The organism is Bacillus sp. B1-WWTP-T-0.5-Post-4, from assembly GCF_009183795.1.
Taxonomy (GTDB): domain Bacteria; phylum Bacillota; class Bacilli; order Bacillales; family Bacillaceae_G; genus Bacillus_A; species Bacillus_A cereus.
Window position 1 is genome coordinate 845,845 of the sequence record NZ_WEIJ01000001.1, and the last position, 115,343, is coordinate 961,187.

A 115,343-nucleotide genomic window follows, 5' to 3' on the forward strand; every position below is an offset into this window, starting at 1 on the left:
CGCAATTACTTCCACTTCTTCTAGCTCTTTTGCTTCCGCAATTACTTCCACTTCTTCTAGCTCTTTTGCTTCCGCAATTACTTCCACTTCTTCTAGCTCTTTTGCTTCCGCAATTACTTCCACTTCTTCTGGTATTTCCACAATGATTGTTTCTTCAAGTTTTTCTTCTGCTTTGACAATCACTGATTCTTCTGGAGCTTGCTTTTCTACTTCAATAGTAGGTTGTTTTATTTCTGTGTTACGTTTAATTTCTTCTGATAATATTGTATCCTCGTGCTCTACTTTAGAAGCTACTAATTCTTCTTGTAGATTGTTTTCGTTTAACACCACTACATCTTTTTCTAGCTTAGCACTTTCCATCTGCTCAGCTACTGTTTTATGAAGTAATTCATCCGCTGAAACTTCCTGCGGTGTACTCATTTCTTGAATCACTTCTTTTTCTTCTACTAAAGGCACTTGGCGTTCGATTTCATAACCGTTTTTCTCTAGCCATTGATCAACTACTGACTTTTCTTCCTTTTTATTCTCTTCATATTGTTGCTCTCCTTGCTGGTTAGCAGCTCTATGACTAGAAGAAGTTGGTGCTTGTCCTTCTGAGAAATCAGATAATTTATATCCTTTTTTCTCTAACCATGCATCAACGACTGATTTACCCTCTACAGATATTTCAAGGTCTTCTCTTTCCTTTACTTCCTCCTGCTTTTCTTCCTTTTTCTCTACTGAAGGACGATTATATCCATAAATTGGCGAAATCATTTCTGTTGGACGAAATGGTCTACGGTTACTCTCTTGCGAAGGTGCAGATGCCTTTTTAACGACAGACTCTCGCACCGGTTCATATTGCACTTCCGACTCTTCATATGTAGAAACTACCTTTTCCACATACGATCGTCTGCTTCTTTCCACCTTTATTCCTCTTTGGGCAGTAGGTTCTTCATATGTTACTCCTTGAACAGGTTGTTCTTCGAAGCGATTTACTTCGCTTTCATCCTCTTCATCGAACCCATTATCCGGTACTAAAGGAAAACGGCATTTACCTGCATTCCTACTTGCCATTTGTGCTTCTCTTGCTTCAGTGTAGTGGTTTACACGAGGAATTTTCGGCTGACTTTCAATTTGCTTTGGTACTTCTTTATTCATCGCTGTTTGTTCTTCCTCTTTGTTAAACAGCTTTTTCATCCAATCTAACATGCTTACCACTCTTTCTACTAAATAGTAACATCCTTTATTGTATCAGCATTCGGCAAAAAGTGCAGGTAAAATTAAGCATGTCATATTTATCCACAATATTCTAATTTACGAGTGTTTCATATGAAAAAACGCAGCCTTTCATATAAGACTGCGCTTAAGCTTTACTCTTCTGATATGCATCTATGCTATCCGTTACACTTTGCAATAAAGAATTTACATATTGCGGGTCAGATAATTTTTTATCTTCTTCATGGTTTGACATAAACCCAAGTTCTAATAACACACCAGGAACCTTTGCCCAATTAAATCCAGAAAGATCATCCCGAAATTTAATTCCATTTACTTTTACTTGTTGATTCTCCCTCATTTTATTTACAATCATTTGAGAGATTTGAAGACTTTCCGCATAAATCTCTTTCGTATACGGACTTCCTTCTGCCGGCGTCAATACAGCAAATCCACTTTCGTTTGGATTTTCAGAACCATCTGCATGAAGACGTAAAAATAAATTCGCCTTATGATTATTTGCGAATGTCGCCCGTTCTTTATTACTTATATCAACGTCTTGTGATGTTCTCGTCATTAATACTTGTATCCCTTTTGCTTCAAGCTTTTCTTTTAATAAAAAAGCCATTTCTAATACAAGTACAGCCTCTCTCTTTTTCGTCACAACACCTGTTGTACCGTCTGTCACTTTATATTTTTGCGTTGTTGCCCCTGGTCCAATTGGCTCTAAATTTAAATTCGCTTTTTGTTGATGCCCTGGATCAATAACGACGAGAAACTTCTCTTGTTTTTCATTACTCTCTACTTTTTGTTCATTATTTTGCACTGGTTGCTCAATTGGCTGCACTGGCGTAGTTTCTTCTTTCTTTTCCTCAGATGATACTTCCTCTTGCTTATGTTCTACTTGCTCATTCGTTTGAATTGCTTGCAATTCTTCGTTTTTTTCTTGTTCTTGCTGTTTTTCTACCGGTGCGTCTTCTTTGGTATCTTTGTTTTTCTCTTGTATAGAAGATGTAGTTTCTTTTTTCGGCTGCTCTTGTGAACAACCGGCCATATATATTCCAATGAATGCAATCATGCTCATTATTTTTATATACTTCATACTTCTCTCCCATCACTTTGCACCAGATTCAAAGTTTTTCTTATAATTGCCCTATAATCTCATCCATATTTCCAATATAAACTGGCTGCCATTTTTCTGTACCACGTTCTGCAGTATAAACCGGATAAGCGTCATCATCTATATTTACGAAAACTGGATCGCCCATATCCGTTTCATATCCAATTGTAATCCATCCTTCTTGCCACTTTCCGTTTTCTTCACTTATTAATGAATTTTTATGTTTATCGTATCGGTAACCGATTTGTCCTTTTTCTAATTCACTTTCACTAAACACATATATTTCATAAGTACCTAGCTCAATATCTTGCTGTTTTGAAGTTTCAATTCGTTTTAGAAGTTCTGCGATTTTTATTTGTTGTTTCATACGTCTATCCCCTTCTATTTTTCTAAATTTTAACTAGTTTGTTTATAAAATACAATATAGATTTTAAGAAAAAAGGTGACATCCTTATAATATGAATGATTTTTTGAATATATCTGTCAAAACTCTCAATATATCAACAATTTTTCAAATATATCTATCGTAACTCTACATATATCAACGATTTTTCAAATATATCTATCGTAACTCTACATATATCAACGATTTTTCAAATATATCTATCGTAACTCTACATATATCAACGATTTTTCAAATATATCTATCGTAACTCTACATATATCAACGATTCGACACGGAATATCGACTTACCAACAAAAAATGACAAAACAAAAAGAGAGACTGTCCAAAAGGACAACCTCTCTCTTCTTATATCAATTAAAATTTAAACTCTTGTCCAACTTCAAAGCTATCTTCTAATACAAGAATACCTTTTTCTTGTGGAGCATCTGGAAGCTCTAATTCACGTGCAGAGCAGATCATTCCAGAAGAAGGAACACCGCGAAGCTCAGCTGGCTTGATTAACATACCGCTTGGCATTACAGCGCCGATTTTTGCAACGACAACTTTTTGTCCTGCATCAACGTTTGGTGCACCACATACGATTTGTAATGTTTCTGTACCGATTTCTACTTTACAAATGTTTAGCTTATCAGCATTTGGATGTTTTTCTTTTTCAGCTACATAGCCTACAACAAATTTCGGAGAAAGATCTGCTTCTACTGTTTCTTCAAAGCCGTTCTTCGCTAAAATTTCGTTGATTTTCTCTACAAGCTCTTTCGTTAATGTAAGGTTGCCTGTTTCTTTTACTTCTAAGTAAGAAGATGCATTAAAGATGTTGAATCCTGCTGTCTCGTTGCTTTCACGATCGTATACGCGTGCAACATCTCCTTTGCGATCAAAAGTACGGTTCTCTAAAGTAATATCTTGTAAGGCAACAATTAAAGTGTCACCAATTCCTTCAAGGTTGTAAAAAACGTTCACTTCGTTCATCCTTTCTCTTTTCCATCTGTCTTCTTCCGATTTTTCGCTAAAATAAAGATTGGTTCAAATTCTCCATCTTCATATACGAATGAAAGTGATGTAATCGGAACATGCCCTTCGGCAAAAAATTTCATTGTCATTTGTGCAATAATATCATAACCGATTTCGTTGACGATATCAGCAATAATTAATACATCTTGGTGAGGAACAGCAACAACCATGTCACCAGAAATCTTTTCACGCATCGATTGTAGTAACGATTCGTTTAAAATACGAGTCGCGTCATACCCATCATTTGTGTTTAAAAAGTAGAATGTATTACCCGCTACTGTGTCTTGTTTAAATTCATAACCTAATGAGCGTGCGTTGAATAATGCCATTTCACGCACTTGCTGTTCTGTAAGTTCTAATTTTTGTAATAGACGCTCGTCAATTAGTCGATACGTTTTATTCGAATCTAACGCATAGTAAATACGTGTTTCCGCCGTATGATCCGTCATAATAAACGGATTTCCTTCTTCTGCTTGTTTCGGGAAAGAAGTAGAGCGAATAACAGGTAAAATTTTCGCTCCGCTATTTTCTTCTTTATGCATCGCAATTAGCGCTTCTTGTACGTAATAAGCAACTTCTTCAATTGCCTTTTCTTTGTTCACTTCCCATTTTGCCACAACTCCTGGAAGCGATACGTTAATACCTTTTTTGGAGTCTTTTTGTTCAATACGTAAAACTTCTTTCTCACTATCATACTGAAAGTCCCATTCTGGGCGAGATAATTTCTTTATTAACTCATCTTTCATCTTTTTACTTGTCATCTTCATCTCTTTTTTCCTCCCTTCCAAAAAAATAACCTCCCCCGCGAAGGTAGAGGTTGTTTTACAATTCAATTGGCAAATTGCCTTATTTTAAACCTTCAATGAACTCTTCGATTTGTTCTTGTGTTTTACGATCTTTGTTTACATAGCGACCAGTTTCTTCACCTTTATTGTACGCTACAAAGCTCGGAATGCCAAATACGTCTAATTTTACACATAGATCAATAAACTCATCACGATCTACATAGTAAAATGAGAAATCACTATATTTCTCTTCTACTTCTGGCATAAATGGATCTACAAAGCGGCAGTCTGGGCACCATTCTGCTGAGAACATAAAGACTACATTCTCTTCATTTTTTAACTGTTGGAATTGCTCCATGCTTTCTAATGACTTCATCTATATTTCCTCCTCTAACGGGTGCATTTTTCATGTTATAATCTTTCTTTTATACTACCATACATCGCGCACGGTGCAAGGTTTATGCTTGCTTTTTGTCATACTTATATTGCCCAACTAACAACTTAACAACGTGTACAAATAATTCCGTGCGGTCGACATAATCATCTGTAAAAATACCGATAGCACCTTCGTGACTACGAATATCTTTTCGCTGCACAAACTCTTCCATCACTTCGCTTAATTCCTTACCATCTTCAAGAGGTGCTAAAAAATCGTCTGGTAACGTAATACGCGCTCCTCCGGCCACAAATACTTTCCCATCCATTGTTGCTAGCGCGCCCCAGTTACACATAAATAAACCGTGCTCCGTTTTCATTACGCCGCCTTCTAGCCCAATACCAATTGGAGCTTCTCCTTCCTCTAGCGCTCGCTTCGCTCTATTAATCGCTCCTTGCATCGTCTCTTCATCTGAGAAAGGCTGAGCTGATACTCCTGACGGAACAGAAAGAGATGTAATTTCAGCATCTTTCCAAACCTTCTCCACAGCGCCAACCTTCGCTTTATTCTTTGATCCTACTACTACTTTCATTTCGTTCACCTCTATAAAAATTCATCATTCTATTCTAATATCCCTATCAGATACGAATTAAGCATCAACCACTACCACATATCACCAAGTCATCTATTCAGCCTAAAAAAGAAGGTTTTTTCTAGCAACATTACCGTCTTCAAAAACAAAAACAGCCTTCCTCTCACTTCCTACTTGGGGTCTTCATACATCATTCGAACACCAATTAAGCACTGACCACTCCCACTCATGGATGGGTCATCTATTCAATCTAAAAAAAGAAGGTTTTTTCTAACAACATTACCGTCTTCAAAAACAAAAACAGCCTTCCTCTCACTTCCTACTTGGAGTCTTCATACATCATTCGAACACCAATTAAGCACTGACCGCTCCCACTCATCGCTGGGTCATCTATTCAATCTAAAAAAGAAGGTTTTTTCTAACAACATTACCGTCTTCAAAAACAAAAACAGCCTTCCTCTCTTTTCCTATCCAGGGTCTTAATACACCATTCGAGCACCAATTAAGCACTGACCATTCCCACTCATGGATGGGTCATCTATTCAAGCTAAAAAAAGAAAGGCTCTTCAGCCCTTCTTCCTCTCTACGCGTTATTCTTAATTGTCTCTAACGTCGTTTTATCTGTTGTTCTTACAAGCTTCGTAATTAATTCTTTCGCCGCTGCATAATCATCAACATGTAAAATTGAAGCATGTGTATGAACGTAGCGCGCACAAACACCAATTACTGCTGATGGGATACCAGAGTTACTTGTATGTACACGGCCCGCATCTGTACCACCTTGTGAAATAAAGTATTGGTACGGAATGTTGTTTGTTTCTGCTGTATCTAAAATGAATTCGCGTATTCCTCTATGTGTTACCATCGTGCGATCGTAAATACGAAGAAGAGCACCTTTTCCTAATTGACCGAACTGTGTTTTGTCACCAGATGCATCGTTTGCTGGACTTGCATCAAGCGCATAGAAAATATCTGGTTGAATCATATTTGCAGCTGTTTGCGCTCCGCGGAGCCCTACTTCTTCTTGTACAGTAGCACCAGAATATAATGTATTTGGTAATGTTTCATCTTTTAATTCTTTTAATAATTCGATTGCAAGACCACATCCGTAACGGTTGTCCCAAGCTTTCGCCATAATTTTCTTCTCATTTGCCATCGGTGTAAACGGGCAGATTGGCACGATTTGTTGTCCTGGTTTTACACCAATCTCAATCGCATCTTCATAGCTATCTGCACCTATATCAATTAACATATTTTTTATATCCATCGGTTTTGCACGTTGCGCGTCACTTAATAAATGAGGAGGAATAGAACCAACAACCCCAATAACAGGACCATTCTTCGTCATAACTTGTACACGCTGTGCTAATAAAACTTGGCTCCACCAGCCGCCTAACGTTTGAAAACGAAGCATTCCGTTTTTCGTAATTTGCGTAACCATGAAACCTACTTCATCCATATGACCTGCTACAAGAACACGCGGGCCAGTTTCGTCCCCTTTTTTCAGACCAAATACGCTACCTAAACCGTCTTGTACAATTTCATCCGCATATTTGCTTAATTCTTGTTTCATAAAACGGCGTACATCATGTTCAAAACCTGATGCACCTTGTAATTCTGTTAACGTACGAAATAATTGTAATGTCTCTTTATTCACGAAGTCCCCTTCTTTCAAACCTTAGTAGAATACCTCTTTTATTGTAACGAAATTTTCGAAATGTTTCTAGTTTCTTCTTTTTTAGCTGTATTTGCTTTATAATTATTATCGGTACACTATTTTTATTTTATAGAATTGAGGTGAATATATGAGCTGGAAAGGTTTAGTAGCAGGTCTTGGCGTTGGGTTCGCAGCTGGTTATCTCGTTGCAAACAAAGTACAAGAACAATCCCATATTTCTTCAGAAAAAGCATTGAAAATGGTGAAACAAGCATTAAGTCATAAAGGTGAAATTACTGGCTCTTGGGTACATATGGTTCCAGAGACATTTGAAAAATATGATGTCGCATACGAAGTTTATCGCGGCGGTCTTACAACAATGTTAAATGATATACAAGAACGATTTGAATTTTTAGTTGATGCTAAAACAGGTACTGTTTTAGAGGTTATAGCAGCATAAAAAGGAGGGTTCCCATTAGGTGAACCTCTTATTTTTTAATTGTGGGTATTGATTAAAATTATATCAGCGATTTCCCAATTATATCGATTTATCAACAAAACCCGACAATAAAAAAGAGGCTGCTCCAATAAATATGATGGAACAACCTCCTATTTTTATGCTTCTATACTCGTTTTCCGTTCTATTTTTTCTACGATATGCCCTTCCTCATTCCACTTCACAGCGCGATAATATGCATCATGGTAAAACGTAAACCATGCCTCTTTTTCAGCACCATACTTCATCCACTTTTGCTTATTTTCAATCGAGGTCATCGGATAATCATCGTATGCCATTACCCATAATACATTTTGATGCGCATGCGTCGGTAAGAGATCCGCTAAGTGTAGCATCGTTTCCCCTTGACTCTCCAAAGCGATAACTGCATGTCCATCACTATGACCACCCGTACGCGCCATCTTGATTTCATCTGTAATTTCTATTTCTTGCTGGAACGTAACAACTTGATCTACAATTGGCTCCCAATTTTCCTTCCAATATGTATTACGTGATCTAATGTTTGGATTCCTCATTTCATTCCATTCTGTTTCACTTACGTAAACTTTCGCATTTGGAAATGACGGTACAAGGTGATCATCTTCCCATTTTGTTAGACCAGATGCATGATCAAAATGAAGATGTGTCATCAAGACGTAGTCGATATCTTCAGGCTTTAATCCTAATTTTTCTAATGATTCATAAACCGATGATTCTTCTGTTACACCTTGATTTCGTTTCATCTTCTCATTCAACTTACCGTTTCCTATCCCGGAATCAATGAGCATATTTCCATCTTTTGTTTGCAAAAGTAACGGATCTGTTCGTAAATAAATATGATTTGTATCATTATGTTTATATTTACGTGACCAAAGTACTTTCGGCACGACTCCAAACATTGCTCCTCCATCTAAATGTGTATTCCCGCCTTTTAACCACGTTACTTTTATATCTCCAATTTGTAACTGTTCCATTACACATCCCCCTTTTCAATTAATCTTAACATAAAATTCTGATTATTTTAGATGTAAAAAAACCTACGCATTACTGCATAGGCTCTGTACGATATTTTGCTTCAACTCGGTAAATACGATGACCTTTACTAGAGAATTTCTCTTCGTATTCAGTCATGATGTTACCTTCAAAGTCGCTGTTATGAAGATCTAAGCTTAAGTACGTTAGTAACATACCGTACTCAGCCATACTCATAAGAGAATATTCAAATAAACCTTGGTTATCTGTTTTGAAATGAATTTCTCCGCCTTCTACTAACACTTCTTCGTAATTACGTAAAAATGTTTTATACGTTAAACGACGCTTCGTATGACGTTTCTTTGGCCATGGATCTGAGAAGTTTAAATAAACGCGATCAATTTCACCTTTCGCAAAGAAAACTGTTAAATCTTCAGCATCTTTATTAATTAACTTTAAGTTTGGTAATTCTTCTTCAATTAATTTATCAAGTGCATCTACAACAACACTTGTGAATTTTTCAATTCCAATATAATTAATATGTGGATTCGCTTTCGCCATATCATACATGAAGCGGCCACGACCTGTACCTACTTCAATGTGAATTGGTTGTTCGTTTCCAAATACTTCTTTCCAGCTACCAGCGCGCTCCTCTGGGTTTCCGATTACGATATGTGAATATTCATTAATTCGATCCATTGCATACGGTTTATGTCTTAAACGCATAGATGTTTCCCTCTCTTTACATAGCTATTTTAAAGGAATAATTCCTTCTTTCTTTTTTAATCAATCTACCAAACAAAAAACCAAGTACGTACGAGCACTCGGTCCGTTTCTTTCAAGTATAAGATGTACCATTTTGATAAAAACTACATACAGCATTAAACATTCCATGACGAAACAGCTTTTTCTCTTACATTTGAAGAGAAAAACAATCGAAAGGATGATCCGTTCATGCCAATTAATCAACAACATCAATTAGAAGTGCTGAAAGATATTTTAGTCAACCACCAAAGTGATTGCTGCGGGACAGTTTCAGAATGCGAGCAATTAGAGCGCCTCATTCAATCGTTACTCGCAAACGATAATATAAGTAGTGACGCTAAAACAATGCTAAACGATGTATATTCTTATAGTCAATCGGGTAAATCTTCCTCTAATTTGGACAACCATATTTCCAATAATCAAGAACAACTTACTCAGTGGATTGCTGGAATGGACAATTTTTCTTAAGTATCATTCTGAAGCAAGTAGTTGCTGTAAATATTGATGCCAATATTCAGCTTCTGCTTGCTGTTTTTTTGTTGTATGCCATTGAATAGACAAAATCGTTTGTGCTATCACATACCATCTCATACGCCTAAGCAGCGATTCATCCATTTCAATATCATAGTAACCGAGCCACTCACTCCATTCCTGGCGCGGAATGTACCAATATAATAACATACCGAGGTCTAGAGCTGGGTCAGCAATTACAGCTCCATCCCAATCAATTAAAAACAATTCATCTTCATCCGACAATAGCCAGTTGTTATGGTTTACATCACAATGGCATACAACGAATTCATTGTATTCAATAGCTTTTAATGAATCCATTAAATATTGAAGGCCTTGCTGAATTGTTTCATCATCCCTTATATCTCCTCTTAAAACGAGTTGCAGTTGTTGTAATAACTCTTGTGCGTGAAGCGGCTGCTTCCCAAGTCTTTGAATCATCTGTACAAGCGCTTTAGAGGAGTGTATTTTCTTCAAAAGTTTCGCAACACGTTCTAGTTTCATATCCTCTGGCTCTAGCTTCTGTCCCGGAAGCCATTTTTGAGCAGAAATTACATCACCATTCGTTACCCTTCTTGTCCAAAGTAATTTTGGAACAATTCCTTCTGCTGACAATACCGCTAAAAAGGGCGATGTATTCCGCTTTAAAAATAACTTCTGTTGTCCGTTTTGCGCAATATATGCATCGCCCGTTACTCCACCAGCCGGTACAAGACTCCACTCTTTTCCTAATAATTGTTCCAACCATTCCATATTCATTACCCGTTAACAAATCCTTATCTTTTATAGTTATGAAAAGAAAAACCGCAACATTTCTACACATGTTGTGGATTCATATATTTTACTGTAAATGAAAAGAAAAATTAGCCTAAGCCAAAAATCCTCTATTTTATTTTACAAAACCTGTCATAGAATGACAACTTATCAAAATCGTCACCTTTGTCAATTCTACATTTATTACATTCTCATCGTCAAGTAGCGATTTGTCACATTATCGTCAATATATACGTGCTAATTGGAGCGAGCTTAAGTTCCTTTCCTCTAAATGAAGAAATTGGCTCTATTTTCGCTTCGTTTTCGTTTACTAACACATGCCACGTTGCTTCTTTCGGAAGTTGCACAGTTTTAGCTTCTAAACCGCTATTAAATAAGACGATAATCTCTTTCCACGGCCCAAACGTTTCTACATGCTCTAGGTGATATGCAAGTACTTCTGTAGATGTTTGTAAAAAAGTCATATGTTTTTTTATAAGGTCTGCGCTTTGTAATCGGAATGCCCCATGCTCTTTACGAATCGCAATTAAACCTTTTATATAGTTAACGGTCTCTATCTCTTTCTCTTTTTGATCCCAATCTAATTGATTGATCTCATCATTTGCATTATAACTATTTTCATTTCCTTTCTTCGTACGATAAAACTCTTGCCCTGCGTGTAAGAAAGGAATGCCTTGTGAAAGAATAACCATTGCGCTCGCTAACAGGTGACGTTTTTTCAAAATCGTTTCTGATTCTTCATTACTGCGCACTAGTTTATCCCACATCGTCATATTATCATGACATTCTACATAGTTAATGCTTTGCGCTGGCTCTAGAAACAGCCCTGTTTCTTTCATACTTAAAAGACTTCCTGCTGCAATATACTGCAAATGATTACAGTCTACATGCCCACCAAATGCAAAACCACGCTTATTTATATGAAAGGTACTCCCTTTTATCCCATCACGAAATTGATCATTAAACTGCGCGATATGCGGCATTTTCTTCGCATTATTTAACGTTGCTTTTTCCTCACGAGGAAGCGGTGTTTGTAAATCCCATCCTTCTCCTAATAACAAAGCATCTCTTTTTATGTTTCGCACTTCTTTTTCTATCATATTCATTGTATCAACATCTAAAATTCCCATTAAGTCGAATCGGAATCCATCGACATTGTATTCAGTAAGCCAATATAAAATAGACTCTACAATGAATTTCCTCATCATTTTCCGTTCAGACGCTATATCATTTCCGACTCCCGTCCCATTAGAAGGCATACCATCTTCACCATGACGAAAATAATATCCTGGAACAAGCTTTTCAAATGATGATAGCTCTCTTTCATAAACATGATTATATACAACATCTATAATCACCCTAATACCTTGTTTATGAAATGTTTCAATTAGTTGTTTGCACTCAACTATCCTGTTATACGGATCAGAGGGGTTTGTAGCATAATATCCTGTTGGTGCATTGTAATATAATGGATTATATCCCCAATTATAGGCGGACGAAGGATTCGCCTCATCTACACCACCGAAACAATATAAAGGTAATAGTTCAACATGTGTAACACCTAAATCTTTTATATGAGACAACCCTGTTAATGTCCCATTCCGTCCTGTTGTTCCCTCTTCCATCAATCCTTTATATGTTCCCTTTTGAATTACTCCACTATTTGGATGTATAGTCGCATCACGAATATGCAGTTCATACAATATGGCATCTGTCATTGATTGTAATGTTGGTAATCCCTCTCGTCTTGTTACATTCGTTTTTTCTAAATTGATAACAACACCATGTTTTCCATTTACCGTCACCGACTTTGCATAAGGATCCACAGCTTCGTTCCATATTAAATTAATACAAACAAGAAATGTATAGCGTGCTCCGTCTAAATCACCTTGTAATGTTTGAATCCAAACTCCGTTTTCTCCCCTGTACATTTCATGATCGGCATATTCTTTATCGCTCTTATAAATTCTTACTTTCGCAAGCCTTGCAGTTGGGGCCCATACTTTAAATGTCGTTTCTTCTTTTTGATAAACAGCACCTAAATCTGTACCTTCGTAATAATACTTTTCATCGAAAATTTTTGTTCGAATAACAGCACCTATTTGTAAATCAGTTTCTTCATTCCGTTCATCTCGTACTGTATAATACTTCCCCACATCTAGCGGCTCTTCTATAAAGCACTCATACTTCGTTGCATCTGGAAGCGCAATCGTATGAGCAATCGGTAAATCTTTCACATTACTTCCTTCTTGCAAACGAAATGTCCGACTTGTTCCATACGCATGTGGGAGCAAAATTGTAATTTTATTCATTTCATCTAAATAGGCATCAAATGGACGTTTTACTTTCAACATAAAAAAATCACCATCATTCTCAAAGTTAAAATAAAGTGAAACTTTAATGAGCGAGAAAATTTCTCCATCCTCACTTATTATTAGCCTTCACCAATTAGGCGAGATAAAATGAGCTGCAAATGATAAGGCTTTTCTTATCAACAAGACTCTATACAGTAACTCCATTCTTCTCTATAGTATATTCACCTGCATAAAAAACGTTTTCAACATTCTATTTTTGTAATTTTATTTCAGCAATCGATTTATACTTCGGGGTTTCTTTCACGTGGGATTCGTATAAAGTAATTGTATCTGCTTGAAATGATATTTCAGGCACTTCTTTTATACTTTCTAAACGAAACTTTTCTTCTCCTATCCATTTACGAGCAACGGTAATATGCGGGTGATATGGGCGTGTTTCTAGAGAAAATCCATTTTCTTCACAAATGGCATGTATTTGCTTTTGCAACTGAAACAAATCGTGATTCTCACTTACCTTCGCCCAAAAAATACGAGGCTGATCTTCCCTACCAAACGTTGAAAAACCTTGTAATGTGAACGATAGTTCTTTTGTTTCTGCAATTGTTTGTAATCCATTCTTTATTCCCTCTAGCTGTTCCTCCGTTGCACTCCCTAAAAATGAAAGGGTAATATGATAGTCTTCTTTATGTACCCATGAACGAAATTGTAATTCCTCTTGCATGTCCTCTTTATAGTTAGACAGCATTTCTTTTATATGATTCGGTAACGTAATTGCGACAAAATAATGCAGTTCCATGTACATCTTCTCCTTCTTTCTATTGTTGCTTTTCTTTCTTATCTCATTCAGGTAAAAAGAAGCCGCTCTCCAAAATAGAGAGCGGACATTATTTATATATCCATTACTTCGCTAATTCATGAATTGCTTGCGCGTAAATTGCTGTTGCTTTTAATAAGTCTTCAATTTCGATATACTCATCTTTTTGATGCGCAAGTTCTTCTTTTCCAGGGAATAGCGGGCCAAATGCCACACCAGCTTTTAATGAACGAGCATAAGTACCGCCGCCGATTGCTAATAGTTCTGCTTTTTCACCTGTTTGTTCTTCATACACACGTTGTAACGTACGGATTAATACGTGATCTTTATCGACGTGATGCGGGCGAGAATTAGAATAGTCAGCCACTTCAAAACCATGCGTACCAACATATGCTTTCAACTTCACAATTGTTTCTTCAAAGTTAGTTGTAACTGGGTAACGTACGTTTAGCCCTAAGTTACCACCGTTTTCTTTCGTATAAGAAATGCGACCGACATTCACTGTTAACGGACCGCTAATTTCATCTTTATAAGCAATAGTAGCTTTTTCACCAAAAATATCACCAGTAAATGTTTCTGTTGCAAATGTCGCAAATGCAGTTGCTTTTCCATCAAGTGAAACTGTAGTTAAGAAGTTTGCTAATAATAAACCTGCATTTTCTCCTTTTTCAGGAGTAGATCCATGCGCTGAAATTCCTTCTATTTGCAACGTCACTGTATTTCCTTCTATAGTCGATTTCCCTATTTTTTTAGCAGTTTGTAAATACTCTTCATATGCTACTGTAAGTGCATTTACATCTTCTCCTGTAATAACCGCTTCTGCAAAATCAGGAACCATATTTAAACGGCGCCCTGAATCAAATGAAACAAGTTCATATGTACCTTTTTTCTCTTCACTACCATTTTGCACAACTTGTATATCAGAAATTCCTTTTTCTGCATTAATAATTGGAAAATCCGCGTCTGGCGCAAAACCGATTGTTGGCATTTCTTCGTTTTTAAAGTAGTGATCTACACATTTCCAATTGCTTTCCTCATCTGTTCCTATAATCATACGAACACGTTTGGAAAGAGGTAAGCCTAATTCTTTCACAATTTTCATCGCATAATATGCTGCCATCGTTGGGCCTTTATCGTCAATTGCACCACGTGCAAAAATCTTTCCGTCGCGAATATCTGCACTATATGCAGGAGTCGTCCAGCCATCTCCTTCTGGTACAACGTCAACGTGACAGAGAATACCTACTAATTCTTCTCCTTGCCCCATTTCAAGATGACCTGCATATCCTTCTAAATTTTTAGAAGTAAAACCTTCAGTTTCTCCTTTATGTAACATGAAAGATAAAGCTTTTTCTACACCTTCACCGAATGGTGCGCCCTCTTTCGCAGATTCTTCTTCCCATACACTTTTAATTTGTAAAAATTGTTGTGTATCACGAATTAAATCATCTTTTCGTTTCGCAACTTCTTCTGTCCAATTAATTGCTGACATCACGCATCCATCCTTCACTATATTGTTTCTTTCATCATAACAAACCGAAATCTCTTATGCCATACACGAAAACTAAATACCGAACAATTGTAATATTTCAGATATTTCTTATTAGTTTTTCTTTTGTTTTTTCAAAAAAATTTGCAGGAATTTGGCGTTTTACGTAGAATTTTATGTGTTAGTTGACTGACCATATATACAATGTCAACTACCAATATTTTTCTATATGAATATTTGTTAAATTTCTGTAAAATTTAAGTAGATTAAAGCATGAATTTTATCATGTAGAGTACAATGGTAGTAACGACCTTCTTTCCTGAATGGGGTCAAAAAAACTAGTAGAGGAGTGGTTTTCTCTTGAAACCTACAACTACTCGTATGCTAACACGCATTAAATCAATTTATATGTACATCAATGAAAACGGAACGGTAACGACGAAAGACCTTGTAGATGAGTTCGGGATCACACCGCGAACGATACAACGTGATCTAAATGTGTTGCAGTTTAATGAACTCGTGTATAGCCCTTGCCGCGGTAAGTGGACAACAACAGGAAAGAAAGTGAGAATGACCTCATAACGAAAAATAATTGTATGGTAAATAAATACATACCCCTTTCTAATAATTAGAAAGGGGTCTTTTCTGCGCCTATAAAGGTACTACTTTTCAGTATCTACTTGATATGTTTTTAACATTTCTACTTCTTCATCTGTTAGCTCTCGGTATTGTCCAAGTTCTAGTTCTTCATCTAATACTAACGGACCCATCTCTGTTCTCTTTAGGTAGACTACTTTTCTTCCTACCGCTTCAAACATACGCTTCACTTGATGGAATTTCCCTTCCGTAATCACAAGCTCAATTTCAGAAATATCATCGCTTTTCAATATTGTAAGTGCACCTGGCTTTGTTTCATAGCCATCGTCTAAAATAACACCTTTAGCAAATTCTTTTACATCCTCTTCTGTTACTACTCCTGCAACGTGTGCATAATATTTTTTCGGCACATGCTTTTTCGGAGATAATAATTGATGTGATAACTTCCCATCATTTGTTATCAATAAGAAGCCTTCCGTATCGATATCAAGTCGTCCAACTGGGAACGGATCAAAGATTGCATCTTCTAATTCTAATAAATCTATTACTGTTTCATGATTATCATCTTCCGTCGCTGAAATAACACCTTGTGGTTTATGCATCATTAAGTAAACAAATTCTTTGTATTCCACAACTTCACCGTGAATCATAACTTCTTGCTCTTCTACATTTACATGAACTTTCGCATCTTTTACTGGCGTTCCATCAATTTTCACAACGCCATCTTTCAATAATTTCTTTACTTCTTTTCTACTTCCATATCCCATATTTGCTAATAATTTATCTAATCTCACGTTTTTCACCTTCTTTATTTATCATAGAAAAGGGGACGTAATTACGCCCCTCTTGATTTCAACTTTATTTTAAATCTACTACCAAGTTTACGTTGAATTTTATCTAATGCTTCTCCACCAAATACTCTTTCAAGTACTCCTGTGCGAATTGCTAACAATCCGTAAACAAGACCGCCAATACCTGCACAAATCGCAACTGTTATAAGAGCACCAATACGGCCATCAGGCGAAATCATGAAGGATAGAATCCATTGTGATAGTTTTACAGCAACGACCATTATAAGTGTCAGTACTGCAATTTGGAATGTTCTTTTATATACAACACCGAATGAATAGTGTGCGTATTTTTTAATTTGTTGATTTGTGTACCAAACAGAAGCTAAGAAACCAACTGCTGTCGCTAGAATTGCTCCTACTGTACCGAAATAACGAATAAAGATTACGTTACATACAAATTTCAAAATAACGCCCATTATAAGCGCAATAATCGCATGCTTCTGCTGGTTAATACCTTGCAGGATTGCCGCTGTTACTGTAAATAAAGCGAATAACAACGCAACTGGTGCATACCACATTAATACTTGTCCACCTAGTGGATCTGAATCGTAAAACGCAGTATAAATTGGATATGCAAGTGAAGAAATACCGACAACTGCTGGCAATGTTAAAAACATATTTGCCTGGAATGTTTGTGTAATTTGTAATTTCAAATAGCGGTATTGTTTTTCAGTAAATGATTTTGTAATTGCTGGTACAAGCGTTAAACTAAACGCTGTTGCAAGTGATACAGGAATCATAATTAACTTATGCGTCCACATTGTGAAAATACCGAGAGCTCGCTCTGCGATATCACCTTGACCAATCGCCTGCATAATTGAGTTAAATGTCAATGTATCAATTTGTTGATATAAAGGAATTGTTAACCCAATTACAACGTAAGGAATCGCATATGCAAATAACTCTTTAAACAATTGAACGGTGCTTACTGTTGATTCTGGTACAGTTTGTTCAATTAAATATTGATCCAAATATTTTTTACGTTTTAGCCAGTACCAAATTAACACACCGAGTGCTCCAACCGCTGAAACGAACGCAGCAAATGTCGCTACTCCAACTGCTGTTGCAACTGTACCGCCAAGTACTTTAATAACGATAAAACTACCTGCTAATAAAAAGACGATACGAATAATTTGTTCAATAATTTGTGAAACGGTAGTTGGTCCCATAGACTGGTGACCTTGGAAATAACCACGAATTAAACTCGCTGCTGGTACAACAATAAGCGCGAAACTTACAAGACGAATGATCGTCGTAACTTCTCCTACATTATTGTGTATACTTTGTTTACCAAGCATCGCTTCTGCAAACAATGGCGCCGTCATGTACAGTACTAGGAACGAAAGAACTCCTGTTACTATCATCATAACCATTCCCGAGCGGAACATTCTCCGGCTCGTTTTATAATCGCCAAGCGCATTATATTTGGAAACAAATTTTGAAACAGCAAGTGGCACACCTGCCGTTGCGATACTTAAAAAGATCGTATATGGAATGTATCCATATGTATAGAGCGTTCCGCCTTCTGTTCCTACTAATGCATGAAACGGAAAGACGTAAATCATGCCTAAGAACTTTACTAAAAATGTCCCTAGCGTAACAATAAGCGTTCCGCGCAGAAATTTCGAATCGGACATACAAAAATCCTCCTACATCTACATAAAGTGAAACTATAATTAGTTGGAGACTTCTCTCCTACCCCTTATTAGTTGAACCATTCGAGCATTTACAGGCTAACAGACTCCCTATTTACTTCTCCTAAATCTTGAGGTTTTAGTCTTATCGCCTACAAATGGCAGGATAGTGCTGAACTCTAACTTTTGTATTGTACCACAATTCTCTCATTAAGCAGTACTTCACTCTATTTTTCTTTTAAGGGAAAACATGCTATTCTTTTAGGCAGGAAATGTAGAAAATGAGGTCGATATATTATGCATTATGATGTTATTGTCATCGGCGGCGGTCCTTCTGGGCTAATGGCTGCAATTGGTGCTGCAGAAGAAGGCGCAAATGTCTTACTTCTTGATAAAGGAAATAAACTTGGGCGTAAACTTGCAATTTCTGGTGGCGGACGCTGTAACGTAACGAACCGTCTACCACTTGATGAAATTGTTAAACATATACCAGGAAACGGTCGCTTCTTATACAGCGCTTTTTCTATTTTTAATAATGAAGATATTATTACATTCTTCGAAAATCTCGGTGTTAAATTGAAAGAAGAAGACCACGGTCGCATGTTCCCTGTGTCAAACAAAGCACAATCTGTTGTAGACGCACTTTTAACACGATTAAAAGACTTAGGTGTAAAAATTCGTACAAATACGCCTGTTGAAACGATTGAATATGAAAATGGTCAAACAAAAGCAGTTATACTGCAAACAGGCGAAGTGTTAGAAACAAATCACGTCGTTATCGCTGTTGGCGGAAAATCAGTTCCTCAAACTGGATCTACTGGAGACGGATATGCTTGGGCTGAAAAAGCGGGTCATACAATCACAGAATTATTCCCAACAGAAGTACCTATCCTTTCAAACGAGCCGTTTATACGTGACCGCTCATTACAAGGTCTTGCTTTACGTGATATAAACTTAAGTGTATTAAACCCGAAAGGAAAAGCTATCATTTCTCACAAAATGGACATGCTCTTCACTCATTTCGGCCTATCTGGACCTGCTGCTCTTCGCTGTAGCCAATTCGTCGTGAAAGCACTGAAAAAGTTTAAAACGAATACAATACAAATGAGTATTGATGCATTGCCAGAGGAAAATAGTGAACAACTATTTCAGCGCATGCTGAAACAAATGAAAGAAGATCCGAAAAAAGGAATTAAAAACGTTTTAAAAGGTTATGTTCCTGAACGTTACTTCCTATTCTTATTAGAAAAAAATGAAATTGACGGCAGCGAACAAGCTGGACAAGTTTCTCACGAAAAGATTCGTGCACTTGTGAAAGACTTTAAAGAGTTTACTGTGAATGTAAATGGTACGCAGTCAATTGAAAAAGCATTCGTTACTGGCGGCGGTGTATCCGTGAAAGAAATTAATCCGAAAGAAATGTCTTCTAAATTTACGAACGGCTTATATTTCTGCGGAGAAGTTCTTGATATTCATGGTTATACTGGTGGCTATAATATTACATCAGCCCTTGTTACTGGTAGAATTGCCGGAACGACAGCTGGAGAAAACGCGAAAATGCAGTATTAAAAAAAAGAAACAGGGATTCCTGTTTCTTTTTTTATAGGTACATGAAATTATATGAGCGATTCTGCAACTTATATCGGCGATTTCCCAAATATATCGACTTACCGACAAGAAACGACAAATATAGGCTCCACTTAACTTCCCATTGCTTTTTTGTTGCTTTATATACCTTAGTACCTTTATATTTTATATTGTTGAATATTTAAAAAAGGGTAAGGGGAAAAACAAATGAGAAAAAAAGTCATGATGTCTTTAATGTTAATGACGTTTCTTTCTGCGGTAGAAGGAACGATTGTTAGTACAGCAATCCCTCGTATAACGAGTGATTTGTCAGGCGTCGAACTTGTTAGTTGGGTATATGCAATTTATATGCTTGCAACAGCTGTTTCGACTCCAATATACGGAAAGCTCGCTGATTTATTTGGCCGTAAAAAAGTTTTACTGATCGGAGCTACAATCTTTTTAGTCGGTTCTGCACTTTGCGGAGTCGTTACATCGATGGAACAATTAATCTTCTTCCGCGCGCTTCAAGGTATCGGTGCTGGTGCTGTTATGCCAATCACAATGACGATTATTGGAGACTTATATAGCGAAGCGAAAGACCGCGCGAAAGCACAAGGTTGGATGAGTGCCGTTTGGGGTGTATCCGGTGTTATCGGACCGTTAGTAGGTGGATTTTTAGTTGATTCCCTTTCTTGGCGCTATATTTTCTTCCTAAACGTTCCATTCGGAATTATCGCTTGCTTAATGATTGCAATTTACTACAAAGAATCTATTAAACCTGCTAAGCATCATATCGATTATCTTGGTGCAACAGTCTTCTCATTAAGTACAATCGCTCTACTATATGCATTATTAACAGGTAGCAGTAAGCAAAACTGGGGAGACATGACAATTATCGGCCTATTAATCTTTGCCGCTATTTCATTTATTATTTTCTTATTCATCGAGAAGAAATCTCCGGAACCATTAATTCCGCTATCACTTTTCTCTAACCGTACATTATCTACGATAAATATATTAACTCTTATTGCTGGCGCAATGATTATTAGTATTACAATGTACCTTCCAATTTGGAGCCAAGGTGTATTAGGGAAAAACGCTACAGAAGCTGGACTTATTTTAATGCCAATTCCTGTTATGTGGACATTTGGCGCTATTTTCTCTGGTAACTTAGTAGGCAAATTAAAAACGAAACAAATCATTTTACTTGGAGCTAGCATTTTATCAGTCGCTACGTTCTTATTATTTACACTATCAACAAATTCACCATCGTTCCTTATTTATGTAGCAGTCGGATTATTCGGCTTAGGCATGGGGCTTGTGACACCGATTTACATGGTAACAATTCAAGCAGCCGTACCAGCTCATACACGCGGAACAGCTGTTGGTTTAAACACATTTATTAATACATTTAGTCAAACGTTAGGTGCTGCAATATTCGGTACAATCTTCAATACGATGATTCACGCACGTGGTATTAAAAATCTTGATCTTGTATCTGGTGGACATGGCGGTACTACAGCAAACGTAGTAACCGAATCGCAATCTGCATTAGCATCAAGCGTACACGTCATTTATATGAGCACTTTCGTATTAGCAGTATTTACATTAATTATCGCTTGGCTCTTATTAAAGCCAGCTACACAAACAAGTGAGCAACAATAAAAAGGATGACCATTTTGGTCATCCTTTTTTATTTTTCATTCTCCACAATATGTTTCAGCATGGATAATTTATTATCCCAAAAACGTTCATAATACGAGAGCCATTGTTGTAATTCTTCTAATGGTTCTGGATGCAAACGATATATCTTCTCTCTTCCGCTTTTTCTTCCACTTACTAAATTCGCTTCTGAAAGAATATGAAGGTGCTTTACAACCGCAGTACGACTCATCGGAAAATGATCCGTTATTTTGGAAATCGGTAACTCTTTGTCACTTAATAACCGTATTACTTCTCGGCGGGTTGGATCAGCAATTGCTTGAAATACATCATATTTCGCTGCTGACGAGGACACTTAGCCTTCGACAACCTTTTTCAGTTTTTCATTTACAATCGCTACCCAACCACCGCTCATTCTATCGCGAATAATAGAGCTCTTCGCATTTGCTTTCGGAAGAATTTCATCAGGATGTTTCCAGCCGCCGTGAATTAACGTAAATTCTGTTTTGTTATCTCCTAAGTCTTTCAAATCAAATGAAACAACCCAGCCATCTGTATCCCATGAGAAAGATAAATGGTTTGGTTCATCAATTTCTAATACTTTACATGGTGATGGCCCAAATGGTGATTGCACATGAAATTCATGTCCTACCTCTAATACAAAATCATTTGGCATAAACCATGACGCAATCCCTTCTGCAGTTGATACTACACTCCATACCTTTTGAATAGACGCGTTAAAAACGATTGTTTGTTTAATATCATTTAATGTATTTTGTTGTTCCATTTTCATTCTCCTTTACTCGGCGTTATAACATAACACCTTTTGGTTATACTTTGATAATATAACACCTTTTAGTTTCATGTCAACGCTAATCCTTTTACTGTTGAGAAATTCTCAACATTTTTTCAACAGGACAAACACCCTCTTAGCATTTCCTCATAATATACTCACAAAGGCAATACAAAATAAAAACTTCTCTCAACATGAAACTCCATCATTCATATTGAAAGAAGCGCCTTACTTATATCATGCGTACTTCGTCTCTCCTCCTTCCCTCAAGGGACAATACGCGAGATATGACAAAGTCAGAAGGAATATGCCCACCATTTGAGTAGGTAGTTATTTCTCTTCTCCTCAACATTTCCTCAGGAGCGAAATGACTACCGACTCACTTTTTTCAAACAAAAATAAAAAGGGGATGAAAGCGATGTTCTATTGCATTAACTGCTCTGATATTCATCATGAAAAACATCCAAATGATAAAGTATTCAAAAACGGTTTTTATATTGATCCATTTTTAGGTGATCGTTATCACCTTGGTATGTGTAAAGATGCCCAAAACCATGAAACAGGGGAGCCTCTTTTAACGACAAAGAAATTAGGCACAACCCAATCTATTATGAACGTATTACCGACACATGTTGTCCCAACATAAAACATAAAAAAGAGCTGGGTGAGCCAGCTCTTTTTTATGCTTTATAAACGATCATTGCTGAAAAACAATAAATTTGGTTTTCATCGTCGTTAATAGAAACACCAACTTGATACTTAATATCTACAAAGTTGCTATCATCAATCTTTTTCAAAAACACATTCACAGCGTCTTCTAAGTCTTTTTCGTGACTTTCATCAAAAACTTTCACACGAATCATGTTAACACCATCCTAGATCGCAGCCCTCCGCCGCTTGATTATTGCCACGGTGCGTATCTATGATGCGATAAAACTTTCCATTCTCATATATATATCCGTCTTCTAACACATATTTTTTATCTTCAGTATAGACATAAAACTTACCTATCATAAATTTACTCGTATATAATTCCAAATAATTTGGTCTAAATTTAGCTACAACTTTATTTGTAATATCAATTTTTATTGTGCGCCCCACCTTCTCTCCCTCCTTTGCAAAGAACGGATTTAGGTATATTGTATTAGCGCTTTTACATTTTATGCTTAAAAATAAGTGGATATGCCTTCTTTCTTCACCTGTACTATTTTTCTAAAAAAATCACTAAAATAAAACCCGAAAAAATACAAAAAAAGCACTTTATCTTATTGACTCGAATATAAATATTATGTTATTATATAAAATTTGACATTTTTACATACGTATGTTATCATTAAAAGTGGTTACCACATATGGAGGTGGATGATTTGTTTCAAATTGGTGATAAAATCGTTTATCCAATGCACGGTGCAGGAATCATCGAAGCAATTGAAGAGAAAGAAATATTAGGTACTTCACGTCAATATTGTGTGATACGCATCATTAGTAAAGATATGCAAGTAATGCTTCCGATGGATCAATTAAAAAAATCAGGTATTCGTTATATCGTTGATCGAGGTACGTTAGATGATATACTTCTTGAATTTCAAAACGGGGAGTCAGACACATCACTCTCATGGAAACAAAGATATACAATGAATATGGAAAAAATGAAAAACGGCAATTTACAAGATAGCGCAGAAGTTGTTCGGGATTTACTTCGCCGCAATAAAGAGAGAACTTTAAATGCGAGTGAAAAACAAATGCTAGATAACGCCCGAAAAATGATGATCAGTGAAGTTGCACTCGTACAAAATGTTTCTGAACATCAAGCAACAGAATTTCTTCAAGATACAATTAATCACTAAATTTAAAATAGCTGGCCGCTATTTTTTTTTGTAAAAAAAGGACGAAGAGTTTTATCTCTTCGTCCTTTTATATTACCCACGCCCAGCTTGAAACGATGGATATAACGTCATTCCACCATCTGCAAATAGCGTAATTCCGGTTACGTAACTCGCCTCTGATGAAGCAAGCCAAGTTGCTACTGCTGCGATTTCTTCAGGTTTTCCAATGTAGCCCATAGGTATCATACTTTCTACGTCAGCACGTTTTTTAGGATCAGCAAACTTTTCTGCATTGATTGGCGTATTAATTGCACCTGGTCCTATATTATTTACTCGAATACCTTTTGGCGCATACTCTAGCGCTAACGTTTCTGTCATCAGTTTAATACCACCCTTACTTGCTGCATAGTGCACAAATAGTGGCCACGGAATTTTCTCATGAACACTAGACATATTAATGACTGACCCTTTAATATCATGTTCTACAAAATATTTAATCGCTTCACGACTTCCTAAAAAAGCACCTGTTAAATTTGTATTAATTACCCTATTCCAATCTTCAAGCGGCATTTCATGCGACGGTACCGCGTTTTCTATCCCTGCATTATTAATCATAACGTCAAGCGTACCAAACTCTTTCACAGCAGATTGAATGAGATTCACAACATCCGATTCGACGGTTACATCACCTTTTACAGCAATCGCTTCGCCGCCTACCTTTTTAATTTCTTCTAACACATCATTCGCTTCTGATTCTCGTGAGCGATAATTAATAACCACTTTCGCTTTTTCCTTAGCAAACCTCACTCCCATCGCTCTTCCGAGACCAGTTGCTGATCCTGTAATAACGACAACTTTCCCTGCTAAATCACTATACATTTCCATACCTCCTTTAACTTTTGGCTATACCTAACATAATTCCGGCTGCGATAATAAAAACAATACCGACAACGATACCCGTTAATTGACGTTTCGTTTTCTTTTCACCTAATATAAGGATCCCACCAAGCGTGGAAATAATAATTCCCATTTGCGATAGCGAGAAACTTGTTGCTACTCCAACACGCGGCTGCGAAATGAATAAAAACATATTTCCAGCTGCCCAAATTAATCCTGGAATAATATTTCGAATTGCATATTTATTAAATGGATGATGTTTAAAGGTAAGCAAAATCCCACCTAACACCATACCAACTGCTTGTGGCAACAAAGCTGACCAACCATCTACGTTAAATAGTCTAATCACTACTACGTAAACTAAATAGCCGACTGTTGAAATTAATAAAATTACGATACCTCTTTTAAAGTTTGCTGCTTGCTCTGCATTCTTTTCTTCTTCACTTTGAAGCGATGTTAAAATAACACCGATAATAATACAAACGAGCGCTAAAATCCCAAGGACGACCGATATTGTCGTGGACCATTCATGAAATACGATAACGCCAAATAAAGTCGTCGCGACTAATTGAAGTCCTGTTGAAATTGGCATCGTCCTCGAAACACCCATTAAATCAATACTTTTCAATTGATTTGCCTGACCAAGCGCCCAAAATAAACCTGACACAACTCCAACTCCGATAACGGTAGGTGTTAATACTGGCTTCATAAAAATATAAACAACAATTGAGAAAATAAGTGCTCCAAACGTTGTTCCGAGCGTTTGACTATACGGTCCCCCGCCCAGTTTTACATTAAATAGCACAATACTTCCCCAAAATATAGCTGGTAAAATCGCTAAAAATATATCCATCACTCATTACCTTTCTTTACTAAATGCATAGGTTATCACTCTAAGTCATTAGAGTGAGCTTTTATTTTTTCTTTTTCCCGTTCACAAACTTTTTCTGCAATAGCGTCAGAAACATTCTTTTCTCGCTCCACTTTCTTTATCTTTACGTGATCTAAATGGTCTTCCAAAGTAAGCGTAACTTTATCGTTCGGGGGATTATGCGCTCCTTGAAATGTAAGAAATTGTAGCTTCACTTCATACCTAGGAACAAATTCATCTTTCTTGCCGAGACGCTTTATATTTATGACTGAAGCACATTCATATTGATCTTCTGTCACTTGTCTAATAACTGAATAGTACCTATTTGATAATGCACTCTCTAAAAGCTGTTCTCTTGATTCTTTCGCGAAAGAATCACTTGGAGAAGAGAAAAAAGACGCACATAGCATTGTCATAACTACACATATTTTTTTCATAATTCCCTCCTTGTTCTATAGATTAGTGTTCTCAAAACTGCCATAAAAAAACGACTTTCCCTATATAGGAAAGTCGTTTTAATGAATCCAATATTAACCACCGCTCACTGGTGGGATTAGTGCAACAACATCACCAGATTGGACCTTGTCATCTTCATTTGCATATTCTTCATTAATCGCAACCATAATTGGCTCTGAAACTGGTACATTATATTCGTTCGCAACAACATCTTTTAACTGTGCAACCGTAATATTTTCTTTCTCTATTTGTAATTCACTTGTCCCTGCTTCTTCTTGCAAGTGCGCAAATAACAATACTCGAATCATACTTATAGCTCCTTCCCAGGCTCTCCCGCCGGATATGGTGTTTTTTCTAATTGATCACCAATCCATGAGTCACCATCTTCCCAAAACTCCTTTTTCCAAATCGGAACAATTTGTTTTATGCGTTCCATAATATATTCGTTCGCTTCATAAGCCGCTTTACGGTGTGGTGTTGAAACAGCAACAACAACCGCTATATCAGAAATTTGCAACGTACCGATGCGATGTGTAATCGCAACATATGTACCCGGCCATTTCTCTTTCACTTCCAGGCCGATTTTCTCTAGCATCTTTTCTGCCATCGTTTTATAAGCGACATATTCTAAGTATAATGTACGACGCCCTTTCGTAAACTCTCTAACCGTTCCAATAAATGTTGTAACAGCACCGCATTCACGTCGAATTACTTTCTTCGTTACCTCTTCAATCGAGATTTCTGTATCAATTACTTCATAATATGTATTTGTCATTTCGCACTCCTAACCGTTTGTAAAAACCAGTCTATGTACAACTCTTCTTCTGTTATATGAAATACTTTATATTCTTCTCGTATATTTACTGGGACATCATACCACGTAATAACCGCCACTATATTTTCTACTTTATGTAAAAGCTCAGCATCTTCCGCAGAACGAAGTAACACTACTTTCGGGTAGTTCTCTTTTTTATAGCCCTCTATTAAAATTGTATCCACTTTAAAAAACTCATATAAGCGAATAATTTCTTGCAAGGACCATTTCTTTCTTAGTGAAGAAAGTGAAAGTAATCCAGCACCTTCTACACTACTTACGACAGCACCAGCTTTACGGTGTCTTTCGCTATCTTTTTGCGCTACTTCTGGAAAACCTCCGTGCCCGTGATGTTTAATTGTAGCAACTTTCATTTCGCTTTCGGCTAATGCATGCACAATTTTCTCTACAAGTGTCGTTTTTCCGCTATTTTGATACCCTACTATTTGTAAGATTGAAGGGGCTTCGCCCATGGCCACTCACATCCCTCAGAGTGCTCTAACAATAATACGGATACTTTCATTCCGGTCTCAAATCCTCTCGTTCCTCCGGGTAACACGATAAAAGCATTCGCATCTGCAAGTGAAGATACCGCACTCGATTTATCTAAACCAACCGGCATCGCTTGTAACGCCCCATCCACAATTGTTACGTTCGCTCTTACGAAACGAGTAAATGGATTTGGCTTCGGAAAATCTTTTTGTAAAATAGCATCCGCTCTATATACGTGAGGTTCCTTCGCATACAAATACGTTTTTATAATTGGATGCACAAATAATTCAAAGCCTACATAACAAGCAGACGGATTTCCTGATAAACCAAAGAGTAACTTTCCATCAACTTCAGCTACTGTCGTTACACTTCCGGGCCTCATGGCTATCTTATTAAAGAGTACATTTGCCTGTAATCTTTCATAAATAGCTGGTAAGTAGTCATAATCTCCTACTGATACACCGCCTGTTGTAATTAAAATGTCGACCTCATCGATCGCTGATTGAACAGCTGTAAAACATGCATCTAACTCATCCGCGAGTTGACCATAATAACGAACTTTCCCGCCAGCTTTCATAATTTGAGCTGCGATCATATACGAGTTACTATTTCTAATTTTCCCCGGTTCTAACGGCTCATGTACTTCTAATAATTCACTTCCTGTCGTTACAATACCGACAACAGGCTGTTTTACAACTTTCACCGTGCTATATCCAAACGTTGCTAGTAAGGCCGCAACACCTGGATTAATTGCAACACCTTTCTTAACGAGAACTTGATTTTGTTTTATATCTTCTCCTTTAAACGACACATTGTCACCGTTATTAAAAGGGCGTTTTAACTTCATATATGTTTTCCCGTTCTTCTCAAACCCTTCTGTCAGCTCTAGCATTACGACTGCATTGCAATCTTCTGGAATAGCTGCTCCTGTCATAATGCGAATTGCTTCAAAAGCTCCTACTTCCTCTAAAAAAACGGAACCCGCCCCGATTTCTCCTATTACTTCAAATTCAACTGGATTCTCTTGAGTTGCTTCTTTCGTATCTTCTGCTCGAATGGCGAAACCATCGTAAGGGGAACGATCAAAATGAGGAACGTCATGATCTGAGACAACATCTTCCCCGAGAATTCTCCCGTAACTTTCCGTAATAGAAATTTCTTCTACTTCACCATGCTTCGCATATTTCATTACCCGTTCTACTGCCTTAGCAACTTGAATTGGAATTCGTTTTTCTACCATCGTTTCTCACCTCATATTTGCAAATTTTTTTATCTCGATTAAACTTTATATATTCAATAGAAATTACTTCAAGGAGGAATTCCATGTCTTCATTTACACATTTCAATGACCAAGGACGCGCAAAAATGGTTGATATAAGCGACAAAAAAGCAACCGTTCGAACAGCAATCGCGTGCTCTAGCATTGTCGTTACGAAAGAAATTTACGATAAAATCTCTCACAATGAAATTGGGAAAGGTGACGTATTAGCAGTTGCGCAAATCGCAGGCATTATGGCCGCGAAACGTACTTCTGATATTATCCCAATGTGCCACCCTTTATTATTAAAAGGTGTTGACGTTTCTTTCGATTGGAAACAATCAGAAGAACAATATCGTTTACTCATTGAAGTAAAAGTTAAAACAGAAGGTAGCACCGGTGTTGAAATGGAAGCTTTAACAGCTGCTTCCGCTACCGCTCTTACTGTGTATGATATGTGTAAAGCTGTCGATAAAGGTATGATTATCGGCGAAACGTACTTACTTGAAAAAACAGGTGGAAAAAGTGGAGATTATACGAGAAATTCATAATCCTCTCTCCGTTGAGCCTAAAGGGTTTCCTTTAGGTTCAACCTATATATCTTGCATATAAACTTTTCGCTACATTCATATCATTCGTCCCATGAATGAACGCCCTGCCATCTGTAAATAAAACAAAACGATATTCTTCTACCGGAAATGATAATAAATAAGGTGTCGCCTTTATCTCTACGCTTCTTTGTAAGCGTTTTTTAATTTCTTCTAAATTAAAATTCTTCCGCACACCCGGGCGAATTTGTACTGTATTCCGCCCACATAACACTTCTGTTTTCGTTTGTCCTTCAAATGTTAAACTCGGATATGTACGTAACCTTCCGCAAGATAAACAAGTATCTTTTTTCTGCCTATTCACTTTAAATGCCATCTGTTGATTATTCCAAAGATCAAACGATAACATCGTTTCACGAAGCGCACCAAAGTCTTCTACTAATATTTTCAGCGCTTCCGTAATTTGATGCGCAACTACTAATTGTACTGCCGGTTGTATAATACCAGCTGTGTCACATGTTGCACCGCTCGCTGGATGCTCCATTAAACAGCGAAAACACGGTGTTTTCCCTGGTAAAATTGTATACGTTACTCCGTAGCTTCCGACACACCCACCATATATCCACGGAATATTATACTTTTGTGAAATATCATTAATAAGAAGACGCGTTTCAAAATTATCTGTCGCATCTAATATTAAATCTACATCATTCACTAATTCTTCCATTTCTTGCACCGTTACATCCGTCACAACAGGAGTTATTTCCACCTCAGAATTAATTGCTCTTAAATGCTCTGCTGCCGCTACCGCCTTCGGTTTATACTGCTTTGCATCTTCTTCTGTATATAGTTGTTGTCTTTGTAAATTACTCCATTCTACATAATCACGATCAGCAATCGTTACTTTTCCAACACCCGCTCTAACAATCGCTTCTGCATTTGCCGCACCGAGAGCACCAGCACCAATAATAAGCACATGCTTCTCTCTTATTTTTCTCTGTCCATCTTCTCCAACACCAGAAAATAATATTTGTCTTGAATATCGCTCCTGCATGCGATAGCCCCCTTTCTTATCCTCCTATATAAGACATTTCGATTTTCGGACGATTTTTTGCACTTTCTTCTGTTCGTTCATCCGAATACCTATCTTTTCTATTCATCCATACATCTTGTATAACACTTAATAACTCCTCATCCGAAAGATTTCCTCTAAGAAGTTCTCTTACATCCAAACCCTCTGTCGCAAATAAGCACGTATAAAACTTTCCATCTGCCGAAATTCTCGCCCTCGTACAAGAGACACAAAATGACTCAGAAACAGATGTAATAAAACCAACTTCAACATTTGTTCCAACGTACCGATATCGCTTCGCAACTTCACCAAAGTAATGCGCTTCGGCTGGCTCAAGTGGATACATCTTATGAATCATCTCAATCAATTCTCGTTTTGTAACGACTTGATCAAAATTCCACCCATTTGTACTACCAACATCCATAAACTCAATAAACCGAAGCGTGATTCCTTGCTCTTTAAAATACGCAGCCATCGGAAGTACTTGATGATCGTTCACCCCTTTTTTTACAACCATATTTACCTTTACTTCCAGCCCCGCCTCTTTAGCTGCTATAATTCCCTTAATTACCGGTTTTGTATTAATATTTCGACCATTAATATTCTTAAATATGTCGTCATCTATTGCATCTAAACTAACATTCACTCTATGTAATCCAGCTTCTTTTAATGCCTTCGCTTGTTTCGTTAAATGTACAGCATTTGTCGTTAACCCTATATCTATTAGCCCATCAATTTTCACAAGACGTGCAATAAGTTTTGTTAAATCTTTACGAAGTAGTGGCTCACCGCCAGTAATTCTAATTTTTCGTACACCGATGTTAACAAATAATTTTGCCAAACGCTCAATTTCATCAAAGGTTAGTAAAAACTCATCTTTCAAAAAAGCATAATCTGGCCCAAATATTTCCGCTGGCATACAATATGTACATCTAAAATTGCAACGATCAATGACAGATATACGTAAATCTTGAAGTGGGCGTCCAAAAAAATCTTTAACCATCTCCTGCATCGCCACCCTCCCTTTCTGCCAAATTTCTTTCTTTTCATTCTATTATAATATATTTTCGAACTGCGATGTTTTTGCTCAAGAGAATAAAGTGAAACTTTAAATAATTAGAGGGGAGCCACTCCCCTGGTTAACGAGGTTTACTTACAAATACAAAGATAAAAAAACCTTGAAACATAAAAGTTTCAAGGTTTTCTGCTTATTAACTTAATCTAATAATAGTTAGGGTAGCCCCTGGCGTTGCTGTAGATAATGTAGCTACTGCAACTACTCCAAATAACTGTAAGCTAACAGCAGCTCCAGCAGGCAAGTTAGCGATTATTGTTGCACTAAATGAACCAGTAGCCACTGTCGGGGCATTTATCGTTCCCGCAAGCGGACTGCCATTTACAGTTATACGAGAACTTACAAGTAAACCTGCCGTTAAATTAATTGTATAGGCTATATAATAGTTTCCTGCATTCGCAACTGTAAATACAGTATTTCCACCACTAACGGTTATTCCTGGGCCAATATTTTGATTGTTCGGTAACGGTACGTTCGTACCCCCTAATAAAACGGAAATAGCGGTTCCTGATGTATTATTCGCAAACGCATACGTTGCAGTTGTACTAACTCCAGTCGCCCCGGTCGCTCCAGTGGCTCCAGCTCCGGTTGGACCTGTATCTCCAGTTGGACCTTGTGAACCGGTTGCTCCTGTAGCTCCCGTTGGACCTTGAATTCCTTGCGAGCCTTGAATTCCTTGTGGACCTGTCGCTCCGGTTGCTCCTGTAGCTCCCGTTGGACCTTGAATTCCTTGCGGGCCTTGAATTCCTTGTGGACCTTGAATTCCTTGTGGACCTGTCGCTCCGGTTGCTCCTGTAACTCCCGTTGGACCTTGAATTCCTTGCGGGCCTTGAATTCCTTGTGGACCTTGAATCCCTTGTGGACCTGTCGCTCCGGTTGCTCCTGTAGCTCCCGTTGGACCTTGAATTCCTTGCGGGCCTTGAATTCCTTGTGGGCCTTGTGGGCCGGTCGGACCTATGTCACCTTGCGGACCTTGGATTCCCTGTGGGCCTTGTGCTCCGGTTGCCCCCGTCGTTCCTTGGATTCCTTGAGGACCTTGTGGACCTTGAATTCCTTGTGGGCCGGTTGGACCTATGTCGCCTTGTGGGCCTTGAATTCCTTGGGGACCTTGTGCTCCAGTTGCCCCCGTTACTCCTTGTATTCCTTGTGGACCTTGAATACCCTGTGGACCGGTTGGACCTATCTCTCCTTGAACACCTTGGATTCCTTGTGGACCCTGTAAACCCGTCACTCCGGTTGCTCCCGTTGCTCCTGTTGCTCCTGTCACTCCAGTTGAGCCTGTCGCCCCGGTATCTCCTGTTACTCCTGTCGCACCTGTTGCTCCTGTCGGGCCAGGTGGTCCACCTGATGGACCTGTCACTCCTGCCGGACCTGATGGCCCCGTTGGGCCGGTCGGTCCTGCTGGGCCTCCTGACGGGCCTGTCACCCCTGTTGGACCGGTTACTCCTGTTGGACCGGTTGATCCTTCTCCCGTCGCTCCGGTTGATCCCGTTTCTCCTGTTGCTCCCGTCGAACCTTGCACTCCTTGAATTCCTTGTGGTCCCTGCACTCCTTGTGCTCCTGTTGCTCCTTGAATCCCTTGTATACCTTGCACTCCTTGTGCGCCCATCGGACCTGTTGGACCAATCGCCCCTTGTATACCTTGCACTCCTTGGGGCCCCTCTGGACCTGTTGCTCCTATTTCCCCTTGTATCCCTTGAATTCCAGTTGTTCCTTGTGCTCCAGTTGCTCCCGTTATCCCTTGCACACCTTGTATTCCCTGTATTCCTTGTGGACCTTGTGGGCCGGTTGCTCCTTGCACTCCTTGAATGCCTTGTATTCCCTGAGGACCCTCTGGACCCGTTGCTCCAACTGGCCCTTGAACACCTTGTATTCCTTGCGGGCCCTGCAGTCCCTCTGGGCCTTCTGGGCCGGTTGGACCTATCTCTCCTTGTATCCCTTGGATTCCAGTTGGACCTTGTGACCCAGTCGGACCTATGTCACCTTGCGGACCTTGGATTCCCTGTGGGCCTTGTGCTCCTGTTCCCCCTGTCGCTCCTTGGATTCCTTGAGAACCTTGTGGGCCTTGAATTCCTTGTGGGCCGGTTGGACCTATGTCGCCTTGTGGGCCTTGAATACCTTGCGGACCTTGATCTCCTGTGGCCCCCGTTACTCCTTGAATTCCTTGGGGACCTTGAACACCTTGTGGCCCTGTTGGACCTATCTCTCCCTGCACACCTTGGATTCCTTGCGGACCTTGCAAGCCCGTCACTCCGGTTGCTCCCGTTTCTCCTGTCGCTCCTGTCACTCCAGTTGAGCCTGTCGCCCCAGTATCTCCTGTTACTCCTGTCGCCCCGGTTGCTCCTGTCGGGCCAGGTGGTCCACCAGATGGACCAGTTACTCCCGCCGGACCTGATGGCCCCGTTGGGCCGGTCGGTCCTGCTGGTCCTCCAGACGGGCCTGTTACCCCTGTTGGACCAGTTACTCCTGTTGGGCCTGTAGTGCCTTCCCCTGTCGCCCCAGTTGCTCCCATATCTCCTGTTGCCCCCGTCGGACCTTGGATTCCTTGAATTCCTTGTGGACCTTGCACTCCTTGTGCACCCGTCGCTCCTTGAATTCCTTGTACTCCTTGCACTCCTTGTGGCCCCATCGGACCTGTTGGACCAATCGCCCCTTGAGCACCTTGCACTCCTTGGGGACCCTCTGGACCCGTTGCTCCTATTTCTCCTTGTATACCTTGAATTCCAGTTGCTCCTTGTACTCCTGTTGCTCCCGTTATCCCTTGCACACCTTGAATTCCCTGAATTCCTTGGGGACCTTGTGAGCCTGTTGCTCCTACCGGTCCTTGAATTCCTTGTATCCCCTGTGGCCCCTCTGGACCCGTTACTCCAGCTGGCCCCGGTACTCCTTGTATTCCTTGCGGGCCCTGAAGTCCCTCTGGGCCTTCTGGACCTGTTGGTCCTATATCGCCCATTGGACCTTGTATCCCTTGAACTCCTTGTGGTCCTGTTGCTCCTGATGGCCCTGGTACTCCTTGTATTCCTTGTGGACCTTGATCTCCTGTTGCTCCTGTGGCCCCTTGAGGACCTATAGCCCCCTGTATCCCTTGCGGACCTTGATCTCCTGTTGCTCCCGTTATCCCTTGAATACCTTGAACTCCTTGAATTCCTTGTTCACCAGTTACTCCCGTCGGACCAGGAATACCTTGAATCCCCTGCGGTCCTTCTGAACCTGTTGGGCCAATTGGCCCTTGAATTCCTTGTATTCCTTGCAAGCCCTGTGCTCCCGTACTTCCAGTCGGACCTGTAGTTCCCGTTGCTCCTGTTACCCCTGTACTTCCTGTAGCCCCAGTACTCCCCGTTGCTCCAGTCGCACCTGTACTTCCACTCGGTCCGCCACCCGGACCTGTCGCACCAGTTGGCCCTGTCGGACCAGGAGGTCCTCCAGATGGTCCAGTTATTCCAGTTGGACCTGTTATTCCAGTCGGTCCTGTTATTCCTTGACCAGTTGCTCCAGTCGCTCCGGTTGCACCTGTATTTCCACTCGGTCCTTGTGTTCCTTGTATCCCTTGTGCTCCTTGTATTCCTTGTGGACCAGTTGCACCCGGTAACCCTTGGACGCCTTGAATTCCTTGAGGTCCCTCAGGTCCCGTCGCTCCAATTGGCCCCTGTAATCCCTGTATCCCCTGTATACCTTGTGCCCCAGTCGCTCCCGTTGGACCAATCGGACCTTGTAACCCTTGCACACCTTGAGGTCCTGTCGCTCCAGTTTCTCCTTGTGGTCCTCTCAATCCTTGTGGCCCCTGCTGTCCTTCTGGTCCAGTTGCACCTATTGGCCCAACTGATCCTTGTATCCCTTGCACACCTTGAGGTCCTGTCGGGCCCATCTCCCCCATCGGACCTTGTAATCCTCTTGGTCCTTGAGGTCCTGTTGGGCCTTGTGGACCAGTTGGACCAGTAATCCCTATACCTGTAAATCCAGTTGGAACAGGGGGGAAAGTAGGCCCAATAAGTTCGGGTGGAATTCTAAAATTAGAGCTTAACGAATTTTGCTTCCGATTATTATCACGATTCTTCACACTTTCACCACCTACAAACCGTCTTTTTCATAATAAATAAGCCTCTTCTTAATCTATTTACAAAAATAATTTCCAAGACTATTTTTATTTTAAATAATAAAAACTCCCTTAATGCCTTAAGGGAGTCCTGCAATTGAATCCATATTATCTGTATTAGGGACAGCTTGTGCTATACCCGATGCATTTACACTTTGCCCCATATTTGTTCCTGTTACAGTACCAGCAGGAGTGCCTCTTGTATATGTTGTTGTGACAGAATCTCCTGGTTGTAAACAAAGCTTTGTCTCCGTCCCTATTACTGTAACAACATCAATCCAAGTGCATCCCATCGAACCACTATATGATTTCGAAGCAGTAAATGAAGTATCACTCAAATTATCACCGGTAAATATATTTCCAGTATTATTAACAATAACAAATTCTTTTATATGCGCAGGCATAATTACACTCTACCTTTCCTTTATGAACCTAACGTACGTGTACTTGTTGCCAAAGGCGGAAGAAATACCGATGTTCTAATCACCGCTTCTGGCTGCCTTTTTCCATTTAAAAAAATAGCCGCACTCGATCCTCCAGCACCTGCATATACTTTTGCCACAGCTAAAGGCGAGATATCATAACAGTCACCGACATTAACAGCGCCTGTATTATTAATAATTTTCACTTTACGCAAATTAATTCCCATTTCCCCCTCCTCCTTTTTTATACTGTATGCAAAAGAAAAAAACTTGAAACAGACTCGTTTCAAGTTTTTAACTATTAACTATTTCGTTTCACCTTCATATTGAAGCATACCGCCAACCATGTTCACTGTTTTAAACCCTTGCTCATTTAAATAATGACATACATTTTCACTGCGCATTCCTGAACGACAAATAAAGATATATTCATTCTCTTTATTAAAGAAATCTACTTTATGTGGGATATCGCCCATTTTAATATGTACAGCTTCTGGAATCTTTCCTGCCGCTACTTCTTCATCTTCTCTTACGTCTACTAGAAATAACGTTTCTCCATTTTCTAAACGCTCTTGTACCTCTTCTGTAGTAATTGTTTTAACTTCTGTCATATGTAGTTCCTCCTTATATACAATAAAACCTTTAGTTTCTTTTTCACAAACATTCTCTACCAATTTTAGCACGCAAAAGAAAGAACGCAAAGAATCGAAAAACTATTTCTCAATTTTCTCGCAAAACTTATTCTTTACAAACATAACTCTTGCATTGTATCCTCAATATACTTGTCTTATGAAAGGAGCCAATGAAAATGACACTTTCCCTTTTCATAATGGGCATCATTTTCTTAATCGCTGCAATTATTACTCTTAGTATGAAAAATACTAAAAAAATAAAATCACCCCAAGAAATGTCATTCTTATTTCTATTGCTTAGTATCGCATTCTTCGGTATAGCAATTGCCACATATATTTTCCGTCTACAAATCATGTGAAAAAAGGTGCCTACTACAAACATTGCACCTTTTCCCCATCATTTGTCTTCTAAACAAAACTAGATACTTTCCGATTTAAAAATTCATAAACTTTCTTTTCAAATAAATGAATATCAAATGCTCCCGCCATATGCCCATTTATACTTTCTATCTCATACACTTCCGCATACTTCCCTTGTTTTTGCAAAATATCTACCATTTTATAGTTGTAACGAGACGGCTGAAGCAAATCTTGTTTACATGGAATCATAAGTACATTCGCTTCTATGTTAGAAAGAGATTCTTCTAGTGAAGAAAACCCATGTGCAATATCATGCAATAAAACTGCCTTTGCAGTATACATCCATGAATTTGCATCTACTAACTCTATACTTGTATATGTCGCTTTATTTATTTCTTTTTCAAATGATGTTAGTGTAGAAAACTTTTCATAAGGTTCTACCTCTATACTGTTACGAGGAAATGCCATTTCATAAAAATACTCATCAAACGCGTTCATAAACATCATTCTATTTGCTAAATGAAGCCCCTTTATCGGCTGCTCTTCTCCATATTTTCCATCTTTCCAACTTGGATCCAGTTGAATTGCTTCAATCGCATTTTGCGCTACATTTACTGACGTAATAATTGGATTTTGTGGGTTCGTAATAACGCCAATCATCCGCTCTACCATATGTGGATAGTGAACCGCCCATTGTTGTGCAATCATTCCCCCTGCCGACGGTCCAATTACAGCGTGTAACCTTGAAATTCCCATACCTTTTATTAACTCATATTGCATACGAGCTACATCAAGAAATGTAAAAACCGGAAAATCCATAGCATATTCTTCTCCAGTTTCTGGATTAATCGATTTCGGTCCTGTTGTAATCACATATGGATTTCTCACCTGCACATTACAAAGATTATCTGTACATATAACAAAATACTTATTTGTATCAATTGCTTTTCCAGCTCCAATGAGCCCATCCCACCAACCAGACTCCTCATCATGCACTGTATATTTTCCTGCCGCATGACTTGTTGCACTAAAATAATGACAAACCAAAATCACATTTGACCTTTCTCTATTTAAAGTGCCATATGTCTCGTATCCCATTTGAACAGGAATTTCCCTGCCATTTTCAAACGTAAACTCTTTTAAAACAAACTTCTCCTTTTTTACAATTTGCACAGACTCTTCCTCTCCCCGTTATAGTATGAACTGCTTACTAAAGATTTTTTTCTATGCAAACTAATCTCCTTCTTCTTTTCATAAATAAATGAATAATATACAAAATTAGCCACAAAATAGCACTATATTACAAGATTAAAGAGGGCATACACATGATTTGGAATTGGCTACGTAAGAAAAAAAAATCAAATAAACTAGAAGCAAACGAAACAGATAATCAGGAGCAGCATTCTAACAATGCAGAGGATGATAACAAAGAACAGACTAGAAGTATGAAACATAATAAAGGTAAAAATAACGAGCAAAAAGATTCTTCTCAGAATAAGCAACAAAGTGCTAAACAAGAGGATTCCTCTCAGGATAAGCAACAAAGCGCTAAACAGGAGGATTCCTCTCAAGATAAGCAACAAAGTGCTAAACAAGAGGATTCCTCTCAGGATAAGCAGCAAAGTGCTAAACAAGATGACTCTTCTCAGGATAAGCAGCAAAGTTCTAAACAGGAGGATTCCTCTCAGGATAAGCAGCAAAGTTCTAAACAAGATGACTCTTCTCAGGATAAGCAACAAAACTCTAAACAGGAGGATTCCTCTCAAGATAAACAACAAGGTGCTAAACAAGAGGATTCCTCTCAGGATAAGCAGCAAAGTGCTAAACAAGATGACTCTTCTCAGGATAAGCAGCAAAGTGCTAAACAGGAGGATTCCTCTCAGGATAAGCAGCAAAGTTCTAAACAAGATGACTCTTCTCAGGATAAGCAACAAAACTCTAAACAGGAGGATTCCTCTCAAGATAAGCAACAAAGTACTAAACAAGAGGATTCCTCTCAAGATAAACAACAAGGTGCTAAACAAGGTGATTCGTCTCAAGATAAACAACAAAACGCTAAGCAAGATGAACCTTCTCAAAGTAAGCAACAAAACTCTAAAGGTAATAGTATTTATGATTTTACGAAACCAGAAAAAGACCGTATCCATTCTTTACAAAATTTAATAGAGAAGCTGAAAAAATCTAGTGATTTTGTGAATTATCATACATCCGACGATGAAACGATGCCTTATTGGATTTCTTACTATCGTCCTTCGCTTGATGGAGAGAAATTACAAAAATATTTAATGCCTACTCTTTTGGAACGACCTAATGCTTCACTAGAAGAGCTGAAAGAACATATTCCAATGAGCGGCATTACAATTACGAACGACTTACAAAAAATTGAGGATATGGTTTTAAAGGGGCATGCGATTATTCAATTGAATCAGCAAGATCAAAAATGTATGCTTGCAAACATTGCAATTGATAATTATCGTGCACCAACCCCTCCTTTAAACGAATCAACTGTTATCGGACCACAAGAAGGTTTCGTAGAGGATATTGATACAAACATTAATTTAGTTCGAAAACGTCTTCCTGTTTTAGATTTACAAACAAAAGAAATGATTATTGGCGAGTTTTCCAAAACAAAAGTTGTCATGATGTATTTAGACAACCTCGCTGAAAAAGATAATGTAGATTTTCTCGAGGAATCATTACGCGCTCTTGAATATGATCAAATTAATGATAGTGCTTATTTACAAGAATTAATGGGTGAAAAATCGATTTTCCCTCTCTATATCAATACAGAACGCACTGATAGAGTTACAAAAGCACTAATCGATGGTAAAATCGCTATTTTTGTGGACGGTTCTCCAAGTGTTTTACTAACACCTGTATCCTATTTTGATTTTTTCATTTCACCAGAAGACTACAATGTCTCCTGGATGTACGCTACATTTTCAAGGATTTTAAGATTAATTGCCGTTCTATTTTCAATTTGCGCTACACCGTTATACGTTGCAGTTTTAAATTATCATTATGAACTCATTCCAAGTGATTTACTTGAAACTTTAATTTTATCAAGAGCACAAGTACCATTCCCGCCTTTAATTGAAGCACTCTTTTTAGAACTTGCAATCGACTTGCTGAGGGAAGCTGGCGCGAGGTTACCGATGAAAGTTGGTCAAACGCTCGGTATTGTAGGCGGTATCGTAATCGGGCAAGCATCTGTACAAGCTGGTTTAACGAGTAATATTTTATTAATTATCGTTGCCTTATCAGCACTCGCTTCCTTTATTACACCTATTTACAAAATGGGTAATGCGGTTCGATTACTACGCTTCCCATTTCTCATATTTGCAGAAATAGGAGGACTTTTCGGGATTTCTCTTGGATTTATCTTCTTATTTACGCATCTATTTAGACTTACTTCTTTACGCAAGCCATACGCTTTGTTCTACCCAACAAGACAACAATCTGTTAAAGATTCTTGGATTCGTTTCCCTTTAACAATGATTGATACAAGAGATGTACAAGCAAGACCACAACATGTAAAAAAAGCAGCGAAAGGAATTTCAACAAAACATAGATCGGACTTTGATGATTAAGAAATGAGGTGCATTCGATGAGTAAAGTTCAAGAAAAATATCAAATATCTCCTATCTTCGTTTTCTTCTTAATTCACGGTGCACAGTTCGGTGCTGGCGTTCTCGGCTTCGCTCGAATCATCGCAAAGGCCGCTGGATACGATGGATGGATGGGCGTTATAATCACAGGAATTTTCATCCATATTATTATATGGATGATGTATGTCTTATTAAAAGAAACAAATGGGAATTTAGTTGATTTACATCGGCAAACATTTGGAAAATGGCTAGGAAATGGCATTAGCATCATCTTTATGGCTTATTTTTTAATCGTTAGTATTTCAGTCATCCGAACATATGTTGAAATTATTCAAGTATGGATGTTTCCTACCGCTTCCACCTTTATGTTAACACTCTTTTTATGCTTAGTTAGCTATTACATTATCTCTTCTGGATTTCGTGTCATTACCGGTATTTGCGTCATCTCTGTTGGTGGTACATTAGGATATTTATTTCTAAGCTTATTCGTTTTGAAATATTCACATTGGGATAATTTACTACCTATATTCACACATTCTTTTTCAGACATTTTAAAATCCGCTCAACTGTCAATCTACAGTATGACCGGTTTTGAGATTTACCTCATGGTGTATCCATTTGTGAAAAAGCCTATGCAATCTCATAAATACGCTCAGCTTGGAGCACTATTTTCAAATCTTCTATATCTATTTAGTACCCTTTTAGCCTTTGCATTTTTTAGTGAGAAGCAATTGTTAAAAACAATATGGGCACAACTTTCTATGACCCAAGTCATTCAATTACCATTTATAGAAAGACTCGAATATATTGCAATTTCAGGCTATGCACTCGTTATTATTTCAAGTTTTATCCTCCCTTTATGGGCGTCAATGAGAGGAACTCATGAAATATTTCGTGTAAAACAAAGGGGTGTTTTAATTGCTTTTATCTTTATCACTCTCATTGTTTCGCAACTTTTAACAAACAGACACGATATTAATAACTTTATTAGTAATGTATCAAAAGTTAGTTTTTGGCTCATTTATGTATACATCCCAATCCTATTTATTATTGTGTGGGTGAAAAGAAAATGGAAAAAATCAAAAGCACAAGCAAATTAATACTTATTTCTTGTATAACATTCTTCAGTCTAATTGGATGTTTACAAAAAAATATTATCGATGATGTACAACTTATTCAAGGAACAGTTTTTGATGTCGCAAAAGATAATAAAGTAAAAGTGACATTCGTTTGTCCCATTCAGAAAAAAGGAAATAAAGTTCAAGTTTTTGAAGGCAGTGCAAATGCGGTAAAACAAGTAAAAGCAGACACATCTTTAGAGTCTTCTCAACCATTTGCTAGCGGACAAATGCGTGTCGCTCTATATACAATAAGGCTTGCCAAAAAAGGAATGTCTACTTCATTCGATACATTACTTCGAGATGTGAATATAGGGAACGCTCTATATGCTGCTTTATTAGATGGGAATGGTACTGAACTTTTAAAAGGCAAATATTCGACTTCATACAACGTTGCCATTTATATAAAAAAATTGCTAGAACATAACATGGAGACCGGACCTTTACCAGCGGATAATCTACATATAGGAGCATTTCGCTATTATCAAGAAGGAAAAGACTACTATATTCCCATTCTAAAGAAGCATGGTGATAAAATAAAAATTACCGGAATTGGCCTTTTTAAAAAAGATAAATATATCGGTAAAATTGCGGAAAAAGATATGTTCATATTTAAAGGACTATTAGAGAAACATAAATTAGATTCACATGAATTTAAAACAGATTCTGCGTACGTCATGATTAATAATATTCGTTCTGTTCCAACTTACGATATAAAAATTAAAAACGGAAAGCCTTCTTTTTTCATTCATGTTCATCTTGATGCACGTATTCAAGAACTATCGAAAGCAATTAACTTGGAAAATAACAAGAACACAAAAAACATTGAAAAAAACGTCCAAAAACAATTGGACATACAGGCTTCCAAATTAATTAAGCAGTTTAAATCTTTAGGCGTCGATCCTCTCGGGCTAGGTGCAAAGTATAAGCAACATTATCGCCCATTCAAATTAGAAGAATGGAGACAAATGTATAAAGATGTTCCGGTTCATATAAAATACACCGTAAATATTACAAATTCTGGTGTAATTGAATGAGAAATGATTGAACTCCTCTCTCCAGCATGATACAACGGAGAGAGGAGTTTTTATTTTAGAGAGAGAGAAGATATTTATGGGGGAGCTTATGTCTAAAAAATTAGTAAAGCCTATTTTAAATGGTATTTTATTTCTCGGTGTCTTTTTATTTGCTCATACATACTTAAAAAATGTTTCCTTCACACGTTACTTACTTGTCGTTATACCAATGTTACTGGTCGGTATTTTTGGCATCGATCTTATTTCATCCCTTTTAATAAAAAAAGAAGAATAACGAGCGAACATCTTATTTCGATAAGATGTTCTTTTCATTTCACAATCACCTTATGTTACAATAAACTTCGGCATAACGTAAGAAAGGATGAAACAACATGACAAACGAAAAAGGTTTAGATAAAGGATACGAACTTGTTGCGAAAATGCATGAAGTATTCGGACATCCTGTGACAAATACTCCAACAAAATTAACAGAAGAGCGTGCAAAAATCCGTGCAAGTTTTATGCAGGAAGAACTGGAAGAATTTCTAGAGGCGACGACTGTTGAAGATCAATACGATGCACTAATTGACCTTATTTACTTTGCATTCGGAACATTTGCCGAAATGGGCGTACGTCCTGATAAAGGATTCGAAATTGTAAATAACGCAAACATGGCAAAACTATTCCCTGACGGGAAACCTCGATTCCGCGAAGGTGACGGTAAAATTCTAAAACCTGAAGGCTGGCAAGCACCAGAACCACAACTTCGTGCTGAAATCGAACGTCAACGCCAAGAAGCTGAAAAAAACTGCTAGGATTTCCTAGCAGTTTTTTATTATGTCTTTTTTTCTGGCAATCATTAATGACCCACGTGTCCCGCATGTCCTGCAGCTCCACTAATACTAGCCGCTCCTGCTGCTGCCCCCGCTCCTCCTGCTCCAATTCCACCTGTCCAAGGAGAAGATTGTTGTTGTTGATACTGTTGGTATTGTTGGTATTGTTGGTATTGTTGGTGTTGTTGGTGTTGTTGGTGTTGTTGGTGTTGTTGGTGTTGTTGGCCTTGGTAACCTTGATGACCATGTTGACCTTGGTGACCGTGGTGGCCTTGATGGCCGTGGTGATGTACTTGTTGTTGATGATGTCCATGATGACCGTGGTGACCTTGGTGGTGATGGTGGCCATGATGACCATGTTGACCTTGGTGGCCGTGGTGGCCATGGTGACCATGTTGATCTTGATGAATTTGATAAAGAACAGCCTGCGGATGTATATGATGGTGGCCGTGGTGATGTACTTGTTGTTGATGATGTCCATGATGACCGTGGTGACCTTGGTGGTGATGGTGTCCATGATGGCCATGGTGTCCTTGGTGGTGATGGTGTCCATGATGGCCATGGTGACCTTGGTGGTGATGATGTCCATGATGGCCATGATGACCGTCGTGGTGGCCATGGTGACCGTAAAAACCTTGTGGATAACCACCTACTCCTCCTGCCACAACACCTACTCCCGGTACCGGAAATCCTGTTTGTACTCCTCCAACGAAAGATGGGAATGTAGTTGGTACGCCTACTGGTACTCCTCCCGCTGCTCCGCCTACAAATGTTGGGATTCCTGTTTGCACTCCAGCTACTGATGATGGAAATCCTCCTGTTAATGTTGGAATTCCAGTTTGTGCTCCAGCTACTGATGTGGAAAATCCTCCAGGTGTTCCACCCATCCAGCTCGGAATTCCGCCATATCCTTGTTGTCCGCCTCCCATTAACATCATTTGTTCATAACTATCCGATCCACCTCCGAAAAAGCCATGTGGTGCATTATTGTCCATCCCTTTCATTCCTTTCACCTCTTCTACTCAATTTAGCCTACCTTTTTTATCATATTTCCTATAGAAAAATAGGTGTTTGTCTGTATTGGAATTCCGCTCTTTTATTTGTACGTATTGGAATAATTGAAAACTTAGACTAGGGTGATCCAGAGATTATTTTCTACACAAAAAAGCTCAGAGTATACATACTCTGAGCTTTTTTTTAGAATAAATTAATTTGCAACAACATTAACAAGTTTTCCAGGAACAACAATTACTTTACGAACTGTTTTCCCTTCAATTTGGTCTTGAATTGCTTCAAGTGCAAGTTGTTCCATTTCTTCTTTTGATGCGTCTTTACTCATTGTTAGTTTTGCGCGAACTTTACCCATAACTTGAACAACAATTTCAACTTCATCTTCTACAAGTTTAGACTCATCAAATGTTGGCCAGCTTGCATATGTGATTGTTTCATTGTATCCAAGTTTGCTCCATAGCTCTTCCCCGATATGAGGTGCAACTGGTGCAATCATTTTTACGAAACCTTCTACATATTCTCTTGGAAGTGTTTCAGCTTTGTATGCCTCGTTGATGAATACCATCATTTGAGAAATCGCTGTGTTGAAGCGAAGCTCTGCATAGTCTTCTGTTACTTTCTTCACTGTTTGATGGTAAGCTTTTTCAAGCTCTTTATTTGGTGCGTCAGTAATTTTCTCACTTAATTCACCGTTATCTTGAACGAATAGACGCCATACGCGGTCTAGGAAACGACGAGCTCCGTCAAGACCATTTTCAGACCAAGCGATTGAAGCATCTAATGGTCCCATGAACATTTCGTATAGACGAAGTGTATCTGCACCGTGGCTTGCTACGATATCATCAGGATTTACAACGTTACCTTTTGATTTACTCATTTTCTCGTTGTTTTCACCTAGAATCATACCTTGGTTGAATAATTGTTGGAATGGCTCTTTCGTTGGAACTACACCGATATCGTATAATACTTTATGCCAGAAACGAGCATATAGTAAGTGAAGTACGGCATGTTCTGCACCACCGATATAAATATCAACTGGAAGCCATTGTTTTACTTTTTCAGGATCTACAAGTGCTTCGCTATTGTTTGGATCGATGTAACGTAGGTAGTACCAGCAGCTACCAGCCCATTGCGGCATTGTGTTCGTTTCACGACGACCTTTTTTACCAGTCTCAGGATCAACAACATTTACCCACTCGTCAATGTTAGCAAGTGGTGATTCACCTGTACCTGAAGGACGGATGTTTTCTGTTTTCGGAAGAACTAATGGTAATTCCTCTTCTTTCACAGCTGTCATTGTACCATCTTCCCAGTGAATTACTGGAATTGGTTCACCCCAGTAACGTTGACGGCTGAATAACCAGTCACGTAGACGGTACGTTACTTTTTGATTTCCTGCGCTCGTTGCTTCAAGCCATTCAATCATTTTTGCGATTGCTTCTTCTTTATTTAATCCATCAAGGAATGCTGAGTTTACGTGTGCACCATCACCTGTGTACACTTCTTTCGTAATATCTCCGCCTTTTACAACTTCCTTCATTGGAAGATTAAATACTGATGCGAATTCATAGTCACGCTCATCGTGAGCTGGAACTGCCATTACAGCACCTGTTCCGTAAGTTGCAAGAACATAGTCAGCGATCCAGATTGGTAATTTCTCACCGTTTACTGGGTTAACTGCGTAAGCACCAGTGAATACACCAGTTTTCTCTTTCGCAAGTTCTGTACGCTCTAGGTCACTCTTCATTTTTACAGCGTTAATGTAAGCTTCTACCGCTTCTTTTTGTTCTGCTGTTGTAATTTCTGCAACAAGTGCATGTTCTGGAGCTAGTACACAGTATGTTGCACCAAATAATGTATCAGGGCGCGTTGTGAAAACTGTGAATTTCTCGTCTGTACCATCGATGTTGAAGTGTACTTCTGCACCTTCAGAACGACCGATCCAGTTACGTTGCATATCTTTTAAGCTTTCAGGCCAATCAAGCTCATCTAGATCTTCTAATAGACGATCTCCATAAGCTGTAATTTTTAACATCCACTGTCTCATCGGACGACGCTCAACTGGATGTCCACCACGCTCACTCTTACCGTCAATGATTTCTTCGTTTGCAAGTACTGTACCAAGTGCTGGGCACCAGTTTACAGGTACTTCATCAACGTAAGCTAAGCCTTTTTCAAATAGTTTTAGGAAGATCCATTGCGTCCACTTATAGTAGTTTGGATCTGTTGTATTTACTTCACGGTCCCAATCGTAAGAGAAACCTAATGATTTAATTTGGTTACGGAACGTATTAATATTATGCTCTGTAAATTCAGCTGGGCTGTTTCCAGTATCAAGTGCATATTGCTCTGCTGGAAGACCAAATGCATCCCATCCCATTGGATGAAGAACGTTATATCCTTGCATACGCTTCATACGAGATAAAATATCTGTCGCTGTATAACCTTCTGGATGTCCTACGTGTAAGCCTGCACCTGATGGATATGGGAACATATCTAGTGCATAAAATTTTGGTTTTTCTGTCTCATCTGGCGTACGGAATGTTTTATTCTCTTCCCAGTACCCTTGCCACTTCTTCTCAATTTCTTGATGATTAAAGCTCATGAGATACCCTCCTTGAAATTCTATTTATTTTCACCGCCCAAAATACAAAAAACCTCTCATCCCTAGAAAGGGACGAGAGGTTATAGATTCCCGCGGTACCACCCTAAATTAATGTACAAATATACATTCGCTTAGATCCGTAACGTGGATTAACGGCAATTGCTACTATTAGTTTCACAACTGCAACTCAAAGGCGAGTTCATAACGAAACGTGGATTGACTTGCACCGACCGTCAACTCTCTAAACCAGCTTCTATTACTACTACTCCTTCTCACTGTTATTACACATATAAGTTAAGTGAACTATCCTTCACTTAGTATCTCTTAAGAGCTTACTTAAAGCGAGGACTTCTCGGTTAATCGTTACTCTTAATAACTAACGAATTCATCTTAAGACAGCCGAGCTATCTCCCTTGTTCTAAAGGTTGTTTTATTTAAATATATTCTAAAACATGTTACATGTTCCGTCAAACTAAACTGCAATTTTTTCTTCAACTGTTTCTTCTACTTTTACTCGTTTATCATAAATGCTCGTTGCTATAAGCGCTACTACAAGCATTACCATGATTGCTATAAACAATACTTCCATATTGTATAAATCCACAATTGCTCCGCCAACGACCGGCCCGAACATTTTCCCTACAGTCGCCGCACTATTTACAACCCCTTGATAAAACCCTAATTTATCTTTTGGTGCAAGTATATTTGCAATCGTTGGAACCGCAGGCCATACAAATAACTCACCTATTGTTAATGTTACCATCGCAACGAGGAACATCGTAAATTGCTGCGCTTGGCTTAACACAATGAATGACGCCGCAAAAATGAAAATCCCAATCATAATTTGCTGTTTTAAAGAACGCTTCATCCAACGAATTAGCATACTAACAAGTGGCTGCGCACAAACAATCATCGCTCCGTTTATCGTCCATAATAAACTATAGTGACGAAGGCTAATATTCAATTCTTGCATATGTGTTGCAATCGCTCCTTGCCACTGTACGTATGTAACCCAGCATAAAGCATATGCTACACACACGATAAGAAGTGCTTTAAATCCAGGTGTAAGTGACCACCCTTTTTTCGTTTCGACTTCTTTTTGCACTCCTGGCTCTTTCTTGTCTTCCATACCGCGGAATCCAATAAAAGCAATTAAGAAGAAAACAAAGTATAAAATAAAGTTCGCTAAGAAAATATAATCAAAACGATACGATGCAACTAATCCACCACATGCTGTTCCGATCGCAATACCAACATTTTGTCCAACGTACATCGCATTAAATGCCCGTCTTCCGCCTTCTGGCCAAACCGTACCAACCATCGCATACATCGATGGGAAGACCATTCCAGAACCGAAGCCGATTAACGCTAGCCACACAACATATAACGGCCAACCGTGGAAGAACACAAGACCTAAAATCGATACAAGTGTAATCACAATCCCTACTAAAGTTGATTTATAACCGCCCCATTTATCAAATAAAACACCGCCGAGCAAGTTTCCGATTACACCAGTAAGCGAATTGATCATTAATACCATTCCGGCCACAGATAAAGATTTTCCTAGGTGATCATGCAAATAAATTGTATTAAAAGGCCATAAAAAAGAAGCACCCGTGACATTAATAATCATCCCAGCTACTAATAGCCATACTTTCCTTGGCATAGTTTCCCCTCCTATTCTATTTTTTTCGTTCATATATATAACAGTAAAATTGTAGTCGTTTTTAAATAGGAAGGCAACTGATTAATAGTTGATGAAATTCAGATAATGGTTCGACGGTAAATGAAATTACACTGATTGTTTCTTGGATTATATCAGCGATTATTAAAATATATCGACTTACCGACAAAAAATGACAACAGTAACAATGTATAAAGAGGCTGCATGAACTTCATGCAGCCTCTTTATACTATCCAACTTCCTTTTCTCGCTTCGCACGTTCTTTAGCACTCCATTTAAACACCTTATCTAGTAGCGAGTATATTCTCCCAGATTCTTTCGTTAACAAAGGTCCTAACGATGCTAATATTAAAACATACAAAGCTGAGAACGGTTTAATCGCTGCCATTAAGCCACCCGCAATTCCAATATTCGCGACGATAATAGAAAATTCTCCGCGTGATACAAGTGTTAAACCGATATTCGTAGAAGCCTTATGCGATAACCCAGCTTTACGCCCCGCAACCATTCCAGCAGTAAAATTACCGATAAGAGTAATGAAAACTGCTCCTAATGCCAACCACACTGCTCCGCCAAGTGAAAATGGGTCTATACTTAAACCGAAGCTGAAAAAGAATATAGCTCCAAAGAAATCACGAAACGGAACGACAAGCTGTTCAATTCGATCACTATGCTCTGTTTCAGAAAAAACGAGTCCTAGTAATAATGCTCCAATTGCCTCTGCAACATGAATCGTTTCTGAAAATCCTGCTACAAAGAACAAAATAGCGAATATTACAATAATAAAAATTTCATTGGACGAAATATCTAACATTTTATTTAAAAACCGTGTAGCTTTTCTAGCAACTACAAAGAATAGTAGCATATAACCTACTGCGATTAAAATAGATGTAAGAGCACCTACAAATGATGTTGCCCCTCCAAGTACTAATCCTGAAACGACTGATAAATATACCGCTAAAAAAATATCATCAAACATAATGATTCCTAAAATTAGCTCCGTCTCTTTATTACCAGATCTTCTTAAATCAACAATTACTTTCGCAACAATTGCACTCGATGAAATTGTTATGATCCCAGCAATAATTAATGTTTCTAATAAGGGGAAACCCATTATATATCCGTAAAGTAAACCTAATATAAAATTAAGCGATATATGAACAGTTCCCCCAAAAGCAATTGATTTTCCTGATTTAATTAATTTTTTAATTGAGAATTCTAAACCTAAGTAAAATAGGAGGAATATGACGCCAACACGGCCGAGGAAGGAAATAACTTCTCCACTTTCAATAAATCTTAAATCGATAAGCCCTAAATCTGGGGCATGAGGCCCCACTAGCATACCGAGTATAATAAGAAACGGAATAATCGAGAACTTTAACTTTGCAGCGAGAATAGCTGCAAAAGCGACTAATACTAACGCAGTTCCAACTTCAAAGATTAAAGTATCCATCGATTATGAATCCCCTCCTACTGAAAGCAACTCATTAATAATTCTTTTCACTTCATGTCTTTCACCTGATAATACGAGCATATCGCCAGCTTCAATGATAGAATCTGGGCCTGGATTAAAGAACTTCTTCATATTCTTTTTCAAAATGGCAATAATCGTTACGTTATATGTGTTTCGAACATGTAAACTACCAATTGTTTTTTGTACAACTGGTGCATTATTTTCCACCTTAAACCACTCAATTGATAATCCCTCAAAAGCCATTTCAATCGTATCTAAAGCTTGTGGCCTATATACCATTCCGCCCAATATAGCTGCAATTTGTCTCGCTTCAGAATCACGAAGAGAGACGCTTGAAATACTCTCTTCATGATCAGCATCAAAATGGTACATTTCTCTTCGGCCATCATCATGAATAACGATAACCATCTTTTCATTACCTTTTGTAATCACTTCAAACTTACATCCAATACCCGGCAGTTCACTCTCTCTAATATTCATATTTTCCGCCTCCTAATTTTTTAGTTACGGCTTTTATAAATCGACATCAATCTCCGTTTTAAAGCTCTCATCCTTTGAGATACCTAAATACTTTAGTGTCTCTGATGGAGTCGCGTGATGAAAATGTTTTTGCAATAGTGCAATCGCTATCCCTCTTTTGTACGCATGAAATCCGAACGTTTTTCGCATTGAATTCGTTCCGATTTTACCAACAACTCCAACTGCTTCTGCAGCATTATGAATTACACGATACGCTTGTTGGCGCGTAATTGAATTTGGCGTTTTATTAGATTGGAATACGTAATTTTCTCTTTTAACACCAATAGATTGTACGTAATCTAAAAGCGCTTCTTTTACTTTTGTATTTAAATAAATATCTTGTTTAAATTTTTCATCTTTCACAGGAAGAGCATAAAACTCTTTAACAGTCCCGTCTTCATTTAATACATCTTCAAATTTCATGCTAAGTAGTTCTGTAATTTTTAATCCTGTGTTAATTCCAATAACAAATAAAAGATAATCTCGCTGGGAGTGCTCTTTTAAATATTTTTTCATAGCCTCAATTTGGCTTATATCTTTTAATGCCTCTACAACTTCCATACATGTATTCTCCTCATCTTATGAACGGTAATTTTCTCATTATGTTGTCCATTTTACCTTATCATGCTATGAGATTTCCATGTGTTATCCATTATTTTCACAATATACTCAGGTGGTTCTGAAAACTTTCAATGTGGAAACTTACGATTGTATAAATACGTTGCGGTAAAAAAATGTGGGGATAAAAGTTCAGCTTCTTTCTACAGATTGGATTCCTCCTTTCCTTATGCAGCTACTTCTACTTTTATATTACGTTACTTACTTACATTATATTATACATTTCAGTAACATCAAAGTGTTTTTTCTGAAAATAATAAAAACCGAGCGTTTTTGCTCGGTTTTTATTATTAATCTTCTTTCGGAAGAACAATTCCTTTATACAATTGAACTGTAATGAAGTAATAAATCGCATAAATAACTACGAAAATTACGATTGGTATCCAAATACGGAAGTACGGATCGATTAAAATAAATCCGAAAATATTCATACCAACTAATACGTGAGCGATACCCACAATTGCTGGGAATAAGAATACTAAGAATAGCTCTTTATAAATCGATTTCGTTAATAACTCACGGCGCACACCGATTTTACGAAGCATTTGATAACGCGTAATATCTTTTGATGCACCAGAAAGAATTTTAAACATAAGACAGCTTGCCATCATTGCTAAGAACGCAATTCCAAGGAAGAATCCCATAAACACTGTTCCACTCGCAACGCCGTATAACATGTCGTAAGTTTGATATTTACTATTTAATCTTTCAGCTTTTACATTTTTATATTTATCTAGCTGCAACTCGTCAAGTTTTTTCCATTCTTTTGTATATGCTAAGAAATCATCTGCTTTTCCGATAAATGCTATACCTTCTTTACCATTTATCCCATCGTACATTTTTTGATCTACAATTTTAATTGCATGATCTTCGTATATATAATACGGATGAATTGTGCTAAAAGCATCAACCCATTCTTCTGGAAGTTCTTTAGCGTTCGCATCTTTTTCATTCATTTCTCTAGAAACTGCACCTACTGGTAGTTCCTGTGAAACCTTCTTTGTATTCACTAAATCCTTCATCGACTTCATATTTGTCATATCTTTTACGAAAGGACGATTTTTTTCTAAATCTTCTTTTACATAATAAACGTATTTATCATCAACTTTGTAGCGATATTCATTTTTTTCTTTAAATGTAATACCGTCTAAAATTTTCTTTTCTTCAGCTGTAGGATTATGAACAACTGAGTCATAGATTACTAAACCCTCAGACAGTTTGATAGCGTTATTTTTAAACGCCATACCACCTGAAATTGCACCTGCTCCAAGAGCAACTAACATCGCTACTGTAGCAAGAACCTTTGTTAAACTATTAATACGGAAGTTTAATTGTGCAAATGTAAAAGCGTTAAGTCCTTTTTCACTACGCTTTTTATTACTCTTTAACTTTTTAATAAAGACCGGGAGAAGTGATCCAAACAGCATGTAAGTACCAGCTGTCGTTGTAATTAATGCAATAATGATTCCCATTTCTCTTAGTTTTTCCATGTAAATCATTGATGCATAGCCCATTCCTAATAAAATAACCGCAAGGAATGCAACTACACCTGTCATTTTTCCTTTTACTGCAACACGTTCTGTTTGTGCGTCTGCATGTACAAGTTGCAGGACAGAAATACGTGATAATTTAATACTGTTCATAATTGCCGATAATACAAATAGTGCAAAGAAGAACATACAAGTAACAGTCATAGATGGCAGGTAAAATGCTTTATAGCCTTCACCAGCAAATTCTAATTGTTTCATTAATAATTGACCGATACCTTCTGCAAGTCCTACACCAACTGCAATTCCAATTGCAAGAGACGCGGCGCCTAATACAATTGTCTCAATAAACATAAGTAATGTAACTTTATGCTTTTTTGCTCCTAACATCATATACATACCAAACTCTTTTTGACGAAGAGATAGTAAGAAAGAGTTCGCATACAAAATATAGAAGAACGTTATAATAGCTAGTAAAAATGAACCTGCTTGGAATACAAATCCAATTTGACCAATAGTAGAATTTTCCTTAAGGAAGGCCTCGTTTAACGCTAATGTTTGGAACATATAAAAAATTGAAATGGACATGACAAGACCAACAAGTAAGACGATATAATCTTTTAGCTTACTCTTTAGTCCTGACATGGAAAGTTTGAATAACATGCTCTAGAACCTCCTTTCTTACGCTTTTTGTGTGCCTAAGTCCGCAAGCACATCTAAAATTTCTTTATAAAACTCTTCACGTGTACCGCCGCGGTGAATTTCTTTATATAGCTCACCATCTTGAATGAATAAAATACGCTGACAGTAACTTGCACTGTACGGATCATGTGTAACCATCATAATAGATACGCCTTGATCTTTATTTAAGTTTGTCATCGCATCAAGTAAACTCGTTGCATTTTTAGAATCAAGCGCTCCTGTTGGCTCGTCCCCTAAAATAATTGCAGGCTCATGCACTAAAGCACGCGCTGCTGCCGAACGTTGCTTTTGCCCACCAGATACTTCAGATGGGTACTTTTGAAGTATTTCTGTAATTCCTAACATATCCGCTACTTTCTCGACTTTTGGTCCAATGTTACGTGATGGAACACCTTGCAAGGAAAGTGGAAGTGCAATGTTTTCATAAATAGATAAGTTTTCTAACAAATTAAAATCTTGGAAGATGAATCCTAACTTTTGTGAACGGAAATCAGAAAGCTCACCTTGTTTCATTTTTGTAATATCCGTTCCTGCAATTTCAACAACGCCGCCCGTTGCTTTATCTAACGTTGAAATTACATTTAATAATGTCGTTTTACCAGAACCAGATGGTCCCATAATTCCAACAAACTCACCCTCTTGAATTGAGAATGACACACCTTTTAACGCATGTGATTGGTTCTCACCTTTTTTACCGTACACTTTTTGAACGTTTTTCACGTCTACAACTGGTTTCGTCATATATATCCTCCTACGCTTGTTTTTCCATTACCTATTTTGCGCCTTTTGGAAGTGAACTGCTATTTGTTAACATTACATTTACCTTACACTTTTGTAATATAAAAAAGGTGTACTTGTAAGCTTGGCTGTTAATACTAGTTCACATTTCGGCATAGTAAATCGGTAAATGAAATTATATCGGCGATTTTCAAAATATATCGGCGCAACTACAAAAGCTGAAAATAAAAATAGGCTGTTCCACAAAAAGAACAGCCCACTTCTCTCTTTATTTCTTTAAAGGGGTTACCGTCCAGTACGTAATAACACGCCAAATCCATTCTAATGGACCCATTTTAAAGATTTTCATCCAAATTACACTAAACACAATTTGAATTGCATAAATTGCGATACATACATATAGCGTCTGCATGTATGTTAAGTTACCTGCAAAGTTAAATACACTACCGGCAATTAAAATCATTGCCGTTTGTCCGATATAATTTGTTAAAGCCATACGACCGTAGTATTTCAATGGTGCTAATAATGTTTGAACTGGTTTTAACTGAAGTAATAAAATTAATGCTCCTACATAGAAAGCTGAAATAATTGGCCCAACAGTAATACCAATTTTCAGAAAATGGCTTGCAGCATCCATTGTTCCGTCTTCATTCATCAATATCATATTTACAAATGGGTCAGCAGGCACGTGTCCATATTGATACCATACAGCTGCCACACTTAAAACAAACATAATGCCTGTAAAAATAGCGACTTGCTTTATGTTTTTTGAAAGATTTTCAAATACACGATATTGTCCTGCAGCAAGACCTAATAAAATTAAACCAAGTGGTAATAGTTCTTTAACACCCATTACACTAAAGGCTATTGTCAAAATAAGACCAATTACTAAGTTCACTTGTTTTTTCGCTTTATAAAACGGTAAAACGATTAATCCGCAGATTGCGTATAACGCTAGTGCTTCTCCAGGCTGAAACATGTAATGAATCAAACCAAAAATAAATAATGCAACTACGCGGCGGAAAAATAGAACATATCCATTTTTCCCTTTCGCAATCGCTCTTGTAATGAAGATATAGAATCCCACTCCAAATAAGAATGAGAAAATCGAGAAGAAACGACCTTCTACAAATAAGTATAGAAACCTTTGATAGCTAGCATCTACTGTATTAGGATCTGGAGTTTTAATATGAAGTAGTGCTAAAATATTTACTAAAATAATCCCCAGTAATGCGAAGCCACGAATGTAATCTAACTCATCAATTCGTTTGTTTGTAATATTGTTCCCCATAAAGCAGCTCCTTGTCCAAAATTTAATCCACCCTTACTCTACTGGAAAAGTAAGCTTACAACTATCGGCAAACCTTACAGGAATCTTACATTATTGTCATATAACAAAACAAAACCAGGTCATATTGCGACCTGGTTTACTCTGATTGCTTTGATCTTTGAGGTTGTCCTTTTTTACTGTTACGCTGTTTCACTTGAACAATCGGATCAAGTTCATTCGAAAATTCAGCGTTATGTCCATTTTGTGTTTTTTGTTCTGGGTTATTTTGATCTGAACGTTTCGCCATTACATTCACTCCTTATTAGTGCGGTGTAATAATCATTTGATGTTGCAATTGGCGAATTGCCATACGCGCTCTATTTAACTGCTCACGTTGCTCATCATTCGCATGTTGTTGCATCGTTTGTAAATCGTTATATGCTTGTTCTAATTGCAACTGCGCATCCGAATACTCCATCGTATTATAATGCTCTTGTCTCATGCCTTGTTCTAATTGTTCTTTCGCATATTCCACCGCTTGTTCCGCTTGTGTAATATACGATTCAAGTGATTGACGCTCTGCCATAATTGTCCCTCCTTGCTTCAATTCCCCTTTAGTTTGTCCCTTCCTTATGAACCTTATGAGTATGTTATAATGGATTTTGTGTTATTTTGACTCGGCTTAGGAGGGAAAGTAATGAAGGTTCAAAACCCTTTTCCATATACAAACGACAATAAACGTTATCATACATGGAATTACCATTTACGAAATGAATTTGGTGAAAAAATCTTTAAAGTTTCATTAGATGCTGGCTTCGATTGTCCGAACCGTGACGGTACAGTTGCTTATGGCGGTTGTACATTTTGCAGTGCTGCTGGATCTGGTGACTTCGCTGGCGATCGCCGCGATGATGTTATAACGCAATATCATGAAATGAAAGAAAAAATGCGCTCAAAGTGGAAAGACGGAAAATGTATCGCTTATTTCCAAGCGTACACAAATACACATGCACCACTTGAAGTGTTAAAAGAAAAATTCGAACCGCTTCTAGCAGAAAAAGACGTTGTCGGTCTTTCTATCGCAACTCGTCCAGATTGTTTACCGGACGATGTTGTTGAATATTTAGCGGACTTAAATAAACGCACGTACCTTTGGGTTGAACTCGGACTACAGACCGTTCATGAACGTACTGCAAACCTTATTAATCGCGCTCATGATTATCCTTCTTACGTTGAAGGTGTAAATAAATTACGTAAGCATGGCATTCGAGTTTGCTCTCATATTATTAACGGTCTTCCTCTTGAAGATTACGACATGATGATGGAAACAGCTCGTGAAGTAGCGAAACTTGACGTACAAGGAATTAAAATCCACTTACTTCATTTATTAAAAGGAACGCCAATGGTGAAGCAATATGAAAAAGGACAACTCGAATTCCTTTCTCTTGAGGATTACGTAAGCCTCGTTGTTGACCAACTTGAAATTATTCCAGAAGACGTAATTGTGCACCGCATCACAGGTGACGGTCCGCCTGATTTAATGATTGGCCCAATGTGGAGCTTAAATAAATGGGAAGTTTTAAATTCCATCGATGCAGAATTTGTACGCCGCGGAAGCTGGCAAGGAAAATATGCAAATGAGGAGAAACAAAAATGAAATTAGAACGGGTATTACCGTTTGCTCGCACGCTGCTGCAAACGGCAGTAAAAGAAGGCGATTACGCTGTAGATGCAACTTTAGGAAACGGGCATGACACTTGCTTCCTAGCTGAAATCGTTGGAAATAACGGAAAAGTATTTGGATTTGATATTCAAAAAGAGGCGATTGAAAGCTCAACAACTCGTCTAAAAGAAAAAAAACTTTTCGAACGTACTGTTTTAGTTCACGATAGTCACGATACACTTCTATCCATATTACCAGAAAATGCAAAAGGAAAAGTAACAGGTGCAATTTTCAACTTAGGTTACCTTCCTGGCGGAGACAAACATATCGTCACAAAACCGAACTCAACAATCTCGGCGATCGAGCAATTATTAGAAGTAATGGCGCCTGAAGGTATCATCGTCCTTGTCATTTACCACGGACATCCAGAAGGACGAGTAGAACGCGACGCTGTACTTAAATTTGCCGAAGAACTAGACCAAAAACAAGCACACGTACTGCGATATGGCTTTATTAACCAGCAAAATAATCCGCCATTTATTGTGGCGATTGAGAAACGATAAAGTGAAACTTTAATCAGTGGAGGGAATCCCCACTGATTATTAGTTGAACCAATCGGGCATTTATGGGCAGTTTATCTCCCAACTAACTTCTTTGCTCCAGCCGAATTTTAAGGTGGAAGTTTTACTGCCCGTTAATGTGGGGTAATATATCAACGATTTTTCAATTATATCTATCGTAACTCGGGATATATCAACGATTTTTTCGATATATCTATCATAACTTACAATATATCAACGATTTCTCGGATATATCGATTGTTCGACAAAACATAACAAAAAAAGACGTGCACTCATTGCACGTCTTTTTTGTTATTCTCCTATATAATGGATATATACACTATTTAAAGAAAGAAGGATAGAACTTTGCTAGTAGAACTAAGGGGAATTCAAAAGAAGTATAGCAAATCACTTATACTAGACAACATTGATTTATCCATTCCAGAAGGAGAAGCGCTCGCTATTATTGGCGGGAACGGGACTGGAAAAGTACTCTACTCAAAATAATTGCAGGTTTTATTTCACCTACGGCAGGGACAATTCAAAGGAAAGAACATATACAAATTGGCTATGTACCTGAACATTTTCCTGAAGGAATTCGTTTTACATTAGAGGATTATCTATATCATCTCGGCTGCATTCACGGTTTATCAACAAAATATGTAAAAGATAAAATTCCGATGCTCCTTGAATCTTTTCATTTACTTCATGCAAGGCATTCCGTTGTACGAAACTTTTCAAAAGGTATGAAACAAAAAACAGGCATTATGCAAGCGTTACTTACAGACGTCCATTTATTAATTTTAGACGAACCGCTTTCTGGGCTCGATCCGAACTCTCAACAAGAACTAGAACATATTTTACTCTCATTAAAACAACAAGGTATATCTATACTCTTCACATGTCATGAAAAACAACTATTAGAAAACTTCGCCGATAGAATTGTGACGTTAGCAAATCATACAATTGCAGAAAATATCTCTGCACAAAAAGGAGCAGAACAAGTCTATATTGAGGCAATCGTTCACGAAACATTCTCAGCGATAGAACTACAAAAGCAATCCGGTTTTATACACGTTACACACAAATCAAATCAAAACCTTATTCAATTACAAATCGAAAAAGAATATACAAACGAAATGCTTCAGTTTTTATTACATAAAAAAGCATCTATCACACTGCTACAACCTAACTTTTAAATTGAAAGAAGGTTTATTATGTTCGCGCTTATTCGGTACCATTTTCTCGACTATACAAAATCGTATAAGTACATCCCTCCTATTGCGATGTACTTTGTGAGCTTGCTTTTTGTATATACATATAAACCGACTCCTATTGTAACGACATATTTAGAAACAGCACTCGCACTTTATTTATTATCTGCCTGGATTACGGTCACAATTTTTCATACTGAAGACCCTATACAAGAGCAAATTACTATTTCTCATACAAATAACATTTCCGCATTATACGTTGGTAAATATATTACGGCTCTTCTCATTTGTACTGTGTTATCTTTTATATCCGTAATCTATCCCATTATTTTGCAAATGTTTAATGAAAAAATGACAGTTTCTTTATTTCTAGTCGGATTTCTCTCTCACATGTCTTTCTCTATACTAGGAATTTCAATCGCAACATTATTTACAAGAAACATGATTCAAAAAGCAGGCACTGCTTGGCTTAGCCTTACATTTATATTACTTATAACGATTGCATCTATCCATTTTAAAAAAGAGTTACTATGGTTTTTACCACCTGTCGAAAGCTTTCTAATGCTTGGACAATACAAATATAATATACTGACTCACACGCTATGGCTCACAGCTTGGGCTATCGTATATTCATTTTTATTATTTACCTTATTCCTTTTTATCGTTCGCAAAAAACGTTTTTAATTACATATTAAAGGAGACGAAACAATGATCGGAATACTAGCAGGAATGGGACCAAAATCAACTGGACCATTCGTCGATACAGTTGTAGCAAGGTGCCAAATAATATACGGAGCAAAGCATGATATGGACTTTCCTCATATGATGATTTACTCGTGCCCAACACCATTTTACATGGATCGCCCTATTGATCACGAAGCGATGAAAAAGGCGATTATTGACGGAGCACAAAAACTTGAAAGTACTGGTGTAGACTTTATCGCTATGCCTTGCAATACAGCCCATCTTTACTTTGAAGAATTACAGCGTTCTCTTTCTATCCCGATTTTACATATAGTCGATGAAACGTTACAAGCAATTCCTAAAAATACAAAAAGAGTCGCTCTTCTCGCAACAGAAGCGACAGTTCAAGCTGGTATTTATCAAGACGGGATTGCAAAACGTAATATAGAATACATTCATTATGAAAAATGGCAAACGATGATTAATCAAATTATTACGTATATTAAAAGCGGAGAAGTTGAAAAAGCTCGCAAATTATGGAGCGCGCTCGTTGTGCAGTTGAAGGATGAAGTAGATACCGCAATTATCGCATGTACTGATTTGAATGTTGTGGCTAGTGAGAATTTTGTTGATTCTTCTCAATGTCTTGCGAAAGCGGTTGTTAGGATGTACTTATCAAATATAAAGAGATCTTCATAAACATAGAAAACACTCCTTCTAAAATGTGTTTTATGTTTAATAAAAATCCCACAAACTTTTAACTTTCTTCACAATTCTTTCAAAGTAATCACACTTAATCTCGCTATATTAAATAAGTAGTTATTCATATAGGGAAGGTTAGGGGAACTGAAAGTATGAAAGTAAATCGTTCGCTTCATTACATTTTTTGGCGTTGGCATTTTTATGCTGGGCTTTTTATTACGCCACTTCTTATTACGTTGTCACTGAGCGGAATTGGGTATTTATTTCGGGAGGAAGTTGAAGATTTCATCTATAAAGATTTATATTTTGGGAAGAGTGCTCAAACAGAATCTATTTCGATGTCTGATTCTATTTCCTTAACAGAGAAAAAATATCCACATTATAGCGTGGCGAAAATTAGTGAGTTTAATGGGGATTATAATACGAGACTTACCATTGCAAATGAGTATACTGGGCAACAAAAATATGTGTATTTAGACAGCAATAATCAAATTGTTGGGGATCAAAATGCAAGTGAAACGTTTGCCAATATAATGAGGGAATTACATAGTTCTCTTTTAGTTGGTGGCACTGTCGTAAACTATACTGTAGAACTCGCGGCATGCTGGACAATCTTTTTAATCATAACCGGATTGTACATGAGTATACGCCAATTCAAAAACACACCATCATCCAATAAGCGAGAAAAAGCAAAAAGACGTCATTCTATTATCGGTATTATATTTACAATTCCTCTCTTTCTGCTAGTCGCATCTGGATTGCCATGGTCAGGATTTATGGGGAACCAAATTTATAAAATTGCATCGTCAAATGAATCACTCGGATATCCAAAATTGTACATGGCACCGCCTGAATCAAAGGTAAAAGAATTGCCGTGGGCAACAAGAAAAGAAGCTCCTCCTGAATCGAATTTAAATGAACCGAAAGTAATTTCTGTCCATGAATTACAAAAAGGAATTGAAATAAAGAAGCCATATGTTATTTCACTACCAGCTGATCCAAAAGGTGTATTCACTGTTTCGAAATCGAGCGGTTCTGGTATTACAGGTATGCATGTTGCACCAAATGAAGAGATAACAGCTTACTTTGACCAATATAGCGGGGAACTCATTTCCAAAACGGACTATCGTGATTATGGATTACTTGCACAATGGTTCACTTACGGTATCCCACTTCATGAAGGACATTTATTCGGATGGCCAAATAAAATATTATGCTTACTAACGACATTATCTCTACTACTTCTCATTTATTACGGAATAAAAATGTGGTTAGCAAGGAAGCCGAAAGGAAAATTAGCAGCACCACCAAAGCAAAGAGATAAGAAAAGCATAATCGTTTTCTTTATCATGATGGTTATACTAGGCGCTGTCATGCCTTTATTCGGGCTATCTGTTTTAGTGATTTTTGCGATTGAACTTCTTATATATGTATTTTCAAAAATACGATCATAATGAAAAGAAAACCACTCTACATGAGTGGTTTTCTTCATCACTGCGCTGTTTTTTTTCGGTACATCTTCCCGTTCCAATAGAAGAAGCGTGAAGTGAGGCCTCCGTACTTTACAATGCGCCGTGCCATTTTGTGCATATTCTTTTGTGCTGATACTTTTTGATCTGATAAATAAATACCAAGTAACCCTCGGCTTATGAGACGATGAAACTTCGCATGAGGCAAATCACCAATGCTCTTCTCCGCTTCTTCTACAAAGTGTTTCATCCGATCTAATATCGCTTGCTCGTTTTCGTAATAACTACAGAAATTCAAATCTCCGCCTATACGGTCTTCTTCTTGATCAATGAAATAATCAAGTAAGATATGAAGTCCTTGTACGTAAGGGAAGTACCCTTGTCTAATTTTCGCAATATCTTCATCATGTAACTCATCATGAAATGCATATGCGACAAGACAGAAAATTCCAAGTGTAGAACCGGCACATGCTGAAAATTCAAACCAACTCATCTCAGGTAAGTTTTCTTTATGTGCTTCAAACCAATTTTTCAGGCGCGGCTCTCTTTCTTCTAATTTCACGTGTTTATGAATTTGCAAATCACAATAATAACAAGCAAGTTCATGAAGAACAGGAGCAATTTTGTCATAGTGCTTCGTTTTCTTTAAAACATCTTGGCATGTTTCAACAAGTTCATCTAAATAACCACCATCATCTTGATCATCACGATAACGATAATAATTACCGCCACCTTCTACTTCAGGTGATAATGCCATTAACATCGATTCATGCAGTGCGGCAAAATCATTTGGATCAAGTGATGTACTGCGATCACATAAATTATCTAAATAGTCGCTGATCGTTTGATACGCTACGATAAAACGAATACATTCTTCTCGGTGCTCATTTGCTAGCAGAGCTAAAATGCCACCGCCCTCACAATGAAACGTTTTATGCTCAATACTTGCGATTGCCTGACTATGAAGCTCATCATTCGGAATATGGTAGGCACGCTCTTTCCACATCGCTAGCTCATGGTGTACAACCGGAAACACATCACGGTATACTTTCGCCATGAGCGTTATGGGATTACTCGGTACGTTCACTTCTTCCTTCATCTCCTCTATTAAATGTACAAATAATGATTTATTTGTTTGTTTTTACTATATTATTGACATGCATTTCAGTAAATGACTGAATATAACTCAAAATTTCATCTCGCTCATACTCATTTAATAACTCGTGATAACAATTCGGCCATTCTTTAAAAGCCTTATCACTTATTTTAACATTATCAAACCAAGTGCGGACACGTGTTTTATCTACAAGTTTATCCTCACAAGCTTGCATTAGCAAGAGCGGAACATCTGGAAAATCATCTATTTTTTTATGAGCAATTTCGATAGACTTAATCAATTCACTATACCAACGTACTGATACTTTGCGCAAGAACAAAGAATCATTCTCCATTGCATCTCTCACTTCGTGGTTACGTGTTGACATTTCCACCGTAAGATTCGTTGCAAATTGCAATTTTGGAGCCACAACATTTAATATTTTTGAAGCAAGTTGAAGCGGAGCAGAGGGTCCAGTCACTACCCCTAAACAAGGCGAACTCAAAATAATACCCTCTACATCTTCTCTCTTCGTTTCTTGCATCATACGAATGACAATAAGACCACCCATACTATGACCGAATAGAAAAATAGGTAACCTATACTTTCTTGCTTCTTTCACCCATAGTTTAACTTCCTCTATGTATTCATCAAATGAATCAATATGTCCTCTATTTCTTGAAGTCGTTCCATGTGACGGAAGATCCCCCATCACGACGTGGTAGCCGATATGATTCCACATTTCCGCAACGGCTTCGTAACGTCCGTGATATTCCATTGCGCCGTGCACAATAACAATGACAGCCTTTGCTTCCTCCGCTTCATAATTCCACATACGGCTCTCCTCCATTTCACTCTTTCTCATAATTTGATACACTAAAACTAGTCTCTAGGAAAGGAAGACTTTACATGATATATCCTTACAAAGAAAAAAAACCGAAAATTGCGAGTAGTGCTTTTATCGCTGACTATGTTACGATTACAGGCGATGTTTACGTTGGCGAGGAATCAAGTATTTGGTTTAATACGGTCATCCGTGGTGATGTGTCACCAACGATCATTGGAGACCGAGTAAATGTACAAGACCAATGTACACTCCACCAAAGCCCTCAGTATCCTCTTATCTTAGAAGATGATGTTACAGTTGGGCATCAAGTTATTTTACATAGTTGTCATATTAAAAAAGATGCTTTAATTGGAATGGGATCCATTATATTAGATGGTGCTGAAATTGGTGAAGGAGCTTTTATCGGCGCTGGAAGCCTCGTTTCACAAGGAAAGAAAATTCCACCAAACACGTTAGCTTTCGGTCGTCCCGCGAAAGTCATTCGTGAATTAACAGCAGAAGACCGTAAAGATATGGAGCGTATTCGCACGCAATACGTTGAAAAAGGTCAATATTATAAATCATTACAGAAGTAAATTTCCGCTGCCATACGATTGGCAGCTTTTTTTATATAAAATCTAACTTTTTCTTTACAAAACATTATTACTCCCTCAACAAAATCTTATTAAAATAAAAGCTAATATCTCCATATATATGTAAACGAGGGAGGAGAATTTTCATGAAGGTCAGTGGATTATATAAAATAGAATGTTACATTTTCAAAGGAATTAATCGCTACTTTGATCAAAAAACATTAAATATCTTTTTCAGCAATATTACTCATATCGGTGGCGCGACTTTCTCCATCGCACTCACACTTTTCTTTTTGATTTTCGCAAAGGGAACTTTGCATCAAGCTGCAATTGCAACTGCTATTTCTTTAGCAATTAGCCATATTCCTGTACAAATATTAAAAAGATGGTATCCACGAAAACGTCCTTATTTAACAATTCAGGATGCAAAATATCCAGTCCATCCATTAAAAGACCACTCTTTCCCGTCTGGTCATACAACAGCCGTTTTCTCTGTCTTCATTCCATTTATTTGCTATAATCCAAGCTTACTTGCTTTCCTATTACCGTTAGCATTATGCGTCGGTATTTCACGTATTTATTTAGGACTTCACTATCCGTCAGATGTATTCGTCGGTATGTGCCTTGGCACTTGCTCTGGCATCATCTCTTTTTATCAATTCATCCCACTTTTCACATAAAGGAGTGATATGATGAGAGTCGCCATTTTTACCGATACTTTTACGCCACAAGTTAACGGGGTTGCGAAAACGTTAGAGCGATTAACACGATATTTTCAGAAAGAACAGATCGCCTATTCTGTTTTCGCCCCTCAGCATACAGCTGAAGATAATTTTGTAGCGAATGTGAATAAGATGAGAAGTATCCCGTTAACAATATTATATCCAGAATGTCGTTTTTCTTTTCCTACTCCGCGCATTAAACGGGAACTACTTTCCTTTAAACCTGACATTATTCACATTGCCACACCTTTCAACATGGGACTTTGTGGATTGTATTATGCAAAAAAGTTAAACATCCCAGTTGTCGGTTCTTATCATACTGATTTCGATGCCTATTTACGTTATTACAAAATCGAATTCCTCTCCAATATGCTGTGGAACTATTTAAAATGGTTTCATAGTCATATGCAAAAAAATTTTGTACCCTCTCCTGAAACATTACATCAATTAAAACATAAAGGCTTTCAGGCCCTCTCTATTTGGGGACGTGGTGTAGATTGCAATCTCTTTCATCCATCTTACAATACAGACCTATTCCGAAAAAAATATAATATTACAGCGAAGTACGTCCTTTCCTATGTTGGACGGATTGCTCCTGAGAAAGATATTGATACGTTGCAAAATCTTATCGTTAAATCAGCACATACTCGAAGCGACATTCATTGGCTTATAGCAGGAGACGGTCCTCTAGCAACAAGTTTACGTGAAGCTGTTCCGAAAACAAATATCACTTTTACTGGCTATTTACAAAGTGCAGATTTAGCTGAAGCATATGCTTGTTCTAACATAATGGTATTTCCATCAGCTACTGAAACATTCGGAAATGTCGTACTTGAATCACTCGCATGCGGTACACCTGTTATTGGTGCAAATAGTGGCGGGGTTAAAAATATTATTACAGATGGAAAAACGGGAGTTCTTTGTCCGCCTAAAAATGAAGATGCATTTCTATCATCCATTTATTTTTTATTACAAAATGAAGAAAAACTTGAGCAGATGGGAATAGCAGCTTCATCTTTTGCGAAATCAAAGAGCTGGGATGAGATCTTTCGTGGCTTGCTTAACCAATATGAAGAAGTCCTTCAGCATAACGCATCAGAGTTGCTTGCTTAAATAGAAAAACTCCCTTCAAAAAAACGAAGGGAGTTTATTACATGGTCATAAATTTTAGTTTAATAAATGATACATAAGGTTAAGCATTGTTTTATTTCTATATTAATTATATCAAAAATAAACATAACTAAACAGACTTGTAATAAAAACCCATAAAAATTAATATATGGTTATACAGTATTTTAACTGTATAATGATTTTAAGAATTCCCCTTAAAATCAACTTACTCACATACCTTTATACAGCAATTGTTCCCCAATTCTGTATATCAAAAAAACCTTTCATTCATTTGAAAGGTCTTTTTGAGCCTGCCCATATTCTTCTTTCGTATTTACATTTATAAACCAATCCGCATTCGCTTGTACATCTTCTCCAGAAACATACTTCACATTACATTGTGATAAAAGCTGCCCCATACTTCTTTTTTCTTCCTGAAGTAAAGCATAAATCTTTTTTTTCACGCGGTTATGATACGCCGCAAGTAGCGGTTGTTTTCTTCCATTAATAATAGGTACAACCGCATCATATTCATTGTTCGTTTGCTCCAGTAAAATGGTAAACCATTCATGCGAAACATTTGGCGCATCGCAAGGCATAATAGCATACCAATCTGCTTCTATGTATTCCATACCTGATACAATGCCGGCAAGCGGTCCATTTCCTTTATAGTGCGGAATGTCTTCTATAACAGGTACTTGTACGAATTGCTCTACTCGCTCTTTTATATCAGTATGGCTAATTACTACAATGTCTTGCAAAGTATTTCCCATCACTTTCACAATATGCTCAACAAAAGTAGTTCCCTTCCAAATTGCTAACGCTTTCGGCTCACCGAATCTACTCGACATACCACCTGCTAATACAATTCCAGCATACTTACTCATTGGCGATGCAGCTCAAATGTAATATGACCTAATTCCGGTAAAATTAATTTATTCATCGCAAGGCGAACCGCTCCGCTAGACCCTGGCATCGAGAAGACTACTTTGCGCCCAATTGTACCACCAATCGCTCTACTTAACATTGCGCTGCTTCCGATATCTTCTAAATAACTAATCATACGGAACAGCTCACCAAATCCAACAATTTCTTTATCTAATAACGCTGATACTGCTTCAATTGTGACATCGCGTTTCGTAATACCAGTACCGCCATTTGTTAATATAACATCTACATCTTCCTTATGATAACCAGCTAACACTGCTTGCTGGATACTTTCTTTATCATCTTTTACAATTTCATAAGAAGTTACTTTATGTCCCGCTTCTTTTAACAATTCATGTAATAGTTGTCCGCTCTTATCTGTTTCTTCCGTACGTGTATCGGAAATCGTCACGATCTTGCAACGCACTTCTTTTGGAGCTTGTTTTTTATGTTCAGTTACACTCATTTTTTATCTTTCCTTTCTTAAAGACTTTTCTTCATTTTATCATACATACCTTTACACAATTATGTATGAAGCCAATCATGCGCCATGATACAATATAAGTATACTAACCCACAAAAAGGAAAGTGTACTTTCTTATACTCCTAGACTACACATCTTTAGCTACTCTTTATATTTTCTACATAATAGAATTCAATTTTAAAACTTGTACTAAAAAATAAATTGGAGGTCTACATAGTATGGAACTTTATAAAAAATTAACAACAACATTTATCCTCTTATTCATCGCTTCAATCACTGTCGGCTTTTCCTTAAAAGGCGCAATTCCATATGCTACATTAGTAAGCATTATATTCGCGACACTATTTTTACTAAGTAGTGCCTTTTGCGCAGGTAAAGCACGTCAAATGAAAGGTTGATTACATATGTTCCAGAAGAAACCAATCCTTTGTAAATCATGTGAAAAGGAAATACAAAAGGAGGACTTACATTGTTTAAATCAAACCGTATCCAGTTACGAAAGTTTTCCGAAGATGATATTCTAACATATTATAAATGGCATAATGATATAGACGTTATGAGTTCAACTACTCTCACTCTTGATAAATATTCCCTTCAAGACACAGAAAAACTTTGCCAGCAATTTATTCATTCTGCGGACTCTAAGAGCTATATCATTGAAGAAAAATCTACGCATCTTTCAATTGGTATTACTTCTTTAATTCATATTGATTCGTATAACCGAAACGCTGAATGTATTATTGATATTGGTAACAAGGATTACTGGGGGCAAGGTTATGGGAAGGAAGCTTTCACCTTATTATTGGATTATGCATTTTTAGAATTAAATTTACATCGCCTTTCTTTACGAGTATTTTCTTTTAACGATAGAGCAATTAAATTATATAAATCACTCGGTTTTCAACATGAAGGAACTTGTAAAGAAGCTATATTCCGCAATGGCAATTGGCATGACATTGAACTCTTCGCTTTATTCCAACGTAATTATAAATAAAAAAAGCTTTGCGCTCACCGCGCAAAGCTTTTTTTCATATATTATAGACCAGCTTGCTCTTTTAAAGCTGCTGCTTTGTCTGTACGTTCCCATGATAGATCTACATCAGTACGTCCGAAGTGGCCGTAAGCTGCTGTTTGTTTGTAAATTGGGCGACGTAAATCTAGCATTTTAATAATACCAGCTGGGCGAAGATCGAAGTTGTTACGAACTAGTTCTACTAATACGTCTTCAGATACTTTACCAGTGCCGAATGTATCAACTGAAATTGATACTGGTTGTGCTACACCGATTGCGTATGCAAGTTGTACTTCTGCTTTTTCAGCAAGACCAGCTGCTACGATGTTTTTCGCAACATAACGAGCTGCATATGCTGCAGAACGGTCAACTTTCGTTGCATCTTTACCAGAGAATGCACCGCCACCGTGGCGAGCGTATCCACCGTAAGTATCAACGATGATTTTACGTCCTGTTAAACCAGCATCACCTTGTGGTCCACCAATTACGAAGCGGCCAGTTGGGTTAATGAAGAATTTCGTTTCTCCATCCATTAATTCTGCTGGTACTACAGCTTTAATTACGTGCTCTTTTAAGTCGCGATCGATTTCTTCCCATGTAACATCTGGGTGATGTTGTGTAGAAATTACGATAGTATCAACACGTACTGGTTTACCATTTTCATCATACTCAACTGTAACTTGCGTTTTTCCATCCGGACGTAGGTATGATAATGTATCATCTTTACGTACTTCAGTTAAACGGCGAGCTAATTTGTGAGCAAGCGAGATTGGAAGTGGCATTAACTCTTGTGTTTCATTACATGCGAAACCAAACATTAAACCTTGGTCTCCTGCACCAATTGCCTCAATCTCAGCGTCAGTCATTTGACCTTCGCGTGCTTCTAGCGCTTGGTCAACACCCATAGCGATGTCAGCAGATTGCTCATCGATAGATGTTAAAACTGCACAAGTTTCTGCATCGAATCCGTATTTTGCGCGTGTGTAACCAATGCCTTGAATTGTTTCACGAACGATTTTTGGAATATCTACGTAAGTAGAAGTCGTAATTTCCCCCGCTACCAATACTAAACCAGTTGTTACAGTTGTTTCACAAGCTACACGTGCATTTGCGTCTTTTGATAAGATCGCATCTAAAATTGAATCAGAAATTTGGTCACAAATTTTATCTGGATGTCCTTCAGTTACAGACTCAGATGTGAACAGATGACGTTTTTTTGTCATGTGGTAAACCTCCCTACAGTAATTGTATATATTGTACGGAACTCATCCTTAATTTGCCACAAACTGCGACATACATTTATTCTCCCACACAAGCATACAGAAAAACCTTTCCTACTTTACATAGAGGAAAGGTTTAATTTGCTACTTGCATACTGCTTTTTGCCCTTCGCTCTTATCGTTCGAGACCTGTAGCCTCGCACAGGTTTTAGCACCTATTCACCTGCATTTATCAATACAAGTGAGGTTGCTGGGCTTCATCGGGCCTGTCCCTCCGCCAGCTCGGGATAAGAGAGTATCCGTCCCAACCTATACTAAAGAAATGATATTCATTTGTCAATTAATATTCACATTTTCCTGAAAGTTTTTCTCAATACGCCTGAAATGAAATATTAATAGGGAAATAATGCATTCACACAAACAAAAAGAAATAAATAGTATACATTATTTATATAATTGTGTTATACTCTTGTTGGGGATTACGAGAAATATTTCATTAAATGAAAAGGATGGTATATAAATATGAGTACTGTGAATGTCCAAATTGGTTTACACGAATTATTGAACGGAAGCAATGCACAGATTCAACTAAGTGTTCCGCAATTAGTGGAAAAAGTATTAATGCGAAATGAAGGGAAATTAACTTCGACTGGTGCCGTTTCTGCTTCAACTGGAAAATATACAGGACGTTCTCCTAAAGATAAATTTATTGTGAAAGAAGCATCGGTTGCTGACAAAATTGCTTGGGGAGCTGTGAACCAACCGATTTCTGAAGAACATTTTAATAAATTATATACTAAAGTTTTAGAATACTTAAAAGAAAAAGAAGAGTTATTCGTCTTCAAAGGATTTGCAGGCGCTGACCGCAATTACCGCCTACCAATTCAAGTTATTAATGAATATGCATGGCACAATTTATTTGTACATCAATTATTCATTCGTCCAACTGAAGAAGAATTAACAACTCATGAGTCAGGGTTCACAATTGTTTCTGCACCGAACTTCAAAGCTGATCCAGCTGTTGACGGTACAAACTCTGAAGCATTCATTATGGTTTCATTCGAAAAACGTATTGTACTAATTGGTGGTACAGAATACGCTGGAGAAATGAAAAAATCAATCTTCTCTATTATGAACTTCTTACTACCTGAACAAGATATTCTTTCTATGCATTGCTCTGCAAACGTAGGTGAAGAAGGCGACGTAGCACTATTCTTCGGTTTATCTGGAACAGGTAAAACAACATTATCTGCTGATCCAAATCGTAAATTAATCGGTGATGATGAGCACGGTTGGTCTGATAACGGTGTATTCAATATTGAAGGCGGTTGCTACGCAAAATGTGTAAACCTTTCTCACGAGAAAGAACCACAAATTTTCGATGCAATCACATTTGGATCCGTTTTAGAAAACGTTATCATTAATGACCAAACGCGTATCGCGGACTACAACGATACTACTTTAACAGAAAATACTCGTGCTGCATACCCTATGCATGCGATCGACAATATCGTACTGCCAAGTGTTGCTGGACACCCAAATACAATTATTTTCTTAACTGCTGATGCATCTGGCGTATTGCCTCCAATCAGTAAGTTATCAAAAGAGCAAGCTATGTATCATTTCTTAAGTGGTTACACTAGTAAACTAGCAGGAACAGAGCGCGGCGTTACATCTCCGCAAGCAACATTCTCAACTTGCTTCGGTTCACCATTCTTACCACTTGATGCATCTCGCTATGCTGAAATGCTTGGTGAAAAAATCGAGAAACACGATGCAAAAGTATTCTTAGTAAACACTGGCTGGACTGGTGGCGAATACGGCGTTGGTAAACGTATGAACTTAGGTTACACTCGTGCAATGATTCAAGCAGCATTAAACGGTGAACTTGCGAAAACTGAAACAGCTAAACATGACATCTTCGGTCTTGAAGTTCCACTTCACGTACCAGGTGTACCTGACGAAGTGTTAATGCCTGAACAAACTTGGGCTGATAAAGCTGCTTACAAAGCAAAAGCAATCGAACTTGCAAATGAATTCAAAGCTAACTTCAAAAAGTTCGACAGCGTATCTGAAGACATTATTAACTTAGGCGGTCCAATCGCTTAAATTAAAACTTTCTGTTGGAATAACCCTTTACTCATATGAATAAGTGTCGTGTAACCGTAAAGTTTCGCGTACTCACCGACAAAACCCAATGCGGCTTAACAGTTACACACACTTACATAAAAAAGAAGCTTACGTGAAAACGTAAGCTTCTTTCTATATCTTATATAAAGTGAAACGCTAATCTCTTCATCTGTGACCTAGATTATAAAATTACAGCTTCGAATATATACATTATATCCCTACTCACTACATCTCTCGGGTTTCACATCGTATGGGGCTAAAAAAGGCCCTGACCGCTTCTATTCGTGACTGGATCATCTATTCCATCTAAAAAGAAGTCTTTTATCTTTTTAGCTCTTTGTTAGTTCTTTCTCATCTTTCATGCTATAGTAACCTAAATTCACAACGATTAAGAAATACCCACCCATAATCCCTACTGCAAACGCCCACATAACCATGTGGTGCTCAATTTCGTACATAATAATAGCACCCAAAATGGCAGCTGCAAAACGGTTAAACATACCGAGTGTCGGTGCTTTCGTCTTCTTTACAATACTATCTCCAAGCTTCTCAATTCTTCTGCCTAAAAGCCAAACGCAATACATACTTACAATAAGCCCAATTCCAGCGCCTAAAAAATGTGCTGAAAACGGTGTTAACATCCAACCTAGTAACAAAATACCTAGTATATAATACGATTGGATTTTAAATGATCTTAGTGACATACTAATCATGCTGTACCTCTCTTCATTCGTTCTTATCTATCCAACAAAAAATTTCTTTCAAATTCATATTCCTTACATTCATTTCATTCAAATTAAAAACAACATAAACAGTATGTTTATGTTGTTTAAATGTTTTTAGAAAATAATATTATACAAGATTTCAAACATCATATTCTCATATTTTGTGACGGTTTTTCAAACTTTTTTCGTCCATTTATGAAAAAAATGATATCAATCTATGAACATACGGATATGATGTAATAAGCACACAAATAAAGGGGGCGTCTAATGATTTATTTTTTAATGGCTCTCATTCACCTCATTATCCCTGCACTTATTGGACTTTCATTGTATTGGTACACGAAAAATCATAGCATTTTTTACGCTGTCCTCGGTGTTCTTCTTCCAGGTATTATTCTTATTACACTCTTCCGTATTCCATTTTTAAACTTAATTCCACTTATTACTGCTATCTTATTTCTCATCTTCTTACCAAAAATAAAAAAATAGGAAAGCAGATCATAGGTGATCTGTTTTCCTATTTTGATATAGGTTCCCCTGCAATAGAATGAACTTTTACTTTCTCCGATTTCACAAACCATAGACCGACAAAAATGATAATTCCACCGATGATCTGTTGAAACGATACATATTCATTTGCCCAGACAGCTGCAAATAAAACAGCTACAAGCGGCGTTATATACATATATACCATCGTATGTGACGCCCCAATTTTTTGAACACCAACATACCACATTACTAAACCGAATACTGTTACAAAGAAAATAGAATATAGTAAAGCAAATAGTGTCATTCCGTGAGTAATGTGAAATGGCATGACAAATACATGTGGACCACTTAACAATAATAGCGGAATCGCACCCACTAATGCAGACCATGCAGTAACACGTAATGCTGAATATTTTTTAATTAATGGTCCTGCTAAAACAGGATAAAGCCCCCAGCATATTGATGTAATAAGTCCAATTCCATTGCCATAAAAAGAACTAGTAAGTGAATGTCCTGCTACTAAAACTAAGGCTGCACCAACAAAGGCAGTCATAGAACCGATTAACTTTCGAGAAGAAAACTTTTCTTGTTTCAAGAAAATCGCAAATGCAGTTGTAAAAATAGGTGAAATAGAAATGAGTAAAGAGGCATTTGTAGCGGATGTATATTTGACAGTTTCCATAAATAACGTTTGATACAGTACAATACCTACAACGCTAACGATAATTAATCTAGGTATATCCGTTCGCTCCATATAAACCGACTTTTCAATACAAAAGGTAAGGAGTAACAGAAGCGGTGCCGCCGCCATCATACGAAGTGCAGTAAACTCAATTGCTGTAAATTCTAAAAGTCCATACTTCGCAATTGTATAGTTAATCCCCCAAATAATAACAACACTTAAAATTAATAACTCAATTCCCCATCTTCTCATGCGTATCCCCTCCGCAAAGAAGATTATACAGAAAATTCAATCATATGTACATTTCATTATGTGAAAAAATCTTTTTATTATATGAAACGTTTTGGTAAATGAAATTATATCGGCGATTTTCTGAATATATCGGCGCAACTCCATTTATATCGGCGATTTCCCAAATATATCAGCGATTTTTTCAATATATCGACTTATCGACAATAATAGCGACTTATAAAATAAAAAAAGTGAGTCCAAAATACATTTTGGACTCACCTTTACTATACTCGAACGTGTAATTTCATATTTGGATTATAAAACTGGCTTGGGCTCTTCAACTGAAAAGTTCCTCCACCTTCATGCCAATCAACCGTTAACTTATCGTCCATAAATACAAGCTTTGTACGATCAGCGATAAAGTTCATTGTGCTTGATTCAATATCCACATCGCGCTCATCTTTCTCTGCTACAGCTACTAAATCGATGATTCCGCTCATAACACAACCGCAACCTTCATTATCATAAAATAACTTTATATATTTCGCTTCACTTGGAATCGTATCCATAATCTTTTTATATGCTGCTTCTGTTACAGTAACGTACATATGTTAATCTTCATCCTCTCTTCTCTTATCATTCATATATTGTATCACCATTTTTCTTAAAAGTTATATACAGAAAATTAAGACTAATATACAATGTATGTGATAAAGTTTCAGCAATCGAGCTTTTATGAGTAGTTCATGCAGGAGAAAGGATGTTTACTATCTGTGTTCAAACTACAACGATATCCCATGTTATTAGGTGTATTTAGTAGTTTCTTCATTTCTAGCGGAATGCTATTACAGCATGTACTTCCCTATTCTCCTTCTATTAGCTGGATTCTAGGTTTTATTTGTTTCCTATCCGCTTCTTATTTTGCTACGAAGAATACAAACAACTCATAAAGCAAGAATCACCTTAAGGAGGATTATCAAACATGCCAGCCTTAAAAAAAATAGAGCAATCACTCGATCACTTATTCCAAATTGAAAAATACGGAAAAGATAGTGCCTTTAGTCGATTTATCCCAGCCGTATATGATCCTATCAAATTTCCTTGGCAACAATTTTTCGAAGCAAATTTTGTAGATTTATTTAACGGCCTTATGATGCACGGATCTGAAAATGTAAACAAAGTATTTTTAGCTGTATTCCCTACAGATGACGTTCTTGAAACATTCATTTCACAATCCACACCCGGTGATTTACTCTTTATGCACCATCCCCTTGTAATGGAGTGCGGTGATCCGCTTGGAAGATCAGGCCGCGGTTTCATACCAATTCCTGAAAAATATTTGCAAGGAATAAAAGAAAAACAACTTTCTATATATACATGTCACGTACCAATGGATTTTCATCAAACACATGGAACGAGTATTTCAATTGCAAAAGCATTAAACGCTACTGTAGTGGACGACTTTGCATATGGAGGTCCAGAACAAGAACCAGTTGGCCTTATTTGTGAAATAGATGAAACATCAACAGAAGCACTCCAAAAACATCTAAAACAACTCTTCCAGATTCCTTACACAGACTTCGAAGGTAAACGACATGATTCCATCAAAAAAATCGCAATTATCGCTGGATGTGGCGATGTTGTATCTTTGATGAAGGAAGCAGAAGAAAAAGGTGCTGAAGCATATATTACAGGAGAAATCCATTGCCATATCGACAATGATTACGGCAGACATAAATACTCGCTCATTATGGATTATGTAAAAGAAACGAATATGTCTCTAATTGGTGTGTCACACTCTGCCTCTGAATATTTAGTGAAAGAGACATTGATGTATGATTGGTTTAAAGAGAATTTTGATGTGGATGTTATTTTGCTTCCGCAGGAGAAATGGTGGCTCTAACGCTATCATTTTTTAAATTTATATACACAATACAATCGACCCCAGAAAAATAGAGAAATGTGAAAGCACCACCTGTACCAACGTAAATGCTTTCGTTGTGCCGGAAAACGAACCTACTGGTAGCACCGAGTTTACTGGTGCTACCAGTATTACAGCATGAATATATATTCTATTTTTCTAATCACTGACATATAGCAATTCATTTCATAAAAAAAAGACCCGAGATTCGGGTCAACAAATAGAAATATAAATGAACTACAACAAATAACAGACAAAGCCATTATATATTTTTCATAGTAAAACATCCATTATTTTCTTTTTACACTATCAATATATTATTTTTCGTTATCGTCCTCTTTTTTAGAACGTCTACCTAAGAAGAACACAAAAACATCACTTCCAAATAAGTGATGTTTTTTGTAGTTAATGCAGTGGTAACATAACTTCAACCGTCGTTCCAACCCCAACTTCACTTTCAAAACTCATTTTACCGTTGTGGTCTTTAATAATTTTTTCTGTAACTACTAAACCTAGACCAGTTCCTGTTTCTTTCGTTGTATAAAAGGCTTCATTTAACTTTGGAATTTTATCTTTCGGAATGCCGCATCCCTCATCTTTCACTTGAACGATGATTCCATCTTTTACAGTAACTTTAATCGTAATTGTTCCGCCAACTGACATTGCTTCAATTGCATTTTTGATTAAATTAAAAAAGACCTGTTTTAATCGTTTTTCATCACATATAATTGATGGTAAGTCTTTACTGTAAATACCTTGTATGTAGACTCCTTGTTTTAAAGCTGGCTTTTCCATAACTCGAATAACATAAGAGATAATTTCTTGTATGTTATGAGTTTCTGATTCTAGTGATTTAGATTTCTCAAATCCACTAAGTTCTGTAGCAATTATATGAATCCGATCTACTTCTTGTTTCATAATATCACTATAAATTTTATCCTCTGGATGCTTGTCTGCTTGTTTATTCACAAGTTTTTTTAAGTTTGCTAAAGGTCTTCTAATCTTATAACCAATAACCGTTGCCATCTTTCCAACAGCTGCTAGTTTTTCTGTCTGTTTTATTTCTTTGTCCATCATCTCAAGCGTACGAACGTAAGACTGAACCCTTAAAAATATAATCCAACATATGATAGTAAATACGCTATATAATGCCATTGGGATTAAAACGAGAGAAGATTGAATAATGATTCCTGTAAGAGCATACTTTCCGATAAGTATCGCTGGAACTAACCAGAAATATCTTTTATTCACAAAGATTGGTGCAAACAAAATAAAAAATCCTTCTACTATATTTCCACCGTCAAATTCTGCATCGCTACCATAATAAATCATAATGTTATGGATACAATCTAATACATTATAGCCAATTAGAATAATATATTTTACCGCAAAAGCATTCTTCCATTTCATAAAGTATATTCCAATGCAAAACAATACCACCATCAAAAAGTAAAGCCATAAACCTAAACCATCTTCAAACTCTCCTACACCTTCTTGCTCTCCACCGATTAACGGTACGATAAATTCATAGGCAAGATCATATACGAAAAATATAATAAAAAATAAACTTAAAAATGCTTTCAGCGCCTTTATTTCTTCATTTTTAAATATATAGCCTTTATTCATATGGTAACTCCTAGCTTTTCTTCCACTTGGATTTCAGTATTTCCACACTTCCTTGGGAGAATGATGTCTATTCTCGTTCCAGTATCTTTTTCACTTGAAATATGCAACTCACCAAGGTGCTCGGCGACAATTCGATTCGCTACCGTCAGTCCCAGACCAATTTTATCTTGTTTCGTTGTATAAAAGGCCTCTGTAACACGGGGTAAGTTTTCTTGCTTAATACCATGACCATTATCGATCACACTGATCATTACATATTCTTTCCCTTTATTTTCTAATTGTAAATGTAATATGCCACCTTGTCCCATTGCCTCTAAAGCATTTTTTATCGTATATAAAAAGACTCCTCTTATTTTTCGTTCATCACATTCAACTTCTATTGTTTTTTCTTCCACATTAGAAATAAACTGAATGTTTAATTCATCTATTTTTTCACGAAGACTTGTTATTACTTGTAATACAATTTTTCCTACATCATGTTTCTTATAAATAGAAGGTTTGCATGTAGCAACTTCCATTAACTCACTTATCATATTATTCATATTTTCTATTTCAAAAATCATACGTTTATAAATAGGATCCTCTTCATGCTTCTCTCGTTGTAATTGCGTAAATCCTTTTAATGAAGCAAGTGGATTTTTAATTTCATGTCCAACCGTCGCTGCCATTTTTCCGATTACTGCTAATTTTTGTGATTCACTAGCAATCGCAATACTTTCCTTTACAGCTGAAAGATATTGTAAAAATCGGTTTAAAATGATATATGCAGCTATTAACATAAGTGTATACATAATAAGGAACATAAATGCTTTTACTTCCTCTAATACAAATAAATAAATTAAATATTTTCCTACAATAGAGGAAAGTAAAAACACATAGAATTTTTTATTTAAAAATATAGGTACAAAGAAAATGAGAATAATTTCTATTATATTTGTCGCATCAAACGCCGCCTTATTATAAAAAACATACGAAAATATATTAGCGAGTTCTATCCCTATGTATGCAAATATCCATGCATATTTAACAAGGTTTGCCTTCTCTTTTTTCATTAAATATATATTCACGCACAGTATTGCTACTCCGCAAATAACTTGCCATATTATATTGTATCCCTTATCCATTATTGATTTATCTTCTAATACGATTGCATAGAAAATTTGATATACAATAACAATGACATATAACACCCATAAAAGGATTTTTGCATTTCTTTCTTCTTCTTTATATGATAGAAAACTTTCTTTCACTTCAACACCCCTTCAAAATAATATCTCGAAGAATACCATTTATTATAATAAATGATTTTCATAGACAAACAAAGATAAATCGAACATTTGAGGAAAATCGTACCAAAAACACAATATATTTAGACTATATACAGAGCATAAAATCTATGATCATTAATACGTATATTATGGGAGGTGTTTTTTATGGATGGCAAAAAAAATAAAAAGACCGAACAACTCCAATCTTTTACGCGTGAAAACGAAGGAAAGGAAATGACAACAAATACAGGTGTTAAAATTTCAAACAATGAAAACTCTTTAACTGCCAGTGATCGTTTCCGAACGCTTAGGCATAGTGCAGGGAACGCCAAATGGACAGTGGGAAGTAAATGATATTTTCTTAACAAGCTCACCACTCCTTTATGATGGATGATCATTTTCTTAACAAAGTAAGTTCATTTGTCGTAGAATCATATAATCACTTTAAGCCGATTGGCTCCTTCCAAAACGGCTCTTCTATTATTCAATCTTTAAATATCGAAGGAAAGCCTGGTATTTTAATAGAACAAGACCCTACAAGGCTAGCAAATGAATTTATTAAAGCTATGACAAAACAACGCTTTTGGGATAGAGCATATTCATAAAATAGGGGGAAATTTATGTTTGTTACTGTCGAGAAAGATGTGCATATTTTTGTTCAAGACGTTAATCCTGGGCCAGGTAGTAAGACTGTTTTCTTCGTTCACGGATGGCCTTTAAATCATCAAATGTACCAATATCAACTCAATGTTTTACCAGAGCATGGCTTTCGCTGTATCGCCATGGATATACGAGGGAATGGACAATCTGATAAGCCATGGACTGGTTACACGTATGATCGATTAGCGGATGATATCGCAATTGTTCTGGAAGCACTTCAAGTAGAGAACGCTACATTAGTCGGTTTCTCAGTTGGTGGTGCTCTTTCTATTCGCTATATGTCTCGCTATAATGGGCGCCGCATTTCTAAGCTCGCATTAATTGACGCTGTCTCCCCCTCTTTCGTTAAAAATCAAGAGTCCCCTTACGGTGTACCGAAAGAACAAGCAGATGCTCTCATTAATCAAATGTATGCTAATTTACCAAAATTTTTAAATGATGTATCTTTATCCTTTTTTAATAGAAACTTAGGGGCTGCAACCCTTGAATGGTTTTCTTATCTCGGTATGCAGTCCGCTTCTTATGCCCTTATAAAAATTTTACAAGCAGCTGCAAATGAAGATGTAACGAAAGATTTAAATAAAATTAACGTCCCAACAAAAATCTTCCACGGCGTTCACGACCAACTAATTCCTTACAAAAGTGCCGAGCTTACGCAACAACGAATTAAAAATTCTCAGTTACATGCTCTTACAAATAGTGGTCATGGTTCACCAATCGATCAAGCGGATGAATTAAATAAAGAACTGATAAAATTTTTACATGCATAACAACTGCAATACAAGAACGAAAGTTAATACAATCGATTTTTCACAAAACATAAAATTCACATATTTCTCACAAATACACAAATAAAACGATTACATTTTCATATATACTAAATGTACAAGTAATACTCCCTAAACCCAGCTTGTCTGGTTACCCCGTTAAATACTATGAAAAAAGAACTTGTATCGTTATACAAGTTCTTTTTGTTTCTTTTATTTAAAGAGGATATCTTTACTATATTGATTTCCAACGAGTAAATCATATTGAAGCATTTTATATTGCTCTAACATTTCTTTTTGTTTCTTTGTTAAATCATTGATTACTTCTCCATTTTTATCAACTTTTAATTCATCTCTAAGCACTGGTATTTCCTTGTAAAGTTCCGATAAAAATTGATAAAATAAGGATTTATTTAATCCTGCATAATCAAAAATAAGATTAGAAAAATGAATTGGGCTTACTAAACCTAAATTATCATTTGGCATATCAAAGTTTGCATACATTAATAGCGGTGTTTGCGCCATGGCTAAACGTTCATTCGGTGTTTTTTCATTCGTTATATACCCATTTTCTTTATAAAAAGATTTATTTGTTCCTAATGATGGAAGATGATCTCCAAAGAATACTAATAATGTAGGTCTATCAAAATTATCTAGTTGCTCTATTAAATATTGAAGAGCCTCATCTGAACGTCTTAATCCTTCTGTATACGTCTCTAATTCTCCCTTTGATTCTTCATTTTCTAGACCGCTAATTTCGATTAGGTTTTCACCAAATCGGCCCTCTGTAAATGGAAAATGATTTTGCATCGTAACTGCATGAATAAATGTAGGTTGTTTTTGTTTCTCTAACTCAGCAATTATCTCTTTACTCATCGCTAAATCACTAATATAATCTCCATCAATATCCACATTTTCCATCGTGTCCTCTGCATTAAACTTATCAAACCCTAACACCTTATATACATCATCACGTTTAAAGAATGTGCGACCAAATGAATGAATTGCACTTGTATAATAACCTTCTTTTTTCAACGCTGTAGGGATTGATGGAATTTCTTTCTTATTTGTAATAACCTGCTGATATGGTATAGAACCTGGCTTTAACAAACTCATTGAATAGCTTGTTAATGCCTCAAATTCAACGTTCGCCGTATTTCCCCCAAATGTAGGAGAAATAGTTTGTCCACCAGGAAAGTTTTCTATATAATGATGTAAATTTGGCACAGGATCTTCACTAAAAGAAAGGTTGGTTACTTTCGTGGGATCCCAAAACGATTCACTCATTACAAAAATAATATTCGGTTTCTCTTTTTTCTTTTGGCTCCCTATATTTCCACTATATTGTTTGTTTATATCGTTTGCTATTTGAAGCATATTTTCTTTAGAATAATTTTTTGGTTTTTCCATAACTGTTGTATCTAAATTGCTAATAAACCCAAGTACAAAACCATTTGAAGCATAGTTCTCATTTTGATTCCACAAAACAAAATCTACACCTGATTTTTGAAATACTTTATTCATAAATGTATTCGCAAAATTACCATACGCATATAGAACAAAAATAGACCCTACTACTAATAAGGCTCTTATTCCTAGATGAATCTTTACATTTTGAATATACCTTCTCATATATATCCCTGCTACAATACAAGCTACGATACTTAAGATAATGACAAAAATATAACTCCAACTAAAATAGTCCATCACCATCGGTATAACAGATTGCATATGCGTAATTTGTGTAAAATCAGAAGGATATAACGGATCACCTCTGAAAATAAGCTTCAAATAATTCACAATACATAAAATGACTAACGTACAGCTCGTTAAAACCATACTTAGAAAAACCTTACCTATTAAATTATATACAAGAATATATATTGCATAAATTACTACAAAACTTAATATAAACTGCATATTATAAAAGTAAATCCAATTCATTGCCTCTATGAAACTCATATTAACTTGCATGACAATATAAAATAACGCTACTGTATGAGCTAGCAAAAATAATATAAAATGCACTCGTAGGGATGCTCTAAGTATAGACATCTCTTTTTTATTGAAATGCGTAATATAAAACGTTATGCCCCATACGAAAATCATCATAACACTTAAAACAAGCTTTTGATTTAAATGATCTTTCATCATGTCTAAATTGAAAACCTTTAAAATCATAAACAGCATAGTTATTACTAATAAAGTCACCATACTACTTATAATGCTAGAAATTAATATATTTCTTTTTGGAAGATGAAAAAGTGTAGAACCATACTTCAATTCATTCCCTCGTTTCTATGTCTTAATTTCCCCCGCATCGAAAGAACTATTTCTATTAAAATAACATATATTACATATTTCGTCTGCATACTTGTTTCTATCATAAATGTATTGTCTTAATATTCCCTTAATCAACAGTTAAATTGTGGCATACAAATTACTCATTCTTGAAAAACTTAATTTCAGCATTCCACTTTATGATATAATAACTATGTTTTGGAAATCCTTAATACTATTAAAGATTTCATATAAAAATACGAAAGAATTAATAAAAAAGGAGTTGCTCATTTTTGCTTACTAAGTTTAAGAGTTTGCCTAAAGCGGTATATGTAATTTTGGCGCTTTCTTTCCTGTTGCACGTTTTTTGTTTAGTAAAACAGCCAGGATTAGATGGAGAGTTAGTCAAAGTAACATATGGTGCAAATGATGCCTTTAACTATTCGTTAACAGCTGAACAACTATTAAAACATGGTGTATTTGGTTATGTGTATTTAGAACCTAGTGAAGTTCCAGGAAAAAATGCATATATTACACCAGGTCAGCCATTACTATTAGCTGGCGCTATGATTATTTCTGATATTACATCAATTCCTTACTATTACGTAGCAACTGTTATTAACATGATCATGAACCTTTGCACAGTGCTATTAGTATTCTTAATAGGAAAAGAATTGTTCGAAAAAAACATTTATGGAATTGTTGCAAGTATTTTATATGCTATTTATCCAAGTAACTATACATACTTCCGTACATTGCTAACAGAAGTTCCATCCATATTCTTATTGGCGTTATGTGTATATGTATTTGTTCTCGCATGGAAATACAATAAAGTGAAATTCCATATATGGTTTGGAATTGTCGTTTCAATTTTACTTATGTTCCGTCCAAATCCAGCTCCAATGATGCTCATTCCTGTTCTTGTTGTGTTATTTACATATGGATTTAAAGACTCCATTCGAATCGGATTGTTATGGTTTATCGGACCTTTCTTTATTATTGGCGCATGGGTTGTTCGTAACTACTTAGCACTCAACCAATTTATTTTATTCTCAACCCAAGGTGCAGATCCACTAATTGCCGGTGCAGATCCATTTAATAAAATTGGATATGAAAATATAGTAAATGAAATGAGAGCTAAAGGCTTAGATGACAAAGGTGCATACGCAAAAGAATTAATCAAGAACGGATTTAAGACGGACTTCACTTATTGGTTCTCTTGGTTCACTGTCGGTAAAACAATTGAATTATTCAAAACAGCTCCTGCTGTAGACCAATACCGTATTCACAACTTTATGCAACTATGTCATAGAGTGTTTATCATCGGTACATTCTTGAGCAGCTTCTGCTTCATGCTAAATTCATTTAAACATAAACGCGTTATGATGCTAGTAGCAAGTTCTATTATTTACATTATCTTCTCAAACTTATTCTTAGCAATTAATCGCTATGGATTTTTCATTAATCCTCTTATGTGCTTAATTCTTGCATACGGATTAATTCACATTGTGCAGAAACTTCCATTCTTCCGCACTAACCAAGCATAATAAGAAAGAGGTCGTCCACCGTTGGACGACCTCTTTCTTATTCCCCACACTTTACACACGGCCAATTTGTCCATTCTGTAATTACACTTTAATTCCGTATGTATGTGTTTCTGTATTTGTCAAAATATCTTTCACAACACCACTCACTGTTTTATGTATAAATTCAAGTTTTTTACAACTATTACTATAACGAAAAGAACCCGCCACAAGACAGGTTCTTTTCGTTATTTTATGATAAAAGAGAAGATGATTAGCATGTGTATTATATAAAAGGAAGCAGCCATATTTTCCATACGATACATACGAGTACTGTAACTACAAAATCAAAAAAATCTAATCTCGGGCCTTTTTTTCATATTCATATGTAGCCACATATGAAACCATTTTATTTTTGTATATTTATGGATGTTTTTCTTTACAAATCGGTAAATAAGCATTTGCATAATAAAAAATCCGGCCACAAAAATAAATAATAAGATGAGAAATCCAATCACAAAATTCCTCCTATTTTTGTAGCGTTTTTTCTACTATCCGATTTTTCAAAACCCACTCTTCAAACTGGGCACTTCCAAATTCCCAACTAAGATCGCGAGCATGTACAGAAAAAACGTAATAACCGGCATATTCATCCATAAACCTACCTAACTCTACATCGTCTTTCTGAATACCGTATACTCCAAAATTAAAATACACATCCCATACGTCTTCATTCTTCCTCTTATAAGCAATCGATTCCATATCACATTCTGTCCCGAAATAATCAAGATGTAAATGTACGCTATCATCGTATTCGTACTCCATTTTATCACCCCTTATATTTGTACTTCTTTACCTCCAAAAAAATTCCTGCTATCTACACTCACATATGGGCACTTACCTACATATCATGCTTGTAGAGTGACTTCTGGGAGGTGTTATATAGTGAAAAAATTAATCGCGATTTTTTGCATCATGTTACTAGCTGTTTTTACTTTTGCTGCTTGTAGTAGTAAAAAAGAAAGTACGAAAGAACAAACCCAAAACATTCGCGTCGGCGAAGTTACCCATTCTCTCTTCTATGCCCCATTATATGTCGGGATTGAAAAAGAATTTTTTAAAGATGAAGGACTAAATATTGACCTACAAACAACAGCTGGTGGCGATAAAACGATGACCGCCCTATTATCTGGCGGAATTGATATTGCTCTCGTCGGTTCTGAAACATCTATTTACGTTCATCAACAAGGAGCGAAAGACCCTGTCATTAACTTTGCACAACTTACACAAACAGATGGGACATTTTTAGTTTCACGTAAAAAACTAGACTCTTTTAATTGGAATGACGTAAAAGGTGTTACATTTTTAGGACAGCGTAAAGGCGGCATGCCGCAAATGGTTGGGGAATACGTTTTAAAGAAAAATGGCATTGATCCTCGCAAAGATACGAACTTAATTCAAAATATCGAATTTGCTAATATTGCAAATGCCTTTGCATCTGGTACAGGAGAGTTTGTCCAGCTCTTTGAACCGACTGCAAGCATATTCGAAAAAGAAGGTAAAGGTTATATCGTCGCTTCATTCGGAAATGAATCTGGTACTGTTCCTTATACAACATTCATGGCAAAAGAAAGTTTCTTAAAGAAAGATAAAGCTGCTGCTGAAAAGTTCACACGTGCGCTCTATAAAGCACAGCAATGGGTTGATACACATAGTCCAGAAGAGATTGCTGATGCTGTTTCCCCGCTATTTAAAGACACTTCAAAAGACATTACAGTAAAAGTAATTGAACGGTATAAAAAGCAACATTCTTATGCGACAAATCCACTACTAGATGCGGAAGAATGGAAACAGCTCCAAACGATTATGAAAGACGCTGGTGAATTCCAAAAAGAAGTCCCACATGAAGCGCTCGTCAATACAAAAATTGCCGAAAGCGTTATTAAGAAATAGAGGCGAAGTGTATGAGTTTTTTACAAATACGTAACGTTTCTCACTGCTTTTTTGCAAAAGAGAATGCCAAACTTATTCTTGAAGATATGAGCTTACAAGTGGAAGAAGGCGAATTTATTTCTATACTCGGCCCAAGTGGTTGCGGTAAAACAACGCTCCTCTCAATCATTGCTGGGTTACTTGATCCAATTGATGGTATTGTCTTTTTAGATGGTGAACCAATTACAACGAAAACATCATCTATGGGATATATGTTGCAGCAAGATTACTTATTCCCGTGGAAAACGATTGAAGAAAATATTATGCTTGGACTTCATATTCGAAGAATTTATGATGAACAAATGAAAGAACATACTTTAAACCTTTTAAAGCAAGTCGGTCTACATGGGGTAGAAGGACAATATCCTCGTGAACTATCCGGCGGTATGCGTCAACGTGCTGCTCTCGTTCGAACGTTAGCAACTGATCCGAAAATTTTATTACTAGATGAACCATTCTCCGCACTCGATTATCAAACGAAATTAAAACTAGAAGAACTCGTTTTCAACTTACTAAATAAATATAAGAAAACATCACTACTTGTTACTCACGATATTGAAGAGGCGATTGCGATGAGTGATCGTATTTATTTACTTCAAGCGAATCCTGGAAAAATCGCGAAAACCTTTATCGTCCCGGAAAGTATCCGTTCTTTATCACCGTTAGAAGCACGCCATCACTACGATTTCCCAGCCCTCTTTCAAGATATATGGAAGGAGCTGGAACGACTTGGATAATATAAAACAACTACATGAACAATTTCGAAAGAAAGAACGCAGGCGTGCTTGGATTGCTCGCTCACTACAGCTTTTACTACTTATTCTTTTCTTTGCACTATGGGAAATAGCTAGCAAAAAAGAATGGATCGATCCTTTACTCTTTAGTTCTCCTTCGAGTATTTGGGATCTCTTCTTAACGAAATGGATCGACGGTTCACTTTGGGTCCACATATGGACGACATTGCTGGAAACAGGAGTAGGTTTCATTCTCGGAACGGTACTCGGTGCTATTATTGCCACGTTTCTTTGGTGGATGCCACTTCTAGCCCGCGTACTTGATCCTTACCTCGTCGTCCTAAATGCAATGCCAAAAGTTGCACTCGGTCCAATCATCATCGTTATTTTCGGTCCAAACATTTCATCTTCTATCGCAATGGGAGTAATCATTTCCATCATCATTACCATTCTCGTTATTTACAGTGCATTTCAAGAAGTCGATTCTAACTATATAAAAGTGATGGATACATTTGGCGCAAATAAATGGCAATGTTATAAGCAAGTCGTTCTCCCTGCATCCTTTCCAGCAATTATCTCAACGTTAAAAGTAAATGTTGGTTTATCCTGGGTCGGTGTTATTTTCGGAGAACTTCTCGTTTCCAAACAAGGACTTGGCTACTTAATTAGCTACGGATTCCAAGTCTTTAACTTCACACTCGTCTTACTTAGCGTACTACTCACATGTGTTCTTGCAACTCTTATGTATGTATTTGTTGAGGCATTTGAAAAAATTCTAATTGGAAAAAGAAAAAGAAGCTGACTCAAAACAGTGCGCTATAGTCAGCTTCTTTCTTTTACCTTTTATCACACATTTTCGTTTCATTTGTAATGTTTCCATCCGCAACCGTAACTGTATGGAAACAGTCTTTCACACGTACTGTAACGACATTATCTTTTCGATCTATCACATGATAATCATTAAACTTTTCATTCAAAGCACTACGAATTTGCTCCCCTTCAAAAATCGGAAAACCGTGAGACATTACCCAAATGAGACCAGCAACAGCAAGAATCGTTTTCATACGTTTCATTACCTCCTCGAGAGTAAACTTATAGTCCCTACAACACGCGCATTATAATTGTGTCTAAATTGTGACATTTTTATACTAATTCTCTTTTGTACCTCCAGTTCCTTCTTCTTTTTGATAAAAATACAGAATTTTCAATTTTATCAACATAAAAAAACGCAAAGAATTAAAAATTCTTCACGCTTTTCTTTAACGAAACTATATCGAAAGCATAACTCACATTAGTCTCCACTTTGTTGTTCTATCGTTTTTGAAACATCATATAATCCCGACAGCACTTCCGCTCTCATTTTTACAAGCTCAGGGAACTGATAGAAGAAAGCAATTTTCTTATATTTTAACTCTGTTCCTTCTTTCACCTTTTTTGAATCTTGTAAAATGAACGCTGTAAATGTATCTGCGATATCTTCCGTTACATTTGTTGTTCCATATAGCGATACAAAATCATCATGCTTTTCTTTATAAAATTCAATTTGTGCCTCTTCACTTTCTTCTACTTTCTTTTCTGTCCACTCTTGCTCAATTGGTTTCCAAAATTCATTATAAAATTGGTTAATATACGAAGTTTTTCTCGCACATCCATTTTTCAAGAACACCGTTTTACATTTATTTCGATATGATGAAATGTCTTTCTCTTCATCAAACGCCTCTAAATACTTTCTATCCACTGGTACTTGTTTATGTCCAATCGTTAATACGTGAGCCGTTTCATGAATTAATGTTTTCATCACTTCATCTATATTCACCCCAGAATCCAGCACGTCTAAACTAAGCACCCAATCTCTCGGGTCATCTATACTTGGCATGACATGGGCAACAACGCCATCATAACCATCCGTTATTAGACCAAATCCTGTTATATTCTCACGATATTTCACTGGGACGAGAGTGCGATACATGTCCCATAAGGTTTCATGATACTCTCTATCTTGTCGCTGACTTAACAAATCATCTTTTGCTACTTCGTCATCTGCAAAAACTTTATTCAATCTCTTACGATCCAATTTCTCAAAATAAGGATCTACAATTTCATCATCATCGATATAATAAGAAGCTAAAAAGAAGTAATTGTCATCCTCTTCTTTTTTCTGTTCCGCCTCTTTCATATTCATACTTTCATACTCTTCTATGTCATAATCCTCTACTTTTTCAAGTTCTGAAAGTCCCTCTATCTTTTTATATACTTTTTGTAATGTTTTATCTCCTATTTGCGTGCACTCTTCTTCTGTTTTACAAATTTCTTTTTCTTTTGTAACCTCGATAGCACTATCGCATCCTGCAACTAAACCGCTTGCTATAATACAACACACTAACTTGCCATACAGTTTCTTCATACAATCCCCCATTATTCCATTCTACAAAATATCATAATCATTTTTTTGCGAATATGCGATAATTAATTATAAAAACTGCAAGGAGGCTTCCCATGATTCGTGCAATCCTATTCGACTTAGATGGAACACTATTAGATCGGCGCCAATCTTTAGAACAATTTATTTGTGAGCAATATAATCGCTTCGCCTCACATTTGAAGAGCATAGAGAAATCAGAGTATTGTTCTCGATTTCTTGAACTCGATAATAATGGCTATACGTGGAAGGATAAAGTATATGCTACTCTCCTTTCCGAATACAACATTACTACTTTAACGCAAGAGCAACTACTACACGACTATATTACAAACTTCCAACATCATTGTATTCCTTTCAAAAACACGCATGAACTACTTCAACAGTTAAAACAGCGAAACATTAAAATTGGTATTATCACAAATGGTTTTACTGAATTTCAGATGAGCAACCTTCGAGCACTACATATACATACGTATACAAACACCATTCTCGTTTCAGAAGCTGAAGGAATAAAAAAACCTCACCCTGAAATTTTCGAACGTGCTTTGCAAAGACTAGATGTTAAGGCAGAAGAATGTCTTTATGTTGGAGATCATCCAGAAAACGATGTGCTTGGTTCTGAACAAGTAGGGATTCTTGGTGTTTGGAAAAAAGATTCGTTTTGGGGTGATTTTAAGCATTCACGTATCGTAGATGATTTGTTGGAGGTGCTTTCGTTTTTAGAGGTGGAGATAAAAATACAATAATAGTAATTAAATTATATCAACAATTTTCACAATATATTGATTCACCGACAAAAAATAATAAGAGGAGGCAGTTATTCAAAAACGCCTCCTCTTTCTTTATTATTCATATACTGTAAACTGTGGTTTACTCGGATGATCTTTTACTAGCGCATCATCTGGAAACTTTGAAACTTTTTGATATACGGCAATGTCGCCGATACACCCTGCTGTTAGTAGAATTCCTAAAAATGAGAGTGGCTCCAGATTCATAGCTAATCCCAATACAATTGGCAAAATTCCAGTTGGTAAAAACGGAAGCATTAACACTTTCTTCATTTGCTTTACTGTAACCGCCTGTTTAGAATGAGCATATGCAACACCTAATTTCCAATTAACGCCCCATTTTAGTTCACTCCACGGAACACCTCCGATATAGCGAAAGCCAATTAAATGTATCGCTTCATGAATACAAACGAGAACAATCATTGCGATAATAAAAAGAAACATCGTTAATAATGTAACTTCGACTTGAACCCCACCTGAAAGAAATATATGCAAATAACCAATTCCAAACGACAAAGCAATTATTATAAAAAATAAAGAAAAGTTTAATTTAACCATCGAAACAGTAACAGTCGTTTCTTTTCTTTTATCCATCTTCCCCCTCCTAAAATGTAAATATATCTTTACAAAATTGTATAATATACCCAAAATAATGTAAAGATATATTTACATTTATTCTTACATACAAAAAAAGAAACCGGCTACTTTACTTCGTAAAACAGCCGATTTCTTCTATATGTTTCATCGTACGCGCTAATACGTCATCGCGCATTATAAAGCTAAATTTTCTATTCGTTTTAATGTTGTCAGGAATGTCTTTTAATAAAACAGACCCTTTCGTTTCTTCGTAATGCGTATGCTCTTCTACCGCACTAATTGTTGCAAAATAAATGTTTTTAATGATTATTTTGTCTTTTCCAGATACTTTGTATTGTCCTAAGTAAGTTAAATCAGAAACTATGCCGCCGGTTTCTTCATGAACCTCTCGAACTGCCGCTTCTTCCGGTGTTTCCCCTAGTTCTACTTTACCACCCGGAAATTCAAGACCGCGACGTAAATGATGCGTTAATAACCATTGATCCCCGTACCGGCATACAACCCAAACATGCTTTGGCTCAGGAGAAAATGGATAACGTTCAAACGATAATTGTACAGTGTTGTGGTAATAATCTTTAAATTTGTACATGCCATTACTCCCCTATTGATGGTTACAAGTTTTTCCTACCACAAATTGTAGCATATTCTCGCTTTTCTGCATAATATTATCCAATTACAATCCATTGATTATTCCCATTTGCGCGACTAATTCTTTCGTCTCATGATTTCCTAAATCGTAAATCATTTTATATGCTTTTTGTAGTTGTTCATCATATCGGTCATTATTTGAATCGTGATGATATTCAACAAATGGAACGTGGGAGCGTACAAATGAACCTAAATCTTCTACATATGCTTGATCGAAGTGCTCTCTTAATTCCGTAATTTCCTCATCATTTGCGGAAATCTCAAAATTATACGTATCCGCCGTCTTCACTTGTGAAATTTGACCGTTTCCTATTGATATATAATATGTTTTTTTCGTCTCCATGTAACACCCTTCTTTCATCCTTTTAATTTCTATTGTTTTCATCAATTACAAAATTATGTAAAATAAAGAAAAGGAGGGATTTTATGTTCAAAATATTAATTATCGGTATTATCATCGTCCTAATCATCCTCGTACTCTCCATCATGACAATTAATAAAGGCTATGCTTATAAACATTCCGTCGATAAACTAGAAGACAATCCTTATACAAAAAAGAATAAGGAGAATTCCTAATATACTTCGCATCATAGTAGCACTCACTGTGATCGTTATGTCGGCAATTGGATTATATACAGGTCAAAATAATTTTTTACCTCTTTCACAATTTCTATTAGGGGCTTTAATGTTTCTCATCGCATTTGAACAAATAAAGAAAAAGGAATCAGCAACTGGACTTATTTGTATTATTGCCGGTGCTTTCATTTGGATTGTTCTCATCATTAGCTATATCAAATAAAAGGAGGTACATGCATGCTAAAAGGAGTACGGATTACTTTATCACTTATTGCTTTATCTATAGCAATCTATGGATTTTTTACTAGTAATAGAGAAATAATGCCGTATATGTTTATCTCTTTAGGAGTTATGGCTCTCACCATAAGTTTAGAGGAAATATTAAAGAGGCAAACAGGAGGTAGTGTGCTCGCTCTACTAGCAGGAGCCGCTGCTTTATTTATTGGTTTCACAGAAATATTCCGATAAATGGTCTAAAGGAGGCTATACAATGCTAACTCTAACTATATTACGGAGTTTTTTAGCATTTCTCATGCTTCTCTTACTCATTCTAAGCACTTATATCGATGTTACCGATAATTTTTCACTTCTCCCATACGTACAATTTATTCTCAGTTGTTTCTTTATTCTTCTAGGAATTAATGAATTGAAATCCGGACGAAAATCAATGAGTATCCCGTATTTTTTCGTTTCCAGTCTCATATTCTTCTTTTTAATATCAAACTACTTTCGCTATATGTAGAATGAAATTTTGGCCAATTTAGCATTTATAATTATTTTCTCTCAGTAACTATTTCTTTCTACTTAAGGGGGATTCCATGTTAAAAAACATTCAAATTATAATCGCCACTATCGCTCTTTCTCTCGCCCTATTTAGCTTCTTTGCAAACTTCACTATTCTTTTACCTTACGTGTTTATCCTTTTAAGTATTATGTGTATCCTTTTTGGAATCGATGAAATAAAGAAGCAGCAAAAAACGAAAGCATTTGTTTATTTTCTCTGTTCTGCCTTTGTTTTATATGTTGGAGTATGTAATATATTTTCATAAAAAAGAAGAGTATGGTTGCTCTTAGCACAATAAAAAAACTGCCCTTTCACAGGCAGTTTTTCTTCTTATCCAAACACTTTCTCAAGTTCATCTTTATCTTGGCTTAACCAGAAGTTCATTAAGCGTTGTGCTCCTTCTAAATCGTGAAGCTTCGCTTGACCACATTGTGTTTCATTTGCAGCTGGAATTTCTGTAATTTGAACCGCATCTTTTAATGTTAGTTCTAATAAATCAATAATTTCTCGTACTGTCGGTGTTCCGCTTACTACAAGATAATATCCTGTTTGGCAGCCCATCGGTGAAATATCGATAATATCAAAGTGCGGATAACGATCAATATATTTACGTAAATTAAATGCTAATAAATGTTCTAACGTATGAATAACATCTGGTTTCATTGCTTGTTTATTCGGTTGGCAGAAACGAATATCGAATTTATTTACAATACCGTCACTACCTACATTGTGAACTCCGCAATGTCTTACATAAGGTGCCTTTACAATCGTATGATCTAATTCAAAGCTTTCTACTGATGGCATACAACATCTCTCCCGCTTTTAATTTAATTCCGTTATATCCAATATGATATAACGGAAATGCACATTAGTAAAGTATTATGTACAGTCGTGCTATAATACTTTAAGAATATGCTGAAAAGGAGACCGTTATGAAACAGATTTTTATTGGGATTATACGCTTTTATCAAAAGTTCATTTCTCCGATGACACCACCAACATGCCGTTTTTATCCGACTTGTTCTCATTACGGATTAGAGGCGTTTCAAAAACATGGTGCATTCAAAGGCTTTTGGCTTACTTGTAAGCGTATATTAAAATGTCACCCTTTCCACCCGGGAGGATTTGATCCTGTCCCAGATAAAAAGGATGACAAAGTAAATTCTTAATTGTCGTAACCATTCACAACTAAATCTAATTTTCCTGTTTCAGGATCGATAACAAGACCGTGAACAGGTACTTCTTCTGGAAGTAACGGATGGTTGCGAAGTATCGATACGCTATGTTCTACACTTTCTTCTACACTAGAGAACCCTTGTAGGAATCTTTCTAAATCGATTCCAGAATAACGGAGTGTATCTAATTTCTCATTTGTTATACCGCGCTCTTTCATCTTCTCAATTGTACTGCTTGCCTGAATTTTTGCCATACCGCAATCGTGGTGACCAACTACACAAACTTCATCAGCACCAAGTTCATATACAGCAACTAAAATACTACGCATAATACTTCCGAATGGATGTGAGATAACAGCTCCTGCTACCTTAATAATTTTCACATCACCGTTACGCATATTCATCGCTTTTGGTAATAATTCAACAAGTCGTGTATCCATACAAGAAATAATTACCATTTTTTTATTCGGGAATTTTCCTGTTTCATACTCTTCGTATTTTTTCTCTTCAACAAATTTCTCATTGTACTGCAAAATCTCTTCTAATGACTTCATAGTAAAGGACCCTCTTTTCTCTCGTTTACACTACATAAATAGTGTACCAAAATATGAAAAACTCAAAAAGGATATCGCTTTATAGTAAAAATAAGATATTTTCAGATAATCGACATAATTCTTTCAAAATATACACACAGCTTTGTAACAAGTTTCACATACTTTAAACGTATTTTCACTATAAACTGATTGTAGATAATGTAAAAAAGGAGTGAATATTCATTATGTCCGACGTTCTGTTACTGAGTCGTTTTCAATTTGCAATTACTATTTTTTATCACTTTTTATTTGTACCTTTGACAATCGGACTTGTCATTTTAGTAGCATGTATGGAAACTCAATACGCCCGCACATTGAATCCAACATACCGCAAAATGGCAAATTTCTGGGGTAAATTATTTACAATTAACTTCGTAATGGGGATTATAACCGGGATTACGATGGAATTCCAATTTGGAACAAACTGGTCTGAGTACTCCAAATATATGGGAGACATTTTCGGATCACCTCTCGCAATCGAAGCACTTGTTGCCTTCTTCTTAGAATCTACTTTCATGGGAATATGGTTATTCGGTAAAGACAAAATTTCACCAAAGTTCCGTGCCTTCTGCATGTGGATGGTTGCACTTGGAACAAACATTTCTGCCCTTTGGATTATTACAGCAAACGGCTTTATGCAAAACCCTGTTGGCTACGTAGTACGTAACGGCCGCGCTGAATTAAATGATTTCTGGGCACTCGTTACGAATCCATACGCTTGGAATATGTTCTTCCATACTGTAGTTGGTTGTTATATTGTTGGTGCTTTCTTCGTTATGGCAATTAGTGCCTATCACTTATTACGTAAAAATGAAGTTGAATTCTTCAAAAAATCATTTAAGTTCGGCTTAATGTTAGGCTTATTCGCCGCAACAATTACACCGTTTATGGGACATCAATCTGGTGTATCAGCGGCTAAATATCAACCCGCAAAAGGAGCTGCGATGGAAGCAGTTTGGGAAACCGGAAAAGGACAAGGCTTCTCAATTGTTCAAATTCCTGATGTAAAAAACGAGAAGAATTTTGAATTCCTTACGATTCCAAAACTCGGAAGCTTCTTCTATACAAACTCATTTGATGGCGAAATTGTTGGTTTAAAGGATATTCCGAAAGATGAACGTCCAAATGTTAACCTCGTGTATTATAGCTTCCGCTTAATGGTTGCACTCGGTATGTTCTTTATGGCATTAACTTGGTATGGCTTCTATTTAAACCGAAAAGGAAAACTAGAAAACTCAAAACGTTATTTAAAAATTACAATATGGTCTGTCTTACTTCCTTATATCGCGATTAACGCAGGATGGATCGTCGCTGAAGTAGGTCGCCAGCCATGGACAGTATATAAACTAATGCGTACAGCAGAATCTGTATCACCTATATCCGTTCCGCAAATTTGGTTCTCATTAATTAGTTTAATTTTGTTCTACACTTTACTTTTAATCGCAGACGTATATTTAATGCTGAAGTTTGCGAAAAAAGGACCTGCCGCATTAGAAGAACCTGCTACTGAGGGAGGTGTGGCTCATGTCTCATGATATGCTTGCAATCATCTGGTTCGGTTTATGGGGCGTGATTTGGACAGTTTACTTCATTCTTGACGGGTATGCACTTGGTAACGGAATGATTTTTCCCTTCGTTACGAAAGATCGACAAGAACGAAATCAATTACAAGAAGCAATTGGCCCGTTCTGGGGCGGTAATGAAGTATGGTTAATTACAGCTGGTGGCGCAACATTTGCTGCCTTCCCAGTCACGTATGCTAATATGTTTAGTTATTTATATACACCGTTATTCTTAGTATTACTTGCACTATTTGCTCGTGCCGCTGGACTGGAATTCATGCATAAAGATGATTCACCAATTTGGCAAAAAACTTGTAAATGGGCATTTGCAATTGGCAGTTTCCTAATCGCCTTCTTATTCGGTGTTACATTCGCTAACTTGTATTACGGACTACAAATCGGAAAAAATGGCTATGAAGGAAATTTACTTAGCTTACTAAACCATTACGGTATATTAGGTGGTCTTTTCTTCACTGCTATATTTGTCGTATCCGGTGCCCTTTGGGTCATGATTAAAACGACTGGTGAAGTATCTGATCGTGCTTATAAAATCGCAAGACCATTTTCAATGGCAGCTGCTATCATTTTAGCTATTTTCTATGTAGCAACTGCTAATAGAACAAACTTATTCCAAAACTTTACAGAATATCCGGTACTATTCATTCTTCCAGTACTTGCAATGCTAATGAGTGTACTCGCACTAATTATGGTGTACAAACATAAAATTGGCCTTGCATTCACATTCGTTTGCCTAACAATCGCAATGTTTATGACAACTGGCTTTGCAGGTATGTTCCCAAGAATGTTACCATCTCGTATTAACGATGCATACAGTACAACGTTATACAACGCAGCTGGTAGTCAATTAAACTTAAAAATTATGTTCTTCGTTGCAATGGTCATGGTACCAATCGTTATTGGATATCAGCTTTGGAGCTACAGTCTTTTTAAAAATAAAATTCATAAAGACTCTGCTAAAGGGTATCACTAAGTTAAAAAAAGACACTTCGTTTGAAGTGTCTTTTTTTTACGTATGATTTTCGATAAGATGTTATATTTCTAATCTAACAACTATACTACAGAAGAATCATTAACAGCTCACAGCTAGATTGTAGCACAGGACAAGTTCATCATTTTATGCAATTTTACATACTGTACTATAAAGTAAACTGTATCCCCTGATCATTCGCATCATTATCCCATACATCAGCTGTACTAATCCCGCTAAACGTTTGTACTTTCATTCCTGTATTTGATGATCCCGATCCATTATAAGCCTTCGTCTTTTCAATCGGCTGTACGTTATATTTGTCACCTACATTAATTGTTCCATTGCAGTTTTCAATAATAACACCTTCCACAACTGCCGGCATTTTGTCACCCACTTTCATTTCTTTACTTTTATTTTATGAAAATCGCCTAGAAAAATAGCATGTTTCAATAAGAAAAAGCACTCAATTTGAGTGCTTTTTCTTTAAGCATAAAGACAAGTTTGGAGACAGTTGACTTCTTCAAAATTTTATTAGGGGTAATATTTTGAAAAAGAAAGCCTTTCATATGTAGGTTAACACCACTGGAATATATAGTAAATTGATAATATTTATACGGAAGATTGCTAATGTTTAGTATAGATAGTTTACACTGTGCTAACAGTGAAAACTATCTATACTAACAAAAAAAGATGCCTTCAAAAAAGACACCTTTCAAAAACAGACACTATAAAACAGAATTATTTATTGTTATACGATTGTTAGATACAAAAAGTAGAGGGAAATGTTTGTATTAAATTCTGCTTTATAAAGTCTGTCTACAACTTATATTGTAATCCTCTTCATTTGAAAAAAAATATAATATGCACAATTGCATACAAAAAGAAAAAGCACTCTACTGAGTGCCTTTTCAACCATTTTACTTTTAATATATCGCTTTGAATATATTGTAACATATGTATCCATATATTTTATTGAGAAAATTCAAAATCCTTTTTCTTTCATTTTCACTTATAAAATCATGTAATATAAAAGGTATGTCAAATTCTTATACAAGTTGAGGTGTACTATATTTATGCTGTATTTTGGAATTATTCCTCTTATATTGTTTATTATTTTTCTTATCTCATATTTAAAAGATCCGCGGAAAATAATAAACGGCTTTTTATTTAATTCCTTTGTCTGTTTTTTCCTTCTTTTTTGTGTGATTATATCTGTGAATTCAAGTAGTGATGTCCTACGCTATATTATAATTTTACCTATTTTAGCACTTCTTATTATGCTTCCTTTCGGTATTGTTGCTTTAATGTTTGGGCTATTTCTTAATGCTAGAATTTTAATGAAGCGAGAAGGAAGACGGTTCACTAACTGTTTAACACTCCTTGCTGCTTTAGGGATGTTATTCTTTATGTTACTCCCTATCATAAATCCAGCAAGTTTGGTCTCATCGCATTTAGAGCCTATTTTCGCAGCTATTTCTCTTATAAGCTTCTATTTCTTTATACACTTATCTAACTTCTTAAGCGCTTATTTTTTATACCAATTTAACAGACCAAGACGTAATCAAGATTTCATTATCGTTCTTGGTAGTGGCTTAATTAATGATAAAGTACCACCCTTACTTGCAAGCCGCATTAATAAAGCTATCGACTTCTATTGGAAACAAGCAGCTGTAAATACACCACCGACAATTATTTTCTCTGGTGGTCAAGGTCCAGATGAAGGTCTTCCAGAGGCAGAAGCAATGCAAAATTATGCTGTTGAAAAAGGAATTCCTCTTGAACATACAGTCCAGGAAAATCGCTCTGTAAACACATATCAAAACATGTTGTTCTCTAAAGAAATTATGGATTCTTTAAAACCTGAAGGTAAATATAAAAGTATTTTTACAACGAATAATTTCCACCTTTTCCGCGCTGGTATATACGCTAGACAAGCTGGTCTTAATAGCCAAGGAATCGGGTCAAAAACTGCATTTTATTACTGGCCTAACGCAATGATTCGTGAATATGTTGCGATTGTCGTAATGGGACGTAAGCGCCATATGAAAATATGTGGAACTATTTTAGGTTTCGCTTTATTCATATCAGTACTTAGTTTTATATTTTCTTAATAGCATCCCATCCTTTGAAAGGATGGGATTTCTTATACTGATTTCAAAAATATTTTAAAGATAATATGGTGATAATATTCCCTGCATACATCCATTAAAGGAGAATTTTTTCAAATTAAATGTTAAAATAAAATTTAGGTGTGAATTACGTAACAAATAAGAAACTAGTTTGAAACGAGGAAATTACATGGAGAAAATTATCAAAAACAAGCCCAATAAGCTAAGAATTGCTTCAAAAGCTTTGATGATTATTATTGGGGCATTTATCACAGCGTACGGATTAGAAGCAGTATTAATTCCAAATAACGTATCAGACGGTGGTGTAACTGGTTTAAGTATCGTTAGTTCAAGATTATTTGGATTGCCATTAGGAGCTCTAATCGCAGTTATTAACATTCCTTTCGTTTGGTTAGGATATAAGCAAATCGGTAAAAGCTTTGCTATTTATTCCATTATCGGGATTGCTTCATTAGCAATAGGTACCGTTGTCATGCACGGAATACCAGCTATTATTGAAGGCGATACATTATTAGTTACAGTTGTTGGTGGTATTATCATCGGTTTTGGTATGGGACTAGCATTACGTAACGGCGGAGCATTAGATGGAATCGATATGCTAGCTGTATTGCTTTCTCGTAAGTTACCATTTGGAACGAGTGACCTTATTTTATTCTTAAACATGTTCGTATTTATTTTCGTATCAACAGTATTCGGCCTGCAAGGAGCTATCCTTTCGGCAATTGCTTATTTTATCGCTTCGAAAGTGATTCATATCGTTGAAGTTGGTTTAAGTGGTTCAAAAGCATTTAAAATTATTACAAAAGAGCCTGAATTAATGGTAGAAACAATTCGCGATCGTTTAGGCCGAAGTGCAACATATAACGAAGTATACGGTGGTTATTCAAGAGAGAAGTTTAAAGAAATTTCCTGTGTAATTAACCGTTTAGAAGAAAGTAAAATGAAAGAACTTATTAATGAAATCGATCCACACGCCTTTATTACAGTTTATGACGTAGCAGAAGTAAAAGGCGGTAATTTCAAGAAACGTGATATTCATTAATCGTTATGAAAAAGAGGGTGTGCCAAAATTTTGGCACACCCTCTTTTTATTATTAAGTTGTTATCGTTGTCAGTTTTTGTCGGTAAGTCGATATATTTCAATAATCGCTGATATATTTTTACTTCCTCCCTTATGCCTAAATCGTACCACCTGAGAGGCATTAATTCCCATAACAAAAAAGACCAAAAAGCAAATTCCACTTTTCGGTCTCTACACTATCTTCTCTTCGTAATTTTTCCTGAACCACCGACCCTCGTTTTCGGAGGAGATGTATTCCTTGGCGGCGTTTTAATAGATGATTTTGGCTTCACATCTGATCCGCTTGAACCGCCTGGTGTTTTTGTAATTTTACCCTTGCTTCCAGTAGAAGGTGGGGGCGTCGTATTACTTCCTTTTTCAGTAATACTTCCCTTATCACCTACTGATGGTTTCGAATCTACATTATCGCCTCGCTTAATGATAGACCCTTTCCCTTCCTTCGTAATTGGAGGTGGGGTTTTCTTTTCTTCTTTCGTAGGTGGTCTCTCTGGAATAACTGGTTTATGATTTTGTCTGTCATTATATCCTCGATAATCACCGTACGATGATTTTCGTGAACCGAATATATCGTTTAATATGCTACCCATAATATATCCTTGCAAGAAGGACGGTTGGTAATTTTGACGGACAAATTCTTTATTACTTATTTCAATTAACGTATCAGATGGTTTCTCTTTATCCTTTTGCAGGTTATAAATCTTATCAGAATAAACGAGGAACATTTGATTTTCGTCTTCTTTAGATGCTTGCTTCGGTTCTCTTTCGTTAATGAGTTCCTTCGCTACTTCAGGAACTGACCGATTGGCGGCCCTATACACGTAAGATTCTTGTTTACCTTCCTTGGCAACAGATTCAAGTGGATAACGGTCTTGAATCGACTTTGTCTGCCCGCCTTGACAACCTGATAAGGCATAACCAGCAACAACAAGTAATATAACGATAGCAAGTATAGGGATCACAAACGATTTAATCATGGTAAACAATCGGTTTGACATGATTACGCCCCCTTACGTTGCTCTTATAATTTGTACATCAGCAGGAATGATTGCTTCTCCCTCATACATCATTGTGCGACCATTTTGCCATTCAATACGCAATAATTTTCGATTATCTGATTGGAATTCCCATACGTACTGTTCCTCTGAAGCGGAGAATGGTGTTTTCCCCATCACAACAACACGTCCGTTATATTGTTCTTCCATATGATACTCAGTATCATCCATTTCAATTGTCGTCGGAATTTCCTCAATTGAATCTAAGCGACCATCAATTGGTGTATATAATTTGTAATACGTATTTTCACGATCTTCAATTTTTAAATAACGAATGTCTTTCCCGTCTTGCAGTGTTAAAACAATTTCCTTGCGAGAATGCATACTCGTTTTCCCAGTTAATTCGTACATGACTAATGAAACTTCAATCATATCACCAGGAGCTAACGTTAAAAGACTCTTTTCCGGCTTCGGTGGCTCTGGGCTTTTCATTATATTTTTAATTCGTTTAAATAAACTCATGATCTACCCCTCCTTTTCTCTTTATAAACAAGCACCTAAAATAAGTGCACCAACAATATGTAATGATCCAGCTAACATCGCATGTGCAACGCTGCCTTCTTTCGTACCTTCTTCTAAATCTAAGCCAGACATTTTCTTTAACACAAATTCGATAAACATTTCTACCACTAATAAAATAACGAAAGAAACTGCTGATGCAAGTAGCGCTTGCCATAAATCATTTGCTTTCGTTATCGATTGAGATAAAATGTACCCTTGTGCAAATAATTTCATAATAAAACGAGTTGTTACAGCTGTATTTCCATTTTTGATTTCTTTTAAATCATTGTATTTTGTAAAAATTGAATCAACCCACATAATTGCAAATAAAAGTACTGCACTCGCTCCAGTCCATACAAGCATGGCAACTACATTCATCCATGTCATTGCAAAACCTCCTCTAAAATATAATAGAAAACCGACATGAATATATTTAGACATGTCGGTTCATTTGTCTTTATTCTATATTATTTCTCATACTGCTTCATAATACGAGCTAATTCATCGTCAACAGCAGAATTTTTGTTTAAGCTTGCGAATTCATCATCTAATGATTTTTCTTTCTTATAAACTTCACCGCTTGCTTCCGCTTCAGCCTCTAATTGAAGAGCTTTCTCTTCCATACGGCTTAAACCAGCTTTTGCTGAGTTTGAATCAAATCCAGACATCGCCTGATTAATATTCTTTTGTGCTTTCGCCGCATTTACACGCGCTACAAGTGTTTCACGTTTATTTTTCAGCTCATTTAATTGCTTACGCATTTCTTCTAGCTTTAGGCGCAGGTTATCAGCAGCAGCTTTATTTTGCTCGTAGCTTGCTTTATACTCATTCATTTTTTGCTCTGCATTTTGTTTTTCTTCTAATGCACGACGCGCAAGATCTAAGTTATTAGCTTGAACAGCCATATGAGCCTGCTCTTCACGTTTTTTCACAAGTGCTTCTTGCTCTTCAAATAATATTTTGAATTTCTTCTCAAGTGCGATTTGAGCTGCTACACTTTTCTCAGCCTCTTGTACATCGGCTTGCATATCGCGTAAATATTGATCAGTCATCTTAACTGGATCTTCCGCTTTTTCAATTAACGAATACACATTTGACATTGTTAAATCTCTTAATCGTTTAAATACAGACATCTAAATTCCTCCTATGATATACCTCATATTTCAAATTCACTACTTGGAAAACTGAAAAATCTCCCTTTACAGTAAAGAATATTCATTTTACAGCCTATGTGTTTATTATAACAAAACTAATATGTCCTTACATGTTATTTCCAAAATACATCCATTATAATATGACATTCTATATACAATATTGTATTTCTAATATATTCTCATTATCCCTCTTTGAAATTAACTTACTTTTGCGCACTTTCACTAAATTACATAAGTGTAATGTTACTGTAAGCTAACTCGATAGTTACGTTTCCATATTTCTTATACACTAATACCAGAAGCAGCAAACAAGCTTCTCATCATTTCGGAACTAATACAAAAATGTATTTACTATAAAACATATAAAAGGAGAAATCATCATGAAAAAATTAGTAGGAATCGGATTAGCAGCAGCAATTTCATTTGGAGCATTATCAGGTTGTTCTTTATTAGGAGAAAAAGCGAACGGCTTTGTACTGTACGGATCAGAAGAACAAGTTCAGCAAATTACAGATAAAAACAAAAAAGAAGTGAAAGAAAAAGACTTCTATAAAATGAAAATGACAACATTAGATGGTAAAAAAGTTCTTGTAATGGATAAGAAAACTGGTGAAGAACTAGTGAAAAAAGAGTTACTTAGCAAAGTTGATGAAAAAGACAACACGAAACCACTTGATAAATTACCAGCTGTAACAACAGAACAAGGTGTATTATTTGCAAAAGAAAAAGTAGAAAATGCTGCACTTGATGGGGCAAAATTAAAATATGAAGGCAACACAATTATCGGAAGTGGTCGTGCATATACAGATATGTATGCGATTGTCGATGACGCAACTTACAGCAATGTAAAAGGTGATGAAAAATCTGTAGGTGTATTAAAATTTGATAAAGACCCAAGTAAAGAATTCCCTGGTTACAAAGGCGTAGAAGCTTCTCAACTTGTAAAAATTAAAAAGTAAAACAAAAAAGCTTTGCGAAATTCGCAAAGCTTTTCCTATTTATTATGAGCAATTTGCTCCATATCCGGGCTACAAGTTTGCGACTGACATGACTTATTTAAAGAACATGCTGCGCATTTTCCTTTTTTACTTCTCTTTACAAAATTAACTAACGTATATGCTGCATAACCAAAAATGATAGCTCCAATTATAATATTGACCATCATCACAATACATCTCCTTCTAGAATCCGAGTAAGGATCCAACTTGGTATATAATGAGCGTTAATACATAAGCAACTACGAGTGGATAAACGACTGAAAAAATCGTCCACTTCGCTGATCCTGTTTCACGTTTAATAACAGCTACCGTCGCTAAACACGGAACATATAATAAAATAAAGAACATAAATGCATAAGCTGATAATGCTGTATAATGTGCTCCCATTACATTTCCAAGCACATCTTCTTTAACTGCATAAATAATTGCCATTGTAGAAACGACAACTTCCTTCGCTAAAAATCCTGTTAAAAGGGATGCTGCAGCTTGCCATGTTCCGAAGCCGAGCGGTGCGAATAGTGGTGCGATAAATCCACCAATCATCGCTAAGTAACTGTCTCCCATATCAACACCAAATCCTGATGGACCTGCATAGTTTAATAACCAAATGACAACCGAACCACCAAAGATGAATGTACCAGCTTTACGAACAAATCCTTTCCCTTTCTCCCATGTGCTTAGCCATAATGTTTTTGCTTGTGGCACACGGTAAGGCGGTAATTCAATTACGAAAATAGACTTTTCCGCTTTCAAAATCGTAAGAGACATAATTTTTGTAACTAATAACGCAAGAACAATCCCTGCAACATATAAAGAAAATACAACAGCCGCCTGACTATGCGGGAAAAATACGCCCGCAAATAATGCATATACAGGTAATCGTGCTGAACAAGACATAAATGGTGTTACTAAAATGGTAAGTAAACGTTCTTTTTCCTGTTCAATCGTTCTCGCAGCCATGATACCTGGAACGTTACATCCAAAACCGATAATCATCGGAATAAAAGCTTTTCCGTTTAAGCCGAAAAACTCCATAATTCTATCCATAACAACTGCAATTCGCGCCATATACCCTGAGTCTTCTAATAATGAAATAAAAAAGAATAGTGCAAAGATTTGTGGTACGAATACTAATACAGCACCAACACCGGCAATAATACCTTCTGTAACGAGCGCTTGAATAAAATCAGAAGCTCCAATACTTGTAAGTCCAGCCGTCACCCAATCCGTAAGCTGGCCACCAAAAAACTCATCTAACATATCCGATAAAGGTGTACCAATCCACGTAAACGTAACCTGAAAAATAAAAAACATAACTGCTAAAAAGATTGGAAGTCCTAAAATTTTATGTGTAATTAATCTATCAATTTTTTCTGAAAAAGGAATTTTTCCTTCTTTCTCATGCTTCATAACATTTGTTTTTAACTTTTCAATATACGCTTCACGAGTTTTGTAAATGTGCTCTTCTAACGTACAATCAAGTTTTCCTTCTAAGCGAGATCGAATGGCTATGAGTTCCTTATAAATTGGTAATGCTTTCATTTCTTTTTCTACTACTTCGTTATTGCTTAAAAATTGAAGTGCTAACCATCTCGGATGCTCGTAATTCGCTGTCTCTAAAAGAGCAATTACTTCTCCAATTCCTTCATCCATTTGTACACCATATGAAATAAGAAATGGCTTTTTCTCTTGTTTGTTATTTTCTTTAAGAGTCGTAAGCAGTTCTTCACAGCCTTTTCCACTTCTTGCAACAACAGGAACGACTGTTACACCTAATAGCTCTGATAATCGTTTTACATCAATGACAATTCCTCTTTGCTTCGCCACATCAACCATGTTTAAACCAATTGAGACTGGCTTACCAAATTCAAGTAACTGCAACGTTAAATGCATATTTCTTTCAAACTGCGAGGAATCTACGATATTTAACATATGATTAAATTCTTCTGTTAATAGAAAGTTTGTTACAACACCTTCATCACGTGAAACTGGATTTAAATCATAAACACCTGGTAAATCAATTAATGTTCCTTGTCTATCTTTTAATTTACCAACCTTCTTTTCTACTGTTACACCGCTCCAGTTTCCTACATACTCATAAGAACCAGTAAGTGCATTAAATAATGATGTCTTCCCTGTATTCGGATTCCCTAGCAAAGCTACCTTATTCACGCTAATTCCACCTTTATCATTTTCGCGTCACAATGACGAATACTAATTAACTGTCCACGACACTCCAATGTACAAGGACCTTTGAACATCGCTTTCTGTTTCAGGCGAAGTTCGCTTCCTTCAGCAAGACCGAAAGCAGCTAGTCTACGCTTTAATAGCTGATCTAAAGACTGAATACTTTTTACTAACACTTTCTCTCCAATTTTAATATCTACTAAGCTCATAACCTTCCCCCTCAGAAGAGAATGATAATTATTTTCAAAAAAATTATACCACACCCAATTTCTCTTGTACTATACCCTTTTGCTTCATATTTATTAACATTTCGCTACAATTCTATTTCAATTATTGTCATACTGTATTCGTTTGCCATTCTCATCCATTTCGCTTACAATAAACAATAGCAAATAAAGAATTTCGTTATCACTGGGGGAGCCATGCCGCTGAGAGGGAACACTTCGTTCCGACCCTTCGAACCTGTTAGTTAATGCTAACGCAGGGATTGTGCAAACGTCCGAAATACATACCTCATTTTTATTTACGTATTTCGTATCCTCCTATGATATCTATTCTTTTTTGTATAACTTGGATTTAGGGGGAAACAACATGCGTAACACCAATTTACAAGCGATGATCGAATCTGCTATTCTTGCAGCCTTCGCCATGATTATCGATATTTTACCATTATCACTTAAACTTCCAACAGGCGGTTCTATCTCATTCGCTATGATTCCTATTTTTATTATTGCTTACCGCTGGGGCTTTAAATCAGCTTTCTTAGGCGGTTTAGTTTGGGGACTATTACAAATTGTCGTGGGAGATGCTTATATTTTAACACCTGTTCAAGCATTCATTGAGTACTTCATTGCCTTTGCTTTTATCGGATTTGCTGGCTTATTCTATCGTCCAATTCAAAAAGCACTTTTAACATCCAATGAAAATAGCTTAGAACAATCAAATTTAGGTAACCGTAAAGACAAACCTTCATCAAAACAAAATCAGGGTAAGAAAGTCCTTGCTTATATTATCCTTGCTACATTTATCGGTAGCTTTGCTCGCTATTTCTGCCACTTTATTGCCGGCATTATTTTCTGGGGACAATATGCACCGAAAGGTCAATCAGCTGTGTTATATTCATTAATCGTAAATGGAAGTACAATGCTTGGTTCTTTTATTTTATGTACCGTTTTACTTATATTTTTATTTATCACTTCACCACGATTATTCAAAAGCATCAGTGCTTATCAAATGAATACACAAAAAAAGGGCGCTTAATGAGCGCTCTTTTTTCATATCGTAATATCAATTAAAAATACAATAAATGCGCAAAAGAAAATAAATACCATTATACTTAGCCAATTGCTATGCACGGTTCATCGACTCCTTACATAACCTCATATTCTAAACAAATTATACTGATTAAAAATAAAGATTAGGTAAAGATAATATGAAAATAAATTAAAAAAGCGTAAATCATATTATTTACGCTTTTTTCGTTAAATAGAAGTAAAATAACACACCATCTTCTGTATTTCCTGCCCCATATTCAGTATCATGTAGTTCTAAAATATTCTTTGAAATGGCAAGCCCAAGTCCCGTCCCACCTTGTGAACGCTGACGAGCTGTATCCACGCGATAAAAACGATCCCAAATTTTATCTAATTGTTCTTCTTCAATGTGAGTACCTTTATTTTCAATGCACACTTTTATACGATCCTTCTCATCTATTGTAGAAATAATAATATCTTCTTTATTTGGTGTATAACGTATGGCATTCGTAATGAAATTCACGATGACTTGTTCAATCCGGCCTTGATTTGCAATCACTTCAAATGAACATATATTTTTATGAACACGAAGCTCTTTTTTCTCTATTTCCACAGATAGATGTTCACATATGTCTTCAATTACTGTATCAATATAAAACGAATCCTTTCTAATTTTATATGTACCAGATTCAAATTTAGCTAACTCAAGCATATCCAAAATTAACGTATCCATTTTGTCTACTTCTCTCTCCATTGCCTGAAAATAATACTCTTTTTTATGTTCAGCTACCCCGTCTTTTAAAATAGAAATACAGCTTTTCATAATACTTAGCGGTGTTTTTAATTCATGTGAAACACCAGAAATGAATTCTTTTCGCGTCTTTTCTAACTTTCTTTCCTTTTCAATATCTTCTTCTAACTGCCCAATATGCGAATGGAGTTTATTTGATAGCACATTAATATTTTTCGATAAATCTCCAATTTCATCTTTTGAAGTAATCGGTATTTTTTCTGTAAAATCTAATTGTGCTATTTTCTTCGTCGTATCATTTATTTTTAATAATGGTTTTGCAATTTGTTTTGAATAATAAAACGAAGCTAAAAAAATAAGAACGACTACAAATGCAATGATATAGATGTAATAATCTTGCACCATTTGTACAGCTTCATCTACAGGCTGTAAAGAAGCCATCGCATAAATATATGTTACTGATCCATCTTTTTCTTTTATTGGTTTCATTAATAATTTATATTTTATATCATTCTTTTCATAGTCCATTGTCTTTGTTGAATACTCTATTTGATTACTCTCTTTTAGTAATACATCCGTTTGAAATTCTTTTATACTATCCAAAAATAAAGTATTTTTATAAATTGGATTTACGGGGCCTTTTACATCTGGAAACTGTACTTTTGTAACAAACCCACCTATATAAGCATCTGGTTCTTGGGCAGCTTGCTCCTGAACAGCCGGCTTCTTTTCCTTCCTTACTTGTTCCTCAGCTGCTTTCTTTTTCTCCTCATCTAATTTACTCATTTTCTCCTTAATTGCTTTTTCTAACGGTTTATTAGATCCACTTAAATTCTGCTTAGATAACGAGAAAGAGAATGGAATAAAACTATCTCCTTTTTTTACTCCAGAAAAATAAATTCCTTGGCCTAGAAACTGATCTGATAATTTATTATCAATCTCTTCTATATTGACGAGATTGTATAAAGGAATTTTGAATATTTGTTGTCCAAAGCTCTTTTGTTGCCTACGATCTATCGTTACTTCAAAATAAAAATCATCTGCATGTTTTAAATTCCCGTTCTTATCTAATGTCGTAATCCACGTATTATTTTCTCTTAAAAAGTCTTGCTCAAGTTTCTGAATTCCTTCTACGTTTCCTGTGTAGTTTAAATAATTCTTCTCAAAGGAATTTAAATTTACTTTAATATCTTCCACTTTTCGATTCGCATAATATTGTTTAAAAAATATCGTTTGTCCAATAAATATCGTCGCTAAAATCAACATACATAATGCTGTTGTAAGAGTAAATAATTTTAGTACAATTCCTTTTCTCATATATTCCCCTCAAATTTATAACCAGTTCGTACTACAGTTGTAATGTACTTTGCTTTCTCTCCTAATTTATTTCTTAAATTACGAATATGACTATTCACCGTTCGATCATCACCAGCAAATTCATATCCCCAAATTCTTGAAATGAGTTGCTCTCGCGTTAAAACGATTCCTTGATTTTTCATGAAATACGCTAATATTTCAAATTCTGTATGCGTTAAATTAATATCGGTTCTATCTACCGTAACAGTGCGAGACGGAAAATGAACGTGAATGCCGTGGATTGATAATGTATCATCTTCATTCTCTAAAAGTTGCTTTGTCACTTTTCTGCTTTCTAACAACCTTTTCGCTCTTGCTAATAAAATTGGCGGACTATACGGCTTCGTCACATAATCATCTGCCCCAAGTTCAAAACCAAGTAACGTATCGTCTTCATCTACACGCGCCGTCAGCATAATAATAGGCACCTCGGACGTCTTTCGAATCCTTCGGCAAACAGACCATCCATCGAGTTCTGGCAACATAATATCTAAAATAACTAAATCAACCTCTTCTTCTTCAAATACAACTAAAGCCTCTTTCCCGTCCCTCGCTTCAAACACTACATATTGCTCACTTAAAAAATAATCTTTTAATATTTCACGTAATATGTCTTCATCTTCAACAATTAAAATGTTTTTTGACATAACTTATTTATCCCCCTCTCGCTTTCAGAAACTATAATTTCACTTTGAATAACTAGCAGTTAACTTCGCCTCGATAATATATCTATCTGGTGCATCCCCTATATAATTAAATGGGTAACAAGTTGTCAGTGTTAATATCGGTTCTTCTTTTTTTATAATAACAGTGCGATCATCCGCATGGGTAATCCACGTCTTTTGAATTTCGTATGTGTACGTTTTATTATCATACTCTAAAATAAGAGTATCCTTTTCTTTCAACTCTCCTAAATCTGTAAATACAGTATCTCGGTGTCCACTCAGTACAGTATGTCCCCCTCCAGATGGAGTTGTCGTTAAATCGCTAACGAACATACCCACTCCTTTTTTCAAAGTCGTATCATCTGCTCCCCAATATATAGAAAACTTCTTCTTTATTTTCGGTATGTTTAACATCGCTACCTTTTCTCCTTCTTTATGTTCTGTTTGAGAAGAAGGCACTTGAGAAGTTACAGGTGTTTCATGAGAAAGTTGAGTATCTTGTATATTTTTAAGACTCTTTATTTCTTCTGCAGTTAATTGCCCGGCAGAGCTTCTTCCTTTATACCATTCCACAGCATAATAGGATCCCATGAATAGCCCTATAGCCATCAATATGATACCGATATAATTGAGTAACTTCATTCTTCATTCCTCCATGCCAAAAATGGTAGGAGTAACCTACCATTTTTAATATATGAAATTATCCCATTCTTTATAGGAAAATATTTTATTTACGCTTTAATCTTATTGCGACGATTCAAACCAAATAATGTACCTACCGCTACAAGACATGCACTTAATCCCATCATTGCTACATTATTTGATGCTGTATTTGGTAATTTTTCACCTTGTATAACTGGCTTTGCTACTTCTTTTTTAGCTACTTCATTCTTTTGCTCGGCTTTTATCGCTGCTTCTTTTTTGGCCATATCGTTTTTTAACTGTTCTTGCGCTATTCTCTTTTTCTCTTCTTCACTTTTTTTCTCAGCTTTTATTGCTTCTTCTTTTTTAGCCATATCATTTTTTTCTTGTACTTGTGCCGCTTGCTTTTTCTCTACTTCACTTTTTTGCTGTTCCTTAATTGCTTCTTCTTTTTTAGCTTTATCTTGTTGCACTTGCGCTTCTTCCTTTGTTACTGTTCCAGTATCTGCACTCGCTACTGAAGAATATCCTACTGTTAAAAGTGCCATTGCACAAATTGGTAATAGTCTCTTTTTCATCTTAATTCTCTCCTTATATTTTATTCACATCAACTCGCACCGGATGTATTACTAGAATAAGCAAGAGATATAAATATAAGATGCAGATGAAATATATTTCACTTAAAGATTTCATTGTAGAAAAAGAAAAAAACATCGCAATATGTACGATGTTTTTTTCGGGTGTGTGTCTCAATTATTTACATGTTACTTTCGCGTGATTTGGAAGTAGAACGGGCTGGAGCGATAACTAATTGTCTCGGCTCAGTTTTCTTGAAGTGATTTTTGACGTTACACTTACGACGTTGAACAACCCACGCTTTAATAGGGTTTGTTAAAATAATCTTTTGCTCTTCGTTAGGGGCCTCTTCTTCAAACCTACAACTCTCGCTCCATTTATTCCATTTCATTGTAAAATTAGAAGAAGAATGATCATCTTCACGATCAAACAAGTGCAAAAAATCCATTTTTCCATCTAGCATTACGGTGTTACTAGTCGCTAAAAAAGAAAAGGTCGTCCAACGTTTCTCCATGCCCTCCTACTCCTTTTTCACATATAGAGTGCCTAAAACTTAATTTACCTAAAATATGCTTGCCTTTTACCTTACACCCATAGTTTATCCAAAATGCTATTATGCAACTATCGATTTGCCTTACAACTACCTTACATTTTTGTAAGAAACAAAAAAACCTTCACTCGATATAATGAAGGTTTCTTACTTTTTATCTATATGATCTCTCATATCATCAAGTCCAGCTTCTTTTAGCTGCGACATCATACCGTGCGAAATTGCTCCTAACACTAAAGTCATTCCAATTAATGAAATACGAATCGCAGGTACATCAATTACGTAAGCCAACAGGCCAAGAACAATTGTTAAAAGTAATGCTTTTATAAATGTTACACTTGTGTACTGTTTCTTCTTCATCATATTCACCCTTTATGGAAGCGTTTTCTTAATACACTTAGTATATCATATCATCAGATGATTTTGGCGTTATCTTTGTAAAAAATTACTATCTCCTTTGACTTTTTCTATTCTATCCTTTACAGTCGAAATGTTCGCAAGTTTTACACTGTAGGAGGATTACAATGAATATTGAAATAAAAGACACTTTAATTTCTGAAGAACAATTACAAGCAAAAGTTAAAGAATTAGCACTTCAAATCGAACGTGACTTTGAAGGAGAAGAAATCGTAGTTATCGCAGTATTAAAAGGTTCATTCGTATTTGCTGCTGATTTAATTCGTCACATCAAAAATGATGTAACAATTGACTTTATTTCTGCATCTAGCTACGGAAATCAAACAGAAACAACAGGAAAAGTGAAACTACTAAAAGATATCGACGTAAACATTACTGGAAAAAACGTAATTGTTGTAGAAGATATTATCGATTCTGGTTTAACACTTCATTTCCTAAAAGACCACTTCTTTATGCATAAACCAAAAGCACTCAAGTTCTGTACATTACTTGATAAGCCAGAACGTCGTAAAGTAGACTTAACAGCTGAGTATGTTGGCTTCCAAATTCCAGACGAATTCATCGTTGGATACGGTATCGACTGTGCGGAAAAATATCGTAACTTACCATTCATTGCTTCAGTTGTAACGGAATAAGCGTATAACTTAAAAAATTGATAGTATATAAAATGTATATCGGCGATTTTCAAAATATATCGACCGTAACTCAAATTATATCGGCGGTTTTTTAAATATATCGACTTACCGACAATAACTGACAATGTTAGCATCCAATTAATAGGGAGAAGCTGTTCTAAAATACATGGGAACAGCTCCTTTCTTTCCATTACAAACTACAGGGAGAGATGAAATATGACAAAGACAAAATTTGAAAAAGTACTCCTCATCGTAAATCCGAAAGCTGGTCAAGGTGACTTACATACAAATTTAACAAAAATCGTACCACCTCTTGCCGCAGCTTTTCCTGATCTACATATCCTTCATACGAAAAAACAAGGTGATGCAACAAAATATTGCCAAGAGTTTGCTAGTAAAGTAGATTTAATTATCGTCTTTGGTGGTGATGGAACAGTATTTGAATGCACAAATGGCTTAGCACCTCTCGAAACTAGACCTACACTTGCAATCATTCCAGGTGGAACTTGCAATGACTTCTCTCGCACACTTGGTGTTCCGCAAAACATTGCAGAAGCGGCAAAACTTATCACAAAGGAACACGTAAAACCAGTTGACGTTGCAAAAGCAAATGAACAACATTTCTTAAACTTCTGGGGCATTGGACTCGTATCTGAAGTATCAAACAATATCGATGCAGAAGAAAAAGCAAAGCTTGGTAAAATCGGTTACTATTTAAGCACAATTCGAACTGTAAAAAATGCTGAAACATTCCCGGTAAAAATTACTTATGACGGACAAGTATATGAAGACGAAGCTGTCCTTGTCATGGTTGGAAATGGTGAATATCTTGGTGGTATTCCATCCTTTATTCCGAACGTAAAATGTGATGATGGAACACTTGATATTTTCGTAGTCAAATCAACGGGTATTCAAGCATTTAAAGATTACATCGGAAAGAAACTATTTGAAGACTCAAATGAAAATGACATCTTCCACGTAAAAGCGAAATCCATTCATATTGAAACGAAAGAAGAAAAAGAAGTAGATACAGATGGAGAAAGTTCGCTTCATACACCTTGTCACATTGAATTATTACCAGGACACTTTACGATGATTTATAATCCTGCGGTTGTGTAAAGAAAAAAACGAGTGTTAGCACTCGTTTTTTTCTCTTCTAATCTAGTTATGTCGTTGAATCATTTCTTGTATTTCTTTAACTCTCTCTAAAGTAATTCCATTTCTTTGTTCGATCGCTAAAGGATGCTCGGTTGGCTCTAATTCAACATACGGTGCCGTTCCAACTTCTCTTATATGTACATTTGTTTTTAAATTTAATGTTTCTGGATAAAATGGTATTTCTACAGATAACCAACCAAAATAAGGATCACTATTTTCTCGGCCTCTCTCATCCCACTTTTCTAATACTTCATCATAACTTTCTTTACTAAGTGATACCCAAACAGTCCATATGAAATTTTCGTGGTAATCAATGATAGGAAGCTCTAAACAACCTCTAATAAAATAATGTTCATCATCCATTACACAAAGATCTGATGTTAAATGGAAGCGTTCCTCTCTTTCATGGGGCGCTACCTTGTAATAATAATATGGTGCTTCACTTCCGTAGCATAGAGGTAGTGCAAAACGATGCATTTGTACTTTTTCTCCGGATTTTCTTCTTCTTTTCATTTGTTATTCTTTCTCCTATCCTTTTCAGTCACAATCAAACTCTATCCAATTTCTCCAATGCGTATTAGCATTTTCATTCACAATAACACTTGGATCTTTCTTCTCTATTGCAGCGGCTACTGATTGGAAGAATTCATTTTCACTTACTTTTTCGTCTTCAACATGTTTCCATTCTTCCGTTTCATACGCTACTTCCCAGTCGCCTTCTAAACCGAACTCTTCTAAAATTTCTCCTTTATCCCACCACAATAATTTTTGAGCTTCCTCATTAGTAGCAAGCATACGCATGAAGTATGTTGGATAATGCTCTGTCGTTTGTACTTCTATTCCATTATTTATATAATCTTCTTCTGTAAATTCATATTCAAAATGATGCTCGCGAATTTTTAAACTGC

General features: G+C 36.5%; 126 protein-coding genes, 5 pseudogenes, 2 riboswitches and 1 other annotated feature (1 of these 134 running past the window's edge). Of the genes and pseudogenes, 49 read left to right on the forward strand and 82 right to left on the reverse strand.

Annotated elements, in window-relative coordinates; genetic code table 11:
- The 8 genes and pseudogenes from GBN91_RS29195 to GBN91_RS04575 form a co-directional block, all read right to left on the reverse strand.
- Positions 1-1,191 (reverse strand): annotated as a pseudogene (locus tag GBN91_RS29195) (DNA translocase FtsK); the annotation flags it as partial.
- Between the two features lie 154 nt (positions 1,192-1,345).
- Positions 1,346-2,299 carry an N-acetylmuramoyl-L-alanine amidase gene (locus GBN91_RS04545; RefSeq protein WP_016123463.1) on the reverse strand — a complete coding sequence of 318 codons (954 nt, stop codon included), beginning with the start codon at positions 2,297-2,299 and terminating at the stop codon, positions 1,346-1,348.
- Between the two features lie 40 nt (positions 2,300-2,339).
- Entirely contained in the window at positions 2,340-2,684 is a 345-nt protein-coding gene (locus GBN91_RS04550) for a hypothetical protein (protein WP_000813166.1), read from the reverse strand.
- 393 nt (positions 2,685-3,077) lie between these two features.
- Positions 3,078-3,692, reverse strand: coding sequence for a YtpR family tRNA-binding protein (gene ytpR / locus GBN91_RS04555; RefSeq protein ID WP_001006761.1), 615 nt, complete (start codon positions 3,690-3,692; stop codon positions 3,078-3,080).
- Positions 3,689-4,501: a DUF1444 domain-containing protein gene (locus tag GBN91_RS04560; protein WP_000784588.1), complete on the reverse strand. Its 813-nt coding sequence runs from the start codon at positions 4,499-4,501 to the stop codon at positions 3,689-3,691. The genes ytpR and GBN91_RS04560 overlap by 4 nt, the downstream gene beginning before the upstream one ends.
- Positions 4,502-4,580: 79 nt before the next feature.
- On the reverse strand, positions 4,581-4,895 hold the full coding sequence (locus GBN91_RS04565) for a thioredoxin family protein (RefSeq protein WP_000838193.1): 315 nt from the start codon (positions 4,893-4,895) through the stop codon (positions 4,581-4,583).
- Between the two features lie 82 nt (positions 4,896-4,977).
- Positions 4,978-5,487: a DUF84 family protein gene (locus tag GBN91_RS04570; RefSeq protein WP_152121275.1), complete on the reverse strand. Its 510-nt coding sequence runs from the start codon at positions 5,485-5,487 to the stop codon at positions 4,978-4,980.
- A gap of 583 nt (positions 5,488-6,070) precedes the next feature.
- Entirely contained in the window at positions 6,071-7,144 is a 1,074-nt protein-coding gene (locus tag GBN91_RS04575) for a M42 family metallopeptidase (RefSeq protein WP_001031514.1), read from the reverse strand.
- A 148-nt stretch (positions 7,145-7,292) separates the two neighbouring features.
- Here GBN91_RS04575 and GBN91_RS04580 point away from each other — a divergent pair, with 148 nt between their 5' ends.
- Positions 7,293-7,604, forward strand: a complete 312-nt coding sequence (locus GBN91_RS04580) for a PepSY domain-containing protein (protein WP_000118543.1) — start codon at positions 7,293-7,295, stop codon at positions 7,602-7,604.
- A gap of 155 nt (positions 7,605-7,759) precedes the next feature.
- On the opposite strand, the gene GBN91_RS04585 is transcribed toward GBN91_RS04580, so the two are convergent.
- Together GBN91_RS04585 and trmB are read right to left on the reverse strand one after the other, a co-directional pair.
- Positions 7,760-8,614 (reverse strand): YtnP family quorum-quenching lactonase, encoded by an 855-nt coding sequence (locus tag GBN91_RS04585; RefSeq protein WP_000436855.1) that lies wholly within the window; start codon positions 8,612-8,614, stop codon positions 7,760-7,762.
- 70 nt (positions 8,615-8,684) lie between these two features.
- Positions 8,685-9,338: a tRNA (guanosine(46)-N7)-methyltransferase TrmB gene (gene trmB, locus GBN91_RS04590; RefSeq protein ID WP_001239385.1), complete on the reverse strand. Its 654-nt coding sequence runs from the start codon at positions 9,336-9,338 to the stop codon at positions 8,685-8,687.
- Between the two features lie 228 nt (positions 9,339-9,566).
- On the opposite strand from trmB, the gene GBN91_RS04595 reads away from it, so the two are divergent.
- On the forward strand, positions 9,567-9,845 hold the full coding sequence (locus GBN91_RS04595; RefSeq protein WP_001122235.1) for a YtzH-like family protein: 279 nt from the start codon (positions 9,567-9,569) through the stop codon (positions 9,843-9,845).
- Between the two features lie 3 nt (positions 9,846-9,848).
- On the opposite strand, the gene GBN91_RS04600 is transcribed toward GBN91_RS04595, so the two are convergent.
- The 4 genes from GBN91_RS04600 to pepV all read right to left on the reverse strand — a co-directional run bounded on the left by GBN91_RS04600 (position 9,849) and on the right by pepV (position 15,282).
- Entirely contained in the window at positions 9,849-10,646 is a 798-nt protein-coding gene (locus GBN91_RS04600; RefSeq protein WP_001986674.1) for a phosphotransferase family protein, read from the reverse strand.
- A 227-nt stretch (positions 10,647-10,873) separates the two neighbouring features.
- Entirely contained in the window at positions 10,874-13,015 is a 2,142-nt protein-coding gene (pulA, locus tag GBN91_RS04605; RefSeq protein WP_000921740.1) for a type I pullulanase, read from the reverse strand.
- A gap of 211 nt (positions 13,016-13,226) precedes the next feature.
- Positions 13,227-13,772, reverse strand: coding sequence for an RNA 2',3'-cyclic phosphodiesterase (thpR, locus tag GBN91_RS04610; RefSeq protein ID WP_000418984.1), 546 nt, complete (start codon positions 13,770-13,772; stop codon positions 13,227-13,229).
- 103 nt (positions 13,773-13,875) lie between these two features.
- Entirely contained in the window at positions 13,876-15,282 is a 1,407-nt protein-coding gene (gene pepV, locus GBN91_RS04615; RefSeq protein WP_001274259.1) for a dipeptidase PepV, read from the reverse strand.
- Between the two features lie 357 nt (positions 15,283-15,639).
- Between pepV and GBN91_RS04620 the strand changes: the two genes are divergently transcribed.
- Positions 15,640-15,861, forward strand: a complete 222-nt coding sequence (locus GBN91_RS04620; RefSeq protein ID WP_000805512.1) for a DeoR family transcriptional regulator — start codon at positions 15,640-15,642, stop codon at positions 15,859-15,861.
- Positions 15,862-15,941: 80 nt separating this feature from the next.
- Here the strand turns inward: GBN91_RS04620 and GBN91_RS04625 are convergent, their stop codons facing one another.
- Both GBN91_RS04625 and GBN91_RS04630 read right to left on the reverse strand, forming a co-directional pair.
- On the reverse strand, positions 15,942-16,670 hold the full coding sequence (locus GBN91_RS04625; RefSeq protein WP_152121276.1) for a pseudouridine synthase: 729 nt from the start codon (positions 16,668-16,670) through the stop codon (positions 15,942-15,944).
- 41 nt (positions 16,671-16,711) lie between these two features.
- The gene (locus GBN91_RS04630) at positions 16,712-18,364 is read right to left on the reverse strand and encodes a putative polysaccharide biosynthesis protein (RefSeq protein WP_001284028.1); all 1,653 of its coding nucleotides are present in this window, start codon (positions 18,362-18,364) and stop codon (positions 16,712-16,714) included.
- Positions 18,365-18,658: 294 nt separating this feature from the next.
- Between GBN91_RS04630 and GBN91_RS04635 the strand changes: the two genes are divergently transcribed.
- Together GBN91_RS04635 and GBN91_RS04640 are read left to right on the forward strand one after the other, a co-directional pair.
- A complete protein-coding gene (locus GBN91_RS04635) occupies positions 18,659-19,930 on the forward strand; it encodes a BaiN/RdsA family NAD(P)/FAD-dependent oxidoreductase (protein ID WP_000558859.1) in 1,272 nt (423 codons plus the stop codon).
- A 225-nt stretch (positions 19,931-20,155) separates the two neighbouring features.
- Complete coding sequence (locus GBN91_RS04640; protein ID WP_006924902.1) at positions 20,156-21,595, forward strand: MDR family MFS transporter; 1,440 nt, start codon at positions 20,156-20,158, stop codon at positions 21,593-21,595.
- Positions 21,596-21,623: 28 nt separating this feature from the next.
- Here GBN91_RS04640 and GBN91_RS04645 read toward each other — a convergent pair whose 3' ends face one another.
- Together GBN91_RS04645 and GBN91_RS04650 are read right to left on the reverse strand one after the other, a co-directional pair.
- Positions 21,624-21,947: an ArsR/SmtB family transcription factor gene (locus GBN91_RS04645; protein ID WP_006924901.1), complete on the reverse strand. Its 324-nt coding sequence runs from the start codon at positions 21,945-21,947 to the stop codon at positions 21,624-21,626.
- A complete protein-coding gene (locus GBN91_RS04650; protein ID WP_000437765.1) occupies positions 21,948-22,379 on the reverse strand; it encodes an SRPBCC family protein in 432 nt (143 codons plus the stop codon).
- Between the two features lie 424 nt (positions 22,380-22,803).
- Between GBN91_RS04650 and GBN91_RS04660 the strand changes: the two genes are divergently transcribed.
- A complete protein-coding gene (locus GBN91_RS04660) occupies positions 22,804-23,031 on the forward strand; it encodes a DUF3973 domain-containing protein (RefSeq protein WP_000498989.1) in 228 nt (75 codons plus the stop codon).
- A gap of 34 nt (positions 23,032-23,065) precedes the next feature.
- Here the strand turns inward: GBN91_RS04660 and GBN91_RS04665 are convergent, their stop codons facing one another.
- A complete protein-coding gene (locus GBN91_RS04665) occupies positions 23,066-23,248 on the reverse strand; it encodes a sporulation protein Cse60 (protein ID WP_000621751.1) in 183 nt (60 codons plus the stop codon).
- 1 nt (position 23,249) lies between these two features.
- Positions 23,250-23,486, reverse strand: a complete 237-nt coding sequence (locus tag GBN91_RS04670) for a DUF2553 family protein (protein ID WP_000533804.1) — start codon at positions 23,484-23,486, stop codon at positions 23,250-23,252.
- Between the two features lie 251 nt (positions 23,487-23,737).
- On the opposite strand from GBN91_RS04670, the gene GBN91_RS04675 reads away from it, so the two are divergent.
- The gene (locus tag GBN91_RS04675; RefSeq protein ID WP_000451445.1) at positions 23,738-24,232 is read left to right on the forward strand and encodes a CarD family transcriptional regulator; all 495 of its coding nucleotides are present in this window, start codon (positions 23,738-23,740) and stop codon (positions 24,230-24,232) included.
- Positions 24,233-24,304: 72 nt separating this feature from the next.
- Here the strand turns inward: GBN91_RS04675 and GBN91_RS04680 are convergent, their stop codons facing one another.
- From GBN91_RS04680 to moeA, 7 genes are all read right to left on the reverse strand, one after another.
- Positions 24,305-25,090 carry a glucose 1-dehydrogenase gene (locus GBN91_RS04680; protein ID WP_000286673.1) on the reverse strand — a complete coding sequence of 262 codons (786 nt, stop codon included), beginning with the start codon at positions 25,088-25,090 and terminating at the stop codon, positions 24,305-24,307.
- 13 nt (positions 25,091-25,103) lie between these two features.
- Complete coding sequence (glcU, locus tag GBN91_RS04685; RefSeq protein WP_000350861.1) at positions 25,104-25,961, reverse strand: glucose uptake protein GlcU; 858 nt, start codon at positions 25,959-25,961, stop codon at positions 25,104-25,106.
- A 35-nt stretch (positions 25,962-25,996) separates the two neighbouring features.
- Entirely contained in the window at positions 25,997-26,416 is a 420-nt protein-coding gene (locus GBN91_RS04690) for a DUF3888 domain-containing protein (protein ID WP_000717684.1), read from the reverse strand.
- Positions 26,417-26,509: 93 nt separating this feature from the next.
- A complete protein-coding gene (moaD, locus tag GBN91_RS04695; RefSeq protein WP_000621777.1) occupies positions 26,510-26,743 on the reverse strand; it encodes a molybdopterin converting factor subunit 1 in 234 nt (77 codons plus the stop codon).
- Positions 26,744-26,745: 2 nt separating this feature from the next.
- Positions 26,746-27,210: a molybdopterin synthase catalytic subunit MoaE gene (gene moaE, locus GBN91_RS04700; protein ID WP_000185943.1), complete on the reverse strand. Its 465-nt coding sequence runs from the start codon at positions 27,208-27,210 to the stop codon at positions 26,746-26,748.
- Positions 27,207-27,722: a molybdopterin-guanine dinucleotide biosynthesis protein B gene (gene mobB / locus GBN91_RS04705; RefSeq protein WP_000503325.1), complete on the reverse strand. Its 516-nt coding sequence runs from the start codon at positions 27,720-27,722 to the stop codon at positions 27,207-27,209. Before mobB ends, moaE begins: the two co-directional genes overlap by 4 nt.
- Entirely contained in the window at positions 27,692-28,981 is a 1,290-nt protein-coding gene (moeA, locus tag GBN91_RS04710; RefSeq protein WP_000229713.1) for a molybdopterin molybdotransferase MoeA, read from the reverse strand. The genes mobB and moeA overlap by 31 nt, the downstream gene beginning before the upstream one ends.
- A gap of 83 nt (positions 28,982-29,064) precedes the next feature.
- On the opposite strand from moeA, the gene moaC reads away from it, so the two are divergent.
- Positions 29,065-29,550: a cyclic pyranopterin monophosphate synthase MoaC gene (moaC, locus tag GBN91_RS04715; protein WP_000094146.1), complete on the forward strand. Its 486-nt coding sequence runs from the start codon at positions 29,065-29,067 to the stop codon at positions 29,548-29,550.
- Between the two features lie 37 nt (positions 29,551-29,587).
- Here the strand turns inward: moaC and GBN91_RS04720 are convergent, their stop codons facing one another.
- The 6 genes from GBN91_RS04720 to GBN91_RS04750 all read right to left on the reverse strand — a co-directional run bounded on the left by GBN91_RS04720 (position 29,588) and on the right by GBN91_RS04750 (position 36,820).
- Positions 29,588-30,601: a molybdopterin-synthase adenylyltransferase MoeB gene (locus tag GBN91_RS04720; protein WP_102955988.1), complete on the reverse strand. Its 1,014-nt coding sequence runs from the start codon at positions 30,599-30,601 to the stop codon at positions 29,588-29,590.
- 16 nt (positions 30,602-30,617) lie between these two features.
- Positions 30,618-31,631 carry a GTP 3',8-cyclase MoaA gene (moaA, locus tag GBN91_RS04725; protein WP_152121277.1) on the reverse strand — a complete coding sequence of 338 codons (1,014 nt, stop codon included), beginning with the start codon at positions 31,629-31,631 and terminating at the stop codon, positions 30,618-30,620.
- A gap of 199 nt (positions 31,632-31,830) precedes the next feature.
- Complete coding sequence (locus GBN91_RS04735; protein ID WP_152121278.1) at positions 31,831-35,751, reverse strand: BclA-related collagen-like exosporium protein; 3,921 nt, start codon at positions 35,749-35,751, stop codon at positions 31,831-31,833.
- A 116-nt stretch (positions 35,752-35,867) separates the two neighbouring features.
- Complete coding sequence (locus GBN91_RS04740) at positions 35,868-36,191, reverse strand: hypothetical protein (protein ID WP_001110852.1); 324 nt, start codon at positions 36,189-36,191, stop codon at positions 35,868-35,870.
- Between the two features lie 20 nt (positions 36,192-36,211).
- A complete protein-coding gene (locus GBN91_RS04745; protein WP_000512463.1) occupies positions 36,212-36,436 on the reverse strand; it encodes a spore germination protein in 225 nt (74 codons plus the stop codon).
- Between the two features lie 78 nt (positions 36,437-36,514).
- Positions 36,515-36,820 carry a rhodanese-like domain-containing protein gene (locus tag GBN91_RS04750; protein ID WP_000141207.1) on the reverse strand — a complete coding sequence of 102 codons (306 nt, stop codon included), beginning with the start codon at positions 36,818-36,820 and terminating at the stop codon, positions 36,515-36,517.
- Positions 36,821-37,017: 197 nt separating this feature from the next.
- On the opposite strand from GBN91_RS04750, the gene GBN91_RS04755 reads away from it, so the two are divergent.
- Entirely contained in the window at positions 37,018-37,200 is a 183-nt protein-coding gene (locus tag GBN91_RS04755) for a hypothetical protein (protein WP_000175905.1), read from the forward strand.
- Between the two features lie 49 nt (positions 37,201-37,249).
- On the opposite strand, the gene GBN91_RS04760 is transcribed toward GBN91_RS04755, so the two are convergent.
- On the reverse strand, positions 37,250-38,374 hold the full coding sequence (locus tag GBN91_RS04760) for a homoserine O-acetyltransferase family protein (protein ID WP_006924874.1): 1,125 nt from the start codon (positions 38,372-38,374) through the stop codon (positions 37,250-37,252).
- 152 nt (positions 38,375-38,526) lie between these two features.
- On the opposite strand from GBN91_RS04760, the gene GBN91_RS04765 reads away from it, so the two are divergent.
- The 5 genes from GBN91_RS04765 (at position 38,527) to GBN91_RS04785 (ending at position 43,758) form a co-directional block, all read left to right on the forward strand.
- Positions 38,527-40,791 carry a spore germination protein gene (locus GBN91_RS04765; RefSeq protein ID WP_152121279.1) on the forward strand — a complete coding sequence of 755 codons (2,265 nt, stop codon included), beginning with the start codon at positions 38,527-38,529 and terminating at the stop codon, positions 40,789-40,791.
- A 17-nt stretch (positions 40,792-40,808) separates the two neighbouring features.
- Positions 40,809-41,909: a spore germination protein gene (locus GBN91_RS04770; RefSeq protein ID WP_006924871.1), complete on the forward strand. Its 1,101-nt coding sequence runs from the start codon at positions 40,809-40,811 to the stop codon at positions 41,907-41,909.
- On the forward strand, positions 41,879-42,964 hold the full coding sequence (gerHC, locus tag GBN91_RS04775; protein ID WP_006924870.1) for a spore germination protein GerHC: 1,086 nt from the start codon (positions 41,879-41,881) through the stop codon (positions 42,962-42,964). Before GBN91_RS04770 ends, gerHC begins: the two co-directional genes overlap by 31 nt.
- A gap of 88 nt (positions 42,965-43,052) precedes the next feature.
- Positions 43,053-43,238 (forward strand): hypothetical protein, encoded by a 186-nt coding sequence (locus tag GBN91_RS04780; RefSeq protein WP_000038781.1) that lies wholly within the window; start codon positions 43,053-43,055, stop codon positions 43,236-43,238.
- Positions 43,239-43,335: 97 nt separating this feature from the next.
- A complete protein-coding gene (locus tag GBN91_RS04785) occupies positions 43,336-43,758 on the forward strand; it encodes a pyrophosphohydrolase domain-containing protein (protein WP_000180554.1) in 423 nt (140 codons plus the stop codon).
- 44 nt (positions 43,759-43,802) lie between these two features.
- Here the strand turns inward: GBN91_RS04785 and GBN91_RS04790 are convergent, their stop codons facing one another.
- The 11 genes from GBN91_RS04790 to GBN91_RS04845 all read right to left on the reverse strand — a co-directional run bounded on the left by GBN91_RS04790 (position 43,803) and on the right by GBN91_RS04845 (position 56,470).
- On the reverse strand, positions 43,803-44,780 hold the full coding sequence (locus GBN91_RS04790) for a hypothetical protein (protein ID WP_152121280.1): 978 nt from the start codon (positions 44,778-44,780) through the stop codon (positions 43,803-43,805).
- A 203-nt stretch (positions 44,781-44,983) separates the two neighbouring features.
- A complete protein-coding gene (gene leuS, locus GBN91_RS04795) occupies positions 44,984-47,392 on the reverse strand; it encodes a leucine--tRNA ligase (protein ID WP_102955983.1) in 2,409 nt (802 codons plus the stop codon).
- Positions 47,393-47,457: 65 nt separating this feature from the next.
- Positions 47,458-47,677: a binding site (T-box leader), on the reverse strand.
- Positions 47,678-47,864: 187 nt separating this feature from the next.
- Positions 47,865-49,058, reverse strand: a complete 1,194-nt coding sequence (locus tag GBN91_RS04800; RefSeq protein ID WP_001137561.1) for an MDR family MFS transporter — start codon at positions 49,056-49,058, stop codon at positions 47,865-47,867.
- A gap of 247 nt (positions 49,059-49,305) precedes the next feature.
- On the reverse strand, positions 49,306-50,529 hold the full coding sequence (locus GBN91_RS04805; protein WP_048558784.1) for a cation:proton antiporter: 1,224 nt from the start codon (positions 50,527-50,529) through the stop codon (positions 49,306-49,308).
- A 3-nt stretch (positions 50,530-50,532) separates the two neighbouring features.
- The gene (locus GBN91_RS04810; RefSeq protein WP_001026053.1) at positions 50,533-51,030 is read right to left on the reverse strand and encodes a cation:proton antiporter regulatory subunit; all 498 of its coding nucleotides are present in this window, start codon (positions 51,028-51,030) and stop codon (positions 50,533-50,535) included.
- A 33-nt stretch (positions 51,031-51,063) separates the two neighbouring features.
- Positions 51,064-51,630 carry a tyrosine-type recombinase/integrase gene (locus GBN91_RS04815; protein WP_000454205.1) on the reverse strand — a complete coding sequence of 189 codons (567 nt, stop codon included), beginning with the start codon at positions 51,628-51,630 and terminating at the stop codon, positions 51,064-51,066.
- Between the two features lie 347 nt (positions 51,631-51,977).
- The gene (locus GBN91_RS04825) at positions 51,978-53,837 is read right to left on the reverse strand and encodes an FtsX-like permease family protein (protein ID WP_152121281.1); all 1,860 of its coding nucleotides are present in this window, start codon (positions 53,835-53,837) and stop codon (positions 51,978-51,980) included.
- Between the two features lie 18 nt (positions 53,838-53,855).
- Positions 53,856-54,617, reverse strand: coding sequence for an ABC transporter ATP-binding protein (locus GBN91_RS04830; protein ID WP_000165844.1), 762 nt, complete (start codon positions 54,615-54,617; stop codon positions 53,856-53,858).
- A 265-nt stretch (positions 54,618-54,882) separates the two neighbouring features.
- The gene (locus GBN91_RS04835; RefSeq protein ID WP_000527702.1) at positions 54,883-55,905 is read right to left on the reverse strand and encodes a DUF418 domain-containing protein; all 1,023 of its coding nucleotides are present in this window, start codon (positions 55,903-55,905) and stop codon (positions 54,883-54,885) included.
- 136 nt (positions 55,906-56,041) lie between these two features.
- Positions 56,042-56,191 (reverse strand): hypothetical protein, encoded by a 150-nt coding sequence (locus GBN91_RS04840; protein ID WP_001129341.1) that lies wholly within the window; start codon positions 56,189-56,191, stop codon positions 56,042-56,044.
- A gap of 15 nt (positions 56,192-56,206) precedes the next feature.
- Entirely contained in the window at positions 56,207-56,470 is a 264-nt protein-coding gene (locus GBN91_RS04845; RefSeq protein WP_000840871.1) for a YtzC family protein, read from the reverse strand.
- Between the two features lie 111 nt (positions 56,471-56,581).
- On the opposite strand from GBN91_RS04845, the gene mnmL reads away from it, so the two are divergent.
- From mnmL to GBN91_RS04880, 6 genes and pseudogenes are all read left to right on the forward strand, one after another.
- Positions 56,582-57,541 (forward strand): tRNA modification radical SAM protein MnmL/YtqA, encoded by a 960-nt coding sequence (gene mnmL, locus GBN91_RS04850; RefSeq protein ID WP_000868033.1) that lies wholly within the window; start codon positions 56,582-56,584, stop codon positions 57,539-57,541.
- On the forward strand, positions 57,538-58,110 hold the full coding sequence (mnmM, locus tag GBN91_RS04855; RefSeq protein WP_152121282.1) for a tRNA 5-(aminomethyl)-2-thiouridylate-methyltransferase MnmM: 573 nt from the start codon (positions 57,538-57,540) through the stop codon (positions 58,108-58,110). Before mnmL ends, mnmM begins: the two co-directional genes overlap by 4 nt.
- A gap of 363 nt (positions 58,111-58,473) precedes the next feature.
- Positions 58,474-59,306, forward strand: a pseudogene (locus GBN91_RS04860) (ABC transporter ATP-binding protein).
- 18 nt (positions 59,307-59,324) lie between these two features.
- Positions 59,325-60,005 (forward strand): hypothetical protein, encoded by a 681-nt coding sequence (locus GBN91_RS04865; RefSeq protein ID WP_006924861.1) that lies wholly within the window; start codon positions 59,325-59,327, stop codon positions 60,003-60,005.
- A 24-nt stretch (positions 60,006-60,029) separates the two neighbouring features.
- Entirely contained in the window at positions 60,030-60,704 is a 675-nt protein-coding gene (locus GBN91_RS04870) for an aspartate/glutamate racemase family protein (protein ID WP_049107505.1), read from the forward strand.
- Between the two features lie 155 nt (positions 60,705-60,859).
- Complete coding sequence (locus GBN91_RS04880; RefSeq protein ID WP_152121283.1) at positions 60,860-62,161, forward strand: PepSY-associated TM helix domain-containing protein; 1,302 nt, start codon at positions 60,860-60,862, stop codon at positions 62,159-62,161.
- 37 nt (positions 62,162-62,198) lie between these two features.
- On the opposite strand, the gene GBN91_RS04885 is transcribed toward GBN91_RS04880, so the two are convergent.
- Together GBN91_RS04885 and GBN91_RS04890 are read right to left on the reverse strand one after the other, a co-directional pair.
- A complete protein-coding gene (locus GBN91_RS04885; RefSeq protein ID WP_001102461.1) occupies positions 62,199-63,263 on the reverse strand; it encodes a tetraprenyl-beta-curcumene synthase family protein in 1,065 nt (354 codons plus the stop codon).
- 40 nt (positions 63,264-63,303) lie between these two features.
- Complete coding sequence (locus tag GBN91_RS04890) at positions 63,304-64,107, reverse strand: alpha/beta hydrolase (protein WP_044307041.1); 804 nt, start codon at positions 64,105-64,107, stop codon at positions 63,304-63,306.
- Positions 64,108-64,181: 74 nt separating this feature from the next.
- Between GBN91_RS04890 and GBN91_RS04895 the strand changes: the two genes are divergently transcribed.
- The 3 genes from GBN91_RS04895 (at position 64,182) to GBN91_RS04905 (ending at position 66,526) form a co-directional block, all read left to right on the forward strand.
- Complete coding sequence (locus tag GBN91_RS04895; RefSeq protein WP_000640188.1) at positions 64,182-64,694, forward strand: gamma carbonic anhydrase; 513 nt, start codon at positions 64,182-64,184, stop codon at positions 64,692-64,694.
- A 143-nt stretch (positions 64,695-64,837) separates the two neighbouring features.
- Positions 64,838-65,371, forward strand: a complete 534-nt coding sequence (locus GBN91_RS04900) for a phosphatase PAP2 family protein (protein WP_000868582.1) — start codon at positions 64,838-64,840, stop codon at positions 65,369-65,371.
- A gap of 12 nt (positions 65,372-65,383) precedes the next feature.
- Positions 65,384-66,526: a glycosyltransferase family 4 protein gene (locus GBN91_RS04905; RefSeq protein WP_001261646.1), complete on the forward strand. Its 1,143-nt coding sequence runs from the start codon at positions 65,384-65,386 to the stop codon at positions 66,524-66,526.
- A gap of 281 nt (positions 66,527-66,807) precedes the next feature.
- On the opposite strand, the gene GBN91_RS04910 is transcribed toward GBN91_RS04905, so the two are convergent.
- Positions 66,808-67,410 carry a molybdenum cofactor guanylyltransferase gene (locus GBN91_RS04910; RefSeq protein WP_152121284.1) on the reverse strand — a complete coding sequence of 201 codons (603 nt, stop codon included), beginning with the start codon at positions 67,408-67,410 and terminating at the stop codon, positions 66,808-66,810.
- Positions 67,407-67,916 carry a MogA/MoaB family molybdenum cofactor biosynthesis protein gene (locus GBN91_RS04915; RefSeq protein WP_000117123.1) on the reverse strand — a complete coding sequence of 170 codons (510 nt, stop codon included), beginning with the start codon at positions 67,914-67,916 and terminating at the stop codon, positions 67,407-67,409. Before GBN91_RS04915 ends, GBN91_RS04910 begins: the two co-directional genes overlap by 4 nt.
- Before the next feature lie 236 nt (positions 67,917-68,152).
- Here GBN91_RS04915 and GBN91_RS04920 point away from each other — a divergent pair, with 236 nt between their 5' ends.
- Positions 68,153-68,332 carry a hypothetical protein gene (locus GBN91_RS04920; protein ID WP_000424797.1) on the forward strand — a complete coding sequence of 60 codons (180 nt, stop codon included), beginning with the start codon at positions 68,153-68,155 and terminating at the stop codon, positions 68,330-68,332.
- 71 nt (positions 68,333-68,403) lie between these two features.
- Entirely contained in the window at positions 68,404-68,928 is a 525-nt protein-coding gene (locus GBN91_RS04925; RefSeq protein ID WP_000477130.1) for a GNAT family N-acetyltransferase, read from the forward strand.
- Positions 68,929-68,969: 41 nt separating this feature from the next.
- Here the strand turns inward: GBN91_RS04925 and metK are convergent, their stop codons facing one another.
- The gene (gene metK / locus GBN91_RS04930) at positions 68,970-70,169 is read right to left on the reverse strand and encodes a methionine adenosyltransferase (protein ID WP_000163123.1); all 1,200 of its coding nucleotides are present in this window, start codon (positions 70,167-70,169) and stop codon (positions 68,970-68,972) included.
- A 169-nt stretch (positions 70,170-70,338) separates the two neighbouring features.
- A riboswitch (SAM riboswitch) is annotated at positions 70,339-70,460 on the reverse strand.
- 228 nt (positions 70,461-70,688) lie between these two features.
- On the opposite strand from metK, the gene pckA reads away from it, so the two are divergent.
- A complete protein-coding gene (gene pckA, locus GBN91_RS04935; protein WP_000108815.1) occupies positions 70,689-72,275 on the forward strand; it encodes a phosphoenolpyruvate carboxykinase (ATP) in 1,587 nt (528 codons plus the stop codon).
- A gap of 350 nt (positions 72,276-72,625) precedes the next feature.
- Here pckA and GBN91_RS04940 read toward each other — a convergent pair whose 3' ends face one another.
- Positions 72,626-73,009, reverse strand: a complete 384-nt coding sequence (locus GBN91_RS04940) for an ATP synthase subunit I (protein WP_000624926.1) — start codon at positions 73,007-73,009, stop codon at positions 72,626-72,628.
- 279 nt (positions 73,010-73,288) lie between these two features.
- On the opposite strand from GBN91_RS04940, the gene GBN91_RS04945 reads away from it, so the two are divergent.
- Positions 73,289-73,510, forward strand: a complete 222-nt coding sequence (locus GBN91_RS04945; protein ID WP_000639042.1) for a hypothetical protein — start codon at positions 73,289-73,291, stop codon at positions 73,508-73,510.
- Between the two features lie 28 nt (positions 73,511-73,538).
- Here GBN91_RS04945 and GBN91_RS04950 read toward each other — a convergent pair whose 3' ends face one another.
- A complete protein-coding gene (locus tag GBN91_RS04950; protein ID WP_001255411.1) occupies positions 73,539-74,444 on the reverse strand; it encodes a DMT family transporter in 906 nt (301 codons plus the stop codon).
- A gap of 263 nt (positions 74,445-74,707) precedes the next feature.
- Positions 74,708-75,031 carry an iron-sulfur cluster biosynthesis family protein gene (locus tag GBN91_RS04955; RefSeq protein WP_000289570.1) on the reverse strand — a complete coding sequence of 108 codons (324 nt, stop codon included), beginning with the start codon at positions 75,029-75,031 and terminating at the stop codon, positions 74,708-74,710.
- Positions 75,032-75,405: 374 nt separating this feature from the next.
- On the opposite strand from GBN91_RS04955, the gene GBN91_RS04960 reads away from it, so the two are divergent.
- Positions 75,406-76,326, forward strand: coding sequence for a Nif3-like dinuclear metal center hexameric protein (locus GBN91_RS04960; protein WP_001111122.1), 921 nt, complete (start codon positions 75,406-75,408; stop codon positions 76,324-76,326).
- Positions 76,327-76,749: 423 nt separating this feature from the next.
- Here GBN91_RS04960 and GBN91_RS04965 read toward each other — a convergent pair whose 3' ends face one another.
- Positions 76,750-77,970 carry an ATP-binding protein gene (locus GBN91_RS04965; protein WP_001032627.1) on the reverse strand — a complete coding sequence of 407 codons (1,221 nt, stop codon included), beginning with the start codon at positions 77,968-77,970 and terminating at the stop codon, positions 76,750-76,752.
- Positions 77,967-79,220, reverse strand: a complete 1,254-nt coding sequence (locus GBN91_RS04970; RefSeq protein WP_000664890.1) for an ATP-binding protein — start codon at positions 79,218-79,220, stop codon at positions 77,967-77,969. Before GBN91_RS04970 ends, GBN91_RS04965 begins: the two co-directional genes overlap by 4 nt.
- A 183-nt stretch (positions 79,221-79,403) precedes the next feature.
- Here GBN91_RS04970 and GBN91_RS04975 point away from each other — a divergent pair, with 183 nt between their 5' ends.
- From GBN91_RS04975 to GBN91_RS04985, 3 genes and pseudogenes are all read left to right on the forward strand, one after another.
- Complete coding sequence (locus GBN91_RS04975; RefSeq protein ID WP_025710005.1) at positions 79,404-79,592, forward strand: hypothetical protein; 189 nt, start codon at positions 79,404-79,406, stop codon at positions 79,590-79,592.
- Positions 79,525-79,843: pseudogene (locus tag GBN91_RS04980) on the forward strand (type 1 glutamine amidotransferase family protein); the annotation flags it as partial. The gene GBN91_RS04975 and the pseudogene GBN91_RS04980, both read left to right, overlap by 68 nt.
- A gap of 15 nt (positions 79,844-79,858) precedes the next feature.
- On the forward strand, positions 79,859-80,668 hold the full coding sequence (locus tag GBN91_RS04985; protein ID WP_000498278.1) for an alpha/beta fold hydrolase: 810 nt from the start codon (positions 79,859-79,861) through the stop codon (positions 80,666-80,668).
- A gap of 210 nt (positions 80,669-80,878) precedes the next feature.
- On the opposite strand, the gene GBN91_RS04990 is transcribed toward GBN91_RS04985, so the two are convergent.
- The gene (locus GBN91_RS04990) at positions 80,879-82,948 is read right to left on the reverse strand and encodes an LTA synthase family protein (protein ID WP_016123484.1); all 2,070 of its coding nucleotides are present in this window, start codon (positions 82,946-82,948) and stop codon (positions 80,879-80,881) included.
- Positions 82,949-83,238: 290 nt separating this feature from the next.
- On the opposite strand from GBN91_RS04990, the gene GBN91_RS04995 reads away from it, so the two are divergent.
- Positions 83,239-84,492 (forward strand): glycosyltransferase family 39 protein, encoded by a 1,254-nt coding sequence (locus tag GBN91_RS04995; RefSeq protein ID WP_000956221.1) that lies wholly within the window; start codon positions 83,239-83,241, stop codon positions 84,490-84,492.
- Between the two features lie 81 nt (positions 84,493-84,573).
- Here the strand turns inward: GBN91_RS04995 and GBN91_RS29200 are convergent.
- From GBN91_RS29200 to GBN91_RS05010, 3 genes and pseudogenes are all read right to left on the reverse strand, one after another.
- Positions 84,574-84,645: pseudogene (locus tag GBN91_RS29200) on the reverse strand (DUF2196 domain-containing protein); the annotation flags it as partial.
- Positions 84,646-84,754: 109 nt separating this feature from the next.
- Positions 84,755-84,986, reverse strand: a pseudogene (locus tag GBN91_RS05005) (hypothetical protein).
- A gap of 10 nt (positions 84,987-84,996) precedes the next feature.
- Complete coding sequence (locus GBN91_RS05010; RefSeq protein WP_000455580.1) at positions 84,997-85,293, reverse strand: DUF3986 family protein; 297 nt, start codon at positions 85,291-85,293, stop codon at positions 84,997-84,999.
- Positions 85,294-85,413: 120 nt separating this feature from the next.
- Here GBN91_RS05010 and GBN91_RS05015 point away from each other — a divergent pair, with 120 nt between their 5' ends.
- Genes GBN91_RS05015 through GBN91_RS05025 form a run of 3 tightly spaced genes read left to right on the forward strand, consistent with a single transcriptional unit; the run spans position 85,414 to position 87,996 of the window.
- Entirely contained in the window at positions 85,414-86,421 is a 1,008-nt protein-coding gene (locus GBN91_RS05015) for an ABC transporter substrate-binding protein (protein WP_140159300.1), read from the forward strand.
- Between the two features lie 11 nt (positions 86,422-86,432).
- A complete protein-coding gene (locus tag GBN91_RS05020) occupies positions 86,433-87,197 on the forward strand; it encodes an ABC transporter ATP-binding protein (RefSeq protein ID WP_000009035.1) in 765 nt (254 codons plus the stop codon).
- The gene (locus tag GBN91_RS05025) at positions 87,190-87,996 is read left to right on the forward strand and encodes an ABC transporter permease (RefSeq protein ID WP_000368771.1); all 807 of its coding nucleotides are present in this window, start codon (positions 87,190-87,192) and stop codon (positions 87,994-87,996) included. The genes GBN91_RS05020 and GBN91_RS05025 overlap by 8 nt, the downstream gene beginning before the upstream one ends.
- 34 nt (positions 87,997-88,030) lie before the next feature.
- Here GBN91_RS05025 and GBN91_RS05030 read toward each other — a convergent pair whose 3' ends face one another.
- Positions 88,031-88,258 (reverse strand): hypothetical protein, encoded by a 228-nt coding sequence (locus tag GBN91_RS05030; RefSeq protein ID WP_000849112.1) that lies wholly within the window; start codon positions 88,256-88,258, stop codon positions 88,031-88,033.
- A gap of 227 nt (positions 88,259-88,485) precedes the next feature.
- Complete coding sequence (locus GBN91_RS05035; protein WP_000737819.1) at positions 88,486-89,598, reverse strand: hypothetical protein; 1,113 nt, start codon at positions 89,596-89,598, stop codon at positions 88,486-88,488.
- A 92-nt stretch (positions 89,599-89,690) separates the two neighbouring features.
- Between GBN91_RS05035 and GBN91_RS05040 the strand changes: the two genes are divergently transcribed.
- Entirely contained in the window at positions 89,691-90,362 is a 672-nt protein-coding gene (locus tag GBN91_RS05040) for an HAD family hydrolase (RefSeq protein ID WP_006925596.1), read from the forward strand.
- A gap of 99 nt (positions 90,363-90,461) precedes the next feature.
- On the opposite strand, the gene GBN91_RS05045 is transcribed toward GBN91_RS05040, so the two are convergent.
- The 3 genes from GBN91_RS05045 to GBN91_RS05055 all read right to left on the reverse strand — a co-directional run bounded on the left by GBN91_RS05045 (position 90,462) and on the right by GBN91_RS05055 (position 91,992).
- Entirely contained in the window at positions 90,462-90,998 is a 537-nt protein-coding gene (locus GBN91_RS05045) for a DUF3267 domain-containing protein (RefSeq protein ID WP_000361288.1), read from the reverse strand.
- Between the two features lie 112 nt (positions 90,999-91,110).
- Positions 91,111-91,590, reverse strand: coding sequence for an antimutator 8-oxo-(dGTP/GTP)ase (gene mutTA, locus GBN91_RS05050; RefSeq protein ID WP_000276385.1), 480 nt, complete (start codon positions 91,588-91,590; stop codon positions 91,111-91,113).
- A gap of 84 nt (positions 91,591-91,674) precedes the next feature.
- A complete protein-coding gene (locus GBN91_RS05055; protein WP_000448409.1) occupies positions 91,675-91,992 on the reverse strand; it encodes a hypothetical protein in 318 nt (105 codons plus the stop codon).
- An 83-nt stretch (positions 91,993-92,075) separates the two neighbouring features.
- Here GBN91_RS05055 and ytzI point away from each other — a divergent pair, with 83 nt between their 5' ends.
- The 4 genes from ytzI to GBN91_RS05075 all read left to right on the forward strand — a co-directional run bounded on the left by ytzI (position 92,076) and on the right by GBN91_RS05075 (position 93,274).
- Positions 92,076-92,225: a YtzI protein gene (gene ytzI / locus GBN91_RS05060; protein WP_000472791.1), complete on the forward strand. Its 150-nt coding sequence runs from the start codon at positions 92,076-92,078 to the stop codon at positions 92,223-92,225.
- A complete protein-coding gene (locus tag GBN91_RS05065; RefSeq protein WP_033687460.1) occupies positions 92,218-92,448 on the forward strand; it encodes a DUF3953 domain-containing protein in 231 nt (76 codons plus the stop codon). Before ytzI ends, GBN91_RS05065 begins: the two co-directional genes overlap by 8 nt.
- Before the next feature lie 14 nt (positions 92,449-92,462).
- Entirely contained in the window at positions 92,463-92,693 is a 231-nt protein-coding gene (locus tag GBN91_RS05070) for a DUF3953 domain-containing protein (protein WP_000912059.1), read from the forward strand.
- 350 nt (positions 92,694-93,043) lie between these two features.
- Entirely contained in the window at positions 93,044-93,274 is a 231-nt protein-coding gene (locus GBN91_RS05075) for a YczI family protein (protein WP_023523232.1), read from the forward strand.
- A gap of 65 nt (positions 93,275-93,339) precedes the next feature.
- Here GBN91_RS05075 and luxS read toward each other — a convergent pair whose 3' ends face one another.
- Positions 93,340-93,813, reverse strand: a complete 474-nt coding sequence (gene luxS / locus GBN91_RS05080; RefSeq protein ID WP_001141371.1) for an S-ribosylhomocysteine lyase LuxS — start codon at positions 93,811-93,813, stop codon at positions 93,340-93,342.
- A gap of 128 nt (positions 93,814-93,941) precedes the next feature.
- Here luxS and yidD point away from each other — a divergent pair, with 128 nt between their 5' ends.
- Positions 93,942-94,178 carry a membrane protein insertion efficiency factor YidD gene (yidD, locus tag GBN91_RS05085; RefSeq protein WP_000809330.1) on the forward strand — a complete coding sequence of 79 codons (237 nt, stop codon included), beginning with the start codon at positions 93,942-93,944 and terminating at the stop codon, positions 94,176-94,178.
- Here the strand turns inward: yidD and GBN91_RS05090 are convergent.
- Positions 94,175-94,738: a beta-class carbonic anhydrase gene (locus GBN91_RS05090; RefSeq protein WP_000838169.1), complete on the reverse strand. Its 564-nt coding sequence runs from the start codon at positions 94,736-94,738 to the stop codon at positions 94,175-94,177. The genes yidD and GBN91_RS05090 overlap by 4 nt on opposite strands.
- A gap of 224 nt (positions 94,739-94,962) precedes the next feature.
- On the opposite strand from GBN91_RS05090, the gene cydA reads away from it, so the two are divergent.
- Positions 94,963-96,312, forward strand: a complete 1,350-nt coding sequence (gene cydA / locus GBN91_RS05095; RefSeq protein ID WP_001286188.1) for a cytochrome ubiquinol oxidase subunit I — start codon at positions 94,963-94,965, stop codon at positions 96,310-96,312.
- A complete protein-coding gene (gene cydB, locus GBN91_RS05100; protein WP_006925605.1) occupies positions 96,302-97,330 on the forward strand; it encodes a cytochrome d ubiquinol oxidase subunit II in 1,029 nt (342 codons plus the stop codon). The genes cydA and cydB overlap by 11 nt, the downstream gene beginning before the upstream one ends.
- A 166-nt stretch (positions 97,331-97,496) precedes the next feature.
- On the opposite strand, the gene GBN91_RS05105 is transcribed toward cydB, so the two are convergent.
- A complete protein-coding gene (locus tag GBN91_RS05105; RefSeq protein ID WP_002001299.1) occupies positions 97,497-97,730 on the reverse strand; it encodes a spore germination protein in 234 nt (77 codons plus the stop codon).
- Positions 97,731-98,403: 673 nt separating this feature from the next.
- On the opposite strand from GBN91_RS05105, the gene GBN91_RS05110 reads away from it, so the two are divergent.
- Together GBN91_RS05110 and GBN91_RS05115 are read left to right on the forward strand one after the other, a co-directional pair.
- Positions 98,404-99,441, forward strand: coding sequence for a YdcF family protein (locus GBN91_RS05110; RefSeq protein WP_000965218.1), 1,038 nt, complete (start codon positions 98,404-98,406; stop codon positions 99,439-99,441).
- 187 nt (positions 99,442-99,628) lie between these two features.
- Positions 99,629-100,501 (forward strand): YitT family protein, encoded by an 873-nt coding sequence (locus GBN91_RS05115; RefSeq protein ID WP_000411245.1) that lies wholly within the window; start codon positions 99,629-99,631, stop codon positions 100,499-100,501.
- A gap of 215 nt (positions 100,502-100,716) precedes the next feature.
- Here GBN91_RS05115 and GBN91_RS05120 read toward each other — a convergent pair whose 3' ends face one another.
- From GBN91_RS05120 to GBN91_RS05135, 4 genes are all read right to left on the reverse strand, one after another.
- The gene (locus GBN91_RS05120; protein ID WP_000071190.1) at positions 100,717-101,535 is read right to left on the reverse strand and encodes a DUF4247 domain-containing protein; all 819 of its coding nucleotides are present in this window, start codon (positions 101,533-101,535) and stop codon (positions 100,717-100,719) included.
- Between the two features lie 12 nt (positions 101,536-101,547).
- Positions 101,548-102,054, reverse strand: coding sequence for a DUF4178 domain-containing protein (locus GBN91_RS05125; protein WP_000051755.1), 507 nt, complete (start codon positions 102,052-102,054; stop codon positions 101,548-101,550).
- 21 nt (positions 102,055-102,075) lie between these two features.
- On the reverse strand, positions 102,076-102,480 hold the full coding sequence (locus tag GBN91_RS05130; RefSeq protein ID WP_000220087.1) for a DUF350 domain-containing protein: 405 nt from the start codon (positions 102,478-102,480) through the stop codon (positions 102,076-102,078).
- Positions 102,481-102,560: 80 nt separating this feature from the next.
- Entirely contained in the window at positions 102,561-103,226 is a 666-nt protein-coding gene (locus tag GBN91_RS05135; protein WP_000110280.1) for a PspA/IM30 family protein, read from the reverse strand.
- Positions 103,227-103,627: 401 nt separating this feature from the next.
- Here GBN91_RS05135 and GBN91_RS05140 point away from each other — a divergent pair, with 401 nt between their 5' ends.
- Positions 103,628-104,206 (forward strand): lipoprotein BA_5634 family protein, encoded by a 579-nt coding sequence (locus GBN91_RS05140; protein WP_000737468.1) that lies wholly within the window; start codon positions 103,628-103,630, stop codon positions 104,204-104,206.
- 35 nt (positions 104,207-104,241) lie between these two features.
- Here GBN91_RS05140 and GBN91_RS05145 read toward each other — a convergent pair whose 3' ends face one another.
- From GBN91_RS05145 to GBN91_RS05155, 3 genes are read right to left on the reverse strand one after another with little or no spacing between them, the layout of a single operon-like run.
- The gene (locus GBN91_RS05145) at positions 104,242-104,412 is read right to left on the reverse strand and encodes a FeoB-associated Cys-rich membrane protein (protein ID WP_000989598.1); all 171 of its coding nucleotides are present in this window, start codon (positions 104,410-104,412) and stop codon (positions 104,242-104,244) included.
- A 16-nt stretch (positions 104,413-104,428) separates the two neighbouring features.
- On the reverse strand, positions 104,429-106,417 hold the full coding sequence (gene feoB / locus GBN91_RS05150) for a ferrous iron transport protein B (protein WP_006920702.1): 1,989 nt from the start codon (positions 106,415-106,417) through the stop codon (positions 104,429-104,431).
- Positions 106,414-106,641, reverse strand: a complete 228-nt coding sequence (locus tag GBN91_RS05155) for a FeoA family protein (protein ID WP_000060512.1) — start codon at positions 106,639-106,641, stop codon at positions 106,414-106,416. The genes feoB and GBN91_RS05155 overlap by 4 nt, the downstream gene beginning before the upstream one ends.
- A 194-nt stretch (positions 106,642-106,835) precedes the next feature.
- Positions 106,836-106,937, forward strand: a riboswitch (TPP riboswitch).
- A gap of 86 nt (positions 106,938-107,023) precedes the next feature.
- Here GBN91_RS05155 and thiT point away from each other — a divergent pair.
- Positions 107,024-107,692, forward strand: coding sequence for an energy-coupled thiamine transporter ThiT (thiT, locus tag GBN91_RS05160; RefSeq protein ID WP_001246588.1), 669 nt, complete (start codon positions 107,024-107,026; stop codon positions 107,690-107,692).
- A gap of 207 nt (positions 107,693-107,899) precedes the next feature.
- On the opposite strand, the gene GBN91_RS05165 is transcribed toward thiT, so the two are convergent.
- The 6 genes from GBN91_RS05165 to GBN91_RS05190 form a co-directional block, all read right to left on the reverse strand.
- Positions 107,900-109,753 (reverse strand): sensor histidine kinase, encoded by a 1,854-nt coding sequence (locus tag GBN91_RS05165; RefSeq protein ID WP_152121285.1) that lies wholly within the window; start codon positions 109,751-109,753, stop codon positions 107,900-107,902.
- Positions 109,750-110,439: a response regulator transcription factor gene (locus GBN91_RS05170; protein WP_000041856.1), complete on the reverse strand. Its 690-nt coding sequence runs from the start codon at positions 110,437-110,439 to the stop codon at positions 109,750-109,752. Before GBN91_RS05170 ends, GBN91_RS05165 begins: the two co-directional genes overlap by 4 nt.
- 39 nt (positions 110,440-110,478) lie before the next feature.
- The gene (locus tag GBN91_RS05175; protein WP_000771592.1) at positions 110,479-111,099 is read right to left on the reverse strand and encodes a class D sortase; all 621 of its coding nucleotides are present in this window, start codon (positions 111,097-111,099) and stop codon (positions 110,479-110,481) included.
- An 89-nt stretch (positions 111,100-111,188) separates the two neighbouring features.
- Entirely contained in the window at positions 111,189-111,677 is a 489-nt protein-coding gene (locus GBN91_RS05180) for an LPXTG cell wall anchor domain-containing protein (RefSeq protein ID WP_152121286.1), read from the reverse strand.
- Between the two features lie 179 nt (positions 111,678-111,856).
- Positions 111,857-112,189 carry a hypothetical protein gene (locus tag GBN91_RS05185; RefSeq protein WP_152121287.1) on the reverse strand — a complete coding sequence of 111 codons (333 nt, stop codon included), beginning with the start codon at positions 112,187-112,189 and terminating at the stop codon, positions 111,857-111,859.
- A 183-nt stretch (positions 112,190-112,372) separates the two neighbouring features.
- On the reverse strand, positions 112,373-112,588 hold the full coding sequence (locus GBN91_RS05190; protein ID WP_002001286.1) for a hypothetical protein: 216 nt from the start codon (positions 112,586-112,588) through the stop codon (positions 112,373-112,375).
- A 161-nt stretch (positions 112,589-112,749) separates the two neighbouring features.
- Here GBN91_RS05190 and hpt point away from each other — a divergent pair, with 161 nt between their 5' ends.
- Entirely contained in the window at positions 112,750-113,277 is a 528-nt protein-coding gene (hpt, locus tag GBN91_RS05195) for a hypoxanthine phosphoribosyltransferase (RefSeq protein WP_001019295.1), read from the forward strand.
- A 216-nt stretch (positions 113,278-113,493) separates the two neighbouring features.
- Positions 113,494-114,396, forward strand: a complete 903-nt coding sequence (locus GBN91_RS05200) for a diacylglycerol/lipid kinase family protein (protein ID WP_000167902.1) — start codon at positions 113,494-113,496, stop codon at positions 114,394-114,396.
- A 42-nt stretch (positions 114,397-114,438) separates the two neighbouring features.
- Here GBN91_RS05200 and GBN91_RS05205 read toward each other — a convergent pair whose 3' ends face one another.
- Together GBN91_RS05205 and GBN91_RS05210 are read right to left on the reverse strand one after the other, a co-directional pair.
- Positions 114,439-114,948 (reverse strand): DUF2199 domain-containing protein, encoded by a 510-nt coding sequence (locus tag GBN91_RS05205; protein ID WP_152121288.1) that lies wholly within the window; start codon positions 114,946-114,948, stop codon positions 114,439-114,441.
- A 24-nt stretch (positions 114,949-114,972) separates the two neighbouring features.
- Positions 114,973-115,343: the 3' portion of a DUF7003 family protein gene (locus GBN91_RS05210; RefSeq protein WP_152121289.1), read on the reverse strand. It continues 301 nt past the right edge of the window; the window shows 371 of its 672 coding nt (coding positions 302-672); the start codon falls outside the window, past its right edge; the stop codon is at positions 114,973-114,975.

Excerpts from the sequence above, each read along its gene's own strand:
- GBN91_RS04900 (WP_000868582.1), top strand. The coding sequence starts at position 64,838 with ATGAAGGTCAGTGGATTATATAAAATAGAATGTTACATTTTCAAAGGA.
- GBN91_RS05020 (WP_000009035.1), top strand. The coding sequence starts at position 86,433 with ATGAGTTTTTTACAAATACGTAACGTTTCTCACTGCTTTTTTGCAAAA.
- GBN91_RS04790 (WP_152121280.1), bottom strand. The coding sequence starts at position 44,780 with ATGAAAGGGATGGACAATAATGCACCACATGGCTTTTTCGGAGGTGGA.
- cydB (WP_006925605.1), top strand. The coding sequence starts at position 96,302 with ATGTCTCATGATATGCTTGCAATCATCTGGTTCGGTTTATGGGGCGTG.
- GBN91_RS04640 (WP_006924902.1), top strand. The coding sequence starts at position 20,156 with ATGAGAAAAAAAGTCATGATGTCTTTAATGTTAATGACGTTTCTTTCT.
- GBN91_RS04950 (WP_001255411.1), bottom strand. The coding sequence starts at position 74,444 with ATGAGAAGATGGGGAATTGAGTTATTAATTTTAAGTGTTGTTATTATT.
- gerHC (WP_006924870.1), top strand. The coding sequence starts at position 41,879 with ATGGAAAAAATCAAAAGCACAAGCAAATTAATACTTATTTCTTGTATA.
- cydA (WP_001286188.1), top strand. The coding sequence starts at position 94,963 with ATGTCCGACGTTCTGTTACTGAGTCGTTTTCAATTTGCAATTACTATT.
- moeA (WP_000229713.1), bottom strand. The coding sequence starts at position 28,981 with ATGGTAGAAAAACGAATTCCAATTCAAGTTGCTAAGGCAGTAGAACGG.
- GBN91_RS04665 (WP_000621751.1), bottom strand. The coding sequence starts at position 23,248 with ATGATTCGTGTGAAAGTTTTTGATGAAAGTCACGAAAAAGACTTAGAA.
- moaE (WP_000185943.1), bottom strand. The coding sequence starts at position 27,210 with ATGACAAATACATATTATGAAGTAATTGATACAGAAATCTCGATTGAA.
- GBN91_RS04960 (WP_001111122.1), top strand. The coding sequence starts at position 75,406 with ATGCCAGCCTTAAAAAAAATAGAGCAATCACTCGATCACTTATTCCAA.
- GBN91_RS04865 (WP_006924861.1), top strand. The coding sequence starts at position 59,325 with ATGTTCGCGCTTATTCGGTACCATTTTCTCGACTATACAAAATCGTAT.
- GBN91_RS04805 (WP_048558784.1), bottom strand. The coding sequence starts at position 50,529 with ATGGATACTTTAATCTTTGAAGTTGGAACTGCGTTAGTATTAGTCGCT.
- GBN91_RS04895 (WP_000640188.1), top strand. The coding sequence starts at position 64,182 with ATGATATATCCTTACAAAGAAAAAAAACCGAAAATTGCGAGTAGTGCT.
- GBN91_RS04845 (WP_000840871.1), bottom strand. The coding sequence starts at position 56,470 with ATGGCAGAGCGTCAATCACTTGAATCGTATATTACACAAGCGGAACAA.
- GBN91_RS04675 (WP_000451445.1), top strand. The coding sequence starts at position 23,738 with ATGGAGGTGGATGATTTGTTTCAAATTGGTGATAAAATCGTTTATCCA.
- GBN91_RS04755 (WP_000175905.1), top strand. The coding sequence starts at position 37,018 with ATGACACTTTCCCTTTTCATAATGGGCATCATTTTCTTAATCGCTGCA.
- GBN91_RS04560 (WP_000784588.1), bottom strand. The coding sequence starts at position 4,501 with ATGAAGATGACAAGTAAAAAGATGAAAGATGAGTTAATAAAGAAATTA.
- thiT (WP_001246588.1), top strand. The coding sequence starts at position 107,024 with ATGCGTAACACCAATTTACAAGCGATGATCGAATCTGCTATTCTTGCA.
- moaC (WP_000094146.1), top strand. The coding sequence starts at position 29,065 with ATGTCTTCATTTACACATTTCAATGACCAAGGACGCGCAAAAATGGTT.
- GBN91_RS05045 (WP_000361288.1), bottom strand. The coding sequence starts at position 90,998 with ATGGATAAAAGAAAAGAAACGACTGTTACTGTTTCGATGGTTAAATTA.
- GBN91_RS04835 (WP_000527702.1), bottom strand. The coding sequence starts at position 55,905 with ATGGGGAACAATATTACAAACAAACGAATTGATGAGTTAGATTACATT.
- hpt (WP_001019295.1), top strand. The coding sequence starts at position 112,750 with ATGAATATTGAAATAAAAGACACTTTAATTTCTGAAGAACAATTACAA.
- GBN91_RS05165 (WP_152121285.1), bottom strand. The coding sequence starts at position 109,753 with ATGAGAAAAGGAATTGTACTAAAATTATTTACTCTTACAACAGCATTA.
- GBN91_RS04780 (WP_000038781.1), top strand. The coding sequence starts at position 43,053 with ATGTCTAAAAAATTAGTAAAGCCTATTTTAAATGGTATTTTATTTCTC.
- GBN91_RS05090 (WP_000838169.1), bottom strand. The coding sequence starts at position 94,738 with ATGAAGTCATTAGAAGAGATTTTGCAGTACAATGAGAAATTTGTTGAA.
- GBN91_RS04965 (WP_001032627.1), bottom strand. The coding sequence starts at position 77,970 with ATGAATAAAGGCTATATATTTAAAAATGAAGAAATAAAGGCGCTGAAA.
- GBN91_RS04815 (WP_000454205.1), bottom strand. The coding sequence starts at position 51,630 with ATGGAAGTTGTAGAGGCATTAAAAGATATAAGCCAAATTGAGGCTATG.
- GBN91_RS04880 (WP_152121283.1), top strand. The coding sequence starts at position 60,860 with ATGAAAGTAAATCGTTCGCTTCATTACATTTTTTGGCGTTGGCATTTT.
- GBN91_RS04570 (WP_152121275.1), bottom strand. The coding sequence starts at position 5,487 with ATGAAAGTAGTAGTAGGATCAAAGAATAAAGCGAAGGTTGGCGCTGTG.
- GBN91_RS04800 (WP_001137561.1), bottom strand. The coding sequence starts at position 49,058 with ATGCCAAGGAAAGTATGGCTATTAGTAGCTGGGATGATTATTAATGTC.
- pepV (WP_001274259.1), bottom strand. The coding sequence starts at position 15,282 with ATGTCAGCAATTAATTGGACAGAAGAAGTTGCGAAACGAAAAGATGAT.
- GBN91_RS05110 (WP_000965218.1), top strand. The coding sequence starts at position 98,404 with ATGCTGTATTTTGGAATTATTCCTCTTATATTGTTTATTATTTTTCTT.
- ytpR (WP_001006761.1), bottom strand. The coding sequence starts at position 3,692 with ATGAACGAAGTGAACGTTTTTTACAACCTTGAAGGAATTGGTGACACT.
- mnmM (WP_152121282.1), top strand. The coding sequence starts at position 57,538 with ATGAAATTAGAACGGGTATTACCGTTTGCTCGCACGCTGCTGCAAACG.
- GBN91_RS04720 (WP_102955988.1), bottom strand. The coding sequence starts at position 30,601 with ATGCAGGAGCGATATTCAAGACAAATATTATTTTCTGGTGTTGGAGAA.
- GBN91_RS04545 (WP_016123463.1), bottom strand. The coding sequence starts at position 2,299 with ATGAAGTATATAAAAATAATGAGCATGATTGCATTCATTGGAATATAT.
- GBN91_RS05135 (WP_000110280.1), bottom strand. The coding sequence starts at position 103,226 with ATGTCTGTATTTAAACGATTAAGAGATTTAACAATGTCAAATGTGTAT.
- leuS (WP_102955983.1), bottom strand. The coding sequence starts at position 47,392 with ATGAGCTTTAATCATCAAGAAATTGAGAAGAAGTGGCAAGGGTACTGG.
- GBN91_RS04830 (WP_000165844.1), bottom strand. The coding sequence starts at position 54,617 with ATGACGAAACCAGTTGTAGACGTGAAAAACGTTCAAAAAGTGTACGGT.
- GBN91_RS05035 (WP_000737819.1), bottom strand. The coding sequence starts at position 89,598 with ATGAAGAAACTGTATGGCAAGTTAGTGTGTTGTATTATAGCAAGCGGT.
- GBN91_RS04955 (WP_000289570.1), bottom strand. The coding sequence starts at position 75,031 with ATGTACGTTACTGTAACAGAAGCAGCATATAAAAAGATTATGGATACG.
- GBN91_RS04745 (WP_000512463.1), bottom strand. The coding sequence starts at position 36,436 with ATGGGAATTAATTTGCGTAAAGTGAAAATTATTAATAATACAGGCGCT.
- pckA (WP_000108815.1), top strand. The coding sequence starts at position 70,689 with ATGAGTACTGTGAATGTCCAAATTGGTTTACACGAATTATTGAACGGA.
- GBN91_RS05190 (WP_002001286.1), bottom strand. The coding sequence starts at position 112,588 with ATGATGAAGAAGAAACAGTACACAAGTGTAACATTTATAAAAGCATTA.
- GBN91_RS05145 (WP_000989598.1), bottom strand. The coding sequence starts at position 104,412 with ATGATGGTCAATATTATAATTGGAGCTATCATTTTTGGTTATGCAGCA.
- GBN91_RS04940 (WP_000624926.1), bottom strand. The coding sequence starts at position 73,009 with ATGATTAGTATGTCACTAAGATCATTTAAAATCCAATCGTATTATATA.
- GBN91_RS05205 (WP_152121288.1), bottom strand. The coding sequence starts at position 114,948 with ATGAAAAGAAGAAGAAAATCCGGAGAAAAAGTACAAATGCATCGTTTT.
- GBN91_RS04580 (WP_000118543.1), top strand. The coding sequence starts at position 7,293 with ATGAGCTGGAAAGGTTTAGTAGCAGGTCTTGGCGTTGGGTTCGCAGCT.
- GBN91_RS04810 (WP_001026053.1), bottom strand. The coding sequence starts at position 51,030 with ATGAATATTAGAGAGAGTGAACTGCCGGGTATTGGATGTAAGTTTGAA.
- luxS (WP_001141371.1), bottom strand. The coding sequence starts at position 93,813 with ATGCCATCAGTAGAAAGCTTTGAATTAGATCATACGATTGTAAAGGCA.
- GBN91_RS04660 (WP_000498989.1), top strand. The coding sequence starts at position 22,804 with ATGTTCTATTGCATTAACTGCTCTGATATTCATCATGAAAAACATCCA.
- GBN91_RS05185 (WP_152121287.1), bottom strand. The coding sequence starts at position 112,189 with ATGGAGAAACGTTGGACGACCTTTTCTTTTTTAGCGACTAGTAACACC.
- GBN91_RS05075 (WP_023523232.1), top strand. The coding sequence starts at position 93,044 with ATGTTAAAAAACATTCAAATTATAATCGCCACTATCGCTCTTTCTCTC.
- GBN91_RS04565 (WP_000838193.1), bottom strand. The coding sequence starts at position 4,895 with ATGAAGTCATTAGAAAGCATGGAGCAATTCCAACAGTTAAAAAATGAA.
- GBN91_RS05070 (WP_000912059.1), top strand. The coding sequence starts at position 92,463 with ATGCTAAAAGGAGTACGGATTACTTTATCACTTATTGCTTTATCTATA.
- GBN91_RS05140 (WP_000737468.1), top strand. The coding sequence starts at position 103,628 with ATGAAAAAATTAGTAGGAATCGGATTAGCAGCAGCAATTTCATTTGGA.
- GBN91_RS05120 (WP_000071190.1), bottom strand. The coding sequence starts at position 101,535 with ATGTCAAACCGATTGTTTACCATGATTAAATCGTTTGTGATCCCTATA.
- GBN91_RS05055 (WP_000448409.1), bottom strand. The coding sequence starts at position 91,992 with ATGGAGACGAAAAAAACATATTATATATCAATAGGAAACGGTCAAATT.
- moaA (WP_152121277.1), bottom strand. The coding sequence starts at position 31,631 with ATGCAGGAGATGGTTAAAGATTTTTTTGGACGCCCACTTCAAGATTTA.
- GBN91_RS05130 (WP_000220087.1), bottom strand. The coding sequence starts at position 102,480 with ATGACATGGATGAATGTAGTTGCCATGCTTGTATGGACTGGAGCGAGT.
- moaD (WP_000621777.1), bottom strand. The coding sequence starts at position 26,743 with ATGATTCGAGTATTGTTATTTGCGCACTTGCAAGAAGAAGCAGGGACA.
- GBN91_RS04750 (WP_000141207.1), bottom strand. The coding sequence starts at position 36,820 with ATGACAGAAGTTAAAACAATTACTACAGAAGAGGTACAAGAGCGTTTA.
- GBN91_RS04840 (WP_001129341.1), bottom strand. The coding sequence starts at position 56,191 with ATGGCGAAACGTTCAGATCAAAATAACCCAGAACAAAAAACACAAAAT.
- mnmL (WP_000868033.1), top strand. The coding sequence starts at position 56,582 with ATGAAGGTTCAAAACCCTTTTCCATATACAAACGACAATAAACGTTAT.
- GBN91_RS05175 (WP_000771592.1), bottom strand. The coding sequence starts at position 111,099 with ATGAAGTTACTCAATTATATCGGTATCATATTGATGGCTATAGGGCTA.
- GBN91_RS05010 (WP_000455580.1), bottom strand. The coding sequence starts at position 85,293 with ATGGAGTACGAATACGATGATAGCGTACATTTACATCTTGATTATTTC.
- GBN91_RS04975 (WP_025710005.1), top strand. The coding sequence starts at position 79,404 with ATGGATGGCAAAAAAAATAAAAAGACCGAACAACTCCAATCTTTTACG.
- GBN91_RS04740 (WP_001110852.1), bottom strand. The coding sequence starts at position 36,191 with ATGCCTGCGCATATAAAAGAATTTGTTATTGTTAATAATACTGGAAAT.
- GBN91_RS04905 (WP_001261646.1), top strand. The coding sequence starts at position 65,384 with ATGAGAGTCGCCATTTTTACCGATACTTTTACGCCACAAGTTAACGGG.
- GBN91_RS04650 (WP_000437765.1), bottom strand. The coding sequence starts at position 22,379 with ATGGAACAACAAAATACATTAAATGATATTAAACAAACAATCGTTTTT.
- GBN91_RS04635 (WP_000558859.1), top strand. The coding sequence starts at position 18,659 with ATGCATTATGATGTTATTGTCATCGGCGGCGGTCCTTCTGGGCTAATG.
- GBN91_RS04945 (WP_000639042.1), top strand. The coding sequence starts at position 73,289 with ATGATTTATTTTTTAATGGCTCTCATTCACCTCATTATCCCTGCACTT.
- thpR (WP_000418984.1), bottom strand. The coding sequence starts at position 13,772 with ATGGAACTGCATTATTTTGTCGCAATTACGTTACCGAATCATATAAAA.
- GBN91_RS04920 (WP_000424797.1), top strand. The coding sequence starts at position 68,153 with ATGGAACTTTATAAAAAATTAACAACAACATTTATCCTCTTATTCATC.
- GBN91_RS04550 (WP_000813166.1), bottom strand. The coding sequence starts at position 2,684 with ATGAAACAACAAATAAAAATCGCAGAACTTCTAAAACGAATTGAAACT.
- mutTA (WP_000276385.1), bottom strand. The coding sequence starts at position 91,590 with ATGTACAAATTTAAAGATTATTACCACAACACTGTACAATTATCGTTT.
- GBN91_RS04765 (WP_152121279.1), top strand. The coding sequence starts at position 38,527 with ATGATTTGGAATTGGCTACGTAAGAAAAAAAAATCAAATAAACTAGAA.
- GBN91_RS04770 (WP_006924871.1), top strand. The coding sequence starts at position 40,809 with ATGAGTAAAGTTCAAGAAAAATATCAAATATCTCCTATCTTCGTTTTC.
- GBN91_RS04785 (WP_000180554.1), top strand. The coding sequence starts at position 43,336 with ATGACAAACGAAAAAGGTTTAGATAAAGGATACGAACTTGTTGCGAAA.
- trmB (WP_001239385.1), bottom strand. The coding sequence starts at position 9,338 with ATGCGTTTAAGACATAAACCGTATGCAATGGATCGAATTAATGAATAT.
- GBN91_RS05155 (WP_000060512.1), bottom strand. The coding sequence starts at position 106,641 with ATGAGCTTAGTAGATATTAAAATTGGAGAGAAAGTGTTAGTAAAAAGT.
- GBN91_RS04690 (WP_000717684.1), bottom strand. The coding sequence starts at position 26,416 with ATGAAAAAAATATGTGTAGTTATGACAATGCTATGTGCGTCTTTTTTC.
- GBN91_RS04910 (WP_152121284.1), bottom strand. The coding sequence starts at position 67,410 with ATGAGTAAGTATGCTGGAATTGTATTAGCAGGTGGTATGTCGAGTAGA.
- GBN91_RS04600 (WP_001986674.1), bottom strand. The coding sequence starts at position 10,646 with ATGAATATGGAATGGTTGGAACAATTATTAGGAAAAGAGTGGAGTCTT.
- glcU (WP_000350861.1), bottom strand. The coding sequence starts at position 25,961 with ATGGATATATTTTTAGCGATTTTACCAGCTATATTTTGGGGAAGTATT.
- GBN91_RS05115 (WP_000411245.1), top strand. The coding sequence starts at position 99,629 with ATGGAGAAAATTATCAAAAACAAGCCCAATAAGCTAAGAATTGCTTCA.
- GBN91_RS04825 (WP_152121281.1), bottom strand. The coding sequence starts at position 53,837 with ATGTTATTCAAACTTTCCATGTCAGGACTAAAGAGTAAGCTAAAAGAT.
- GBN91_RS04915 (WP_000117123.1), bottom strand. The coding sequence starts at position 67,916 with ATGAGTGTAACTGAACATAAAAAACAAGCTCCAAAAGAAGTGCGTTGC.
- GBN91_RS04595 (WP_001122235.1), top strand. The coding sequence starts at position 9,567 with ATGCCAATTAATCAACAACATCAATTAGAAGTGCTGAAAGATATTTTA.
- GBN91_RS05030 (WP_000849112.1), bottom strand. The coding sequence starts at position 88,258 with ATGAAAACGATTCTTGCTGTTGCTGGTCTCATTTGGGTAATGTCTCAC.
- GBN91_RS05200 (WP_000167902.1), top strand. The coding sequence starts at position 113,494 with ATGACAAAGACAAAATTTGAAAAAGTACTCCTCATCGTAAATCCGAAA.
- GBN91_RS04985 (WP_000498278.1), top strand. The coding sequence starts at position 79,859 with ATGTTTGTTACTGTCGAGAAAGATGTGCATATTTTTGTTCAAGACGTT.
- yidD (WP_000809330.1), top strand. The coding sequence starts at position 93,942 with ATGAAACAGATTTTTATTGGGATTATACGCTTTTATCAAAAGTTCATT.
- ytzI (WP_000472791.1), top strand. The coding sequence starts at position 92,076 with ATGTTCAAAATATTAATTATCGGTATTATCATCGTCCTAATCATCCTC.
- GBN91_RS05040 (WP_006925596.1), top strand. The coding sequence starts at position 89,691 with ATGATTCGTGCAATCCTATTCGACTTAGATGGAACACTATTAGATCGG.
- GBN91_RS05105 (WP_002001299.1), bottom strand. The coding sequence starts at position 97,730 with ATGAAAGTGGGTGACAAAATGCCGGCAGTTGTGGAAGGTGTTATTATT.
- pulA (WP_000921740.1), bottom strand. The coding sequence starts at position 13,015 with ATGTTGAAAGTAAAACGTCCATTTGATGCCTATTTAGATGAAATGAAT.
- mobB (WP_000503325.1), bottom strand. The coding sequence starts at position 27,722 with ATGGGCGAAGCCCCTTCAATCTTACAAATAGTAGGGTATCAAAATAGC.
- GBN91_RS05125 (WP_000051755.1), bottom strand. The coding sequence starts at position 102,054 with ATGAGTTTATTTAAACGAATTAAAAATATAATGAAAAGCCCAGAGCCA.
- GBN91_RS04630 (WP_001284028.1), bottom strand. The coding sequence starts at position 18,364 with ATGTCCGATTCGAAATTTCTGCGCGGAACGCTTATTGTTACGCTAGGG.
- GBN91_RS04680 (WP_000286673.1), bottom strand. The coding sequence starts at position 25,090 with ATGTATAGTGATTTAGCAGGGAAAGTTGTCGTTATTACAGGATCAGCA.
- GBN91_RS05170 (WP_000041856.1), bottom strand. The coding sequence starts at position 110,439 with ATGTCAAAAAACATTTTAATTGTTGAAGATGAAGACATATTACGTGAA.
- GBN91_RS04585 (WP_000436855.1), bottom strand. The coding sequence starts at position 8,614 with ATGGAACAGTTACAAATTGGAGATATAAAAGTAACGTGGTTAAAAGGC.
- GBN91_RS05180 (WP_152121286.1), bottom strand. The coding sequence starts at position 111,677 with ATGAAAAAGAGACTATTACCAATTTGTGCAATGGCACTTTTAACAGTA.
- GBN91_RS04890 (WP_044307041.1), bottom strand. The coding sequence starts at position 64,107 with ATGTGGAATTATGAAGCGGAGGAAGCAAAGGCTGTCATTGTTATTGTG.
- metK (WP_000163123.1), bottom strand. The coding sequence starts at position 70,169 with ATGACAAAAAAACGTCATCTGTTCACATCTGAGTCTGTAACTGAAGGA.
- GBN91_RS04870 (WP_049107505.1), top strand. The coding sequence starts at position 60,030 with ATGATCGGAATACTAGCAGGAATGGGACCAAAATCAACTGGACCATTC.